This is a genomic window from Streptomyces sp. NPDC031379, assembly GCF_055569615.1.
This window is the reverse complement of sequence record NZ_JBVIIT010000002.1, coordinates 109,974-223,502: the sequence shown is the minus strand read 5'-3', so window position 1 is coordinate 223,502 and position 113,529 is coordinate 109,974. Positions and strand designations below refer to the sequence as shown.

Annotated in this window: 106 protein-coding genes and 1 pseudogene (1 of these 107 cut by a window edge); 64 read left to right on the top strand and 43 right to left on the bottom strand. The window is 70.8% G+C overall.

The window, feature by feature from the left end:
• The 7 genes from ACZ5CW_RS03825 to ACZ5CW_RS03795 form a co-directional block, all read left to right on the top strand.
• Window positions 1-383, top strand: the 3' end of a protein-coding gene (locus tag ACZ5CW_RS03825; protein WP_468598068.1) for a DUF5936 domain-containing protein. The gene continues 505 nt to the left of window position 1, outside the view; 383 of the gene's 888 nt are visible here — the last part of the coding sequence; its start codon lies off the left edge, out of view; it ends in the stop codon at window positions 381-383.
• A 526-nt stretch (window positions 384-909) separates the two neighbouring features.
• Window positions 910-2,199: a sensor histidine kinase gene (locus tag ACZ5CW_RS03820; RefSeq protein ID WP_468598395.1), complete on the top strand. Its 1,290-nt coding sequence runs from the start codon at window positions 910-912 to the stop codon at window positions 2,197-2,199.
• Window positions 2,196-2,957: a response regulator gene (locus ACZ5CW_RS03815; protein WP_468598066.1), complete on the top strand. Its 762-nt coding sequence runs from the start codon at window positions 2,196-2,198 to the stop codon at window positions 2,955-2,957. The genes ACZ5CW_RS03820 and ACZ5CW_RS03815 overlap by 4 nt, the downstream gene beginning before the upstream one ends.
• 122 nt (window positions 2,958-3,079) lie before the next feature.
• Window positions 3,080-3,265, top strand: coding sequence for a hypothetical protein (locus ACZ5CW_RS03810; protein ID WP_468598065.1), 186 nt, complete (start codon window positions 3,080-3,082; stop codon window positions 3,263-3,265).
• On the top strand, window positions 3,265-3,858 hold the full coding sequence (locus tag ACZ5CW_RS03805; RefSeq protein WP_468598064.1) for a pilus assembly protein TadG-related protein: 594 nt from the start codon (window positions 3,265-3,267) through the stop codon (window positions 3,856-3,858). Before ACZ5CW_RS03810 ends, ACZ5CW_RS03805 begins: the two co-directional genes overlap by 1 nt.
• Before the next feature lie 34 nt (window positions 3,859-3,892).
• A complete protein-coding gene (locus tag ACZ5CW_RS03800; RefSeq protein WP_468598062.1) occupies window positions 3,893-4,474 on the top strand; it encodes a hypothetical protein in 582 nt (193 codons plus the stop codon).
• A gap of 7 nt (window positions 4,475-4,481) precedes the next feature.
• Complete coding sequence (locus ACZ5CW_RS03795) at window positions 4,482-5,114, top strand: OmpA family protein (protein WP_468598060.1); 633 nt, start codon at window positions 4,482-4,484, stop codon at window positions 5,112-5,114.
• 161 nt (window positions 5,115-5,275) lie between these two features.
• Here the strand turns inward: ACZ5CW_RS03795 and ACZ5CW_RS03790 are convergent, their stop codons facing one another.
• Both ACZ5CW_RS03790 and ACZ5CW_RS03785 read right to left on the bottom strand, forming a co-directional pair.
• Window positions 5,276-5,689, bottom strand: a complete 414-nt coding sequence (locus ACZ5CW_RS03790) for a DUF3224 domain-containing protein (protein WP_468598058.1) — start codon at window positions 5,687-5,689, stop codon at window positions 5,276-5,278.
• Between the two features lie 79 nt (window positions 5,690-5,768).
• Window positions 5,769-6,152 (bottom strand): DUF192 domain-containing protein, encoded by a 384-nt coding sequence (locus ACZ5CW_RS03785; protein WP_468598057.1) that lies wholly within the window; start codon window positions 6,150-6,152, stop codon window positions 5,769-5,771.
• 90 nt (window positions 6,153-6,242) lie between these two features.
• On the opposite strand from ACZ5CW_RS03785, the gene ACZ5CW_RS03780 reads away from it, so the two are divergent.
• Together ACZ5CW_RS03780 and ACZ5CW_RS03775 are read left to right on the top strand one after the other, a co-directional pair.
• Entirely contained in the window at window positions 6,243-7,130 is an 888-nt protein-coding gene (locus ACZ5CW_RS03780; protein ID WP_468598056.1) for an LLM class flavin-dependent oxidoreductase, read from the top strand.
• 54 nt (window positions 7,131-7,184) lie between these two features.
• Window positions 7,185-7,679 (top strand): annotated as a pseudogene (locus ACZ5CW_RS03775) (GNAT family N-acetyltransferase); the annotation flags it as partial.
• Window positions 7,680-7,782: 103 nt separating this feature from the next.
• Here the strand turns inward: ACZ5CW_RS03775 and ACZ5CW_RS03770 are convergent.
• The gene (locus ACZ5CW_RS03770) at window positions 7,783-8,283 is read right to left on the bottom strand and encodes a DinB family protein (protein ID WP_468598055.1); all 501 of its coding nucleotides are present in this window, start codon (window positions 8,281-8,283) and stop codon (window positions 7,783-7,785) included.
• A gap of 52 nt (window positions 8,284-8,335) precedes the next feature.
• Between ACZ5CW_RS03770 and ACZ5CW_RS03765 the strand changes: the two genes are divergently transcribed.
• The 5 genes from ACZ5CW_RS03765 to ACZ5CW_RS03745 all read left to right on the top strand — a co-directional run bounded on the left by ACZ5CW_RS03765 (window position 8,336) and on the right by ACZ5CW_RS03745 (window position 14,903).
• Window positions 8,336-9,121, top strand: coding sequence for a class I SAM-dependent methyltransferase (locus tag ACZ5CW_RS03765; protein ID WP_468598053.1), 786 nt, complete (start codon window positions 8,336-8,338; stop codon window positions 9,119-9,121).
• Between the two features lie 723 nt (window positions 9,122-9,844).
• Window positions 9,845-10,618 carry an isoprenyl transferase gene (locus ACZ5CW_RS03760; RefSeq protein ID WP_468598051.1) on the top strand — a complete coding sequence of 258 codons (774 nt, stop codon included), beginning with the start codon at window positions 9,845-9,847 and terminating at the stop codon, window positions 10,616-10,618.
• A 376-nt stretch (window positions 10,619-10,994) separates the two neighbouring features.
• The gene (locus tag ACZ5CW_RS03755; protein ID WP_468598050.1) at window positions 10,995-12,320 is read left to right on the top strand and encodes a PhoH family protein; all 1,326 of its coding nucleotides are present in this window, start codon (window positions 10,995-10,997) and stop codon (window positions 12,318-12,320) included.
• Between the two features lie 395 nt (window positions 12,321-12,715).
• On the top strand, window positions 12,716-13,432 hold the full coding sequence (locus ACZ5CW_RS03750) for an aggregation-promoting factor C-terminal-like domain-containing protein (protein WP_468598048.1): 717 nt from the start codon (window positions 12,716-12,718) through the stop codon (window positions 13,430-13,432).
• Between the two features lie 139 nt (window positions 13,433-13,571).
• Entirely contained in the window at window positions 13,572-14,903 is a 1,332-nt protein-coding gene (locus tag ACZ5CW_RS03745; RefSeq protein WP_468598046.1) for an AI-2E family transporter, read from the top strand.
• Window positions 14,904-14,944: 41 nt separating this feature from the next.
• On the opposite strand, the gene ACZ5CW_RS03740 is transcribed toward ACZ5CW_RS03745, so the two are convergent.
• Entirely contained in the window at window positions 14,945-15,478 is a 534-nt protein-coding gene (locus tag ACZ5CW_RS03740; protein ID WP_468598044.1) for an alkyl hydroperoxide reductase, read from the bottom strand.
• 3 nt (window positions 15,479-15,481) lie between these two features.
• Window positions 15,482-16,036 carry a peroxiredoxin gene (locus ACZ5CW_RS03735; RefSeq protein WP_071381327.1) on the bottom strand — a complete coding sequence of 185 codons (555 nt, stop codon included), beginning with the start codon at window positions 16,034-16,036 and terminating at the stop codon, window positions 15,482-15,484.
• 139 nt (window positions 16,037-16,175) lie between these two features.
• Here ACZ5CW_RS03735 and ACZ5CW_RS03730 point away from each other — a divergent pair, with 139 nt between their 5' ends.
• A complete protein-coding gene (locus tag ACZ5CW_RS03730) occupies window positions 16,176-17,123 on the top strand; it encodes a LysR substrate-binding domain-containing protein (RefSeq protein ID WP_468598393.1) in 948 nt (315 codons plus the stop codon).
• Window positions 17,124-17,164: 41 nt separating this feature from the next.
• Here the strand turns inward: ACZ5CW_RS03730 and ACZ5CW_RS03725 are convergent, their stop codons facing one another.
• The 5 genes from ACZ5CW_RS03725 to ACZ5CW_RS03705 form a co-directional block, all read right to left on the bottom strand.
• Window positions 17,165-19,549: an ABC transporter permease gene (locus ACZ5CW_RS03725; RefSeq protein ID WP_468598042.1), complete on the bottom strand. Its 2,385-nt coding sequence runs from the start codon at window positions 19,547-19,549 to the stop codon at window positions 17,165-17,167.
• Window positions 19,546-20,235 (bottom strand): ABC transporter ATP-binding protein, encoded by a 690-nt coding sequence (locus ACZ5CW_RS03720; protein ID WP_468598040.1) that lies wholly within the window; start codon window positions 20,233-20,235, stop codon window positions 19,546-19,548. The genes ACZ5CW_RS03725 and ACZ5CW_RS03720 overlap by 4 nt, the downstream gene beginning before the upstream one ends.
• The gene (locus tag ACZ5CW_RS03715) at window positions 20,232-20,756 is read right to left on the bottom strand and encodes a PadR family transcriptional regulator (protein ID WP_468598038.1); all 525 of its coding nucleotides are present in this window, start codon (window positions 20,754-20,756) and stop codon (window positions 20,232-20,234) included. The genes ACZ5CW_RS03720 and ACZ5CW_RS03715 overlap by 4 nt, the downstream gene beginning before the upstream one ends.
• A gap of 94 nt (window positions 20,757-20,850) precedes the next feature.
• The gene (locus tag ACZ5CW_RS03710; RefSeq protein WP_468598037.1) at window positions 20,851-21,135 is read right to left on the bottom strand and encodes a type II toxin-antitoxin system antitoxin; all 285 of its coding nucleotides are present in this window, start codon (window positions 21,133-21,135) and stop codon (window positions 20,851-20,853) included.
• A complete protein-coding gene (locus tag ACZ5CW_RS03705; protein ID WP_468598035.1) occupies window positions 21,081-22,037 on the bottom strand; it encodes an SPFH domain-containing protein in 957 nt (318 codons plus the stop codon). Before ACZ5CW_RS03705 ends, ACZ5CW_RS03710 begins: the two co-directional genes overlap by 55 nt.
• Before the next feature lie 233 nt (window positions 22,038-22,270).
• Between ACZ5CW_RS03705 and ACZ5CW_RS03700 the strand changes: the two genes are divergently transcribed.
• Window positions 22,271-24,640 carry a transglycosylase domain-containing protein gene (locus ACZ5CW_RS03700; RefSeq protein ID WP_468598034.1) on the top strand — a complete coding sequence of 790 codons (2,370 nt, stop codon included), beginning with the start codon at window positions 22,271-22,273 and terminating at the stop codon, window positions 24,638-24,640.
• Between the two features lie 79 nt (window positions 24,641-24,719).
• Here ACZ5CW_RS03700 and ACZ5CW_RS03695 read toward each other — a convergent pair whose 3' ends face one another.
• From ACZ5CW_RS03695 to ACZ5CW_RS03680, 4 genes are all read right to left on the bottom strand, one after another.
• Window positions 24,720-26,813: a SpoIIE family protein phosphatase gene (locus ACZ5CW_RS03695; RefSeq protein ID WP_468598033.1), complete on the bottom strand. Its 2,094-nt coding sequence runs from the start codon at window positions 26,811-26,813 to the stop codon at window positions 24,720-24,722.
• A 292-nt stretch (window positions 26,814-27,105) separates the two neighbouring features.
• Entirely contained in the window at window positions 27,106-27,795 is a 690-nt protein-coding gene (gene fomD / locus ACZ5CW_RS03690; RefSeq protein WP_468598032.1) for a cytidylyl-2-hydroxypropylphosphonate hydrolase, read from the bottom strand.
• An 84-nt stretch (window positions 27,796-27,879) separates the two neighbouring features.
• Window positions 27,880-29,277 carry a class II fumarate hydratase gene (locus ACZ5CW_RS03685; protein WP_468598031.1) on the bottom strand — a complete coding sequence of 466 codons (1,398 nt, stop codon included), beginning with the start codon at window positions 29,275-29,277 and terminating at the stop codon, window positions 27,880-27,882.
• 206 nt (window positions 29,278-29,483) lie between these two features.
• On the bottom strand, window positions 29,484-31,154 hold the full coding sequence (locus ACZ5CW_RS03680; RefSeq protein ID WP_468598030.1) for a fumarate hydratase: 1,671 nt from the start codon (window positions 31,152-31,154) through the stop codon (window positions 29,484-29,486).
• A gap of 192 nt (window positions 31,155-31,346) precedes the next feature.
• Here ACZ5CW_RS03680 and ACZ5CW_RS03675 point away from each other — a divergent pair, with 192 nt between their 5' ends.
• Together ACZ5CW_RS03675 and ACZ5CW_RS03670 are read left to right on the top strand one after the other, a co-directional pair.
• Window positions 31,347-32,048 (top strand): DUF1707 SHOCT-like domain-containing protein, encoded by a 702-nt coding sequence (locus ACZ5CW_RS03675; RefSeq protein ID WP_468598028.1) that lies wholly within the window; start codon window positions 31,347-31,349, stop codon window positions 32,046-32,048.
• Window positions 32,049-32,222: 174 nt separating this feature from the next.
• Window positions 32,223-32,597 (top strand): WhiB family transcriptional regulator, encoded by a 375-nt coding sequence (locus tag ACZ5CW_RS03670; protein ID WP_393738102.1) that lies wholly within the window; start codon window positions 32,223-32,225, stop codon window positions 32,595-32,597.
• A 129-nt stretch (window positions 32,598-32,726) separates the two neighbouring features.
• Here the strand turns inward: ACZ5CW_RS03670 and glpX are convergent, their stop codons facing one another.
• Window positions 32,727-33,761, bottom strand: a complete 1,035-nt coding sequence (glpX, locus tag ACZ5CW_RS03665) for a class II fructose-bisphosphatase (RefSeq protein ID WP_468598026.1) — start codon at window positions 33,759-33,761, stop codon at window positions 32,727-32,729.
• 128 nt (window positions 33,762-33,889) lie between these two features.
• On the opposite strand from glpX, the gene ACZ5CW_RS03660 reads away from it, so the two are divergent.
• Complete coding sequence (locus tag ACZ5CW_RS03660) at window positions 33,890-34,417, top strand: DUF4245 domain-containing protein (protein WP_468598024.1); 528 nt, start codon at window positions 33,890-33,892, stop codon at window positions 34,415-34,417.
• 99 nt (window positions 34,418-34,516) lie between these two features.
• On the opposite strand, the gene ACZ5CW_RS03655 is transcribed toward ACZ5CW_RS03660, so the two are convergent.
• The 4 genes from ACZ5CW_RS03655 to ACZ5CW_RS03640 form a co-directional block, all read right to left on the bottom strand.
• Window positions 34,517-35,107, bottom strand: coding sequence for a malonic semialdehyde reductase (locus tag ACZ5CW_RS03655; RefSeq protein WP_468598023.1), 591 nt, complete (start codon window positions 35,105-35,107; stop codon window positions 34,517-34,519).
• Window positions 35,108-35,243: 136 nt separating this feature from the next.
• Complete coding sequence (locus ACZ5CW_RS03650; protein ID WP_468598021.1) at window positions 35,244-35,468, bottom strand: exodeoxyribonuclease VII small subunit; 225 nt, start codon at window positions 35,466-35,468, stop codon at window positions 35,244-35,246.
• Window positions 35,465-36,673 (bottom strand): exodeoxyribonuclease VII large subunit, encoded by a 1,209-nt coding sequence (gene xseA, locus ACZ5CW_RS03645; protein WP_468598019.1) that lies wholly within the window; start codon window positions 36,671-36,673, stop codon window positions 35,465-35,467. Before xseA ends, ACZ5CW_RS03650 begins: the two co-directional genes overlap by 4 nt.
• A 9-nt stretch (window positions 36,674-36,682) precedes the next feature.
• On the bottom strand, window positions 36,683-36,883 hold the full coding sequence (locus ACZ5CW_RS03640; RefSeq protein ID WP_468598410.1) for a hypothetical protein: 201 nt from the start codon (window positions 36,881-36,883) through the stop codon (window positions 36,683-36,685).
• Window positions 36,884-36,948: 65 nt separating this feature from the next.
• Between ACZ5CW_RS03640 and ACZ5CW_RS03635 the strand changes: the two genes are divergently transcribed.
• Window positions 36,949-37,974 carry a 4-hydroxy-3-methylbut-2-enyl diphosphate reductase gene (locus ACZ5CW_RS03635; RefSeq protein WP_468598017.1) on the top strand — a complete coding sequence of 342 codons (1,026 nt, stop codon included), beginning with the start codon at window positions 36,949-36,951 and terminating at the stop codon, window positions 37,972-37,974.
• 64 nt (window positions 37,975-38,038) lie between these two features.
• Window positions 38,039-38,785: a polyphosphate--glucose phosphotransferase gene (gene ppgK, locus ACZ5CW_RS03630; protein WP_468598015.1), complete on the top strand. Its 747-nt coding sequence runs from the start codon at window positions 38,039-38,041 to the stop codon at window positions 38,783-38,785.
• A gap of 4 nt (window positions 38,786-38,789) precedes the next feature.
• Here the strand turns inward: ppgK and ACZ5CW_RS03625 are convergent, their stop codons facing one another.
• Window positions 38,790-39,359, bottom strand: coding sequence for a DUF6542 domain-containing protein (locus ACZ5CW_RS03625; protein WP_468598013.1), 570 nt, complete (start codon window positions 39,357-39,359; stop codon window positions 38,790-38,792).
• A 181-nt stretch (window positions 39,360-39,540) separates the two neighbouring features.
• Here ACZ5CW_RS03625 and ychF point away from each other — a divergent pair, with 181 nt between their 5' ends.
• From ychF to ACZ5CW_RS03605, 4 genes are all read left to right on the top strand, one after another.
• Window positions 39,541-40,629, top strand: a complete 1,089-nt coding sequence (ychF, locus tag ACZ5CW_RS03620; RefSeq protein WP_468598012.1) for a redox-regulated ATPase YchF — start codon at window positions 39,541-39,543, stop codon at window positions 40,627-40,629.
• A 380-nt stretch (window positions 40,630-41,009) separates the two neighbouring features.
• Window positions 41,010-41,573, top strand: coding sequence for a hypothetical protein (locus tag ACZ5CW_RS03615; RefSeq protein ID WP_468598011.1), 564 nt, complete (start codon window positions 41,010-41,012; stop codon window positions 41,571-41,573).
• 464 nt (window positions 41,574-42,037) lie between these two features.
• Complete coding sequence (locus ACZ5CW_RS03610; protein ID WP_468598009.1) at window positions 42,038-42,637, top strand: DUF5819 family protein; 600 nt, start codon at window positions 42,038-42,040, stop codon at window positions 42,635-42,637.
• A gap of 95 nt (window positions 42,638-42,732) precedes the next feature.
• Window positions 42,733-43,875, top strand: coding sequence for an HTTM domain-containing protein (locus ACZ5CW_RS03605; RefSeq protein WP_468598008.1), 1,143 nt, complete (start codon window positions 42,733-42,735; stop codon window positions 43,873-43,875).
• Window positions 43,876-43,912: 37 nt separating this feature from the next.
• Here the strand turns inward: ACZ5CW_RS03605 and ACZ5CW_RS03600 are convergent, their stop codons facing one another.
• The 3 genes from ACZ5CW_RS03600 to ACZ5CW_RS03590 all read right to left on the bottom strand — a co-directional run bounded on the left by ACZ5CW_RS03600 (window position 43,913) and on the right by ACZ5CW_RS03590 (window position 46,637).
• Entirely contained in the window at window positions 43,913-44,770 is an 858-nt protein-coding gene (locus tag ACZ5CW_RS03600; protein ID WP_468598007.1) for a helix-turn-helix transcriptional regulator, read from the bottom strand.
• Window positions 44,771-45,132: 362 nt separating this feature from the next.
• Entirely contained in the window at window positions 45,133-45,525 is a 393-nt protein-coding gene (locus ACZ5CW_RS03595) for a hypothetical protein (RefSeq protein ID WP_468598005.1), read from the bottom strand.
• A 125-nt stretch (window positions 45,526-45,650) separates the two neighbouring features.
• Window positions 45,651-46,637: an SMP-30/gluconolactonase/LRE family protein gene (locus ACZ5CW_RS03590; RefSeq protein WP_468598004.1), complete on the bottom strand. Its 987-nt coding sequence runs from the start codon at window positions 46,635-46,637 to the stop codon at window positions 45,651-45,653.
• A 139-nt stretch (window positions 46,638-46,776) separates the two neighbouring features.
• Here ACZ5CW_RS03590 and ACZ5CW_RS03585 point away from each other — a divergent pair, with 139 nt between their 5' ends.
• Entirely contained in the window at window positions 46,777-47,226 is a 450-nt protein-coding gene (locus ACZ5CW_RS03585; RefSeq protein ID WP_468598003.1) for a MarR family winged helix-turn-helix transcriptional regulator, read from the top strand.
• Here ACZ5CW_RS03585 and ACZ5CW_RS03580 read toward each other — a convergent pair.
• Window positions 47,189-48,430 carry a serpin family protein gene (locus tag ACZ5CW_RS03580; protein WP_468598002.1) on the bottom strand — a complete coding sequence of 414 codons (1,242 nt, stop codon included), beginning with the start codon at window positions 48,428-48,430 and terminating at the stop codon, window positions 47,189-47,191. The two genes, ACZ5CW_RS03585 and ACZ5CW_RS03580, sit on opposite strands and share 38 nt — an antisense overlap.
• 111 nt (window positions 48,431-48,541) lie before the next feature.
• Here ACZ5CW_RS03580 and ACZ5CW_RS03575 point away from each other — a divergent pair, with 111 nt between their 5' ends.
• From ACZ5CW_RS03575 to ACZ5CW_RS03550, 6 genes are all read left to right on the top strand, one after another.
• Window positions 48,542-49,732 carry a DUF4190 domain-containing protein gene (locus tag ACZ5CW_RS03575; protein WP_468598000.1) on the top strand — a complete coding sequence of 397 codons (1,191 nt, stop codon included), beginning with the start codon at window positions 48,542-48,544 and terminating at the stop codon, window positions 49,730-49,732.
• A gap of 162 nt (window positions 49,733-49,894) precedes the next feature.
• Entirely contained in the window at window positions 49,895-50,647 is a 753-nt protein-coding gene (locus tag ACZ5CW_RS03570) for a GntR family transcriptional regulator (RefSeq protein WP_468597999.1), read from the top strand.
• Window positions 50,648-51,062: 415 nt separating this feature from the next.
• Window positions 51,063-51,254, top strand: a complete 192-nt coding sequence (locus ACZ5CW_RS03565) for an SPOR domain-containing protein (RefSeq protein WP_468597997.1) — start codon at window positions 51,063-51,065, stop codon at window positions 51,252-51,254.
• A 30-nt stretch (window positions 51,255-51,284) separates the two neighbouring features.
• Window positions 51,285-51,695 (top strand): (deoxy)nucleoside triphosphate pyrophosphohydrolase, encoded by a 411-nt coding sequence (locus ACZ5CW_RS03560; RefSeq protein WP_468597995.1) that lies wholly within the window; start codon window positions 51,285-51,287, stop codon window positions 51,693-51,695.
• Between the two features lie 141 nt (window positions 51,696-51,836).
• A complete protein-coding gene (locus ACZ5CW_RS03555; protein ID WP_468597993.1) occupies window positions 51,837-52,265 on the top strand; it encodes an ATP-binding protein in 429 nt (142 codons plus the stop codon).
• Between the two features lie 274 nt (window positions 52,266-52,539).
• Window positions 52,540-55,128, top strand: coding sequence for a SpoIIE family protein phosphatase (locus ACZ5CW_RS03550; protein ID WP_468597991.1), 2,589 nt, complete (start codon window positions 52,540-52,542; stop codon window positions 55,126-55,128).
• 32 nt (window positions 55,129-55,160) lie between these two features.
• Here ACZ5CW_RS03550 and ACZ5CW_RS03545 read toward each other — a convergent pair whose 3' ends face one another.
• Entirely contained in the window at window positions 55,161-57,014 is a 1,854-nt protein-coding gene (locus ACZ5CW_RS03545) for a hypothetical protein (RefSeq protein WP_468597990.1), read from the bottom strand.
• Between the two features lie 80 nt (window positions 57,015-57,094).
• Between ACZ5CW_RS03545 and ACZ5CW_RS03540 the strand changes: the two genes are divergently transcribed.
• Window positions 57,095-58,441, top strand: a complete 1,347-nt coding sequence (locus tag ACZ5CW_RS03540; protein WP_468597988.1) for a hypothetical protein — start codon at window positions 57,095-57,097, stop codon at window positions 58,439-58,441.
• Here ACZ5CW_RS03540 and ACZ5CW_RS03535 read toward each other — a convergent pair.
• The 4 genes from ACZ5CW_RS03535 to ACZ5CW_RS03520 are packed head-to-tail and all read right to left on the bottom strand — an operon-like array spanning window position 58,422 to window position 62,308.
• Window positions 58,422-59,192, bottom strand: coding sequence for a succinate dehydrogenase/fumarate reductase iron-sulfur subunit (locus tag ACZ5CW_RS03535; RefSeq protein WP_468597986.1), 771 nt, complete (start codon window positions 59,190-59,192; stop codon window positions 58,422-58,424). The two genes, ACZ5CW_RS03540 and ACZ5CW_RS03535, sit on opposite strands and share 20 nt — an antisense overlap.
• The gene (locus ACZ5CW_RS03530) at window positions 59,189-61,144 is read right to left on the bottom strand and encodes a fumarate reductase/succinate dehydrogenase flavoprotein subunit (RefSeq protein WP_468597985.1); all 1,956 of its coding nucleotides are present in this window, start codon (window positions 61,142-61,144) and stop codon (window positions 59,189-59,191) included. Before ACZ5CW_RS03530 ends, ACZ5CW_RS03535 begins: the two co-directional genes overlap by 4 nt.
• Window positions 61,145-61,168: 24 nt before the next feature.
• The gene (locus ACZ5CW_RS03525) at window positions 61,169-61,990 is read right to left on the bottom strand and encodes a hypothetical protein (RefSeq protein WP_468597983.1); all 822 of its coding nucleotides are present in this window, start codon (window positions 61,988-61,990) and stop codon (window positions 61,169-61,171) included.
• A gap of 27 nt (window positions 61,991-62,017) precedes the next feature.
• Entirely contained in the window at window positions 62,018-62,308 is a 291-nt protein-coding gene (locus ACZ5CW_RS03520) for a hypothetical protein (protein WP_468597982.1), read from the bottom strand.
• A gap of 315 nt (window positions 62,309-62,623) precedes the next feature.
• On the opposite strand from ACZ5CW_RS03520, the gene ACZ5CW_RS03515 reads away from it, so the two are divergent.
• From ACZ5CW_RS03515 to ACZ5CW_RS03485, 7 genes are all read left to right on the top strand, one after another.
• Window positions 62,624-64,816: an ABC transporter family substrate-binding protein gene (locus ACZ5CW_RS03515; RefSeq protein WP_468597980.1), complete on the top strand. Its 2,193-nt coding sequence runs from the start codon at window positions 62,624-62,626 to the stop codon at window positions 64,814-64,816.
• Window positions 64,817-64,991: 175 nt separating this feature from the next.
• Window positions 64,992-66,899 (top strand): translational GTPase TypA, encoded by a 1,908-nt coding sequence (gene typA, locus ACZ5CW_RS03510; protein ID WP_468597979.1) that lies wholly within the window; start codon window positions 64,992-64,994, stop codon window positions 66,897-66,899.
• A gap of 565 nt (window positions 66,900-67,464) precedes the next feature.
• Window positions 67,465-68,499 (top strand): ABC transporter permease, encoded by a 1,035-nt coding sequence (locus ACZ5CW_RS03505; protein ID WP_468597978.1) that lies wholly within the window; start codon window positions 67,465-67,467, stop codon window positions 68,497-68,499.
• Window positions 68,500-68,623: 124 nt separating this feature from the next.
• Complete coding sequence (locus ACZ5CW_RS03500; RefSeq protein WP_468597977.1) at window positions 68,624-70,432, top strand: ABC transporter substrate-binding protein; 1,809 nt, start codon at window positions 68,624-68,626, stop codon at window positions 70,430-70,432.
• A gap of 86 nt (window positions 70,433-70,518) precedes the next feature.
• On the top strand, window positions 70,519-71,499 hold the full coding sequence (locus ACZ5CW_RS03495) for an ABC transporter permease (RefSeq protein ID WP_468597976.1): 981 nt from the start codon (window positions 70,519-70,521) through the stop codon (window positions 71,497-71,499).
• A 10-nt stretch (window positions 71,500-71,509) separates the two neighbouring features.
• Window positions 71,510-72,574: an ABC transporter ATP-binding protein gene (locus tag ACZ5CW_RS03490; RefSeq protein WP_468597975.1), complete on the top strand. Its 1,065-nt coding sequence runs from the start codon at window positions 71,510-71,512 to the stop codon at window positions 72,572-72,574.
• Between the two features lie 22 nt (window positions 72,575-72,596).
• Complete coding sequence (locus ACZ5CW_RS03485; protein WP_468597973.1) at window positions 72,597-73,718, top strand: ABC transporter ATP-binding protein; 1,122 nt, start codon at window positions 72,597-72,599, stop codon at window positions 73,716-73,718.
• Window positions 73,719-73,725: 7 nt separating this feature from the next.
• On the opposite strand, the gene ACZ5CW_RS03480 is transcribed toward ACZ5CW_RS03485, so the two are convergent.
• From ACZ5CW_RS03480 to ACZ5CW_RS03455, 6 genes are all read right to left on the bottom strand, one after another.
• Window positions 73,726-74,466 carry a class I SAM-dependent methyltransferase gene (locus tag ACZ5CW_RS03480; RefSeq protein ID WP_468597971.1) on the bottom strand — a complete coding sequence of 247 codons (741 nt, stop codon included), beginning with the start codon at window positions 74,464-74,466 and terminating at the stop codon, window positions 73,726-73,728.
• Window positions 74,467-74,713: 247 nt separating this feature from the next.
• The gene (locus tag ACZ5CW_RS03475; protein WP_468597969.1) at window positions 74,714-75,757 is read right to left on the bottom strand and encodes an ABC transporter ATP-binding protein; all 1,044 of its coding nucleotides are present in this window, start codon (window positions 75,755-75,757) and stop codon (window positions 74,714-74,716) included.
• A 26-nt stretch (window positions 75,758-75,783) separates the two neighbouring features.
• Entirely contained in the window at window positions 75,784-76,821 is a 1,038-nt protein-coding gene (locus ACZ5CW_RS03470; protein ID WP_468597968.1) for an ABC transporter ATP-binding protein, read from the bottom strand.
• A 71-nt stretch (window positions 76,822-76,892) separates the two neighbouring features.
• The gene (locus tag ACZ5CW_RS03465) at window positions 76,893-77,873 is read right to left on the bottom strand and encodes an ABC transporter permease (RefSeq protein ID WP_468597967.1); all 981 of its coding nucleotides are present in this window, start codon (window positions 77,871-77,873) and stop codon (window positions 76,893-76,895) included.
• A gap of 93 nt (window positions 77,874-77,966) precedes the next feature.
• Window positions 77,967-79,727, bottom strand: a complete 1,761-nt coding sequence (locus ACZ5CW_RS03460) for an ABC transporter substrate-binding protein (RefSeq protein ID WP_468597965.1) — start codon at window positions 79,725-79,727, stop codon at window positions 77,967-77,969.
• Between the two features lie 79 nt (window positions 79,728-79,806).
• Window positions 79,807-80,796, bottom strand: a complete 990-nt coding sequence (locus ACZ5CW_RS03455) for an ABC transporter permease (protein WP_468597964.1) — start codon at window positions 80,794-80,796, stop codon at window positions 79,807-79,809.
• A gap of 546 nt (window positions 80,797-81,342) precedes the next feature.
• Between ACZ5CW_RS03455 and ACZ5CW_RS03450 the strand changes: the two genes are divergently transcribed.
• From ACZ5CW_RS03450 to ACZ5CW_RS03430, 5 genes are read left to right on the top strand one after another with little or no spacing between them, the layout of a single operon-like run.
• Window positions 81,343-82,965, top strand: coding sequence for a peptide ABC transporter substrate-binding protein (locus ACZ5CW_RS03450; RefSeq protein ID WP_468597962.1), 1,623 nt, complete (start codon window positions 81,343-81,345; stop codon window positions 82,963-82,965).
• A 6-nt stretch (window positions 82,966-82,971) separates the two neighbouring features.
• On the top strand, window positions 82,972-83,895 hold the full coding sequence (locus tag ACZ5CW_RS03445) for an ABC transporter permease (RefSeq protein ID WP_468597960.1): 924 nt from the start codon (window positions 82,972-82,974) through the stop codon (window positions 83,893-83,895).
• The gene (locus ACZ5CW_RS03440) at window positions 83,888-84,868 is read left to right on the top strand and encodes an ABC transporter permease (protein ID WP_468597958.1); all 981 of its coding nucleotides are present in this window, start codon (window positions 83,888-83,890) and stop codon (window positions 84,866-84,868) included. The genes ACZ5CW_RS03445 and ACZ5CW_RS03440 overlap by 8 nt, the downstream gene beginning before the upstream one ends.
• 7 nt (window positions 84,869-84,875) lie before the next feature.
• Window positions 84,876-85,859 carry an ABC transporter ATP-binding protein gene (locus ACZ5CW_RS03435; protein WP_468597957.1) on the top strand — a complete coding sequence of 328 codons (984 nt, stop codon included), beginning with the start codon at window positions 84,876-84,878 and terminating at the stop codon, window positions 85,857-85,859.
• Complete coding sequence (locus tag ACZ5CW_RS03430; protein ID WP_468597955.1) at window positions 85,843-86,910, top strand: ABC transporter ATP-binding protein; 1,068 nt, start codon at window positions 85,843-85,845, stop codon at window positions 86,908-86,910. Before ACZ5CW_RS03435 ends, ACZ5CW_RS03430 begins: the two co-directional genes overlap by 17 nt.
• A gap of 110 nt (window positions 86,911-87,020) precedes the next feature.
• Here the strand turns inward: ACZ5CW_RS03430 and ACZ5CW_RS03425 are convergent, their stop codons facing one another.
• On the bottom strand, window positions 87,021-89,153 hold the full coding sequence (locus ACZ5CW_RS03425) for a S9 family peptidase (RefSeq protein ID WP_468597953.1): 2,133 nt from the start codon (window positions 89,151-89,153) through the stop codon (window positions 87,021-87,023).
• Between the two features lie 166 nt (window positions 89,154-89,319).
• Here ACZ5CW_RS03425 and ACZ5CW_RS03420 point away from each other — a divergent pair, with 166 nt between their 5' ends.
• The 8 genes from ACZ5CW_RS03420 to ACZ5CW_RS03385 all read left to right on the top strand — a co-directional run bounded on the left by ACZ5CW_RS03420 (window position 89,320) and on the right by ACZ5CW_RS03385 (window position 97,035).
• On the top strand, window positions 89,320-89,514 hold the full coding sequence (locus ACZ5CW_RS03420) for a hypothetical protein (RefSeq protein WP_468597952.1): 195 nt from the start codon (window positions 89,320-89,322) through the stop codon (window positions 89,512-89,514).
• 62 nt (window positions 89,515-89,576) lie between these two features.
• Window positions 89,577-90,437: an N-acetyl-1-D-myo-inositol-2-amino-2-deoxy-alpha-D-glucopyranoside deacetylase gene (mshB, locus tag ACZ5CW_RS03415; protein ID WP_468597950.1), complete on the top strand. Its 861-nt coding sequence runs from the start codon at window positions 89,577-89,579 to the stop codon at window positions 90,435-90,437.
• Window positions 90,434-90,850 (top strand): DUF6113 family protein, encoded by a 417-nt coding sequence (locus ACZ5CW_RS03410; protein ID WP_468597949.1) that lies wholly within the window; start codon window positions 90,434-90,436, stop codon window positions 90,848-90,850. The genes mshB and ACZ5CW_RS03410 overlap by 4 nt, the downstream gene beginning before the upstream one ends.
• A gap of 159 nt (window positions 90,851-91,009) precedes the next feature.
• Window positions 91,010-93,436 carry a hypothetical protein gene (locus tag ACZ5CW_RS03405; protein WP_468597947.1) on the top strand — a complete coding sequence of 809 codons (2,427 nt, stop codon included), beginning with the start codon at window positions 91,010-91,012 and terminating at the stop codon, window positions 93,434-93,436.
• Window positions 93,437-93,573: 137 nt separating this feature from the next.
• Window positions 93,574-94,500: an ABC transporter ATP-binding protein gene (locus ACZ5CW_RS03400; RefSeq protein WP_468597946.1), complete on the top strand. Its 927-nt coding sequence runs from the start codon at window positions 93,574-93,576 to the stop codon at window positions 94,498-94,500.
• On the top strand, window positions 94,497-95,237 hold the full coding sequence (locus tag ACZ5CW_RS03395; protein ID WP_468597945.1) for an ABC transporter permease: 741 nt from the start codon (window positions 94,497-94,499) through the stop codon (window positions 95,235-95,237). Before ACZ5CW_RS03400 ends, ACZ5CW_RS03395 begins: the two co-directional genes overlap by 4 nt.
• Window positions 95,234-96,424 (top strand): sensor histidine kinase, encoded by a 1,191-nt coding sequence (locus ACZ5CW_RS03390; RefSeq protein ID WP_468597943.1) that lies wholly within the window; start codon window positions 95,234-95,236, stop codon window positions 96,422-96,424. The genes ACZ5CW_RS03395 and ACZ5CW_RS03390 overlap by 4 nt, the downstream gene beginning before the upstream one ends.
• The gene (locus ACZ5CW_RS03385) at window positions 96,421-97,035 is read left to right on the top strand and encodes a response regulator (protein WP_468597941.1); all 615 of its coding nucleotides are present in this window, start codon (window positions 96,421-96,423) and stop codon (window positions 97,033-97,035) included. The genes ACZ5CW_RS03390 and ACZ5CW_RS03385 overlap by 4 nt, the downstream gene beginning before the upstream one ends.
• 4 nt (window positions 97,036-97,039) lie before the next feature.
• Here the strand turns inward: ACZ5CW_RS03385 and ACZ5CW_RS03380 are convergent, their stop codons facing one another.
• Both ACZ5CW_RS03380 and ACZ5CW_RS03375 read right to left on the bottom strand, forming a co-directional pair.
• On the bottom strand, window positions 97,040-97,906 hold the full coding sequence (locus tag ACZ5CW_RS03380; protein WP_468597940.1) for a transglutaminase family protein: 867 nt from the start codon (window positions 97,904-97,906) through the stop codon (window positions 97,040-97,042).
• 29 nt (window positions 97,907-97,935) lie between these two features.
• Window positions 97,936-99,051 (bottom strand): GNAT family N-acetyltransferase, encoded by a 1,116-nt coding sequence (locus ACZ5CW_RS03375; RefSeq protein ID WP_468597939.1) that lies wholly within the window; start codon window positions 99,049-99,051, stop codon window positions 97,936-97,938.
• 140 nt (window positions 99,052-99,191) lie between these two features.
• Here ACZ5CW_RS03375 and fdxA point away from each other — a divergent pair, with 140 nt between their 5' ends.
• The gene (gene fdxA / locus ACZ5CW_RS03370; RefSeq protein ID WP_014674796.1) at window positions 99,192-99,512 is read left to right on the top strand and encodes a ferredoxin; all 321 of its coding nucleotides are present in this window, start codon (window positions 99,192-99,194) and stop codon (window positions 99,510-99,512) included.
• 122 nt (window positions 99,513-99,634) lie between these two features.
• Window positions 99,635-100,726, top strand: coding sequence for a bifunctional succinyldiaminopimelate transaminase/glutamate-prephenate aminotransferase (locus ACZ5CW_RS03365; protein ID WP_468597937.1), 1,092 nt, complete (start codon window positions 99,635-99,637; stop codon window positions 100,724-100,726).
• A gap of 123 nt (window positions 100,727-100,849) precedes the next feature.
• Here the strand turns inward: ACZ5CW_RS03365 and ACZ5CW_RS03360 are convergent, their stop codons facing one another.
• Complete coding sequence (locus ACZ5CW_RS03360) at window positions 100,850-101,326, bottom strand: ATP-binding protein (RefSeq protein WP_468597935.1); 477 nt, start codon at window positions 101,324-101,326, stop codon at window positions 100,850-100,852.
• Between the two features lie 285 nt (window positions 101,327-101,611).
• Window positions 101,612-102,604, bottom strand: a complete 993-nt coding sequence (locus ACZ5CW_RS03355) for a VldE C-terminal domain-containing protein (RefSeq protein WP_468597933.1) — start codon at window positions 102,602-102,604, stop codon at window positions 101,612-101,614.
• Window positions 102,605-102,700: 96 nt separating this feature from the next.
• On the opposite strand from ACZ5CW_RS03355, the gene dapE reads away from it, so the two are divergent.
• Window positions 102,701-103,780 carry a succinyl-diaminopimelate desuccinylase gene (gene dapE, locus ACZ5CW_RS03350; protein WP_468597931.1) on the top strand — a complete coding sequence of 360 codons (1,080 nt, stop codon included), beginning with the start codon at window positions 102,701-102,703 and terminating at the stop codon, window positions 103,778-103,780.
• Between the two features lie 107 nt (window positions 103,781-103,887).
• The gene (locus tag ACZ5CW_RS03345) at window positions 103,888-104,646 is read left to right on the top strand and encodes an LOG family protein (protein ID WP_468597929.1); all 759 of its coding nucleotides are present in this window, start codon (window positions 103,888-103,890) and stop codon (window positions 104,644-104,646) included.
• Window positions 104,647-104,731: 85 nt separating this feature from the next.
• Here ACZ5CW_RS03345 and folP read toward each other — a convergent pair whose 3' ends face one another.
• Window positions 104,732-105,592: a dihydropteroate synthase gene (folP, locus tag ACZ5CW_RS03340; protein WP_468597927.1), complete on the bottom strand. Its 861-nt coding sequence runs from the start codon at window positions 105,590-105,592 to the stop codon at window positions 104,732-104,734.
• A gap of 137 nt (window positions 105,593-105,729) precedes the next feature.
• On the opposite strand from folP, the gene ACZ5CW_RS03335 reads away from it, so the two are divergent.
• Window positions 105,730-106,080, top strand: a complete 351-nt coding sequence (locus ACZ5CW_RS03335; protein ID WP_468597926.1) for a DivIVA domain-containing protein — start codon at window positions 105,730-105,732, stop codon at window positions 106,078-106,080.
• On the top strand, window positions 106,080-106,667 hold the full coding sequence (locus ACZ5CW_RS03330; protein ID WP_468597924.1) for a DNA-3-methyladenine glycosylase I: 588 nt from the start codon (window positions 106,080-106,082) through the stop codon (window positions 106,665-106,667). The genes ACZ5CW_RS03335 and ACZ5CW_RS03330 overlap by 1 nt, the downstream gene beginning before the upstream one ends.
• A gap of 19 nt (window positions 106,668-106,686) precedes the next feature.
• Here the strand turns inward: ACZ5CW_RS03330 and chcB are convergent, their stop codons facing one another.
• Entirely contained in the window at window positions 106,687-107,490 is an 804-nt protein-coding gene (gene chcB / locus ACZ5CW_RS03325) for a 2-cyclohexenylcarbonyl CoA isomerase (RefSeq protein WP_468597922.1), read from the bottom strand.
• Between the two features lie 371 nt (window positions 107,491-107,861).
• On the opposite strand from chcB, the gene ACZ5CW_RS03320 reads away from it, so the two are divergent.
• Window positions 107,862-108,029, top strand: coding sequence for a DUF3117 domain-containing protein (locus ACZ5CW_RS03320; RefSeq protein WP_018544333.1), 168 nt, complete (start codon window positions 107,862-107,864; stop codon window positions 108,027-108,029).
• Window positions 108,030-108,116: 87 nt separating this feature from the next.
• Here the strand turns inward: ACZ5CW_RS03320 and ACZ5CW_RS03315 are convergent, their stop codons facing one another.
• Entirely contained in the window at window positions 108,117-108,815 is a 699-nt protein-coding gene (locus ACZ5CW_RS03315; protein ID WP_468598391.1) for an O-methyltransferase, read from the bottom strand.
• 234 nt (window positions 108,816-109,049) lie between these two features.
• Between ACZ5CW_RS03315 and sigE the strand changes: the two genes are divergently transcribed.
• From sigE to ACZ5CW_RS03295, 4 genes are all read left to right on the top strand, one after another.
• Window positions 109,050-109,763 carry an RNA polymerase sigma factor SigE gene (sigE, locus tag ACZ5CW_RS03310; RefSeq protein ID WP_468597920.1) on the top strand — a complete coding sequence of 238 codons (714 nt, stop codon included), beginning with the start codon at window positions 109,050-109,052 and terminating at the stop codon, window positions 109,761-109,763.
• Window positions 109,760-110,764, top strand: coding sequence for an anti-sigma factor family protein (locus ACZ5CW_RS03305; protein ID WP_468597918.1), 1,005 nt, complete (start codon window positions 109,760-109,762; stop codon window positions 110,762-110,764). Before sigE ends, ACZ5CW_RS03305 begins: the two co-directional genes overlap by 4 nt.
• Before the next feature lie 188 nt (window positions 110,765-110,952).
• Complete coding sequence (locus ACZ5CW_RS03300; protein ID WP_468597916.1) at window positions 110,953-112,809, top strand: S1C family serine protease; 1,857 nt, start codon at window positions 110,953-110,955, stop codon at window positions 112,807-112,809.
• Window positions 112,810-112,895: 86 nt separating this feature from the next.
• Window positions 112,896-113,330 (top strand): sec-independent translocase, encoded by a 435-nt coding sequence (locus tag ACZ5CW_RS03295; protein ID WP_468597914.1) that lies wholly within the window; start codon window positions 112,896-112,898, stop codon window positions 113,328-113,330.
• Window positions 113,331-113,529 lie beyond the last annotated feature (199 nt).

Genomic DNA, 113,529 nt, shown 5'->3' with positions numbered 1-113,529 from the left:
CCCTGGACCGGGTCGCCTCCCGCTACGAGGGCCCGTGGGCCGACGAACTCCGCATCACGCTCCGCCAGATGGACCTCGGCATGAGCCGCCGCCAGGCCTTCGCGGAACTGCGCCGGCGCAACGACTCCGAGCAGGTGGCCATGTTCGTCACGGCGCTGCAGCAGGGCGAGGAACTGGGCGCCCCGATCGTGGACACCCTGGTCTCCCTGGCCAAGGACATGCGCCGCACCGACGCCCAGAACGCCCGCCGCAAGGCCGCCCGCGCGGTGCCCAAGGCCACGCTGATGATCACCACGTTCATGGTCCCGGCGACGATGCTCCTCCTGGGTGCGGGCCTGCTGCTGGGTTCCGGGGTGGACTTCGGTTCGCTCACGGGGGAGTGAGGCGGGCATGACGGTGACAGGGCTGGCGGGGCGCGAGAGGCGCGCGGGCCGCGTCGGAGGGCCGCCCTTCGGGGGACCGCCCTTCGGAGGACCACCCTTCGGGAGGTGGCTGAGGGGGGCCACCGACTGGCTCGCACGCACTTCGAGGGGGGCGAAGGGGGAGAGGGCTTCGTCTGCGCGGACGGCGGCGAAGTCGGTGAAGGCGCCGGTGGCGGCGGCGGATGTGGGGATGGACCGGACGGTGCTTCGGGCCGGGGTCGACGTGGATCGAGCGGTGCCCCTGGCCGGGGCGGACGTGGATTGGGCGGTGCCGTCAGCCTCGGCTGGTGGTGCCGGAGCGGATGGGGTCGGCGTGGACCGGGCGGCGTCTCGGGCCGAGGCCGTCGTGCCCCGGACGGTGCCCCTGGTAGAGGCGGACTTGCCCCGGACGGCGTCCCGGGCCGAGGGCGACGTGGACTGGACGGTGCCCCCGTCCTCGTCCCCGGCCGTGGCCGACGGTGACGGTGCCGGCGCGGCCGAGGTCGGCATGGACCGAACCGTGCCCCGCACCGAGCCGTCCGAGAAGATCCAGGTCCGTGCGCTGCAGGCGATGTGCCGGCAGGTCTTCGGCTTCCGGCTCGCCATGATCGCCCTGGCCGCCCCCGCCGCCCTCCTCAACGCCGCCCCCGGCCTGGGCGCCCGTCTGGTCGGCGCGGCCGTGGTCGTCACCTTCATGGCCTCCTACGTGCTCTTCCGCGACTGGGAGCGGTTCGGCCCCCTGCTCCTGCGCCACCCGAGCCTCCTGGCCGCCGACACCCTGTTCGGTTCCCTTCTCCTGATCTCGGCGGGCCCGGACACCACTCTCGCCTACGTCAGCGTCTGCACCCCGCTCCTGGCCGGCCTGGTCTACAGCTGGCGCGGCGCGGCCTGCTTCGCCTCCCTGCAGTCCCTGATCCTCCTCCTCGTCCACGCCACCCTGAAGGCCGACCGGCACGCGGCTGTCGTCGAGACCCTGCTGCTGCCCGGCCTGTGTGTCATCGCCGGTGCCATGGGCTCGACCCTGCGCAACCTGATGCTTCGCTTCGGCGCCGCGACCCAGGCCCTGACGACGGCACAGGCCCGCCTCGCGGCGGCGGAGGCGGTGAGCGCGGAGCGCGCCCGGCTGGCCCGCGAGATGCACGACTCCGTGGCCAAGACCCTGTACGGAGTGGCCCTGGCCGCGGACGGCCTGGCGGCAACCGCCTCGGCCGACGCCCCCGATCCCGTCCGCATCAGGCAGCAGGCGGAACTGGTGTCCCGCTCGGCGCGCAGAGCGGCGGCGGAGTCGCGGGAGCTGCTGACGGACCTGCGACGGGAGCGTCCGGCCGGCCCGGAGGAGGCGACGCCGTGGCACGAACTGCACGACCACATCCACGACTTCACCGCCAGGACCGCCCTGCCGGTCACCTGCCACTGGCCGGACCCCGCCGTCCTCCCCCCGCTGCCCGCACCCCTGACCCGACACCTCCTGGCCATCGCCAAGGAGGCCCTGGAGAACGCCCACCGCCACGCGTCCGCGACCCGCGTCGACGTACGCGCCTCGGTCCACGGCGACCTGCTCCGCCTCACGATCCACGACGACGGCACCGGTCTCCCGCCCGGCACCACACTCGAACACCTCCGCGCTGCCGGCCACTTCGGCCTTGTCGGCATGGTCGAACGAGCCGCGCAGGCGGGTGCCCGTATCCGTATCGGCCGGTGCGGTCACGTACGGGGAACGGAGGTGCGCGTGGAACTCCGAGTCCCCGCCCTCCCCGTCGACGGCTTCCCTGAACACCCCGACAGGAGGCACCGATGACGCGGCACACCCACCCCCGGCCGGACTTCCCGCCGCCCACGCCCGCCGCCGCGCCCCTGCGACTGCTGGTCGCCGACGACAACCCCGTGGTGCGTGCGGGCCTGACCGCGCTGCTCTCGGGCCGTGCGGACACCACGGTGGTGGCGCAGGCGGCGGACGGCCGAGAGGCCTACGAAGCGGCACTCCGGCACCGGCCCGACGTCATCCTCCTCGACGTCCGCATGCCCGGGGTCGACGGAATCTCGGCATTGCCGCACCTGGTGCGGCTGGCCCCGGTCATGATGCTCACCTACAGCCATGAGGCGGAGACGGTGCGGGAGGCGCTGCGGCTGGGGGCGGGGGGATACCTGGTGCACGGCGAGTTCACGACGGAGCAGTTGGTACGGGCGGTGCGGGACGTACGGGAGGGGCGGCCGCATGTGACGCCGGGGGCGGCGCAGGCGTTACTGACCGAGCTGAGAGAGAGTGCACCTGCACACGCGTCGGCTCAACTGCCCGCCGATTCCGGCAAAATCATCACCGCGCCTCTTTCGCAATTGCAATCATCTGTGGGAGAGTCGTTCCGGTCGCGATTCCGGCTGAGTGCGAGGGAGGCGGAGATCATGGACCTCATCGCGTCCGGCATGACCAACCAGCAGATCGCCGCCGCCTGCTTCATCAGCGAGAAGACGGTCAAGAACCACATCAACCGCATCTTCGCCAAGCTCCACACCACCACCAGATCCCAGGCGACCGCCAAGTGGCTGGGGGTGTCCTGAGATGCCGACACGCGTCAGCGGCGGTTCCGGATGGGCCCGGAGTTGGGCCCTGGGGCCCTTCGGTAAAGGTCGGGCCGGGTCCTACGTTTGCGGGATCCGAAGCGAAGCCGGAGGGGAGCACCATGAGCGACTGGATGCTGAAGTTGATGGTGGCCATGCAGCGTCGCAGCGACGACAAGGGGCAGACCGCCGTCGAGTACCTCGGGATCATCGCGGTGGTTGTGGCGATCGTGCTGGCGGTTACGGGTACCAGCATCGGCCAGTCGATCTTGCAGAAGATTCTTGCGAAGATCAACGAAATCACTTGATGCCTCTGCCGAGGCATCGGGACGCAGGGCAGGCCTTCCCCATCTACATCACGGTGGTGGCGGGTCTGCTCTTTCTTGCGTTCGCATACCTCGCGGTTGGTCAAGCCGCCGTGAACCGGAGCGGTGCACAGACAGCAGCTGATGCGGCAGCACTGGCAGCAGCCCAGGATGCACGGGATCAACTGGCGGGCCTGTGGTTGCAAGACCTGCGGGACCCCACCAAATGGCAGGACATCTTCGATGGGAAACCAGCCTTGGACGACCCGTGCCGGCACGCCGGACAGCTTGCCGCGCAGAACGATGCCCGCTTGGATGGCTGCTTTCCGCGCCCGCCCCTCAAGTACGAGGCAAGAGTGACGGCCAACAAGCCTGTCGGCGACTCCGTCGTTCCTACTACCGAGGGGATCAGGTCGACGGCTTCTGCCATTGCCGAGATCGAGCCACTCTGTAAGTTCAAGCTCCCTGGCGAGGACGCCGACGGTGAAGCACTGCCTCAGCTCGCCTGTGACGGCACGGCCTGGGAGCTGGATCCGGATGACCAGGAAGGGCTCCCCGGCCCCGAGGACCTCTTCGATGTTCACCTGGCCGACTGACAAGCGAACGACGAGGGAAGAAGGAAGCGGAGCGATGAGCATTCGGTTCACTGCGAAGGCCCGCGAGGGGATGGTCGCGCTGACCCTTGTGGTCGGCCTCGCCGTCAGTGTGGCCGGCTGCGGTGGTGGTGGAGGCGACGACAAGAAGCCCCAGGCATCGGCTTCCACACCCAAAGGCGCTGGATCGGATCCGAGTGCTCAAGAAGGGCAGTCCGAAGCCCCTCTGGCTGAACTCAAAGGAACCGAGGGCCTGCTTCTCCAGATCACTTCGGCGCAGCGCGACGCGGGTGGATTTGTCACGGTGAGCGGCAACTTGAAGAATGATGGCGCGAAGTCAGTCGTCGTACCGCCACAAATGAGCGGCGATGAAACGGAGATCGTGAAGCACGGGCTTTCCCTGGGCGGCGCCACCCTCGTCGACTCCAAGAGCAAGAAGCGCTACTACGTACTGCGCGACACAGAAGGCCGCCCCCTCACCACGACAGGGCTCGGCACACTCCAGGCAGGTCAGTCCCTGCCGGTGTTCATGCAGTTCCCCTCCCCACCCGCGAACACCACCGAGGTGACCCTCCAGCTGCCCACTTTCTCCAGTGCCGGCATTCAGATCTCCGGGTGAGGCTCACGTGACCACCACGCCCCGTCTCCCCGTCGCGCTCGCGGCCGCCGCCCTCCTGTTCGCCGCCGGTCTGCACGGCGCCCCCGTGGCCCGCGCCGACGACACGGACCCCAGTGAACCCCCCGGCACCGAACCCTCCGCCACCGCGCCGGTGAGGGTCGACCCCACCGACCCGGACCTGAAGCTGCCCGAGGGCGCCACCCTCGCGGAGCCCAAGGTGCTGGACATCAAGTCGGTCGTGGAGGACCAGAGCGGGGACGAGCGCAGGGAGGACACCAACGCCGACGTGACCTTCGCCCTGCAGGCCGAGGTGCTGTTCGACAAGGACAGCGCCAAGCTCGGCGCGGAGGCGAAGGCCCGCATCGCCGCCATCGCCGCGGAGATCAGGAAGCAGAACGCGGCCCAGGTCCGCGTCTTCGGCTTCACCGACGACCTCGGCTCCTCCGCCCACGGCGACATCCTGTCCAAGCAGCGCGCCAACGCCGTCCAGGCCGTCCTGGACCAGGACCTGAACAACCCGACCGTCACCTTCGAGGTCCGCGGCTACGGCGAGCAGTACCCGATCGCCGACAACTCCACCGAGGCCGGAAGGAAGAAGAACCGCCGAGTGGAGGTCTCCTTCCCCCGGACCCAGGGCTAGGGGGCTTCGTTCGGATCAGCCCGGGTCCGCGACGCCCGGCACGGCACCTCGCCGCGTTGTCGGACCACCCGAGTACGCCCGGTACGCGGGTGATCCTCCGCCTTGCGATGCACCGCACCGGACGCCACGGGCCAGATCCGACCTGATCCAAACGAAACCCCCTAGGCCCCGACCTCGTACTCGAACCAGATCCGATGGGTGCCGTCCGCCTCGACCGACAGGCCGCCGGCCCCTCGGATCCCGGTCAGCGCCCCCGTCCCGCTGCCGGGCACGATGAGGAAGAACTCGTCCTCCCTGCCGCCGCCGCGAGTCGTGCCCGAGTGGGCGAAGTTGAAGGCGCCGGCCAGGTCGTGCAGGGTCCCCTCGAAGGACTCCATGGCGACATAGGTGCCGGTCGCGCTCCCCTGGTCGTGCGCCGCCGTGAACAGCGTCGTCGACACCCCGCCGACCTCACCCGCGTACCGCTTCCGCATCGTGGCCACCCCGACGGACACCGCCGTCTCGACCACCGGCTCCGGCAACGGCACCGCTGCCGGCGTGAACTCCTCGACCGTGAACGTCCCTGAAGCTCTCATACCCGGATGCTAAGCCGCCCCACCGACAACGCCCCGAGAGCGACCGTCGGATTCCCGACCACGTCACTCACCCCTTCACTCACCCCTCCGCCCGCACCTCCACCTGTGCCCCGACCCGCACACCCCACCCGGCCATCGCCCCCGCCTCCGCCTCCAGCACATGCCGGGCCCGCAGTCGGGGCAGGCCGAGTCGGCCCGGCTTCATCGTGCGGACGGCGACCACGTTCAGCCGGCGGTCCAGGTAGGCGACGTCGATCGGCATCCGCATCCGGAAGGTGTGCACTCCGCTCGCCGGTGACAGCAGCATCGCCCCGTCGATCGAGTCCCGGCCCAGCAGCCCTTTCGTCCGGGCCCGGTAGGACGTCGAGATCTCCAGCGGCACGGCCACGACCGCCGTGTCCCCCAAGGCCCCCCGTACGACCAGCTCTCCTCGTCCGTCCCGCCAGCGCCAACGCCGTCCCACGCCCCGTCCTCCCTCTCCGCCGGTACCGCCGGCCCACCGCGTCCGTAAACAGGTTGTTCCCGTCCCGTTCTCCCCACTAGGAAGGACGACATGACTCGACTCGGTGCCGTGTTCCGCCCCCAGCTTCCTCCCGAGCGGCTGCGGGCCGTCGCCCGGACCGCGGACGACGCGGGGCTCGAAGAGCTGTGGCTGTGGGAGGACTGTTTCCGGGAGGGCGGCATCTCGACGGCCGCCGCGGCGCTCGCCTGGACGGAGCGGGTGCGGATCGGCGTCGGGCTGCTGCCCGTCCCCCTCAGGAACGTGGCCCTCACTGCGATGGAGGCCGCGTCCCTGCACCGGATGTTCCCCGGCCGCGCGACCCTCGTCGTCGGGCACGGGGTACAGGACTGGATGGGACAGGTCGGCGCCCGCGCAGCCTCCCCGCTCACCCTCCTCGGCGAGCATCTCGACGCCCTGCGCGCGCTGCTGCGCGGGGAACGGCTCACCGTCCGGGGCCGGTACGTGACCCTGGACGACGTCGGGCTCGACTGGCCCCCGCATCGCACGCGCGAGGCGGGGGCCCCGGAGGTACTCGCCGGTGCCACCGGGCCCCGGACGCTGCGGCTCTCCGGCGCCAAGGCCGACGGCACCGTCCTCACCGCCTCCACCCCGCCGGACGGTGTACGACGGGCCCGGCAGCTCATCGACGAAGGGCGGCGGGAAGCGGGCCGCACCGAACCGCACACGGTCGTCGTCTACCTGCTCGCCGCGACCGGGCCCGGCGCCGAAGCCCGGCTGCGCGCCGAACTCGTCGCCGAAGGGCTGGAGTCGGTGCCGGACCTCGGGGTCGCCGGGGACGCGGGTGCCGTGGCCGAGGCCGTACGACGGCTGACCGAGGCCGGTGCGGACACCGTCGTCCTCCAGCCGACCGGGGACGAGCCCGACCCGGAGGGTTTCGTGCGCTTCACCGCGGAGGAAGTACGGCCCCTGCTGCCGTAGCGGCCGAGTTCGTGCCACGCGCCGGTGTCGGTGCCGGCTGCCACACTTCTCCGCATGACCGATGGGACGCAGGGCGGGCCGCACGATGTGCCGCACGACGTGCGGCTGCGAGCCGTGGTCGAGGCCGACCTCGAGTCGTTCCTCGCCTACGAGCACGATCCGGAGGCACTCCGGCGGTCGAGGTTCACCCCCCGGCCGCGGGACGCCTTCCTGACACACTGGCGGCAACGGGTGATCGGCGATCCCGACTGCCTCGTGCGGACGGTCACCGTCGACGGGGAGGCGGCCGGGCACGTCGTCTCCTGGACGCAGGGCGGGCGGCGGTTCGTCGGGTACTGGCTCGGCCGGCCGTACTGGAGCCGTGGTGTCGGCCGCCGCGCCCTTGCCCTCTTCCTCCGTGAGGAGCGCACCCGGCCGCTGTACGCCGACCCCTTCGCCGGCAACACCGCCTCCGTCCGCCTGCTGCAGGGACATGGCTTCGAACGTGCGGGCACTCTCCGGCACGGCGACGACGAACACATCCTGCTCGTCCTCGGCGAGGACGAGGGAGGGGCGAGCGGCGAGCTGAGCGGCGAGGACAGCCTCGAGGCGAACCGGGAGGCGGACAGACGGGCGGACGGACCGGTCGGCTAGCGGGAGGGGACAAAGCCGGTCAGGTGGTCCTCCCTTCGGCCGGCGGATGGTCGCCGGTCGCCCCGTCGATCAGCTCACGCAGGATGTCCATGTGCCCGGCGTGCCGCGCGGTCTCCTCGACCATGTGGACCAGGACCCAGCGCAGCGAGACCCGCACGTCCCGCCAGGCCGGGCGGCCCTCCGCGGCCAGGGGCAGCGCGGCGATCGTACGGTCGGCGGCGGCGCGGGCGCGGCCGTAGAAGGCGACGATCCGTTCCGTCGTCTCGTCGGGGGTGACCCGCATGTCGTCGTACGGGTCGAACCAGAACGGCTCGGCCTCCCCGCCGAACGACTCCACGAACCAGCCGTACTCGACCGATGCCAGGTGCTTGACCAGGCCCAGCAGGTTGGTCCCGGTCGGGGTGAGAGGGCGGCGCAGTTGCTCGTCGTCGAGGCCGTCCAGCTTCCAGAGCACGGCGTTTCGGTGCCGGTCCAGGCTCGCGTGCAGCGTGTCCTTCTCTCCGGCGAAGTAAGTCGTCATGCGGGCGGAAACTAGCAGGACCCGCCGACAACACCCTGCGATCATGGGTGTCATGACAGCGGACCGCACGTTCGAAGACCTCGTGGCGGAGGGAGCAGCCGTGCCCACCGAAGGGTGGGACTTCTCCTGGTTCGAGGGGCGGGCCACCGAGGCGCGGCCCTCCTGGGGGTACGCCCGGTCCGCGGGGGAGCGGCTGGCCGGTGCGGAGGCCGTGCTGGACATCCAGACCGGCGGCGGGGAGGTGCTGGACTTCGCGCTGAGCGGGGCCGAGCCGGCCCGGCCGCTGTCCGTCGCCGCCACGGAGGGGTGGCCGCCGAACGTCGCCAAGGCCACGGCGCTGCTGCGGCCCCGCGGTGTGGTGGTCGTCGCCGCCCCGGACGACGCGCCGCTGCCGTTCGCCGACGCGGCGTTCGACCTGGTGCTCAGCCGGCACCCGGTGCGCCCGCACTGGGAGGAGATCGCCCGGGTGCTGCGGCCGGGCGGCACGTATTTCGCCCAGCACGTCGGGCCGGCCAGCGTCTTCGAACTGGTCGAGTACTTCCTCGGACCGCAGCCGGACGAGGTACGCGGCGGCCGTGACCCCGAGCGTGAGCGGGCCGACGCCGAGGCGGCGGGCCTGGAGGTGGTCGGGCTGCGGGCGGAGCGGCTGCGGATGGAGTTCCACGACATCGGCGCGGTCGTGCACTTCCTGCGCAAGGTCGTCTGGATGGTCCCCGGCTTCACGGTCGAGGCGTACGAACCCCGGCTCCGCGCGCTGCACGAGCGGATCGAGAAGGAGGGGCCGTTCGTCGCGCACAGCAGCCGTCACCTCTTCGACGCCCGCAGGCCGGGCCGCTGACATATCAGGCATAGCGGGAGAAAAGGGCCACCGTTCACCTGTGGTTCGCCCGTGGTTTCCACATCGTTATCGGGCTCGGTTCACATCCGCCCCACGGGTCCCGTAAGTTCAGACCAAGGTAATTCGCGTCAGCAAAGCTGCGCGGGCGGTATCGCGCAGTGGAGGGGGCTGCGCGGTGCCGCGAAACCGGATGATCCACTCCTTGCCGCGTAGCGGAACCGTCAAGTCACCGTTCGCGGGCCGAGTAGTCCGTCGGGGGGACGCGTGGACAACTCGCCCAGCTGTCCTCAAGGTGGCTCAAAGTCTTCGGATCCGTTCCTATTCGGCCGGATTTCCCTGGGAATCCGCTGTGAATCGGCCACGAAACGCCCCTGAATCCAACGTTCCGCCCCCCTCGGGGCGTCGCCGGATGATTCCGGAGAGTAGTTGTCTCACGCCGATGCACCCACGATCCCTCACGAAGGGTTATGGTGGAAGCCCCCCCTCGGGCCGGTCCGTCTCCCCCCCACGGACCGGCCCGTTTTTCTTGGCGAACCCCCGGGTGCCGGGAAAGCGTCCCTGCCCGAGGCGTGCGGGAAGCCGCGCGACCGGGCCGGCGAAGCCGCGCCCGACGAGGAGACCGCAACCACTCCGCCCCCGAGCCCTGAACCGGAGCCGGAGCTTCCACAGCGGTAGGCTCAAGGGCTCCGGCATCTGTACCCCGCACCAAACCCCGGAGGTCACGTGAACCTACGCGACAAGCTGCGCGGCCTGCTCGTCAGGCTCTACGCGCGCCGGGTGGAAGGTCATCTGGACCACACTCAGGTGCCCAAGCACATCGGCGTCATCATGGACGGCAACCGCCGCTGGGCGAAGGCGTCCGGCTCGACCACCGTCCACGGCCACCGGGCCGGTGCCGAGAAGATCGGCGAGTTCCTCGGCTGGTGCAGCGAGACCGATGTCGAGGTCGTCACCCTGTGGCTGCTGTCGACGGACAACTTCGAGCGCCCGCAGGAGGAACTGGTACCCCTGCTCGGCATCGTCGAGGACGTCGTCCGCACCCTCGGCGCCGACGGCCGCTGGCGTGTGCACCACGTCGGCACGCGCGATCTGCTGCCCTCGCAGTTGCAGACGGCGCTGAAGGAGGCCGAGGAGGCCACCGCCCACATCGACGGGATACTCGTCAACGTGGCCATCGGCTACGGCGGCCGGCAGGAGATCGCCGACGCCGTGCGCTCCATGCTGTTCGACGCCCGCGACAAGGGCGTGTCGATGGAGGACCTCGCCGAGTCCGTCGACATCGACATGATCGGCCGTCACCTCTACACCGGCGCCCAGCCCGACCCGGACCTGGTGATCCGCACCAGTGGCGAGCAGCGATTGTCCGGATTCATGCTCTGGCAGACCGCGCACGCCGAGTACTACTTCTGTGAGGTCTTCTGGCCGGCCTTCCGCAAGGTCGACTTCCTGCGTGCCCTGCGCGACTACGCCGCACGTCACCGCCGCTACGGCGGCTGAAGCGCCCACCGCACCGCCCCGTCGCCGCCCGGCGCCGGGGCGGTTGCCGTATACCCCGGTTCGGGCGGAAGTAACAAGGAGTTCATCAGCGCGCTGTTGGCCGCATCTGCATGGCGGCGCATGTTCGAGGGCATAAGCCAAACAGGTCGACACCCGAACCACGGGTGTCGGATCTCAGCGGGCGACTCGGGGTCGTCCGCCCGGGAGGCCCTTTGCACCAGCCCGACCGTGCGGTCACTGCACGGAAGCAGCCGCGGAGGGCCGGTGTCCGGCCCGCCCTGCGCGGGGGCCAGGGACCGGCCGCAATGCTCCCACCCTCCCGGCCCGGCTTCCACTTCGTCGCTCCCCGACCTCATCCGAGGGGGTACGTCCTTCCGTGGTGACCAGCACAAAGCGCCACAAGCCAGACCGGCGCACCTATGTTCTCGACACCAGCGTCCTGCTGGCCGACCCGAACGCCCTGACCCGCTTCGACGAGCACGAGGTCGTGCTCCCCATCGTCGTGGTCACGGAACTGGAGGCCAAGCGGCACCATCCCGAACTCGGCTACTTCGCCCGTCAGGCCCTGCGCCTGCTGGACGACTACCGGGTGCGGAACGGTCGCCTCGACGCCCCCATCCCGATCGGGGAACTCGGCGGGACGGTCCGTGTCGAGCTGAACCACTCGGACCCCAGCGTGCTGCCCACCGGCTACCGCCTGGGGGACAACGACTCCCGCATCCTCGCGGTGGCCCGCAATCTGCAGGCCGAGGGGTTCGACGTCACCGTCGTGTCGAAGGACCTGCCCCTGAGGATCAAGGCCTCGTCCGTGGGCTTGCTGGCCGAGGAGTACCGGGCCGAACTGGCCATCACGGAGAACTCCGGCTGGACCGGAATGTCGGAACTGACCCTCTCCGGTGAACAGGTGGACGTCCTCTTCGAGGAAGGGCACGTGTACGTCCCGGAGGCCTCCGACCTCCCCGTGCACACCGGCCTGACCATCCAGTCCGAGCGGGGCAAGGCGCTCGGCCGGATCACCGCCGAGGGCAATGTCCGCCTGGTGCGCGGCGACCGGGAGGCGTTCGGCATCAAGGGCCGCAGCGCCGAGCAGCGCATCGCGCTCGACCTGCTGCTCGACCCGGACGTCGGCATCGTCTCCATGGGCGGCCGGGCCGGCACCGGTAAGTCGGCACTGGCGCTGTGCGCGGGCCTGGAGGCGGTCCTGGAGCGCCGCCAGCACCAGAAGGTGATGGTCTTCCGTCCGTTGTACGCGGTCGGCGGGCAGGAGTTGGGCTATCTGCCGGGTACCGAGGCGGAGAAGATGAGCCCGTGGGCGCAGGCCGTCTTCGACACGCTCTCGGCGGTCACCAGCCGCGAGGTCATCGAGGAGGTCACCGCGCGCGGGATGCTGGAGGTGCTCCCGCTCACGCACATCCGCGGCCGCTCGCTCCATGACGCGTTCGTGATCGTGGACGAGGCGCAGTCCCTCGAAAGGAACGTCCTGCTGACCGTTCTGTCCCGGATCGGCGCCAATTCGCGGGTCGTTCTGACCCATGACGTGGCACAGCGGGACAATCTGCGCGTCGGTCGCTACGACGGTGTGGTCGCGGTCGTGGAGAAGCTGAAGGGGCATCCGCTCTTCGCGCACGTCACGCTGACCAGGTCCGAGAGGTCCCAGATCGCCGCCCTTGTGACCGAAATGCTCGAAGAGGGCCACATCTAAGGGCATTCAAGGGGTTTTCGAGAGATCTCAGTTGGCGCCGTCCGGCAAAGGTGCACGAGCCTAGCCGGGCGGCGCCTTCGCGTGTGGCGGTTTCCTGAAATCGTCGGGCTGAAACGGGATGTGAGCTTTCACACGCAACACAGAATTGCCACCCGCCGTCCGGTTACGGCAGAGTCTCAGTCCTGTCAGGCCCCGCATACGGCACACGTGTACCCCCAGCGGTACCGCACCACAGCAGCACCATCAACTCCATAGCGTCGCCGTATGCCGCCCGAGCACCACGCGGCGCTCCCCTCGGGGGAGTTGCCCACCGGGCCCGCGCCTCCCGTGACCCCGCAGTTGGGAGGCCAGTGCCAGGGGCACGATTGCGTCCGCCAGGGTCACCGAAGCGGGCGATGCTGGAAGGAAACCGTGTGAGCCGGATTTCGGTCCGGGGATTCGCAGTGGCCTCGGCCACCGCGGTCACCGCCGTCGGAAGCGTTGTCGGCGTTGCCTCGGGCAGCACCGCGCAGCCCAACGACGCCGAGGCGACGGCAGCCGACACCACGCTCCTCGCGGACATACCCGCGGGTCAGCAGGCGCAGGTGCAGACCGCGTCCCTGACGCAGCAGGCCGACTCGCAGGCCATCGCCGCGGACGCGAGCGCCAAGAAGGACGCCGAGGAAGCGGCCCGCAAGGCCGCCGCCGAGACCGCCGTCGCGAAGAAGGTGGCCGCCGAGAAGGCGGAGAAGGCGGCCAAGGAGCGCGCGGCGGAGGCGAAGGCCCAGGCCGCGACACGCTCGACCCGCGACTCCTCCAGCTTCCCCGTCCAGGGCAGCTACAGCGTCGCGCAGATCCAGGCGATGGCCCGTCAGATGGTGGCGGGCGACCAGTACCAGTGCTTCAGCAACATCGTGGACCACGAGTCCAGCTGGAACTACCGTGCGGTCAACGCCTCCTCCGGTGCCTACGGCCTCTTCCAGGCCCTGCCGGGCTCCAAGATGTCCTCCGCCGGTGCCGACTGGCAGACCAACCCGGCCACCCAGATCAAGTGGGGCCTCAGCTACATGGACGGCCGTTACGGCAGCCCCTGCCAGGCCTGGTCGTTCTGGCAGGCCAACCACTGGTACTAGGCCGCCCGACGCCCACTCAACCTTGCGCAGCCCCTCCCCGTCCTAAGGGGAGGGGCTTTCGCCCTGTACGGTCGTAACCGAACGACTCCAGGGGAGAGTGGTGGCGAACACCCGGGGACGCGGGGGAAGAGGACGGACCATGTCGCGAGTGCCAGGGTGGGTCGGCCGGCTCGGGGCCGGCCTTACCGAGATGAGCGAGCGCCTGGACGAGCGCCGCGCCGAGGTGGAGAAGGAAGGCACCGAGCCCGAACCGCCCCAGGCCGCCGCCCCGGCACCGCCCGCCCGCCGGCCCGCGCCGCCCGCCGGCCCCCGCCCCGACCCCGCCGAGGCCGTGCCCTGGGGTGTCCGGGTCGCGGCCGAGGCCGGCTGGCGCCTGCTGGTCCTCGCCGGCACCGTGTGGGTGCTGATGCGCGTCATCAGCGCCGTCCAGCTGGTGGTGTTCACCTTCGTCATCGCCTTGCTGGTCACCGCGCTGCTGCAGCCGACGGTCGCCCGGCTCACCCGCCGAGGGGTGCCTCGCGGCCTGGCCACCGCGCTCACCGCCATCAGCGGCTTCGTCGTCATCGGCCTGATGGGCTGGTTCGTGACCTGGCAGGTCATGGAGAACATCGACACGCTCTCCAACCAGATCCAGAACGGCATCGACGACCTGCGCAACTGGCTGTTGAAGAGCCCCTTCCACGTCACCGACAAGCAGATCAACCAGATCGCCAAGAACCTGCGCGAGGCGATCGGCGCCAACGCCGACCAGATAACGTCCGCGGGCCTGGAGGGCGTTCAGGTCATCGTCGAGGCACTCACCGGCATCCTGCTGGTGTTCTTCTCGACGCTGTTCCTGCTCTACGACGGCGAGCGCATCTGGCAGTGGTTCCTGAAGCTGGTGCCGTCCGCCGCCCGCCCGGGCGTGGCCGGCGCGGGCCCGCGGGCCTGGCGCACCCTGACCGCCTACGTCCGCGGCACGGTCCTGGTCGCCCTCATCGACGCGATCTTCATCGGCATCGGCATCTACTTCCTCGACGTGCCGATGGCGGTCCCGCTGGCCGTCTTCATCTTCCTGTTCTCCTTCATCCCCCTGGTCGGCGCGGTCGCCTCCGGGGCGCTCGCGGTGATCGTGGCCCTCGTCACGCAGGGCGTCTTCACGGCGCTCATGACCCTGGCGGTCGTCCTCGCGGTCCAGCAGATCGAGGGCCACGTCCTGCAGCCGTTCATCCTCGGCCGCGCGGTCCGCGTCCACCCGCTGGCGGTCGTGCTGACGGTGGCGGCAGGCGGCATGGTGGCCGGCATCGGCGGCGCGGTGGTGGCCGTACCGCTCGTGGCGGTGACGAACACGGTGGTGGGATATCTGCGGCAGTACTCCCTGGAGGTCCAGCAGCAGAAGGAGTCGTCCGCCGAACCCGCGGGCGAGGCCGTGGCGGAGAACGCGGAGGAGACCGCGGGGGAGAACGCGGAGGACCCCGCCCACCAGAGGTGAGCGGGGTCCTCGTCGAGGCTCGGTCGGCCTCGCCGTACGGCTTACTCGGCCAGCACGGCCTCGGCGTCCAGCGTGACGCCGACGGCCTGAACCACGGACGCGATCTTGAACGCCTCCTGGATCACCTCGCGCTCCACGCCGGCCTTGCGCAGCACCTGCTCGTGCGAGTCCAGGCACAGGCCGCAGCCGTTGATCGCGGAGACCGCGAAGGACCACAGCTCGAAGTCGACCTTGTCCACACCCGGGTTGCCGATGACGTTCATCCGCAGACCCGCGCGCAGGGTGCCGTACTCGTGGTCGGACAGCAGGTGGCGGGTGCGGTAGAAGACGTTGTTCATCGCCATCACCGCGGCGGCGGCCTTCGCGGCCGTGTACGCCTCCGGCGTCAGGTTCGCCTTCGCCTCCGGCTCCAGCTCACGCAGCACGATCGGGGAACGGGAGGCGATGGCGGTCGCCAGCACCGTGCCCCACAGCTGCTGCGCCGGCAGGTCGGAGTTGCCGATGACCGAGCCCAGGTTGAGCTTCAGGTCCTTGGCGTAGTCCGGGACGCGGGACTTCAGGGAGTCGAGCGACATGGGTCACTCACCAGCCAGCAGCGCGACCGGGTCCAGGGTGTCCTCGCCCTTGCTCCAGTTGCACGGGCACAGCTCGTCGGTCTGCAGGGCGTCCAGGACCCGCAGGACCTCCTTGGGGTTGCGGCCCACGGAACCGGCGGTGACCATGGTGAACTGGATCTCCCGGTTCGGGTCGACGATGAAGACGGCACGCTGCGCGAAGCCGTCCTCGCCCTCGATGCCGAGGTCGCGCATCAGCTCGTGCTTGGAGTCGGCCAGCATCGGGAAGGGCAGGTCGGTCAGGTCCGGGTGGTCCTTGCGCCAGGCGTGGTGGACGAACTCGGAGTCACCGGAGAAGCCGAGGATCTGGGCGTCGCGGTCGGCGAACTCGTCGTTCAGCTTCCCGAACGCGGCGATCTCGGTCGGGCAGACGAAGGTGAAGTCCTTCGGCCATGCGAACACGACCAGCCACTTGCCCTCGTAGGACTTGTGGTGGATCTGCTCGAACTCCTTGCCCTTCTCCAGCGAGACGCAGGCGGTCAGTTCGAACTCGGGGAACTTGTCACCGACAGTGAGCACACGCTCTCCTTGCAGCGAAGAAACACCCCTTTTGAGGGTGTTTCCCATGGGTTGGACTTCGTTGATGTTGGCACACGGTGCATTGATTAGGGAAATAGCTACACTCGGTCATGTTGATCGGAGGTAGTTATCAGTGACCATGGGTAACGGCAAGCGCAGGCAGCCGAGCCTCGCGCAGCTGCGGGCCTTCGCCGCCGTCGCGGAGCATCTGCACTTCCGGGACGCGGCGGCCGCCATCGGCATGAGCCAGCCCGCCCTGTCCGGCGCGGTCTCGGCGCTGGAGGAGACCCTCGGGGTGACCCTTCTCGAGCGTACGACCCGGAAGGTGCTGCTCTCGCCCGCGGGGGAGCGTCTGGCCGTACGGGCGAAGGCGGTGCTGGAGGCGGTCGGGGCGCTGCTGGAGGAGGCCGAGGCGGTCCGGGCTCCCTTCACGGGGGTGCTGCGGCTCGGGGTCATCCCGACCGTCGCGCCCTATCTGCTGCCCACCGTGCTGCGGCTGGTGCACGACCGGTATCCGCACCTCGACCTGCAGGTGCACGAGGAGCAGACCGCCAACCTGGTCGACGGCCTGCACTCCGGCCGGCTCGACCTGCTGCTGCTGGCCGTGCCGCTGGGCGTCCCCGGAGTCGTCGAACTCCCCCTGTTCGACGAGGACTTCGTGCTCGTCACCCCGCTCGACCACTGGCTCGGCGGCCGCGAGGGCATCCCCCGCGAGGCCCTGAGGGAACTCAACCTGCTGCTCCTGGACGAGGGCCACTGCCTGCGCGACCAGGCCCTGGACATCTGCCGGGAGGCCGGCCGGGAGGACGCGCCGGTGACGACGACGGCCGCCGGTCTGTCCACGCTGGTCCAGCTCGTCGCGGGCGGTCTCGGCTGCACCCTGCTCCCGCGCACCGCGCTGAAGCTGGAGACGACCCGCAGCAGCCAGCTCCTCACCGGCTACTTCGCCGAGCCCGCACCCAGCCGCCGGATCGCCCTGGCGATGAGGACGGGAGCGGCGCGCGGCGCGGAGTACGAGGAGCTGGCGGCCGCCCTGCGTGAGGCCATGCGTCCGCTGCCGGTGCGGGTGCTGGAGCGGGACGGCTGAAGGGCCCCTCCTGGCGGGAAGGGCCCTCGGTGTACCCGCCGCTACTCCGTGCGCAGCCCCTCGGGGCGCATCATCCGCAGCAGCGGCGGCAGGCTCAGCAGGGTGACGGTGAGGACCACCGCGGCGCCTACGCCGGTCATCGACAGCACGCTCGCCCAGTCGACGGTCACCGGGGTGGCCGCCATCTTCAGCAGCACCGCGCCGAGGGTGAGGCCGACCGCCGAGGCCAGCAGCAGGCCGAGGGCGATCGGGACCGCCGTCTGCCACAGCACCGACAGGCCCAGCGTGCGGCGCCGGGTGCCGAAGGCGACCAGCGACGACAACAGCTTGCGCCGCTCACGCAACTGCTCGAGCTGGGAGACCAGCAGGCTCGCCCCGATCAGGGCCAGCACGCAGATCGCGCCGATGAACAGGCCGGTGCGCAGGGAGGCGTACTTGGTGGACTGCTCGGTCGCCGCCCAGGTGAAGGCGTCCGCGACCGGGTCCACCTTCGCGGCGGTGGTGCGCACGTACTCCTCCGCGTCCTTCACGGACCTGTCGAGCCGGACGTAGACCTTGCCGGTCAGCGTCGGCGCGGCCTCGGCGGGCAGCGCGGAGGGGGTGACGAGCAGGCCGCTGGCGGCGTTCTGCAGTGAGTCCTTGCGCACGACCGCCCGAGGGAGCCGGGCCGGCAGCGTGAGGGCGATCTCGCGGCCGTGCGTGTCCGAGTACGAGGGGTCGATGTACAGGCGCTTCCCCGGCCGCATGACGTTCTGCACGGAGGTGTTGTAGTCGTCGTTGTAGTTCGTGTTGCTCAGCAGGAACATGTCCCCGTCGTGGCAGGAGGGCAGCCGGGCCAACTCGCGCAGCGCGGCGCAGCTGCCGACGGTGAGGTCGCCGAAGACGTCGGGTTCGCGGCGCTTCTCACCGAGCGACCCGGTGGACAGCGAGACCGCCACCGCCACGCCCTTGGTCCGGGCGAACGCCTCGCCCGCGGTGGCCACCCGGGTCCGGTCGGAGAGGTCGACCTCCACCTGCGCCCGGTTCGGATCCCGGCCGGTCTCCTTGGTGTACTGGCTCTCCACGCCCGCGAACAGCATCTGCAGCGCGATCGCCCCGGCCACCGCGACCGCGATGCCGTTGACCATGCGGGCCGCGGTGCCGCTGCTCAACTGCAGGCGCCGGACGGCCAGTTGCCAGGAGACGGCACCGGATCCGAGCCGGGCGACCACCGCCTCCACGACCCACGGCAGCAGCGCGGTCACGCCGACCAGCAGCAGCATCACGCCGCCGATGACCAGGTACTGGTTGAACTCGCCGTTGGAACGGCCCCTGCCGATCATCGGGTACAGCATCGCGAGGCCCGCCAGCGGCAGCAGCAGCCGCCACCACAGGCGGCGCCGGGCCGGCTTGGCCGTCCGCACCACGCCGAGCGGCTCGACGACCACCCCGCGCATCGCGAACAGCGTCACCAGCACGGCTGCGGCCGGAACCGCCACGGCGACCAGCGCGACGAGTGCCGGGGAGGGGTTCAGATAGCTGGGGAAGAAGCTCTCGCCCAGCACCTCGACCGATCCGGCCGCCTGGCGCCCGATCAGGAAGAAACCGGTGCCGACGACCAGTCCCAGCAGCGCGCCGGCGAGCGCCTCGCCCGCCGCGATCCGCCGGGTCATCCGGCTGTCGGAGCCCACCAGCCGCAACGCGGCCAGCCTGCGGTCGCGCCGCTCGCCGCCGAACCGTACGGCCGCGGCGATGAACACGGCGACCGGCATCAGCAGCGCGACGAAGACGACCAGCATCATCAGGATGAGGACGGGATCGGCCTTCTCGCCGGTCGGGTGCGGGTTCCCGAACGCGGCCAGCCGCTCCACCCGCGCCCCGCCCCCGCCCCCTTCGGGATCCAGGCCGTCGGCGCCCGCGTAGTAGGCGAGTTCGTGCGAGCCGATCAGCCCGCTCTGACCGATGGTCCCGGTGATCCGGTACGGAATCCGCTCCCGCAGCAGCTTCGCCCCGTCGGAGGACAGCAGCTCCTTCAGCGCGGGCGATACCACCATCTCGCCCTTCGCCGGGAAGCGGTCCACCCCGGGCGGCAACGGCGCCCGGGACCCTTCGGGCTCCAGGAGCCGGCCGCGGACGTTCTTGTCGTGCCACATGGTGTCCGTCGCCGCGAGCAGCACGGTGTTGTCGGCCTTCGGCGGCGCGGTGGCGGAGAACGTGTAGTCCTGGCGGGCGTCCTCCACCCGGTCACGGGCGGTGAGCACGTTCGGCAGGGAGGTCGTCAGCAGCAGCAGGGCCACGCCCAGGCCGACGCCGACCGCCGTCAGCAGCATCCGGACCCAGCCCTCGCGCCCGCCGGTGAAGGCGAACCGGGCCCCCATGCCCAGGTCCTTGGTCCTGCCCCACGCTCGGCTTCGCTCGCGCGGGAGGCGTCCCCTGCGCACGTTCATATGGCCCGCTCCATGTCCCGTGACTTGCCGTCGCGTACGACGATCTCGCGGTCGGAGTAGGCCGCCACCCGGGCCTCGTGCGTGACCAGCACGACGGCCGCGTTGGTGGAGCGGGCCGCGTCGGTCAGCAGCTCCATCACGCGCTCGCCGTTGAGGGAGTCCAGCGCGCCGGTCGGCTCGTCGGCGAACAGCACTCGCGGACCGGTGACCAGCGCCCGCGCCACGGCGACGCGCTGCCCTTGGCCGCCGGAGACCTCGCCGGGCCGCTTGCCCTTGAGGTCGTCCACCTCCAGGCGCTCCATCCAGCCGAGCGCGGCCCGCTCGGCCTCCTTGCGGGAGGTGCCGTTCAGTCTGAGCGGCAGGGCCACGTTCTCCACGCAGGTCAGCTCGGGGACGAGCTGGCCGAACTGGAAGACGAAACCGAAATCGCTGCGGCGCAGCGCGCTGCGTTCGGTGTCGTTCATGGTCGCCAGCTCGCGTCCGGCGTAGGTGATCGAGCCGGAGTCGGGCGGCACGATCCCGGCGAGACAGTGCAGCAGCGTCGACTTGCCGGAGCCGGAGGGGCCCATCACGGCGACGACCTCACCGGGGTGGATGGAGAACTCGGCGCCGTCGAGGGCGACCGTCGGGCCGTAGGCCTTGCGCAGGTCCTCGGCGGCGAGCAGGGAGCCGGGCGGGGGAGTCACTTGGCCACCGCCTCTCGGAGCCGGTCCAGCCGCGCGGCCGTCAGCTCCAGCCAGCGCAGGTCGGCCTCCAGGTGGAACAGGGCGTGGTCGCAGATCAGCTGGTCCGCGAGGTCGCCCTTGCGCTTGCGGTCGGTCAGGATCCGCATGCTGCGCAGGTGCTCGGCGCGCTGGGTGTCGAGGATGTCGGCCGCGTTGCGGTGGGTGAGGAGCGCGAGGACGACCTTGGTGTAGAGGGTCGACTGGAGGTACTCCTCCGGCTTCTCCGGGGTGGCGAGCCAGCGCTCGACGTCGGTGATGCCGGCGTCCGTGATCGCGTACCGCTTGCGCTCGGGCCCGCCGCCCGCCTCGATCCCGTCGACTTCCACGAAGCCGTGCTTCAGCAGCCGGGACATCGTGGAGTAGACCTGGCCGTAGTGCAGGGGCCGGTCGTGACCGAACTTCTCGTCGAAGGCCCGCTTGAGGTCGTAGCCGTGGCGCGGGCCGGACTCCAGGAGCCCTAGGAGGGTGTGACCGATGGACATGCCGAGCACTCTACACACGGTGTATACGCAGTATGTATACGCCGGGTGTGCACGTCATGGCAGGGGGTGCGCCCCCGCAGGTGGGGGCCGATTGTCACGGTTCTGATACAGGCGGCCGGCCCCTGCGGGGCAGCGGTCCGGTGTCCTTCGGCAGCCGTCCCGCCTCGGCCAGCGCCTTCCGCAGCAGGAACTCGATCTGGGCGTTCGCCGACCGCAGCTCGTCCCCGGCCCACCGGGCGAGCGCCTCGTACACCGCCGGGTCCAGCCGCAGCAGCACCTGCTTGCGCTGCTGCGGTCGGCGCTGCGGGGTCTCCGAGGAGTCCGTCACTGGTAAAGGGTCCCGGTGTTGAGGACCGGCTGCGGGGCCCGGTCGCCGCACAGCACCACCATCAGGTTCGACACCATCGCCGCCTTACGCTCCTCGTCCAGCTCCACGATGTCCCGCTCGGCGATCCGGGCGAGTGCCGCCTCGACCATGCCGACGGCGCCGTCCACGATCTGCCGGCGTGCCGCGACGACCGCCCCCGCCTGCTGCCGCTGGAGCATCGCCGAGGCGATCTCGGGAGCGTACGCGAGATGCGTGAAGCGCGACTCGATGATCCGCACTCCGGCCGCCTCCACCCGCGCCTGCAGCTCGACGGCCAGCTTCTCGGTGATCTCCTCGGCGTTGCCGCGCAGCGACAGGCCGTCCTCCTCGTGCGCGTCGTACGGGTACTCGATCGCGATGTGCCGTACGGCCGTCTCGGTCTGCGTGGCGACGAACTCGGTGTAATCGTCCACCTCGAACACCGCCTGGGCGGTGTCCTGGACCTTCCAGACCACGACCGCGGCCAGTTCGATCGGGTTGCCGTAGGCGTCGTTGACCTTCAGGACGGCGGTCTCGTGGTTGCGCACCCGGGTGGAGATCTTGGTCCGGGAGGTGAAGGGGTTCACCCAGCGCAGGCCGTCCTGCCGGATCGTGCCCCGGTAGCGCCCGAAGAGCTGGACGACCCGCGCCTCGCCCGGAGCGACCGTGTTCAGGCCGCGCATCGCGATGACGGCGGCCAGGAAGACGAGGAGGCCGGCGACGACGAGCCCGGCCTTGGCGCCGGCGGCGGAGACCGCCGCGCCGGCGGCGAACAGCGCGGCGGCGGCGCCGAGTCCGAGCAGTCCGAGCAGCAGGGCGAGCCCGCCGCCGATGCTGTGCGCGGCGAACTCCCGCACGCGTGGGGCGGGCATCTCGGGCACGTCGGCGGTGGCGACGGCCGCCTCGGCGGGGTCGTGCGGCGCGTGTGCGGACATGGGTGGTTCCCCCGTTCTCTGCGGCGCCCGACTGCTCGGGCGCCTATCTTCCTTCTAGCTAAGTGATATCACTTTAGCGTGTCAAGCAACCTTACGGCCCCGTTACTCGTCGGTTTCCGTGGGGCGGGTGCTGATTGTCACGTCCGTAAAAGAGCGGATCGGACGCTCTTTGTCATAGAGACGGGTGTTAGCTTTCGGAGCTGACCCCGAGACGGAAGCGAGCGTAGGGACTCATGGGACGAGCGGAAGAGAGACGAGCGCGACAGCGCGGTGGCCACCGCGCGGCGCCCAGGCGCCGCCGCTCCGAACCCACGGCCGACACCGGTCCCGCCACGGCCGGCAGCGGTCCCGCCGCGGCCGGCGGCAAGCCCGTCAAGGGCCGCATACGCAGGCTGTTCACCTGGAAGAAGATCCTCGGGACCTTCTTCGGGGTGTGCCTGCTGGCCATCGCGGGCTTCATCGGCCTGTACCTGTACGTGGACATCCCCAAGGGCAACGCCGCCGCCCAACAGCAGAGCAACGTCTACAAGTTCAGCGACGGCACCGTCCTGGCCCGCAAGGGCGAGGTCAACCGCGAGATCGTCGACCTGTCCAAGGTGCCGCGCAAGGTCCAGCTGACCTTCGTCGCGGCGGAGAACAAGACGTTCTACAAGGACGCGGGCGTCGACTTCAAGGGCACGGCCCGCGGCATGCTCAACACGCTGGCCGGCAAGGGCAAGCAGGGTGGTTCGACGATCACCCAGCAGTACGTCAAGAACTACTACCTCAACCAGGACCAGACCGTCACGCGCAAGCTGAAGGAGCTGGTCATCGCGTTGAAGGTGGACCGGGAGACGTCCAAGGACGACATCCTCGCGGGCTACATCAACACCAGCTACTACGGCCGCAGCGCGTACGGCATCCAGGCCGCCGCACAGGCCTACTACGGCGTCGACGCCGAAGACCTCTCGGTCGCGCAGGGCGCCTACCTCGCGGCCCTGCTGCAGGCGCCCAGCCAGTACGACTGGACGGTCGCCACGCCCACCGGCAGGCGGCTGGTCAAGGAGCGCTGGAACTACGTCCTGAACAACATGGTCGAGGAGGGCTGGCTGCCCAAGGCCGAGCGGGACGACGTGAAGTTCCCGGTCCCCAAGGAGCCCAAGGGCGCCCCGGGTCTCGGCGGGCAGAAGGGCTACCTGGTCGAGTTGGCCAACCAGCAGCTGGAGAAGCAGCTGATGGCGCAGGAGGGACTGAGCCAGGCCCAGGCGGAGAACGCGGTCATCGACAAGGGCTGGACCATCACCCTGAACATCGACCGGAAGAAGCAGTCCGCGCTGGAGAATGCCGTCAAGTCCCAGCTGACCAGCCGGCTCGACAAGAAGAAGCGCAAGGTCGACGCCGACGTCCAGGCCGGCGCGGTCTCCGTCGATCCCAAGACGGGCAGGATCGTCGCGCTCTACGGCGGCGTGGACTACTACAAGCACTACTACAGCAACGCCACCCGCAAGGACTACCAGCCGGCCTCGACGTTCAAGCCGATCATCCTCGCCGCCGCGCTGGAGCAGAACGCCACCACGCAGGACGGCAAGCCGATCACCGCCGACACCGTCTACGACGGCACCAGCCGACGCCAGGTCCTGGACCACGGCTCCAGGGTCGGCTTCGCCCCGCCGAACGAGGACAACCGGGACTACGACAAGCTCACCGTCCAGAACGCGATGAACGCGTCCGTGAACTCCGTCTTCGCGCAGATGGGCGTCGACGTCGGCATGGACAAGGTCATGGGCACGGCGAACAAGCTCGGCATGGACACCAAGGGCATGCAGGCCGTGCCCGCCCAGACGCTGGGCTCGATGGGCGCCAGCCCGCTGGAGATGGCCGGGATCTACGCCACCTTCGACAACCACGGCTACAAGGTCACCCCGACCCTCATCAAGTCCGCGGAGAACAAGGGCCGTACGGTGCGCATGCCGGACCCGGTCGGCGGTTCGGTGGTCAGCCGGACCGCCGCCGACACGGTCACCTCCGTGCTCACCGGCGTGGTCGACGACGGTACGGCCCAGGAGTCGGTGGCCGGCAACGCGCTGCGCGACGGCCAGCAGGTGGCGGGCAAGACGGGTACGTCCGACTGCAACCGCTCGGCCTGGTTCACCGGTTACACACCCGACCTGGTCACCTCCGTGGGCCTGTTCGGCGAGGCGGAAAAGGCCGGCGGCACCGGGTGCGAGGGCGAGCCGATCAAGAAGGGCGCCCACGTCTCGCTGAAGGGCGCGATGGGCGGCGGCCGCGTGAACGGCGGCGGTCCCCCGGCGAAGATCTGGGCCGCGTACACCTTCGGCGTGACGAAGAAGGCCGAGTTCGACCTGAACACCACGCAGGGCGCGGCCGTCGAGCCGACCGAGACGCCGACGTTCACCCAGTCGCCGTCCCAGACGCCCTCGCAGACGCCGAGCAGCGAGCCGCCGTCGTCGTCCGCGCCGCCGTCGCAGACCCCGTCGCAGACGCCGTCCCAGACTCCGTCCCAGACGCCGTCGCAGACCCCGAGTCAGACGCCGACCACCGGGCCGCCCACGGACCCCGTCACCGAGGATCCGCTCGACCCCGACAGCGGCTTCGACCAGTGAGCGGCTCCGGCCGGTAGGCGCGCACGAGAAAGGGCGCCCGGAATCCTCCGGGCGCCCTTCGTCGTCACGGCGTCGGGGCTCAGCCCCGGTTCAGCTCGAACCAGACCACCTTGCCGGTGCTCAGCCGGGTCGCTCCCCAGCGCCGGGCCAGCTTGTTGACCAGATACAGGCCGCGACCGCCCTCGTCCGTGGCCCGTGCCTGCCGCAGCCGCGGCAGCTGGGGCACGTCGTCGCCGACCTCGCAGCGCAGCACGTCCGTGCGCAGCAGCCGCAGCGTCACCGGCCGGGACGCGTACCGTACGGCGTTCGTGACGACCTCGCTGACCAGCAGCTCCACCGAGTCCGTCAGGTCCTCCAGGTCCCAGCGGGCCAGCGCGCGCCGGGCCAGCCGGCGGGCCTGGCCGGGAGCGGAGTTCTCCGGTTCCAGGGTCCAGTACGCGACATCGCTCGGCGCGATCCCGTTGAAGCGGGCCGCGAGCAGGGCGATGTCGTCGTCCCGGTCGCCCGGGCCGAGCATGTCCAGCACCTCGTCGCACAGCGCTTCCAGCGGCGGCGGATGGTCGGGCCCGGTCAGCTGGGCGGTCGCGGCGAGCCGCTCCCGCAGCTGCTCTATGCCGGTCCACACGTCCCGCAGCCGGGACTCCACCAGGCCGTCCGTGTAGAGGAGCAGGGTGGCTCCGGCCGGCGCGTCCAACTCGACCGCCTCGAAGTCGACCCCGCCGACCCCGATCGGCGCACCCGGCGGCACCCGCAGCACCTCGGCCCGGCCGCCCAGGTGCAGCAGCACGGGCGGGGGATGGCCGGCGTTGGCGATGGTGATGCGGTGCGTGACCGGGTCGTAGACGGCGTACAGGCAGGTCGCCATGCGGTCGGTGCCCAGGCGCTGCGCCTGCTCGTCCAGGTGGTGCAGCACCTCCTGCGGCGGCAGGTCGAGCCCGGCCAGCGTCTGGGCCGTCGTCCGCAACTGGCCCATGATCGCGGCCGAGGTCATGGAGTGCCCCATGACGTCGCCGACGACCAGCGCGACCCGGCTGCCGGGCAGCGGGATCGCGTCGTACCAGTCGCCGCCGACCCGCGCGGTCTCCGCGGCCGGCAGATACCGGGAGGCCAGCCGGACGCCGGTCGGGCGGGGCAGGTTCTCGGGCAGCATGGTGCGCTGCAGCTCGTCGGCGATGTAGGCCTCCCGGCCGTACAGCACCGCCTTGTCGATGCCGAGCGCGCTGTGCGTGGCCAGCTGCGCGGCCACCAGCAGATCGTCCGCCTCGAACGCCGGCCGCTCCGGGCGGCGCAGGAACAGGGCCGCGCCGATCACCCGGCGCCGGCCGCGCAGCGGCGCCAGGATCGCGTGCCGCCCCTCCGGCACGATCGCCTCGCCGCCCTCGCCGAGCAGTTCGGGCAGCGCGGCCCGGGCGGCGGGCGCGTCGGCGAACACCGGCCGCACCCCGCGCAGCACCTCGTTCAGCGCTCCGCCGGGCCGCACCTCGCACAGCTCGGTCGTCAGCGTGGACAGATCCGCCAGCGCCGTCGGCTCAGGCTCCGGCTCGAAGGCCGGCGGCAGCAGCACCCCCTCGGTGTCCCGCTCCTCCGGAATCCGGTCGGTCCGGCGCAACCGCAGCACCACCGGTCCCGTGGGCCGCTCGTCGCCGACCGGCAGCGGGTCGCGCAGATAGACCAGGATCGCGTCCGAGAAGGTCGGCACGGTGGCCCGGCACAGCCCCATCACGATCTCGTCCAGGTCGAGCCCGCGGGCGATCCGCCGGGTGGCCGCGCCGACGAAGCGCAGCCGGTCGCCGTCGCGCCGCATCGGCATGGGCCGTCCCGGCGGCAGTCCCCGCCCGGTACGGCGCTCCTGCCCGCCCGGCGTCCGCTCCTGCTCGGCACCGGGCTGCGGCGGGATGCCCTCCGGCGCGGGACGCGGGCGGTGGGCGCCGGGTTCGGCGCCGGCGGGCTGGGAGTGCTCGGGGCCGTTGACTGGGGGCTCCTTCCCCTTGCCGTCCTTTCCCTTGCCACAGGGTGTGGCCGTCCCCGGGCCGGAGGACGCCCCGTCGGCCCGGGTCTGCACCGGTAAGGCCGAGGTGCCGGGCGGTTCCGGGGAACGCAGAAGCGCCCCGCGGCTCTCCGCGGGGTCGCCGCCCGGCTGGGGGCGCTCGAAGGAGGTGGGCTGCTCCGTCACGCGTGTCGCATCCATCCGTCCGGGGCTGCGCGCCGGGCGCGCAGTTGGTCCCGCAGAAATCCCGATACCCGCAATACGTGCCCCAGGAACGGAATTCCCGCGTGCTCAGAGGTTGTCGCCGTGCCACCGGGGCCGTGACGGCCGGCGGTGGTGTTGCCCTGGTACCCCTCGCTCACGTGCTGCCGCCCCTCGGTGACGTTCGGTCAGACCCGGCGCATGCTCCGGGAGTTGCTGTTGTGCGCCCTTGCGGAGGACGATCCTACGTTTCTTGCCGGGGGGCGCATCAAGGGTCTCATGAGGACACGTGCGCGGGCGTACGGTCCCAGTCATCGGGGAGTGACGGTACCGCCCAGGACGGGTCCGGGCGCCAGTGCGGCCAGCCGTCCGAGAACGGCGGCCCCCAGGCCTCGATCGCGGCCACCGCGTCCCGTCCGGCCGCACGCACCCGCTCGGCGGTCGCCTCGTCCATCAGCCCGTCCCGCTGGGCCTGCGCGAACTCGTCCTCGTCCCGCCAGTACCAACTGCGGTCCGGGTGCACGGAGATGTCCAGGAAGTAGTCCTCGGAGTCCACCCCGCCCGCCCAGCGGGTCAGCGGCTGCTCGAGGTTGACGTACCAGTTCTTGAACCGCCAGCCCGGCTCCCAGAACAGCCACACCGACCAGGGCCGGCCGGGCTCGGCGAGCTTGAGCACACCCGTGCCGAACCAGTGGTCCCGCTGGACCGTGCGCGGCTTGGTGTAGCGGGACTCCAGCGGCTCCACGTGCACGGGCGTGCCGTCGGCCAGGACCGGGCGCACGCACTCGGTGCCGGGCGCCAGCCACACCGCGAGCAGTTCCGCGTCGTCGCGCACGACGGTGACGGGCCGGGCGATATGGACGTGCTCGCCGGCGTTCTCCCGGTAGCGCCACAGGATCCGCGTGCCGGGGTCCCAGCGTGCGGCAGGTCCCGCTTCCACTCGTGTCACCGCTCCGTCGTCCGTCATGCACAGATATTAGGTGCCACAGGCATACGACGCTGCGGTGCGCGTCACGGTTGTACGGCGGTGGCCGGAAAGGTTCGCCCGGCGTTACGGGCGCGTCATCCGCAGGACATCCAGGGCCTCGTCGAGCTGTTCCAGCGTCAGTTCGCCGCGTTCGACGTACCCGTTCTCCAGGACGACCTCACGGATCGTCTTCCGCTGCGCGAGGGACTTCTTGGCGACCTTCGCGGCCTCCTCGTAGCCGATGTACTTGTTGAGCGGGGTGACCACGGAGGGGGAGGACTCGGCGTACTCGCGGGTGCGTTCGCGGTCGGCGGTGATGCCGTCGACGGTCCGGTCGGCCAGCAGCCGTGAGACGTTGGCGAGCAGCCGGACGGACTCCAGCACGTTCTTGGCGATGACCGGGAGCATCACGTTCAGCTCGAAGTTCCCGGCGGCACCGGCGGTGGTGATGGTGGCGTCGTTGCCGATGACCTGCGCGGCGACCATCAGCACGGCCTCGGGGACGACCGGGTTGACCTTGCCCGGCATGATCGACGAGCCCGGCTGGAGGTCGGGCAGGCGGATCTCGGCGAGGCCGGTGCGCGGCCCCGAGGACATCCAGCGCAGATCGTTGGCGATCTTCGTCAGGCCGACCGCGATGGTCCGGAGCTGTCCGCTGGTCTCCACGATCCCGTCCCGGGCGCCCTGCGCCTCGAAGTGGTCGCGGGCCTCGGTCAGCGGCAGCCCGGTGGCCCGGGCCACCTCCTCGATGACGGCGGCGGAGAAGCCGGACGGGGTGTTGATGCCGGTGCCGACCGCCGTGCCGCCGAGCGGCAGCTCGGCCAGCCGGGGCAGCGAGGCGCGCAGCCGCTCGACGCCGTAGCGCACCTGGGCCGCGTACCCCCCGAACTCCTGCCCCAGCGTCACCGGCGTCGCGTCCATCAGATGCGTCCGCCCGGACTTCACCACGTCGGCGAACTCCCCGGACTTGCGCTCCAGGGAGGCCGCGAGGTGCTCCAGGGCCGGGATCAGGTCATGGGTGACCGCGGCGGTGGCCGCGATGTGGATGGAGGACGGGAAGACGTCGTTGGACGACTGCGAGGCGTTGACGTGGTCGTTGGGGTGCACGTCCCGGCCGAGCCGCTCGCTGGCGAGGGTGGCGATCACCTCGTTGGTGTTCATGTTGGACGAGGTGCCGGAGCCCGTCTGGAACACGTCCACCGGGAAGTGCTCGTCCCACCTGCCCGCGGCGACCTCGCCGGCCGCGTCCTGGATCGCCTCCGCGACCTCCTTGTCGAGCACGCCGAGTTGGGCGTTCACCTTCGCCGCGGCCGCCTTGATGTGCGCCAGCGCCTCGATGTGGGCCCGTTCGATCCGCTGTCCGGAGACGGGGAAGTTCTCGACGGCGCGCTGGGTCTGCGCCCGCCACTTGGCATGGGCCGGGACCCGGACCTCGCCCATGGAGTCGTGCTCGGTCCGGTACTGCGGCTCTTCGGTCGTCATCGTCGTACCTCCGAAAACGTGAGCACTCGTCGCGGCACGCGTATTCCGTGACACCTGCTTCGAGGAGGCGTCGTGAAACGCGTCGGATCCAGGATCAGATGAACGGCCGTCGCTGTCGCGGCGGCCGCGACGGGCAGAGCCCCTGGCGAAGGGCCAGGGGCTCCGTACGGGCGCCGGCGCGAGCCTGCGACGGGGGGATCCGGAAACTAGGCCAGCCCGGGACCGCGCACCGGGATCGACGTGAACGTCGGCGCCGGGGCCGGGTCCTGGAAGAAGTCGTTGCCCTTGTCGTCGACCACGATGAAGGCCGGGAAGTCCTCGACCTCGATCTTCCAGACGGCCTCCATGCCCAGCTCCTCGTACTCGAGGACCTCGACCTTCTTGATGCAGTCCTGGGCGAGGCGGGCGGCGGGGCCGCCGATGGAGCCGAGGTAGAAGCCGCCGTGGGCGTCGCACGCGTCGGTGACCTGCTTGCTGCGGTTGCCCTTGGCGAGCATCACCTTCGAGCCGCCCGCCGCCTGGAACTGCTCCACATAGGAGTCCATACGGCCGGCCGTCGTCGGGCCGAAGGAACCGGAGGCGTAGCCCTCGGGGGTCTTCGCCGGGCCGGCGTAGTACACCGGGTGGTCCTTCAGGTACTGCGGCATCTCCTCGCCCGCGTCCAGCCGCTCCTTGATCTTGGCGTGCGCGATGTCACGGGCCACGACCAGCGGACCGGTCAGCGACAGGCGGGTCTTCACCGGGTACTTGGTCAGCTCGGCGAGGATCGTGTCCATCGGCTGGTTGAGGTCGATCTCGACCACGTCGGACGACTCGTCCAGGTGCTCGTCCGTCGTCTCCGGCAGGAAGCGCGCCGGGTCGGTCTCCAGCTGCTCCAGGAAGACGCCCTCGGCGGTGATCTTCGCGACGGCCTGGCGGTCGGCCGAGCAGGAGACGGCGATGGCGACCGGGCAGGAGGCGCCGTGCCGGGGCAGGCGGACGACCCGGACGTCGTGGCAGAAGTACTTGCCGCCGAACTGCGCGCCGATGCCGATCTTCTGCGTCAGCTCGAAGACCTTCTCCTCCAGCTCCTTGTCCCGGAAGCCGTGGCCGAGCGGCGAGCCCTCGGTGGGGGCGTTGTCCAGGTAGTGCGCGGAGGCGTACTTCGCGGTCTTCAGCGCGTACTCGGCGCTCGTGCCGCCGACGACGATCGCCAGGTGGTACGGCGGGCAGGCGGCCGTACCGAGCGAACGGATCTTCTCCTCCAGGAACTTCATCATGGAGGCCTCGTTCAGGACGGCCTTCGTCTCCTGGTACAGGAAGGACTTGTTGGCCGAGCCGCCGCCCTTCGCCATGAACAGGAACTTGTAGGCGCCGCCGTCCGTCGCGTACAGCTCGATCTGGGCCGGCAGGTTGGAGCCGGTGTTCTTCTCCTCCCACATGGTGAGCGGAGCCATCTGCGAGTAGCGCAGGTTCAGCTTGGTGTAGGCGTCGTAGATGCCGTGCGAGAGGTGCTTCTCGTCCTCGCCCGAGGTGAGGACGTTCTGCCCGCGCTTGCCCATGACGATCGCCGTGCCGGTGTCCTGGCACATCGGCAGCACGCCGGCCGCCGCGATGTTCGCGTTCTTCAACAGGTCGAGCGCGACGAACTTGTCGTTGCTCGACGCCTCCGGGTCGTCGATGATGCGGCGCAGCTGCGCCAGGTGGGCCGGGCGCAGGTAGTGCTGGATGTCGTGGATGGCCTCCTCGGCCAGCTTGCGCAGCGCCTCCGGCTCCACCTTGAGGAACGTCCGCCCGTCCGGTCCCTCGACGGCGGAGACCCCTTCCGAGGTCACCAGCCGGTACGGAGTGGTGTCCTCTCCCTGGGGGAGCAGATCGGTGTACGCGAACTCAGGCATCTCAGCCCATTCCTCACTCTGACGGACGGCGCCCGCCGACGCTGGCGGGCCTCACCAGCCTAGAACCTGCCGCCGACACGGAACCTGTGAGGTAAGGCTCAGTGCATGTGAGGTGGGGCTCAGTGGCCGCGACGCGCCCGGGGGCCTCCCCACCCCTAGTCGCGATCTATCGCGTTTCGGTACGCTGCTGCCGTGGACCTTCAGAAGCCCGCCCCCGTCCAGGACGCCGGACCGCGCGTCTCCGAACTGCGTGCCTCGGACGCCGACCGTGACCGGGTCGCCGACATCCTCCGCGAGGCCCTCGCCGAGGGCCGGCTGACCGCCGAGGAGCACGCCGAGCGCGTCGAGGGGGTGCTGCACACCAAGACGGTGGGCGAGCTGGAGGTCTTCATCCGGGACCTGCCCGCGGCCCACCAGCGGCCCGCCGGCCCCGCCTACACGCCCGTGCCGCCGCGCCCCGCGCCCGGCGAGATCCCGGCCGAGGCCGACGCCAACGTGGTGGCCGTGTTCAGCAGCGCCGTGCGCCGGGGCCGCTGGCGCGCCGGCCGCCGGCTGCACGCGTACGCGGTCTTCGGCAGCGTCGAGATCGACCTCGGCGAGGCGATCTTCGAGTATCAGCAGGTCGTGATCAAGGCGGTCTCGGTCTTCGGCGACGTCCAGATCCGCGTCCCGGAGAACATCTCGCTGCGCGGCACCGGCGGCGGAGTGCTGGGCAGCTTCGAGGTGAGCCCGCTGGACTCGGTCGAGTCCGACGCCCCGGTCGTCTACGTGGACGGCTGGGCGGTCCTCGGCAACGTGGAGGCACGGCCCAGGCGCGGCAAGCTGGTGGCGGACATCCTGGAGCGCGTCCAGGACAAGGTGGACCGCAAACTGCGCAAGCACCTGGACCGCTGACGGTCGCCGGCCCGCCGACGGCCGGAAGGATCCCGTCCGCTCGCGGTACGGGGGCGGGGGCGTGAACGCGCCGTCGTGCGCCCGCGGTTGGGAACGCAGTGCATAGGCGCGCGCACAGCGGGTAGGCCTTGCTGCATCGTCTCTCGCTCGCGAAGCCGTCGTCAGGAGTAGACCGTGCTGCAACCGCCGCATTCGTCCTTGCAGGTAGCTGCTGTGCCGGCCCAGCGTGCGTCAGCGCGAGACAGGGACCAGGACGCCCCCTGGCACACCGAGGCGGTGTGCCGGCGCGACGAGGCCGGCCTGTTCTTCGCCCCGTCCAAGGAGCCGACGGCCGCCCGGCTGTCCCGCGAGGAGGCGGCCAAGCGCGTCTGCGCCCGTTGCCCGGTCATGGTCGAGTGCCGCGAACACGCTCTCCTCCAGCCCGAGCCCTACGGCGTCTGGGGCGGCCTCACGGCGGCGGAGCGTCGCGTGGTCCTGGCGAGGCGCCGCCGGCGCGACCTGGAACTGAAGAAGGCGGCGAGGGCGACGGCGAACCGCATAGCGGGTTGAGCCCCGACGGGGGCGCCCTCTCCGCACAGAGGGCGCTTCCCCAGGTCAGGGGCGCGGGGAACGGCGCGAGAAACCGGAATGGACCGGCACGCGCGAGACGACCCGCACCCCTTGCGAGCAGAGCAGGTCCTACTTGGCCCGGTCGAAGTCGACCGCGCTGTAGGCGCGCAGCTTGCGCAGCCGGTGCTCGGAGTCGATCCGCCGCACCGTCCCCGACTTCGACCGCATCACGATCGACTCGGTCAACGCGGTGTCGGACCGGTACCGCACGCCCCGCAGCAGCTCACCGTCGGTGATGCCGGTCGCGACGAAGAAGACGTTCTCCCCGGACACCAGGTCGTCGGTGGTGAGCACCCGGTCGAGATCGTGGCCGGCGTCGATCGCCCGCTGCCGCTCCTCGTCGTCCTTGGGCCACAGCTTGCCCTGGATCGTGCCGCCGAGGCACTTCACGGCGCAGGCCGAGATGATGCCTTCGGGAGTGCCGCCGACGCCGAGCAGCAGGTCGACGCCGGTGCCCTCGCGCAGCGCGTACACCGAGCCGGCGACATCGCCGTCGGAGATCAGCTTGATGCGCGCGCCGGCCTCCCGGACCTCCCGGATCAGGCCCTCGTGCCGCGGCCGGTCCAGGATGACGACGGTGACGTCCTCCGGCTTGGCCCGCTTGGCCTTGGCGATCCGGCGGATGTTCACCTCCACGGGCGCGTTGATGTCGACGAAGTCCGCCGCCTCGGGGCCGGTGACCAGCTTGTCCATGTAGAACACGGCGGACGGGTCGAACATGGCGCCGCGCTCGGCGGCGGCGAGGACGGCGATCGCGTTCGGCATGCCCTTGGCCGTCAGCGTGGTGCCGTCGATCGGGTCGACGGCGATGTCGACCTCGGGGCCGGTGCCGTCACCCACCTGTTCCCCGTTGAAGAGCATCGGGGCCTCGTCCTTCTCGCCCTCGCCGATGACGACGACACCGTTCATCGACACGGTGGAGACGAGGGTCCGCATGGCGCGCACCGCGGCGCCGTCGGCGCCGTTCTTGTCGCCACGCCCCACCCAGCGGCCCGCCGCCATCGCGGCGGCTTCGGTCACCCGTACGAGTTCCAGGGCGAGGTTGCGGTCAGGGGCCTCGGAGGGAACATCCAGTTCGGACGGCAGATGATGATTTTCGGTCATCGGAGCGCACCTTTCTGATACGACGACGGCCGGATGAGGGTATTGGATCCTGACTCTATCGCTGGGCGGTCAAAATGAGCAGGGGACCCCACGGATGAGCACTTGGGGCACCTGCGACGATAGAGGGCGTGGCAGGTTCGAACGGTAAGCAGAAGACGGCCCGGGACATGATCCTCTCCCTGGCTCTCATCGGGATCGCGGCGGCGGTCGTCTACTTCCTCACCATCCCGCACGACGATCGCGCTCCCGATCTCAAGCGGGTCGACTACCGGGTCGAGCTGCTCACGGCCCGGCGTGCGGTGAGCTATCCGGTGGCCGCGCCCGAAGGGCTCCCGAGCAGCTGGAAGCCGACCTCCGTGCGCTTCCAGGGCGAGAAGGCCGAACGCTGGCACCTGGGCTTCCAGACCCCGGACGGCCAGTACGTGCAGGTCGAGCAGTCCACGGAGAAGCCCGCCGACTTCATCGACGAGGCCAGTCAGGGCGGCTCGGCGACGAAGCAGACCGAGAAGATCGGCGACCGTACCTGGACCCGTTACACCGGCGGCCGCTACGACGCCCTCGTGCTGCGGGACACGCCCGGCTCCACGACCGTGGTGGCCGGCACGGCGCCCTTCGCCGACCTGACGAAGATGGCGGCGGCGCTGAAGATGCAGTGACCGGCGCCTGCGACGAAGGCGCGACGGACGCACGACGAAGGCCCCCGGCACTGCCGGGGGCCTTCGTCGTGCGTCCGCGGTGGCTGTCCGCGGGGTGGCTCAGACCGTGGTGATCACGTCGTCGTACGCCAGTCGCGGCGAGCGCGGGTACCAGGCGTCCGGGCCCGGCCTGCCGATGTTGACGACCATCAGCGGGGTGTGGTCGTCGTCCAGGAACTCCTTGCGGACGCCCTCGAAGTCGAAGCCGGTCATCGGGCCGGCGGCCAGGCCGGCGGCGCGGACGCCGACGATGAAGTAGGCGGCCTGCAGGGCGGCGTTCAGCGCGGCGGAGCCCTCACGGGCCGGGCGCTCGGCGAAGAAGAGGTCCTTGGCCTGCGGGAAGGCCGGGAACAGGGCCGGCAGCTCCTCGTGGAACTCGTTGTCCGCGGAGAGGATCGCGACCAGCGGGGCGGCGGCGGTCTTGGCCCGGTTGCCCTCGGCCATGTGCTGCACCAGGCGCTCACGGGCCTCGGCGGAGCGGACCAGGGTGATGCGCAGCGGGGTCTGGTTGAAGGCGGTGGGACCGTACTTGACCAGGTCGTAGATCGCCTGGACCTGCTCCTCGGTCACCGGCTCGTCGGTGAAGGTGTTCGCGGTGCGGGCCTCGCGGAACAGCAGGTCCTGGGCGGCGGGGTCAAGAACGAGAGACATGCGTGACTTCCTCGGATGCGCGTCCGGTCCGAGGGGGCCCGGACCGGCTGACGGCTCGAGCCTACGTCCAATGAAGTTCAACCTTCAACAAAAACCGGAGCATGGTGATCCTCTTCACAGCTCCGGGGCGCTGTGCCTACTCGGCTTCCGCTTCGTCGGTCTCCTCGGCCAGGGCCGCGTCCAGCCGGGCCCGCGCCCCCTCCAGCCAGCGCCGGCACACCTTGGCCAGCTCCTCGCCGCGCTCCCACAGCGCCAGGGACTCCTCCAGCGTCGTACCGCCCGCCTCCAGGCGCCGTACGACCTCGACCAACTCGTCCCGCGCCTGCTCGTACGAGAGCGCCCCGTCCACCTTGCTCGTCATTCGCCCACCTTCACTGTGAATTCGCCGTCGGCGACCCGGGCCCGCAGCGCCTCGCCCCGCGCGACCTCCTCCGGGTCCCGCACCACATGCCCGTCGGCCTTCTGCAGCACCGCGTAACCCCGCTTCAGCGTGGCCGCGGGGGAGAGGGCCACCACGCGCGCGTGGGTGTGCGTCAGCTCCGAGTCCGCGCGGTCCAGCAGATGCCCGAGGGTCCGCCGGCTCCGCTCGGTCAGGGACGCCACCTGATCGGCCCGTTCGTCGATCATCCGGTGCGGGTCCTCTATCGAGGGCCGGGCCAGCGCGTGCGCAAGGCCGCGCTCCTCCCGCTCCAGGAACGCGTGCACGCAGCGCCGGGCGCGGTCCCGCAGCATCCGCACCCGCTCGAACTCCTCGCCCACGTCCGGGACGACCTTCTTCGCCGCGTCGGTCGGGGTGGAGGCGCGCAGGTCGGCGACGTGGTCCAGGAGCGGGTTGTCCGGCTCGTGCCCGATGGCGGACACGACGGGCGTACGGCACTGCGCCACCGCCCGCACGAGCTGCTCGTCGGAGAAGGGCAGCAGATCCTCCACGCTGCCGCCGCCGCGCGCGACGATGATGACGTCCACGTCGTCGATCTCGTCCAGCTCCTTCACCGCCTGCACGACCTGCGGGACGGCGTGCACGCCCTGCACGGGGACGTTGCGCACCTCGAAGCGGACGGCGGGCCAGCGGTGCCGGGCGTTCTCCAGCACGTCCCGCTCCGCGGCGGAGGCCCGCCCGCACACCAGGCCGATCAGCTGCGGCAGGAACGGCAGCGGCTTCTTCCGCTCCGGTGCGAACAGCCCTTCCGCCGCGAGCGCCTTCTTCAGCCGCTCCAGCCGCGCCAGCAGCTCGCCGACGCCGACGGGCTTGATCTCGGCGGCCCTGAGCGACAGCTGGCCGCGCGGGGCGTACCACTCGGGCTTCGCCAGTACGACGACGCGGGCGCCCTCGCCGACGACGTCCGCGACGGCGTCGAAGACCTGGCGGTAACAGGTCACGCCGACGGAGATGTCGTGCGACGGATCGCGCAGCGTCAGGAACACGACCCCCGCGCCGGGGCGCCGCGACAACTGGGTGATCTGCCCCTCGACCCACACCGCCCCGAGCCGGTCGATCCAGCCCCCGATCATCCGGGACACCTCGCCGACGGGGAGCGGGGCCTCGGGGGACGTGTTCACAGCCATGCGGCGAGCCTAATGGGCGGTGCCGACAGTGCGGCGCCGGCGGGCTGCGGGGCCGCACTCCGGGTGCGGGCCGGCGGGGGCTGATCGGCGCGCGTGGGCGAACACCGAGCCCGCCCGCGGCACGACCCGCACCGTCTGCGCGTAGCTGAACGCGGTGAACGCCATCGCGATCGCGGCCACCACGGAGGCTGTCGTTCCGGTGTCGGACACGGGAACCGGTCTTCCCCGCCGGGCCGAGGCGACGCGATCTCTGCGGCGCCGAACGCGGCCTTACGATGGGACCCATGACCGCTTCGCCTGGCCGCCGTGTCCTGCTCGCCGCACCCCGAGGCTATTGCGCGGGTGTGGACCGCGCCGTGATCGCCGTCGAGAAGGCCCTCGAGCAGTACGGGGCCCCGATCTACGTCCGGCACGAGATCGTCCACAACAAGTACGTCGTGCAGACCCTGGAGAAGAAGGGCGCCGTCTTCGTCGAGCGGACGGAGGAGGTGCCGCCCGGCAACATCGTCATGTTCTCGGCGCACGGCGTCGCGCCCGTGGTGCACGAGGAGGCCCGGCAGGGCCGGCTCGCCACCATCGACGCCACCTGCCCCCTGGTCACCAAGGTCCACAAGGAAGCCGTCCGCTACGCGGGCGACGACTACGACATCCTCCTGATCGGGCACGAGGGGCACGAGGAGGTCATCGGCACCTCCGGCGAGGCTCCCGACCACATCCAGCTGGTCGACGGCCCCGAGGACGTCGCCAAGGTCGAGGTCCGCGACCCCTCGAAGGTCGTGTGGCTGTCCCAGACCACCCTCTCCGTCGACGAGACGATGGAGACCGTCGACGCCCTGAAGACCAAGTTCCCGGGCCTCGTCTCCCCGCCCAGCGACGACATCTGCTACGCCACGCAGAACCGCCAGCTCGCCGTGAAGCAGATGGGCGCCGAGGCCGAGCTGGTCGTCGTGGTCGGCTCGCGCAACTCCTCCAACTCCAAGCGGCTGGTCGAGGTCGCCAAGCTCGCCGGCGCCCGCGAGGCCTACCTGGTCGACTTCGCCGACGAGATCGACGAGGCCTGGCTGGAGGGCGTCACCACGGTCGGCGTCACCTCCGGCGCCTCCGTGCCCGAGGTGCTGGTCGAGCAGGTCCTGGAGTGGCTCGCCGAGCGCGGCTACGGGGACGTGGAACTCGTCAAGGCGGCCGAGGAGTCCATCACCTTCTCGCTGCCCAAGGAACTCCGGCGCGACCTGCGCGACGAGGCGGCGGCCCTGGTCGCCCAGCGCGGCGGCTCGGGCGCCTCGGAGACCGCCGCCGGGTGACGGGCGGCCGTACGCGCCGCCGTACCCCTTAGTGACTGTCCGTGGGCCGTCGTAACGTGGTGCCATGCAGATCTTCGGCGTGGACATCGGCGGATCCGGGATCAAGGGCGCCCCTGTGGACCTGGACAGGGGCGACCTGGCGAAGGAGCGCTGCAAGGTGCTCACCCCGCACCCGGCGACGCCCGACGGCGTGGCCGACGGGGTCAAGCAGGTGATCGACCACTTCGGCTGGACCGGCCCGGTCGGGCTGACCTTCCCCGGAGTGGTCACCGGCGGAGCCATGGTCCGTACGGCGGCGAACGTCGACAAGAGCTGGATCGACACGGACGCGCGCGCGCTGTTCGGCGGCAGGCTGGGCGGGCTGCCGGTGACCGTGGTCAACGACGCCGACGCGGCGGGCGTGGCCGAGATGCAGTTCGGCGCCGGACGGGGCAGACGGGGCACGGTCGTCCTGCTCACCTTCGGCACCGGCATCGGCAGCGCCGTCTTCGTGGACGGCGTCCTGGTGCCGAACACGGAGCTGGGCCACCTGGAGCTGAGCGGCCACGACGCGGAGAAGCGCGCCTCCAGCAAGGCCAAGGACGACCACGGGCTGAGCTGGCAGCAGTGGGCGCACCGCGTGCAGAAATACCTGGCCCACGTGGAGATGCTGTTCTCTCCGGAACTGTTCGTCATCGGCGGCGGGGTCAGCCGCAAGGCCGACAAGTTCCTGCACCTCATCGAGGGCGTCAAGGCCGAGATCGTGCCCGCGCAGCTGCAGAACAACGCGGGGATCGTCGGAGCGGCGATGAGGGCCGCGCAGGAGGCCTAGCCGCTCAGAGCCGCCGCCGGCGCCGCCGTACCCACCGCACCCGGCGGACGAGGACGATCACGCCGGCGGTGAGCGTCCCCCCGTACAGCCAGCCGGCCTGGGTGGCGAGCCCGGTGACGAGCCCCATCAGACGGCCGAGCAGCCCCCCGCTGCCGTCGGTGACGGGCAGCAGCCCCACGGCGAACGCGACCGGTACGACCACGGGCGCGCTCGGCAGGTCCCCCTCGTGCACCCACAGCGCGGTCAGGCCGCACATCAGCAGGAACAGCACCCCGTACAGCGAGGGGGACCCGCCGAACAGGAACTGGTCCAGGCAGCCGAGCAGGAACATCACCACGGCGCAGAAGACGCCGCTGCCGAGCCCGGTGAGCCGGGGGTTCGGCAGCCGCGGACCGGGCGGCGCGGGCCGGGGGCGCCGGGCCTGCCGTAAGGCCCGCTCCGAGCCCGGTCGGGGCCTGCGCTCGCCGCCGGGCCTCTCGCCGCCGGGCCGGCGCCGGGCCTGCGAAGGCAGGGAGCCCTGCGGCGTGCCTCGTCGGCGTCCGTCGTTCGGGGGTCGTGTCCTGTGCTGCTCCACTGGACCAACCTAGGTCTGTTTATGTGCCGAATCGCCCCTCAGACACGCCGGTGGGGAGAGCTTGGCCGGGCGATCGACGCTCCCGCGAGCCCCTCGTGCGGGACGCCGTAGACTGGGGGATCGGCCAGTGTCTCTGGCCCCTGGCAGCCCCTGGCCCTCTCATCTACGGGAAGTCGCAAACGTGTCGCTCACGATCGGAATCGTCGGCCTGCCGAATGTCGGCAAGTCGACCCTGTTCAACGCCCTGACCAAGAACGACGTGCTGGCGGCCAACTACCCGTTCGCCACGATCGAGCCGAACGTCGGCGTCGTCGGTGTCCCCGACGCCCGCCTCGCCAAGCTGTCCTCGATCTTCAGCTCGGAGCGCATTCTTCCGGCCACGGTCGACTTCGTCGACATCGCCGGCATCGTGCGCGGCGCCTCCGAGGGCGAGGGCCTCGGCAACAAGTTCCTCGCGAACATCCGTGAGTCCGACGCGATCTGCCAGGTGATCCGCGCCTTCAAGGACGAGAACGTCGTGCACGTCGACGGCAAGGTCTCGCCGAAGGACGACATCGAGACGATCAACACCGAGCTGATCCTCGCCGACCTCCAGACCATCGAGAAGGTCCTGCCGCGTCTCCAGAAGGAGTCCCGGATCAAGAAGGACATCGCGCCCAAGGTCAAGGCGGTCGAGGAGGCCAAGGAGATCCTCGAGAAGGGCGACACGCTCTTCGCGCACGGCATCGTCCAGGGCACGGAACGCAACGAGCTGCTGCACGACCTGCACCTGCTCACCACCAAGCCCTTCCTCTACGTCTTCAACGTCGACGAGGACGAGCTGGTCGACGAGGACTTCAAGAACGAGCAGCGCGCCCTGGTCGCCCCCGCCGAGGCGATCTTCCTCAACGCCAAGCTGGAGGCCGACCTGGCCGAGCTGGACGAGGAGGAGGCCCTGGAGCTGCTGGAGTCCGTCGGGCAGCACGAGCCCGGCCTCGCCACGCTGGCCCGCGTCGGCTTCGACACCCTCGGCCTGCAGACCTACCTGACGGCCGGCCCCAAGGAGTCCCGCGCCTGGACCATCAAGAAGGGCGCCACCGCCCCCGAGGCGGCCGGTGTGATCCACACCGACTTCCAGAAGGGCTTCATCAAGGCCGAGGTCATCTCCTTCGGGGACCTGGTCGAGACCGGCTCGGTCGCCGAGGCCCGCGCCAAGGGCAAGGCCCGCATGGAGGGCAAGGACTACGTCATGCAGGACGGGGACGTGGTGGAGTTCAGGTTCAACGTCTGACGCAGCGCCACATCGCTGATCCGGCAAGGCCGAAAGGGGCCCGTCTCTGCGGAGGCGGGCCCCTTTCTCATGCCCTGGGAATCTGTTCTCCAAGTGCCGAAAGAACTGCTCGAGGAATCACGAACCGCGGCCCAATGCGCCGTGCTCTGGTTGCCGTAACGAGATGGGCTGGTCGGGTGCTCGGGAAGCGTGTATGGCCAATCCGCGTAGTGCGCGGTATTTCCCAAAGGTATATGTACATGCGCCCAGGTCGTCGGATTCCGAGGCCTGCGGTTCCCACACCTTGTCATCTCCCCGCTCCTGCGGGCCGGATCCCATGTCCGAACCACCCGGGAAACGCAGTGGCAGGGGATGACCGACAGTTCCTCCAGGAGGCACGAATGATGCAAGAATCGCGACGACGGCTGCTGGTCGCTTCGCTTCCGGTCGTGATGGCGGCCGGGTTGTCGGCCTCGCTCGTCGCGCCTGCGCACGCCGACGGCGGGCCCTCGCTGACCATCGCCGAGTCCCACCAGCAGGCGTTCGTCGCGGGCGGGACGGGGACCTACACCATCACCGTCGGCAACGCCGGGCCGGATGCGACCGACGGGGACGCCACCAGGGTCACCGCTAGCCTGCCCGCGGGCATGACCGCGCTGGCTGCCGGCGGAAGCGGCTGGAGCTGTACGACGTCGTCACGCGCCCTGGACTGCATCCGTTCCGACGACCTGGGACCCCGGCAGGCATACATGCCGATCACCCTGACCGTGGGTCTCTCGCCCTCCCTGGCGGGGAAGACCGTCGCCAGCAGCTTCCGCGTCTCCAAGGGTGGCCCCGTCACCTTCCAGGAGCAGGGTTCCATCAGCGTCTCCGTCACCGTCACCAACACCCAGTCCCAGTCCCAGTCGCAGTCCCAGTCGGTCAGTGTGAAGTGCTCGTGCGATAAGCGATCCAAGGTCAAGTAAAGAGGCCCTCGTGGTCACCGGCCGCGAGATGCGGGAACTCTGACTCGGCGGCGGGCAAAGAGCCCGCCACCGAGTTGAACATCGCGGAAAACACAGTAGATTCGTATCTGGGTCCGGTGCGCAATGGACCGGTCATTCTTCCCTGATCGTCCCAGTCGACGAGACGAGCCCTGTTCGTTGAATCGGGAAGAAGTAGCCGAGGTATGTGGTCGCACCGTACAACGGCAGTGCGCCGGCGCTCACGTGCAGACTTCACGTCAGGGTCACTCGATATTTTCCCGCGAGGATGATCATGAAGAAGCAGATACGGCAACGCCATGCCACCGCCTGATGTGAGGGCTTCGGGCGAGCCGCTGCCGGACCGGTACACGCCGAGCGGGCGGGTTCAGGGAAATACGGGTCGGGGCGAAGGGCCGGCTGCGCGTCACGTCGGCGGACCGGCCGGCCTGTCGGGTCTCTCACCGGTGTCGCTGATCGTCATCGCGCTCTCGGTGGTGGGTGTCCTGGTCGCGGTCGCCGTGCACTCGGCGGTGCTCTTCCTCAGTGTCGCCCCTTCGAACTCGCTCTCCCGGCAGCACGCCGCTGGTATCGACAAGTACGTCCAGCCCGAATTCGCACAGAACTGGAAGTTCTTCGCCCCCGAGCCGACGTCGGCGAATATTCATGTGCAGGCGCGCGTTCAGGTCGTACGGTCCAACGGGGTTCCGTTCACCACCGAATGGGTCGACCTGACCGCGCTGGACGAGGGGTGGATCAGGCACAATCCTTTCCCCAGCCAAGCGCAGCAGAACCAACTCCGCTCCGCCTGGGCCAACTTCGTCTCCTCGCTCGACGACAAGGGCCGCCCGGCCGGCCTGTACGGAAAGCAGATGCAGCAGTACGTGCTGCGGATCGCCGCCCATCGTTTCGGCCCGTACGTCAGCGGCGGCGCCGTGCAGTCCCTGCAGATGCGCTCGGCCAGTACACCCATCGCGGCGCCTCTGTGGAGCGATCACTACATCGACACCGGGACCGGCTACCTGGTCGAGCCGTGGTGGACCGTCGAGGCGGAGGACTTCCAGTGACCGCGTACTCTCCGGCGACGCCCGGCCGTGGATCCGCGCCGCCCCTTCGCATACGCCTGTGGCGCCGCACAGGCAGCGCTGTCCGGCAGGGTCTCGTGCGCATCACCGGCGGACCCGTCGCGCCGTACCAGTCGGCCGTCATCCGTATCGGTTTCTCGCTCACCTGGCTCGCCCTGGTGTTGCGCGAGTGGGTGCACCGCAACGAGCTTTACGGGCCGGGCAGCCCGTGGAGCTGGGACATGGCCCGTGAATGGAATGCCACGAACGGCGGCTTCACCGTGCTCATGTGGCACGACGGCCGGCTGTGGTTCGAGATCGTCTACCTGGCGGCGATCGCCGCGGCGGTGATGATGCTCGTCGGCTGGCGGACCCGTACCGCCTCGCTGCTGTTCATGATCGGTGTGCTCGCGATCCAGAACCGGAACCCCTTCGTGGGTGGCCCTGGCGACAGTGTGATCCACGTCATGGCGATCTACCTCGTGTTCGCGCGCTGCGGTCGGGTCTGGTCCCTGGACGCCCGGCGCTCCGCGGTCGGCCGCGACGGCGGCCGGGACGTGGTCGGGGTGGCCCTGTGGGCGTTCTTCACCGCCGTGCTCGCCCTGGTCACCGGACTGGGCGAACTGGGCACGGGCTGGGCGTTGCTGCTCTGGGGCTTCGCCCTCGCGCAGCTGGCGTGGTGGGCGGTGCGCCGCTACGCCCCGGGGGAACCCCGCACCGTGATGGAGATGGTCGGCAACGTGGTGCACGCGGGTGCGATGCTCATGGTCGCGATCCAGGTGTGCCTGATCTACGCGACCTCCGGCTGGTACAAGATCCTGGGCTCCCCTTGGCAGGACGGCACGGCGCTCTACTACGTGCTGCACCTCGGCCACGTCACCCCGTGGCCCGCTCTGTCCCACGCCATCGCGAGCAACAGCCTGATCGTCCTGCTGTTGACCTACGGCACGGTGATCGTCGAAGTCGCTTTCCCCTTCACGCTTTTCAACAGGCGTGTGCGGACCGTGATGGTCGCGATCATGATGTTCATGCACGTGGGTATCGGGACTGTGCTCGGCCTGCCGTTCTTCACCCTGGCGATGGTCACCGCGGACGCGTTCTTCCTGCCGACCGCTGTGCTGCACTGGCTGGTCGACCGTGTGAGGCGGGCGGTGCGGTGGGCGGTGCGGTGGATGCAGGGCTTGCGGCCCATACCGCCGATAGCCCAGAAGGAGACCGGGCCCGTCCACCGCCGGGTGTGAGGCGCCGCGGGCGCGGCGGGTGTCACATCGACGCGTGTCACATCGAGGCCGGTGCCTGCACACGCTGGTACCGCCAGTAGAGCGCCGTCAGTTTGTCCTCGGTGCCGGTGCCGGGTTGGGGAATCCCCAGAACGACCCGTCGGCCCGAGCGGTCGTCGATCACGAGCGCGGTCTCCTCCAGCATCATGCGTCCGACAAAGGGGTGCTTCACCTCCCGGGTGGTGACGCCATGCCTTCCGATCTCGTGCTGCCGCCACCACCCGCAAAAGTCCGGGCTTTTCTGGCTCAGTTCGCGCACCAGTGCCGTGAACCACGGTTCGTGGACGTAGAGTCCGGTCGCCGCACGGAACTCGGCCAGCAGGGAGCGGGCGCTCGGCTCCCAGTTCTGAATCAGTTCGCGCATGTGATCGCTGAAAAAGAGACACAGCAAATGGCGGCGTGCCGGCGTTATTTGGGCCACATCGCCATAGACATCGGTGCTCGCCCGGTTCCAGGCGAGAATATCGAACCGGGGACCGAGGGCGAATGCCGGATGCGGAAGCTGGCTGTCCAGGATGCGCTGGAGCGCCGGGGGTGCACCATCCGCGGGTACGTTCGCGCTGGAACGGGCATCCTCGTTCGCCAGGGCCAGCAGGTAGTCGCGCTCTTCGGCGTCGAGACGAAGGGCCCCGGCAAGTGAGTTGAGGACGTGGTCCGAGACCCTGATGTCCCGAGCCTGCTCGAGCTGGGAGTACCAGCATGAGCTGATGCCCGCCAGGTCGGCGACGTCCTCCCGGCGCAGGCCGGGCGTTCTCCGCGAAGTTCGGGACGGAAGGCCGACCTGTTCCGGCTGAAGGGCCAGCCGTCGTGTTCTGAGGAAGTCCGCGAGTTCCGCTCGCCGTGGGTCGTAATTCATCCGTCGTTCCCTCTGTTTGACGGCTGGTACGGATGGTTACCGCCGAAGACCCCTACTCGTAGGATAGTCGGTTTCTTGATGGGTGACCTGCGCGGACCTGCGCGCGTGAAGCTCCTGTTGGAGGCGGCGTTCGAGGCGGACTTACAACTGGGTGACTGTGCGAATCCGAGCGAAGTGCGCAGTCCCCGCTGGCCGTTGAGGTCATTCCATCGTCGTCGCCTCTGTTGGGCGACTATGACCGCTGGCTGTTCCGATGACCTCCACTCCTATGATAGTCGGTTTCTTGATGCGTGTTGGGCTGCGTGTGATTCTGCTGCTGGAGGCGGCGTTCGTCCTTGCACGGCCCTGATGAGGGGCGCCGGTCATGGACGGGCGACTGTCTTTCGTCCCCGGTGGTCGAAGGGAGAAAGGTCATGCGTGGCAAGCGGTACCTCATCCGGCTCACCCCGGCGCTCATCGCTGCTCTGGCGTTCCCAGCGGGTTTCGCCGGGGAAACGTACGGTGCTGCACCCCCCGCTGCTGTGGTGGCATCGGCTCACGAGAAGGCGCCCACGGTCACGACCCTCGACCCGATGCGTCCGTGCAGTAGGGGCCAGCAGCAGCAACAGCAGCAACAGCAGCAGCAACAACAGCAACAGCAGCAACAACAGCAGCAGCAACAACAGCAACAGCAGCAACAACAGCAGCAGCAACAACAGCAGCAGCAGCAACAACAGCAGCAACAACAGCAGCAGCAGCAGCAACAGCAGCAGCAACAACAACAGCAATAGCTGCAGCAGGGCGGCTGAGTCGCCTGGCCAAGCTTGGGGCCGGCTCCTCCGGGGGCCGGCCCTCACTCATTTCCGTGCCGGGGCGGTGCGCGGACCCCCGATGGCCCGTGTCACATCCCCGTCACCCGGGCCACCGTGAACGGTGTCTCCGGTACCCCCGGGCCCATCGGGCCGCCCTTGTCGAACTGGGAGCGGACGACCAGCAGGCCGTGGTGGTCGAGGGCCAGGGTGGTCGGGGTCTGGAGGGCGGGGTCGGTCAGGCGGCGGGTGAGGCGGGCCGTGGTGCCGTCGGGGGACAGGTGCCAGCGGGTGAGGGTGTTGCCGGCGTTGTGGGCGGCCCACAGGGTGCCGTGCGCCAGCTCCAGGCCGTCACCGTGCACCAGGTCGCCTCCGTGCAGGGTGACTTGACGCACCGAGCCGTCGGCCACGGCCACCCGGTACAGGCCGCCGCCGGTCATGTCGACGGCGAACAGCAGGCGCCCGCAGGGGGAGGCGGTGATGCCGTTCAGGGTGTAGGCCGCGGGCGGGTGCGGGGGCAGGGCCCCGCTCAGGTCGTAGCGCGCGGTGAGGGGCGCCCTTCCGCCGCGGGCGCGGGCCACCTCGGCCGGGGTGACGCGGTAGATCAGCGGACGCACGCTGTCGGTGGCGTACGCCGTGCCGTCGGCGGTGATCACGAGGTCGTTCAGGAAGCGGCCGTCGCCGTCCGGCAGCTCGAACCGGGCTGTCAGGGAGCGGTCGCGCAGGTCGTACACGTCGATCCCGGCGGTCGAGTCGATCACCCACAGGCGGCCCGCGCGGTCGACCTTCAGACCGTTGGCCGTGGTCCGGCCGTCGGCGCCCGCCGGCAGGAAGACCCGGGCGGCGCGGCTTCCGGCCGCGGCGCGGTAGACCGCACCGGTGGTGTACGAGCCGACGTAGGCGTCACCCGTGCGTGGGTCGAGGGCGATGCCCTCGGGATAGGCGCGCTCGTCGGGGAGGGCGAAGGCCGTGGAGATGCGGGGCCCGGTGGCCGCCCGGGCGGGCCCGGGGGCGGTGACGGCCAGGGCGGCGGCCGCGGTGGCGGTCAGGAACGTACGGCGGTGGATCGAACGGGACACGGGTGCCGATGCCTCTCGGGTCGATTGAACCGTCACTTCTGTATGGCCACGAAGCTAGATTAGAACTCTAATGCTCGTCAATGTATTAACTCTCACCTGGAGTTGAATGGGTGTACGTGCCCGCTACCATGCGCGGGTGATGACCTCCATGCCCGCGTCCGAGCGCCTCGGCTCCCACCTCAAGCGGGCCGAGCAGGCCCTCAACGCGACCAAGACCGCGGTGCTGAAGCCGGCGGGCGTGACGGTCGCGCAGTACGCCGCGCTGCTCCACCTCTCCGACAAGCCCGGCATCTCGGCGGCCGCCCTGGCCCGGCTCTGCGGAGTCACGCCGCCCACCATGAACACGGTCCTGAAGAACCTCCAGGACCGCGGCCTGATCGCCCGCACCCCGCACGAGTGGCACAAGAACGTCCTGGAGACGCGCCTGACGGACGAGGGCCGTACCGTGCTGGCCGACGCCGACGCGCGCGCCGTACGCGTCGAGCGCGCCCTCGCCGCCGAGTTCACCGAGGAGGAGCGGGACACGCTGGCCGCGCTCCTCGCCCGCTGCGTCAGCGTCCTGGAGGAGCAGCGCCCGGGAACGCCCTGACCGGATACGGCGCCGGGTCCGTCACCCAGCCCGCCACCAGCACCAGCCGGGACGCGCGGTCGACGGCGAGGAAGCCGAAGGGCCGGTCGAAGGCGACGCGGACGACCGTGGTCTCGTGGCGGTACCGGGGCGGCCCGCTGCCCGCCACCGGCATGACCGCCGTCACCGCCGCGGCACGGAAGCCGAGCGGGCCGAACTGGGCGAGCGCCGACTGGCGGCCCGCCCCCACGGCGAGCGGGAAGGCGCTGATGCCGGGGAAGTGGCCGTGCCGCGTGTCCGTCGCCGCCGTCAGCCCGAACAGGCCCGCGAGGGCCGGCAGGTCGTGGTCGGCCCGCACCTCGTACGCCACCGTCCGCACGTCCAGCGTCGTCGGCTCCGGCTCGACGGCCGGCTGCTGCTCCACATGCAGGCCCGGGCCGACGTGCCCGTGCGGCAGCAGACCACCCCCGGTGAGCGGCAGCGTGCGCTCCACGACCCCCACTCCGGCGGTCAGCACCTGACCCGGTGTCATGCGCTCCTCGCCGAGCACCAGGTGGACGTCGATGCCGTTGTCGCCGGGCACCGTCAGCGCGGTGACGAAGCCGTCCGCAGTGCCCGTCACGCCCACCCGGTCCGGCCGCACGCTCCGCCGGTACAACCCGCGCAGCGTACGGCCCTGCCAGGGACCGGAGTCCGGACGCAGCGGCAGCTCCCTGAAGGGCTGGCGCCAGGTCGTGCCCAGCGCGAGGGCACTGGCCAGCACCATCCGCGCCTCCCGGTCCAGTGTCACCGGCATGCGCTCGACCAGCCCGCCGGTCCGCTCGGCCGCCCAGGCGTCCAGCCGTTCCTGCGCGGTGACGAGGTCGTCCCCGAACGTCCCGTGGGTCCCGGCCGGAAGCCCGGCCCGCCACTCCTCGCGCAGGGTCAGCCCGTGGTGCGTCCACAGGCCGAGCGCCGCGTCCAGGCCGGACACCGACCGCAGAGTCGCGAGCAACTCCCGTGCTACGCCGGCCGCCTGTTCGGGGGGCACGCCCAGCGCCCCCGCCAGCTCCGCCCGCGCCGGGCCGGCCGCGCCGTCGGCCAGGAAGGCCAGCAGCGGCCAGACGCCGGCCGCGGAGAAGGCCGTACCGCCCTCCGTGGTCGCCGCCCACCGGGCGGTCAGCCCGTTCACCGCCCCGACGACCTCGCCGCCCGCTCGGCTCCCCGCCGGCTGCCCCACCCTCATTCCGCCCCCGCTCGCGCCCCGCTTACCATGCGGCCAGTCGTACGTCAGTCCAGTCGGCGGGCCGGCCGCCGGTGCTGCGCTGCCGCCGCCCGACCCAGGAGCACGGTACCGGTGTCCATACCCCCGCCCCCCGGCCCCCAGCAGCCGCAGGAGCCGTATCAGCCCCCTCAGCCGTATGCGCAGGGCCCGTACGCTCCGCCGCCGTACCCGCACCAGCCGGGCGCCGGCTACGGGGCGCCGTACCAGCCGTGGGCGCAGGGATACAGCCCCTACACCCACCCCGCGCCCGTCAACGGCCTAGCCATCGCCGCCCTCGTGCTCGGCGTGCTGTGCTTCCTGCCCGGTGTGGGACTGGTGCTCGGGCTGGTCGCGCTCCGGCAGATCCGCCGGCGCGGTGAGCGCGGCAAGGGGCTGGCCGTCGGCGGCGTGGTGCTCTCCGGTATCGGACTCGCGCTGTGGGTGCTGCTGTTCGCCACGGGCGGCGCGTCCGACTTCTGGCAGGGGTTCAAGGACGGCGCGCGCGACGGCGCGAGCATCTCGCTGGGCGAGGGCAAGTGCTTCGACGCGCCCGGCGGCAGGCTGAGCGGCGCGACCGAAGGCTTCGACGAGGTCCCCTGCGGCGGCGAGCACGACGGCGAGGTGTTCGCGTCCTTCGAGTTGATCGACGGCGACTACCCCGGCGACGACACGGTCGCCGACATCGCCGACGAACGCTGCTGGGGCCTCCGCGACGGCTACGCGATGGACGGCTGGGCCGTCCCGGGAGACGTCGACGTCTACTACTTCACGCCGACCGAGGGCAGTTGGGCGGCCGGGGACCGCGAGGTCACCTGCGTGTTCGGCAACACCACCGAGGGCGTCGACCTCACCGGTTCGCTGCGCAACGACGAGACCGTCCTCGACGCCGACCAGGTCGCCTACCTGAAGGCCGCTCATGTGCTCAACGCGGCCCTGGACACCGTGCCGGAAGCGGAATACGTGGAGGACGACCTGCCCGGGCACAAGGCGTGGGCGGGGCGTGTGTCGGTCGCGCTCGGCGAGCAGGCGCGGATGCTGCGGGCGCACGACTGGCCGGCAGGGGCCGGCACGCCCCTCACGGCCCTGGCCGCCCGCCTGGACAAGGCGCGCGCGGAGTGGGCGAAGGCCGCGAAGGCCGAGGACGCGGACGCCTTCTACGAGCACTACGACACCGCGCTCGACCTGATCCAGCCGCGCCAGGCGGTCACCGCGCGGAAGACCCTGGGACTGGCCACCGTTCCGCCCATGGGTGACGACGGCGCAGACACCAGCATCCAGGTGTGAGAACGCCTGGTGTGAGCACCCCTATACGGGGCAGAAAGTGCCTGGGTAAAGCCCTCCCCGCCCCCATGTCATCACATCGAGTGATTCTCTGGCCTTTGCTTGCACGGCACAACCCACGGTTGCCAGGCTGTTGCTGTCTGTACAACCTGATGGGAGCGGCCAGTGACTTTCGGTGAGCAGCCGGCGTACTTGCGTGTCGCGGGTGATCTCCGCAAGAAGATCGTCGACGGTTCACTGCCGCCCCACACGCGTCTCCCCTCCCAGGCCCGCATCCGTGAGGAGTACGGCGTCTCGGACACGGTCGCGCTCGAGGCCCGCAAGGTGCTGATGGCCGAGGGGCTGGTCGAGGGCCGCTCCGGCTCGGGGACGTACGTGCGCGAACGGCCCGTGCCCCGACGGGTGGCCCGCTCCGGGTACCGGCCGGCCGGCGGTGCGACGCCCTTCCGGCAGGAGCAGGCCGACGCGTCGGTGCGCGGCAGCTGGGAGTCGGGCAGCGAGCAGACCGAGGCCGGGACCGCCATCGCCGAGCGGCTCGCGATCCAGGTCGGTGACCGGGTCATGCGCACCAGGTACCTGTTCCGGGAGGCGGGCGAGCCCATGATGCTCTCCACCTCCTGGGAGCCCCTCGCCGTCACGGGCCGGACCCCGGTGATGCTCCCGGAGGAGGGGCCGCTCGGCGGCATGGGCGTGGTCGAGCGCATGCGGGCCATCGACGTCGTCGTGGACAACGTCACCGAGGAGGTCGGCGCCCGCCCCGGCCTCGCCGAGGAACTGCACGTGCTCGGCGGAGTGCCCGGCCATGTCGTCCTGGTCGTCCAGCGCACCTACTTCGCCTCCGGCCGCCCGGTGGAGACCGCCGACGTGGTGATCCCGGCGGACCGCTACCGGGTCGCCTACCACCTGCCCGTGAAGTGACGTTCCGAGAGGCTTCCGGTGCCGGTGCGAGGCATCGGGCGGATTTTCGCACGCTCCCCCGAGTGAGGTAGCGCACACCCTTGGCGCGTCGAGCGGGCGGACACCCCGGCGGGCCGGCTGCGGCCGAGCCCGGCGGGGCGCTGCAATCCGGCCGTTCTCCCAGGTGGCCGCGGTTTCCGCCGGCGGACTCCCGCCCGAGGCGGCGACCCCGGGCGACGGCGCGTTCGGTCCCGTGCGCCCCCGGCGTTCTGGCTGGTTGCGTACCTCTTTGTGAAAAGGCGTATTCGCTGCGTGAAGGTTGGGCGTACGCTCGGGCATATGCGGATTGCGGTTTCCTTAGGCGGGGCCTTGCCGGGGCCCGGGACGGGAAGCGGGTGGGGCGGTGCGAGAAGGAGTGACGGGGGCGGTGGGTGCCATGAGTGAAGGCACGGTCTCGCTGCCCTGGATCGTGATACGGCAGGACGACAACGGCAATCGCTACCGCGTCGGCAGGTACGCGACGCGGGCCGAGGCCCAGAAGATCGCCGACAGCTTCGACGACCGCGGGCACAAGCAGCTCTACTGGGTCGAACGCATAGGACAGAACGGGGACGGCGGTCACAACTGACCGGCCGTGCCTTCCCGTAGGCTCCGCCCCATGACGCCCAGGACGGAACGGATCGTGGTGGTGGGGGCCGCCCTGCTCGACGGCGGCCGACTGCTCGCGGCGCGCCGCAGCGCGCCCGCCGAACTGGCCGGACGGTGGGAGCTGCCCGGCGGCAAGGTCGAGACGGGGGAACGGCCCGAAGACGCCCTGACGCGCGAACTGCGCGAGGAACTCGGCGTCGACGCCGAGCCGGTCGAGCGCGTGCCGGGGGAGTGGCCGCTGCGGGCGCCGTACGTCCTCCAGGTCTGGACCGCCCGCCTGCGTCCCGGCTCGCCCGCGCCCCGGCCCCTGCAGGACCACGACGAGCTGCGCTGGCTCGGCCCCGACCGGATCTGGGACGTGCCCTGGCTCGACCAGGACGTTCCGGCGGTGGAAAAGCTCGAAAAGCTGACCGCGCCCTGACCGCTTCCTGCCCGGAGCGGCCCGGCGGGGGAGCCCCGTAGAACTCCTCATACGCCGTTCGTGCCACAGTGCGCCCTTGTGTACGGTACTGGCCGCCGGATATCGGGTATGTGCCCATTAATCCCATGAAACCGGACATGGGTGGGCTTGCTGGCCTGGGAAGTGATCGGCGTGATCGACACCGACGGCGACTGCGCCGCGTGGTCCTTTCCCGCGGAGCCGGGCGCCGTGCGCACCGCCCGGGCCGCGGTGCGCGGCCAGTTGCACGGCTGGGACCTCGACTGCGTCGCCGACCTGGCCGCACTGCTGGTCAGTGAGCTGGTCACCAACTCGATGCGGCATGCCACGGGCCCCATCGGCGTACGGCTGGTGCGTCCGGCCACGCTCGGCGACACGCTGCTGGTGGAGGTCTCCGACCCGCTTCCGGACCCGCCGCACGAACGCGTCGCCCAGCCCGAGGACGAGAGCGGACGCGGCCTGCAACTGGTCGCCGGCTCCTCGCGTCGCTGGGGCACACGGCCCGGCGCGAGCGGAAAGACCGTCTGGTTCGAACTGGCGGTGCCCGGGTGACGCGGAAGGCCCCGCGAGGCCGAACTGCGGTGTGCGTCCGCCGCTGTGCAGCCCACCGTGCGCTCCCCTCCCCCGACCGGTCCCCGCGTACGTGATTCGCGGGCGTGTTCCCTGGTTAGAAGAGTGGAAGTGTTGTCACGGAGCGGTCCGAAAAGCACCTGGACCGAGCTGTGATCGTGAACACCGTGTCGTGCGGCGCCGTAGTGCTGGATACTGCGGGCAGCCGCCCCCGGTGACCGGTGCCGGGCGCGGTGAGCTGGAGGGGACGGTTCGCGTGAGCGAGATACCAGCGAAGGCCACGGAGTCCGAGGACCCGTCGGACGGCGCGAGGAAGCAGGCCGCGGAAGCTGCCGCGGCACCCGGCGACGCCATGTGGCAGAGCAGTCCGCCCGGCTCGATCTACGACTACATCAAGGTCGCGTCCTTCGCGATCAACCCCGGCGGGCTGGTCGACCAGTGGAGCCTGCGCGCCGAGCAGCTCTTCGGCATCCCCGCCGAACGCGCCGTCGGAATGGACCCCATAGAGGCCTTCATCGACCCCGACCTGCGGGTGCGCGGCCAGCGCAAGATGGCCGAGATCCTCGACGGACGCGAGTGGACCGGGGTGATCCCCTTCCGGATGCCGGACCAGCCGGACGGTGCGCGGGGGGAGGAGGGCCTGGCCGAGGTCTACGTCATGCCCACCCGGACCGCCGAGGGCGACAAGGCGGCCGTGTGCATCGTCGTGGACGTCCGCACCCTGCGCAGCATCGAGACCGATCTCGCCGCCTCGCAGGCGATTTTCGGTCAGTCGCCGTTCGGATTCCTGCTGATCGACATCGACTTGAGGGTCCGTCGGGCCAACGAACGGTTCGCCTCCATCTTCGGCGGAACCCCGGACGACCACCGGGGCAAGGGAGTTCACGACTATCTGCCGCGCGGCGAGGCGGAGCGGGTTTCGGCCACCCTGCGCCGGGTGCTGGAGTCCGGTGAGTCCATCACCGACATGCATGTCACCGGTTTCGTCCCGGGCTCCGAGGAACGCCGGCACTGGTCCGTCAACCTCTACCGCGTGCACAGCGGCACCGGCCGGCCCATCGGCATCGCGTGGCTCGGCACCGACATCACCGCCCGCCGCGCCGCCGCCCGCGAGGCCGCCGCCGCCCGGCGCAACCTCGCCCTGCTCAACGAGGCCGGCGCCCGCATAGGAAACTCCCTCGACCTCGAGACGACGGCGCGCGAACTCCTCGACGTGGTCGTCCCCGGCTTCTGCGACCTCGCCACCGTCGACCTCTACCAAGGTCTGCTGGCCGGCGACGAGGCGCCGCCCGGACTCGCCGACGGCAGCGCCGAACTGCGCCGCGTCGCCTTCGCCAGCGCTGTCTCCGACGTGCCCTTCAGCGGCTCCGGCGAATCCGTCGCGCTCGGCGCGGTCCACCACTTTCCCTTCAACTCCCCCTGCGCAGACGCCCTGCGCACCGCCCGCCCGCAGGCCGTGCCCGCGGAGGAGGGCGGCCTCGTGCAGTCCACGCTGGCCGTGCCGATGGTCGCCCACGACACCGTCGTGGGCCTCGCGCAGTTCGCCCGCACGAAGGGCAGCGAGCCGTTCGGCGACCGCGACCGGGACCTGGCGGTGGAGCTGGCCGCGCGCGCCGCGGTCTGTATCGACAACGCGCGCCTGTACCGCCGCGAGCACGAGCGCGCGTTGATACTGCAGCGGTCCCTGCTCCCGCCCGGCGACCCGGAGGCCTCCGGGCTGGACATCGCCTGCCGCTATCTGCCCGGCAACGCGGCGACGGAGGTCGGCGGTGACTGGTTCGACGTCATCGAGCTGCCCGGTCACCGCACGGCGCTGGTGGTCGGCGACGTGATGGGCCGGGGTCTGCGGGCGGCCGTCGCCATGGGCGAACTGCGCACCGCCGTCCGTACGTTGGCCCTGCTGGACCTCGAACCCGCCGAAGTGCTGTCGGCGCTGGACGAGATCGCGCGCGGCCTCGGCACCCCGGGGGGCGTCCAGCAGGCCACCCGTACGGCCCGTCAGCCCCGCGACGCGGACCTCTCCGAGGTGTACCTCGCGACCTGTGTGTACGCCGTGTACGACTCCGTGACCCGACGCTGTACGTTCGCCAACGCCGGCCATCTGCCCCCGGTCCTGGTGGAGCCCGGCGAGGCGGCCCTGATGCTCGACGTGCCGCCCGGCATGCCGCTCGGCGTGGGCGGAGAGCCCTTCGAGGAGGTGGAGGTCGATCTCCCCGAGGGCGCGCTGCTCGCGCTCTACACGGATGGACTGGTCGAGTCCCGCGACCACCCCCTGGACGAGGGCCTCCAGGCCTTCGTGGGCGCGCTCACGGACCCCGCCCGGCCGCTGGAGGACGTCTGCGACCACGTCCTCAACACCCTGGACACCCACCACGGCGAGGACGACATCGCTCTGCTGATGGCCCGGGTCCAGGGACTGCCCGCCGACTCCGTCGGCGACTGGACGCTGCCGCGCGAACCGCGCAGTGTGGGCCGGGCCCGGGAGTACGCCCGCGCGCAGCTGCTCAGCTGGGATCTCGAGCCGCTGGTCGACACCACGGAACTCCTGGTGAGCGAGCTGGTGACGAACGCGCTGCGGTACGGCGAGGGGGAGATCCGGCTCCGGCTGCTGCTGGACCGGACGCTGGTGTGCGAGGTGTGGGACTCCGGGCTGGTCCAGCCTCGGCGGCGGCGGGCCCGCGACACGGACGAGGGGGGCCGGGGGCTGCAGCTGGTCGGGCTGCTGAGCGCGGCGTGGGGGTCGCGGCGGACGCCCCGCGGCAAGACGGTGTGGTTCGAGCTTCCGCTGCCAGGGGGCGAGAACGGTCTCACCGACCCGGCGGAGGCGCTGCTCAGCCTCTTCTGACCACCGACACCGCGTGAGGGTGTCCCGGAGGGCTACGGCGCCGGCGGGAAGCGATGTCTGCCCCTGGACGCCGGACCGCCGAAGCTTGCCGGGGGGCCGCCGGTCGGGTCCTCGGCCAGGAGGATCCCGCCGAGGACGGCACCGACCAGGCCCGCCGTGTCGCCGTCGGGTCCGGCGTACGGGTTGCCGTGCGCCCGCACATCTCGTTCGGCCAGTTCGCGAGCCTGACGGGACACGGTGTCGGCCTCCTCGGCATCTCCCGCGGCGAGCGACCGCACCGCCTCCGCCAGCCGGGCCCGCGCCTCCGCGCCCACCGCGCCCCGGTGCACCGCCACGAACTCCTCCGCCCCGGCGACGGAACCCCGTGCCACCAGCAGCGCGGCGGTGTCCAGCACCCCCGACCGCCCCATCCCCAGCCGCCCCACGGCCCGCGTGATCCGGCGCAACGCGTCCAGCGGGTCGTACGGCCCCCCGGCCGACTCCGCGCGGACGGCGGCCAACACGACGTCCGCATGAGCGAGCCGGGCACGCAACTCTCCGACGACGAGAGACACCCGCACCTCGCCCGGTCCCCCCTCCCCGTCCTCCCGCATCACCTTGGCCACCGCCTCACTCTCCGGCGTCACGTCACCGTTGCCCGCCGCCTCCCTGTCACCTGGTGGCCCCCCGCCCTCGCCGGCCGCCCCGCTCCCCGAAGCAGCCTCCCCTCCCCGCGCCGTCCCTCCCTCGGGCACCCCCTCTTCCCGGCTCACCTCGGCGCTTCGCGCTGCCTCCCCTCCCCGACCTCCCTTCCCCTCCGCATCCGGCACCTTCCCTCCCTCCGCCGCCCCCTGTTCCCGCGCCGCGTCCCCCCTCCGGGCCACCATCAGCTCGGTCTCTGCGGCGGTGAGTGTGGGGGGCAGCAGGTCCGTTGCCCGCTGCAGTTCGGTCGTGAGTCGTTCCACCGCGCCGGTGAGGGCGGCGGTCTGGGCGATGGCGCCCTCGGCGGCGCGCAGGTGTGCCGCCGCACGCTCCCGGTCGCCGGAGTCGTCGGCCTGGCGGGCCCCGTTGAGGTGGGTCGTGGCGAACACCAGCCGGTCCTTGGCCTGTTCGACGTACCCGGTGACGGATCCGGCGGCCGCCGGCGGATACCGCTCGCGCAGGGCCGTGAGGGTGCCCTGCGCGGCCGCTGTCCGTGCCGTCAGTTCCCGGAACCGTCCCTCGGCGACCTCCAGGGCCCCGCCCACTCCCTCCTCCAGCCCCCGCAGCCGGTCCAGGGCCGGAGCCTCGGCGTCCAGCCGCCGCCCCGCCTCCGCGCACCGTCCGACCACCCCCACCAGCGCCTGCCGCCGCGCATCCGCTTCCCCCGGCACCCCCTCCTCGTAGCGCCGCCAGATCGCGAACGCGGCCGAAAGCTCGGTCTCGGCGGCCCGCAGGGCGTGCCGGAACGGCTCCACCTCCGCCTCTGCGAACCGCTCCGCCACGAAGGGCAGTTCCTCCCGGCTGGTGCGCACGCAGTCGTCGGCCAGCACCAGTGCCGCGCGCGCCTGGCGTTCGAAGGCGGCCGGTGCGGGGGCGGGCGGGTGCGCGGAGACGATCCCCGGCGTCGTCCGGGAGCGGGCCCGCCGGGTGCGGCGCAGGTACCCGTATCCGGCCAGTACGACGGCCGTGCCGACCGCGAGCAGCGGCAGTAGGAGATCGACGGTGGACGTCTCGTCCTGCTGGGCGGCGGCGCTCGCGACCGGCCCGGAGGGGGCCCAGGGAACCGGATCATGGCCGGCGACCGTCATCACCGGCAACACCAGCCACCCGGCGCCGATCAGGGCGCCCAGCACGACATGCGCCACTCGCGCCCGTATCTGCGCCTTGGCGTGCCGGGGCCGGCCCCGGATCAGGGAGGACGTCACATTTTGGAGCGTATGGGCAGGTAGGCGGCTTCGCGAGCGGGGTGGACACGGGTGGGGGAAGAGACCGACAAGGGGACGGGATGGACAGCGAAGAGACGAACCGGCCGGGAGCGGGGGAGCCCGACGGCACGGCCCGGCCCGATGCGCGCAACGCCGACGACCCGGCGCTGCCCGAGGCGGAGGCGTCGGGCGCCACGGCCCGGTCGGAGGCCCGGCCGGCCGATGCCCCGGACCGGCCCGGTACCCCCGGCTCCCAGCCGTCCGGCACCGCCGGTCAGGCAGGCCCCGGGTCGGACGACGCCGTCGGCCGGGCGGACTCGCGGCCGGCCCCCGACTCGGCTCGGCCTGCCGGGCAGCGGACCGACGCCCCCGAGGAGCCGGCGCGGCGGCCGGCGGTGCGCAAGCGGCGGCGTGTGCTCCGCTGGTCCCTCGCCGCACTCGCCCTCCTGCTCGTGCCCCTCCTCACCGCCGAGACGGCCCTGCGTGTCAACTACACCGGTGACCCGGCCCCCGGCACCCGCACGCGCCACCGGGATGCCCTCTGGCTGGGCCATGCCTGGGTGGACGGGCGCAAGAGTGACAAGGACGTCGAGGCGCTCGCCAGGCGTCTGCGCGGGACCGGGATCCGTGATCTGTACGTCCACTCGGGGCCGCTGGAGCACGACGGCACCCTGCCCGACTCCGCGTACCCGAAGGCGGGTTGGCTGGTCGCGGCCGTCCACCGGGAGCTGCCCGGCGTCCGGGTCCAGGCCTGGCTCGGCGACAAGCTGGCCAGCGAAAGCCCCGACGGCCTGCGCCTGGACCGCCCCGCGACCCGCGCCGCGATCCTCGCCTCCACCCGCCGCGTCCTCGCCGCCGGCTTCGAGGGCGCCCACTTCGACCTGGAACCCCTCCACTCCGGCGACGGCGACTACCTGAAGCTCCTGGACGACCTGCGGGATCTCACCCGCGCCCGGCACGCGCTGCTCTCCGTGGCCGCCCACCAGATCGACCCGCTGCCCGCGTTCCACTCCTTCTGGGGGACGACCACCGGCCATCCCAAGTGGTGGTCCCAGGCCTACTTCGGCCAGGTGGCCCGGCGCGTGGACCAGATCGCCGTGATGTCGTACGACACCATGCAGCCCCTGGAGAGCCTGTACGGCGGTTACGTGGCCCAGCAGACCAGCCTCGCGCTGGAGGTCACCCCCGGTTCCACCGACCTCCTCATGGGCCTGCCCTTCTACCACGAGAACCGTTTCGGGCACTGGGCGCACGCCGAGACCGTCCCGGCCGCCGTGCGGGGCGTCCGGCTGGGACTGTCGCGCACCGACGCCGACCGCGCCCGGTTCGGCGTCGCCCTGTACGTCGACTTCGCCGCGACGGAGGCGGACTGGCGCGCCTACCGGGAGGACTGGGCCGAACGACCCGCTACGAAGACCGCCTCCTGATCTTCGAGCCCAGCCACACCAGCGGGTCGTACTTGCGGTCGACGGCCCGCTCCTTCAACGGGATCAGGGCATTGTCGGTGATCTTGATGCCCTCGGGGCAGACCTCCGTGCAGCACTTGGTGATGTTGCAGTAGCCGAGGCCGTGTTCGTCCTGGGCGGTGCGCTTGCGGTCCAGGCCGGTCTCGGCGGCCGCGTCCAGCGGGTGCATGTCCAGCTCCGCCACCCGCATGAGGAAGCGCGGGCCGGCGAACGCCGTCTTGTTCTCCTCGTGGTCGCGGACCACATGGCAGGTGTCCTGGCACAGGAAGCACTCGATGCACTTGCGGAACTCCTGCGACCGGTCCACGTCCTCCTGCATCATCCGGTACTCGCCGGGGCCGAGCCCGGCCGGCGGCACGAACGCCGGGACCTCCCTCGCCTTCTGGTAGTTGAATCCGACGTCCGTCACCAGGTCCCGGATCACCGGGAAGGCACGCAGGGGGGTGACCGTGATGGTCTCCGTGCGGTCGAAGACCGACATCCGGGTCATGCACATCAGCCGCGGGCGGCCGTTGATCTCCGCCGAGCACGAACCGCACTTGCCCGCCTTGCAGTTCCAGCGCACGGCGAGGTCGGGCGCCTGCGTGGCCTGGAGCCGGTGGATGATGTCGAGCACCACCTCGCCGTCGTTGACCTCGACCTCGAAGTCCTCCAGGTCACCACCCTGCACATCGCCCCGCCACACCTTGAAGCGGGCCTCGTAGCTGCTCATTCGTACAGCTCCTCTTCGGCGAGGTACTTGACCAGCTCCTCCTTCTCGAAGAGGGCGAGCAGGTCGGGGCGGACGGGGTCGGTGGTCTCGCGGGTCAGGCGGATCTGGCCACGGGCGGGGTCGGTCGCCGCGAGGCCGCCGGTGGGATCGGCGAGCGCGCACAGGAGATTCACGTTGCGCCAGGCGCGGTCCATCGTCGGGTGGTCCTCGCGGGTGTGCCCGCCGCGCGACTCGGTGCGCTCCAGCGCGGCCCGCGCCACGCACTCGCTGACCAGCAGCATGTTCCTGAGGTCCAGGGCCAGGTGCCAGCCGGGGTTGAACTGGCGGTGGCCCTCCACCCCGGCCCGGCGCGCCCGTACCCGCAGCTCGGCCAGCTTGTGCAGGGCCTGCTCCATCTCGCCCTCGCGCCGGATGATGCCGACCAGGTCGTTCATGGTCTGCTGGAGTTCCTGGTGGAGGGTGTACGGGTTCTCCGGCGGGCCCGCCTCACCCTCCGTCTCCGCGGAGAAGGGCCGCAGGGCCTCCGCGGCGGCCGTGTTGACCTGGGCTTCGTCCACCGGCGGGCGCAGGTGCGCCAGTCCCCGGGCGTGCTCGGCCGCGTGCCAGCCCGCCCGGCGCCCGAACACCAGCAGGTCGGAGAGGGAGTTGCCGCCGAGCCGGTTGGAGCCGTGCATGCCGCCCGCCACCTCACCGGCCGCGAAGAGCCCCGGTACGCCGCGCGCCGCCGCCGTGTCGGACTCGACCGCGATGCCGCCCATGACGTAGTGGCAGGTCGGGCCGACCTCCATCGCCTCCGCCGTGATGTCGACGTCGGCCAGCTCCTTGAACTGGTGGTACATGGAGGGCAGCCGGCGCCGGATCACCTCGGCGGGCATACGGGTGGAGACGTCGAGGAAGACCCCGCCGTGCGGCGAGCCGCGCCCGGCCTTGACCTCGGCGTTGATCGCGCGGGCCACCTCGTCGCGGGGGAGCAGCTCGGGCGGACGGCGGTTGTGGTCGGGGTCCTCGTACCACCGGTCGCCCTCCTCCTCCGACTCGGCGTACTTCTCCTTGAACACGTCCGGGATGTAGTCGAACATGAACCGTTTGCCGTCGGAGTTCCTGAGCACCCCGCCGTCCCCGCGGACCGACTCGGTGACGAGGATGCCCTTCACCGACGGCGGCCAGACCATGCCCGTCGGGTGGAACTGCACGAACTCCATGTTCAGCAGCGGCGCCCCGGCCAGCAGCGCGAGGGCGTGTCCGTCGCCGGTGTACTCCCAGGAGTTCGAGGTGACCTTGAAGGACTTGCCGATGCCGCCGGTCGCGATCACCACGGCCGGCGCTTCGAGGACGAAGAAACGACCGGTCTCGCGGTCGTAGGCGAAGACGCCCGAGACCCGGCCCGCGGCGGAGCCGCTGCCGGCTGCCGTGTCCTTGAGGATCCGTGTGACCGTGCACTCCTGGAAGACCTTCAGCCGTGACTCGTGGTCCCCGGTCTCCGCGAAGTCCTCCTGCTGCAGCGCCACGATCTTCTGCTGGAGGGTGCGGATCAGCTCCAGGCCCGTACGGTCGCCGACGTGCGCCAGACGCGGGTACTCGTGGCCGCCGAAGTTGCGCTGGGAGATCCGGCCGTCCTTCGTACGGTCGAACAGCGCGCCCCAGGTCTCCAGCTCCCACACCCGGTCCGGGGCCTCCTGGGCGTGCAGCTCGGCCATCCGCCACTGGTTGAGGAACTTGCCGCCGCGCATGGTGTCGCGGAAGTGAACCTGCCAGTTGTCGTGCTCGTTGGCGTTGGCCATGGCCGCCGCGATGCCGCCCTCGGCCATCACCGTGTGCGCCTTGCCGAACAAGGACTTGCAGATCACCGCCGTACGGGCGCCCCGCTCGCGCGCCTCGATCGCGGCCCGCAGCCCGGCGCCGCCCGCGCCGACCACGACGACGTCCCACTCCTGCCGGTCCACCACGGACATAAGGTCAGTCCCTCACTGGAATCTCTAGAAGAAGCGCGGATCGTCGAAGACCCCGGACGCGACCAGATAGACGTAGAAGTCGGCGAGCGCCACGCTGATCAGGGACGTCCAGGCGAGCAGCATGTGCCGGGCGTTGAGCTTCCCGATGAACTGCCACGTCCGGTAGCGCACGGGGTGCTTGGAGAAGTGCTTGAGCTTGCCGCCGACGATGTGCCGGCAGGAGTGGCAGGAGAGCGTGTACGCCCAGATCAGCACGATGTTGACCAGGAAGACCAGGGTGCCGAGGCCCATGTGGCCCCAGCGGTAGTGCGTGTCCCGGAAGGCCAGCACCGTGTCGTAGGTCAGCACGCCGGCGACCAGCAGCGCGGTGTAGAAGAAGTACCGGTGGACGTTCTGCAGGATGAGCGGGAAGCGGGTCTCACCGGTGTACTTCTTGTGCGGCTCGGCCACCGCGCAGGCGGGCGGGGACGCCCAGAAGCTGCGGTAGTACGCCTTGCGGTAGTAGTAGCAGGTCAGCCGGAAGCCGAGCGGGAAGATCAGGATGATGATCGCCGGGGAGACGGCCCACCAGCTCCCGAAGAGATCGGCGTTCGGCCCGGCGCGCATGGTGTCGCAGTTCTCCGCCAGGCACGGCGAGTAGAACGGCGAGACGTACGGCGCCGCGTAGTAGTCCGCGTTCGCGAAGGCCCGCCAGGTCGAGTAGACGACGAAGGCGAACAGACCGGCCGCGGTGACGGCGGGCGCCAGCCACCAGCGGTCGGTCCGCAGATGCGGTGCGGCGATCGCGGCGCGCGTACCGGTGCGTACGCCGCCGCTGTTCTGTTGGGGTTCCGTACCAGTAGCCAAGGGGGACTCCGGTCGGTTTCGGGGGTGTCAGGGGGCGCGGCGGTCGCGGGCGCCCAGGCCCTCGTCGTCCGTGTCCGTCCACAGGCTGATGTCGTAGGGCGTGTCGGAGATGGTGACGAGGTCGGGGCGGCGCGAGGCGTCCGGGGCGGCCGCCGCCTCCCGCAGCAGCGCCACGCTCTCGCGCAGATGCTCGGCGTCCAGCCGGACCCGGCGCATCTCCAGGCCGCCGCTGCCGAGATGGTTCTCCAGGCGTCCCAACGACCGGTACAGATCGTCGAGGGAGCGCTGGACGGAGGTGATGTCGTCGTGCACGGTCATGACTTGCCCCTCACTTCCATGGGTCCGGCGGGACCTGGGCGGCAACGTTCATGCGCCTTGGAGTGTTGCGCGCCACACGTGCCGGTGTGAAGGCATGTGCAGCGATTGGCGGAGGCGCACGGGTGCATCTCCGGATCTGTTGCGCCGCCCGGGTGGGGTTACCGCCCGTCGCCGCCGTGTCGCCCGCTGTTGCCGGATCCTTTCCTCTTCAGTGGCCGCATAGATCTGATCAGCTCCATATACCGCCAAAAGTGATCAGCTCCATATGCCGACAAATGTGAGCATAAGGCCCGCGGCTTCCCGGAGGTAGCAGAGATGTCCTACTACGGCGTCGGCCCGCGCGCGGTCATGCGCTCGGTCGCCCTCCTCACCGCGGGGGCGCTCGCGGTGCCCCTCCTCGCCGGGTGCGGCTCCGAGGAGGAGGCCAGCAAGCCGCTCGCGCCCCAGGACATCGCGCTCGTCGCCCGTGACCAGGTCGCCGACGGCGGCACCCTGAAGTGGGCCGTGGACGCCGTACCGGAGACCCTGAACACCTTCCAGGCCGACGCCGACGCCGGTACCACCCGGGTCGCCCAGGCCGTGCTGCCGTCGATGTTCCGGCTCGACGCGAACGGCCGCCCGGTGGCGAATCCCGCCTACCTGGAGTCGGCCAAGGTCATCGAGACCGAGCCGCGCCAGGTCGTGCTGTACAAGCTGAACCAGCAGGCCGTGTGGAGCGACGGCCGGGAGATCGGCGCCGCCGACTTCGCGGCCCAGTGGCGCGCCCTGTCCGGCAAGGACAGCGCCTACTGGACCGCCCGCAACGCCGGCTACGACCGCATCGCCAAGATCGAGCGGGGCGCCAACGACCTCCAGGTCCGGGTCACCTTCTCCCGTCCCTACGCCGACTGGAGATCGCTGTTCTCCCCGCTGTACCCGAAGGACGTCATGGGCACCCCGGACGCCTTCAACGACGGCGCCCGCCGCAAGCTGAAGGTCACCGCCGGCCCCTTCAAGCTGGCGAAGGTCGACACCGCCGCGAAGGACGTCGTCCTCACCCGCAACGCGCGCTGGTGGGGCAAGCCCGCGAAACTCGACCAGATCGTGCTGCACGCCGTGCCCCGGGACAAGCGGGCCGCCGCGCTCGCCGACGGCAGCGTGGACCTCGCCGACATCGACGCCACCGACGCCCAGCGGATCGGCCTCGCCGCCCGCCAGAAGGGCACCGGGACCCCGCTGCAGGGCGGCGGGAAGACCTCCGTGAAGAAGCTGCGCTCCTGGGCGCTCGCGCACGGCTTCGACTCCGACGAGGTGAAGGCCGGCAGGAAGAAGCTGCGCAAGAGCATCACCGAGTACCTGGAGCAGCAGCAGGCCCTGCGCGCCTTCGACGTCCGCAGGTCCCTGGAGCCCGCCTACACCCAGCTCGCCCTCAACGGCTCCGGGGGCCCCCTCGCCGACGAACGGGTCCGGCGGGCCGTCGCCCGCGCCCTGGACCGCGAGGAACTGGCCAAGCTCGTCCTCACCCCGCTGGGCCTGCCCGCCGTCCCGGTCGGCAGCCACCTCGCCCTGTCCGGGCAGACCGCCTACGCCGACAACAGCGGCGCCGTCGGCGGTCAGGACACCAAGGAGGCGCAGGCGCTGCTCGCCGACGCCGGCTGGGTGCCCGGCGGCCCCGTCAAGGAGCCGAAGAAGAAGGAGAAGGCGGCCGGCCCCGAGAGCGGGAAGAGCCGCCAGGAGGACGAGTCCGAGGGAGGCAGCGACGGCGAGTACATCGTCGGGGAGGACGACAAGAGCGGCGAGGACAGCAGCGGGGAGGACAAGGGCAAGCAGCGGGAGTCCGCCGAGGGCCGGCGGGAGGGCGAGGAGGGCGGCCGGCACCTCGCGCAGGAGGGCAAGCACGGCGGCGCGCCCGGCGCGTACGCCCCCAAGGGCACGGCCGCCCCGGCCGCCGTGCCGGCCGGACTGCTCGCCAAGAACGGCAAGCCGCTCGCACTCGACTTCGTGCTGCCCGCGGGCCCCGGCTCCGACACCCTGAACACGGTGGCCGAGCGGATCACGGCGATGCTGGAACGGGTCGGCATCCGGACGACGATCACCAAGGTCTCGGACGAGAGCTACTTCAAGGACCACATCGCCTCCGGCGACTACGACCTCGCCCTCTACTCCTGGCCGTCCTCCGCCTTCCCCGCGACCGACGCCCGGCCCATCTACGCCAAGCCGGTGCCGGCCGCCGACGGCTCGGTGAACATCGAGCAGAACTACACCCGGGTCGGTACGGACCAGGTCGACCAGCTCTTCGACGAGGCGGCGGCGACGCTGGACGAGGACGAGGCGCGTTCGCTGATCCGCAAGGCCGACGCGCGGATCTGGGCGACGGCGGGCTCGATCCCGCTCTATCAGCGGCCTCAGCTGGTGGGAGCGCGGAAGACTCTGGTCAACGCCGGCGCGTTCGGTTTCCAGACGCCGGTCTACGAGGACATGGGCTTTTCGAAGAAGGGGGCGAAGGTCACGGCCAGCCCGACGAAGTAGCCGCCTCGCCGGGGGCGTGAAAGGCGGTCTGTACTGCGCCGACGTATCCCGGCGAGCCCCAGCGGCGGCGGACACGTACCATGGGGTGAGGCCGTGGCGTGTCCAGCCCGGCAGGGCCCGCGCAACACAGACGTACGCGCAGGGCATTCCTCACACCCCGGGAGTTCGCCGCACTATGGCCACGCGCCACGACATCCGCAACGTCGCCATCGTCGCTCACGTCGACCATGGCAAGACCACCATCGTCGACGGCATGCTCAAGCAGGCCGGCGCGTTCGCCGCTCACCAGCTCGACCAGGTCGACGACCGGGTCATGGACTCGAACGACCTGGAGCGTGAGAAGGGCATCACGATCCTCGCCAAGAACACGGCGGTGAAGTACCACCCCAAGGACGGCGGGGAGGTCATCACGATCAACATCATCGACACCCCCGGCCACGCCGACTTCGGCGGTGAGGTCGAGCGCGGTCTGTCGATGGTCGACGGTGTCGTGCTGCTCGTCGACGCCTCCGAGGGCCCTCTGCCGCAGACCCGTTTCGTGCTGCGCAAGGCCCTCCAGCAGCGCCTGCCCGTCATCCTGTGCATCAACAAGACGGACCGGCCCGACTCCCGGATCGACGAGGTCGTCAACGAGACCTACGACCTCTTCCTCGACCTGGACGCGGACGAGGAGCAGATCGAGTTCCCGATCGTCTACGCGTGCGGCCGTGACGGCATCGCGTCGCTGACCAAGCCGGAGGACGGCACGGTCCCGGCCGACTCGAACAGCCTGGAGCCGTTCTTCTCCACGATCCTGGAGCACATCCCGGCCCCGACCTACGACGAGGCCGCCCCGCTGCAGGCCCACGTCACCAACCTGGACGCCGACAACTTCCTCGGCCGTATCGCGCTGCTCCGCGTCGAGCAGGGCGAGCTGCGCAAGGGCCAGACGGTCGCCTGGATCAAGCGTGACGGCACCGTCAGCAACGTCCGTATCTCCGAGCTGATGATGACCGAGGCGCTCACCCGCAAGCCCGCCGAGGTGGCCGGCCCGGGTGACATCTGCGCCGTCGCCGGTATCCCGGACATCATGATCGGCGAGACCCTGGCCGACACGGAGAACCCGGTCCCGCTGCCGCTGATCACGGTCGACGAGCCCGCGATCTCCATGGTCATCGGCACCAACACCTCGCCGCTGGTCGGCCGCGGCGGCACCGGCAAGGGCGCCGACGCGAAGTCGGCCGTCAAGGACCGCAAGGTCACCGCCCGCCAGGTCAAGGACCGCCTCGACCGCGAGCTGATCGGTAACGTCTCGCTGCGCGTTCTCGACACCGAGCGTCCCGACGCCTGGGAGGTCCAGGGCCGTGGTGAGCTGGCGCTCGCCATCCTGGTCGAGCAGATGCGCCGCGAGGGCTTCGAGCTGACCATCGGCAAGCCCCAGGTCGTCACCAAGGACGTCGACGGCAAGACGTACGAGCCGGTCGAGCGCATGACGATCGACGTGCCCGAGGAGCACATGGGCGCGGTCACGCAGCTCATGGGTGTCCGCAAGGGCCGGATGGACAACATGTCCAACCACGGCTCCGGCTGGGTGCGCATGGAGTTCGTGGTGCCCTCGCGCGGTCTCATCGGGTTCCGGACGGAGTTCCTGACCCAGACCCGCGGCACCGGTATCGGTCACTCCATCCACGAGGGCTTCGAGCCCTGGTTCGGCACCCTGCAGACCCGTAACAACGGCTCGCTGGTCGCTGACCGCTCCGGCGCCGTCACCGCCTTCGCGATGACGAACCTCCAGGAGCGCGGCGTGCTCTTCACCGAGCCGGGCACCGAGGTGTACGAGGGCATGATCGTCGGTGAGAACTCGCGCTCCGACGACATGGACGTGAACATCACCAAGGAGAAGAAGCTCACGAACATGCGGTCGTCCTCGGCCGACTCCTTCGAGGCGATCGTGCCGCCGCGCAAGCTCTCCCTGGAGCAGTCGCTGGAGTTCTGCCGCGACGACGAGTGCGTCGAGGTGACCCCGGAGGCCGTTCGCATCCGCAAGGTCAACCTCGACCAGCGTGAGCGGGCCCGCGCCGCGAGCCGCGCCAAGCACGGCTGATCCAAGGACACTTGAGCCCGGGTCCCCCCAGGATGGGGGGACCCGGGCTTTTTGCAACCCGTTTTCCGGCGGCCGTAGATCGACAAGCCGCACCCGGTGTCCGAAATGCGGAGATCCTCGACCGATAGCCATGTAACACGTCCGTTTCGCGGCCTTCTCCCGTCGAACAGTTTGTCCAGTTTTTGGAAGTTCTACACGACAGCTGTGACTGAATTGAGATTTAAAGACAGTGGTCGCCACCTGGCTCATGGCAGATAGTTAGCCGCGTAGCGCTCGGGTCAATGGGTCTCGCGCTGTGGGGACAGCGCCGACTCACGAGCACCAGGGGGTGTCTGACCCTCCGTCAGGGGTGTCGGAGGGAAGACGGTAACCCTCTCCTGTTGGTGAACACGTGAAGTCATGAGGAGGAACCCCCATGCGCGGTGTCACAAACACCAAGCGGGCCAGTTCGTCATTTCCAGCGGTGTGATTCGGCTGTAGAACTACGCGCGTCCGACTGCGGGTTTCGCGCGTTCTCGGAGTACCCGGACACCTCTCACACTCATACCTGTGAAACGGACGAACCGTGACAAGTCCTATCGACATTGAGGGCGGCGGGACTTCGGTCGTCGTCGACGGCGAACCAGGGCCGGAGGCGAAGAGCGAAGCCGTCATGCTCGAAGGCCGGTCCCCCGGCCAGCTGATGTGGATGCGTTTCAAGCGCGACCGCACCGGCGTGATCTCGGCCTACGTCGTGGGCTTCTTCTTCCTGGTCGGCCTGCTCGCCCCGCTGATCTCCAAGCTGTACGGCAAGGACCCGTACACGGTCTACGCGGACGAGCGTCCGGAGCTGTTCGACAGTGCCGGCGTGCCGGTGCAGCCCAACGGCGGCATCAGCGGCGAGTTCTGGTTCGGCCTCGAACCCGGCAACGGCTACGACGTCTTCACCAAGCTGGTCTACGGCATCCGCACCTCGCTGATGATCTCGGTGGCCGTGACCGTCGCGGTCGTCGTGACCGGCATCCTGCTCGGCGTCACCGCCGGCTACATCGGCGGCAAGACGGACTATTTCATCGGCCGGGTCATCGACTTCCTGCTCGCCTTTCCGGCGCAGCTGTTCTTCATCGCCAGCATGCCGGTCGTGGTCTCCCTGTTCGTCAGCCCGCGTGACGAGACGCCCACATACGTCCGGGTGGTGGCGCTGATCCTTGTGCAGTGGTTCCTGGGCTGGATGGGGCTCGGCCGCATCCTGCGCGGCACCGCACTCGCCCTGCGTGAACGGGAGTTCATCGAGGCGGCCAAGGTCAGCGGGGCCTCGCCGTGGCGGATCATCCGCAAGGAGATCCTGCCGAACATCGTCACCCCGCTGCTGGTGCAGTCGACGTACCTGCTGCCCGGTTTCGTGACCGCCGAGGCAGGTCTGTCCTACCTGGGCGTGGGCATCGTCGAACCGACGCCGGACTGGGGGCAGATGTTCTCCAAGGCGTCCACCGAACTGGTGATGCAGAACGACATCACCTACATGTTCTTCCCCGGCATTTCGATGATCATCTTCGTCGTCGCGTTCAACCTGCTCGGGGACTCGGTCAGAGACGCATTCGATCCCAAGACCGCGCGCTGACCTCGGCACCTCAACCACACGGAACGTCAGTTCCGCTGTATCTCACTGCACTTCCAGCAGTTCTTTTCGCACTGGTGACACACAGAACGCACTGGTGACACACAGATGGGTGGGAATCTTCGTGATGAGTAGGGGCGGACGCCACGCATACGGCGCACTCTCCGTGCTCGCGGCCGGAGCTCTTGTGCTCACCGGTTGCAGCAAGGGCGGCAGCGACGGCGGCAGCGACGGCAAGAAGGACAAGGAGAACGCCCAGCGTCAGCAGGCGTCCATCAAGTTCGGCGACGCGGCGGCCTCCACGGGCCCGGCCGCGGACGTGCCCGGCGCCAAGCCCGGCGGCACGATGGAGGTTCTGCAGCGCGACAGCTACGCCCACCTCGACCCGGCGCAGATCTACGTCTCCGACGAGGGCTCGCTCGCCTCGCTGCTCCACCGCGGCCTGACGGGATACAAGGCCACGAGCAACGACGGCAGCAAGCACGAGGTGGTCGGCGACCTCGCCACCGACTCGGGCACCACCACCGACGGCGGCAAGACCTGGAAGTACACGCTCAAGGACGGCATCAAGTTCCAGGACGGTTCCCCGATCACGTCCAAGGACGTCCGGCACAGCGTCGAGCGCCTCTTCGCGTCGTTCATCAACCAGGGTCCCACCTACCTCCAGCAGTGGCTGGCCGACAAGCCGGGCACGGAGTACCGCAAGCTCCTCAAGGACGGCCCGTACAAGGGCAAGCACCTGCCCGGCTCCGTCCTGGAGACGCCGGACGACAAGACCGTCGTCTTCCACTTCAAGACCCCGCACCCCGACCTGCCCTACGCGCTGGCGATGGCGGGCTACGCGATCGTCTCGGAGAAGGGCGACACCAAGGAGCGGTACGACAAGGCTCCGGTGGTGACCGGCCCGTACAAGATCCAGTCGTTCAAGTCCGGCAAGTCGATGGTGCTGGTCAAGAACACCAACTGGGACCCGAAGACGGACCCGATCCGCCACCAGTACGTGGACCGGTTCAACATCACGTTCAACCAGCAGTACGAGACCTCCACCAAGGCCCTCCTCGCCGACAGCGGCGCGGACCAGGCCGGCGTCAGCTTCAACAACCAGGTGGACGCGGGCAACCTGTCCCAGGTGCTGCGTGACCCGAAGATGAAGCCCCGCACGGTCTCCGGCTACCAGCCGTACGTGGGCCAGATGAACATCAACATGAGCCACAAGGCCCTGCAGGACAAGACGATCCGCGAGGCCATCGCCTACGCCCTGCCGGTCACCCCGTTCGTGCGCGCCTACGGCGGCACCGACGCCATGGAGGTCGCCGGCGGTCTGATCTCCCCGACCGTCTCCGGCTACGACGCCGCGTTCGACCCGTGGGGCAAGAAGAAGAAGCCCGCCGGTGACCCGGCCAAGGCCAAGGAACTGCTGAAGAAGGCCGGCAAGCTCAACATGAAGCTGACCTTCGGCTACATCAACACCCCCGAGGGCCAGCAGTACTCCACCGCCATGGCGGCGGGCCTGAAGAAGGCCGGCTTCAACGTCCAGCGCCAGGAGATCCCGGCCGAGACCTACTACGACCAGGTCTCCAAGCTGGACAACAACTACGACATCTTCCACACCGCGTGGGGTGCCGACTGGCCGTCCGCCTCGACCGTGATCCCGCCGCTGTACGACGGCCGCGTGATCGCCGACGGCGCCCAGAACTACTCGCAGATCAACGACCCGAAGATCAACAGCGACATCGACCGGATCAACAAGATCACCGACCCGGTCAAGTCCGCGGCCGAGTGGGAGAAGCTGGACCAGTACATCGTGAAGGACAGCGTCAACGTCGTCCCGACCGCGTACTACAAGCAGACCCAGATCGCCGGCTCCAAGGTCGGCGGGCTCGTCTACGACGACGTGCTCGGCGGCATCGACCCGCGTCGCCTCTACATCAAGTAACCGTCCCCGTCCGGTACCCGGCGCGCTCCCGCACCAGGGAGGCGCCGGGTACCGCCCGGACCGCCGACGTCTGAGAGCTGCCCTTCATGCTGCGCTTCCTCGTCCGCCGGATCATCGGTGCCGTCGTCATTCTGTTCCTGCTGAGCATCGTCACGTTCGTGCTGTTCTTCGGGGTGCCCCGGGACCCGGCGTTGCTGATGTGCGGCAAGACCTGCAACCCGGACAGCATCGCGAACATCCACCATGTGCTCGGCCTGGACAAATCCATCCCCGAGCAGTACTGGATCTTCCTGCACAATCTCGTCCTGGGCAGTGACCAGTTCGCCCAGGGCCCGTGCCCGGCCCCGTGTTTCGGCTACTCGTACCACACCAACGAGCAGGTCTGGGGCACGCTGGTGGACCGCCTGCCCACCACCGTCTCGCTCACCCTCGGTGCCGCCGTGTGCTTCCTCGTCATCGGCCTCGGCACCGGCCTGCTCGCCGCCTGGCGACGCGGCACGCTGATCGACAAGACGGCCACCGCGGGCGCCATGGTCATCAGTTCCCTGCAGATCTACTTCCTCGGCCCGCTCGCGCTGGCCATCCTCGTCTACCAGACGCACTGGTTCGACAAGCCCTCCTACACCGAGTTCACCCAGGACCCGGTCACCTGGTTCTCGGGCCTGATCATCCCCTGGGTCGTCCTCTCCACGATCTTCGCGGCGCAGTACACCCGTATGTCACGGTCCTCGATGATCGAACAGCTCCAGGAGGAACACGTCCGTACCGCCCGCGCCAAGGGCATGTCCCGCCGGTACGTCTTCTTCCGCTACGCCTGGCGCGGGTCGCTGATCCCGATCGTCACCATCTTCGGCATCGACCTCGGCTCGTTGCTCGGCGGCGCCATCATCACCGAGTACACGTTCTCGCTGCCGGGCATCGGCCAACTGGCCGTCCAGTCGGTCTTCTTCAGCGACCTTCCGCTGCTGCTCGGCGTGATGCTCTTCGCCGCCAGCATGATCCTGCTGTTCAACATCATCGTCGACGCCGCGTACGCCTTCATCGACCCGCGCGTGCGGCTGTCCTAGGAGCACTGTCGTGACCACTGTGACCAAGGAAGCCGGCGCTCCGGTCCCGGCCGGCACCGGGCCCCTGCTCTCGGTGCGGGACCTGCACGTGAGCTTCAAGACCGAGGACGGCGTCGTACGGGCCGTGGACGGGCTCTCCTTCGACCTGGAGCGGGGCAGGACGCTCGGCATCGTGGGGGAGTCCGGCTCGGGCAAGTCGGTGACGAACCTGACCATTCTCGGCCTGCACAACCCGATGTTCACCACGGTCGAGGGCGAGATCCTGCTGGACGGGCAGGAGCTGACGACGGCCCGGGAGTCGGAGCTGGAGAAGCTGCGCGGCAACAAGGTCGCCATGATCTTCCAGGACCCGCTCACCGCGCTCTCCCCCTACTACACCGTCGGCCGCCAGATCGCCGAGCCGTACATGAAGCACACCGGTGCCTCCAAGCGGGACGCCTGGGACCGTGCGGTGGAGATGCTGGGCAAGGTCGGCATCCCGAACCCCAGGGAGCGGGCCAAGGACTACCCGCACCAGTTCTCCGGCGGTATGCGTCAGCGCGCGATGATCGCCATGGCGCTGGTCTGCGACCCCGACCTCCTGATCGCCGACGAGCCGACGACGGCCCTGGACGTGACCGTCCAGGCGCAGATCCTGGACCTGCTCAAGGACCTGCAGCAGGAGTTCGGCTCGGGCATCGTCTTCATCACCCACGACCTGGGGGTGATCGCCGACATGGCCGACGACATCATGGTGATGTACGCGGGCGGCGCGGTGGAGCGGGGCACCGTCGACGAGGTACTGCGCTCGCCGCAGCACCCGTACACCTGGGGCCTGCTGAACTCGATGCCGCGCCTCGACTCCGATCTCGGAGCCCAGCTGTCCCCGATCCCCGGATCGCCGCCCTCGCTGCTCAATCCGCCGTCCGGCTGCCGCTTCCACCCCCGCTGCGGCTTCCAGGACCGGGTGGAGGGTACGGGCCGCTGTGTGAACGAGCGCCCGACGCTGGCCCCGGACCGGGCGGCGGCCTGCCACCTCACCGCCGACCAGAAGCGGACCATCTTCATCGAGGAGATCAAGCCCCGACTGGGCTAGGTCGTCATAGGAGGACACCGTCATGAAAGAGGACCTGGTCCTCCCGGTCCCGCGCGAGAAGAGCGCCGGCGCGGGCGGGGAACCGCTGCTGGAGGTCTCGGGGCTGACCAAGCACTTCCCGGTCAAGGGCGGCTTCCCGATCCGCCGGACGATCGGCGCGGTGCAGGCCGTGGACGGCATCGACCTGACCGTGCACGCCGGAGAGAGCTTCGGCCTGGTCGGTGAGTCGGGCTGCGGCAAGTCGACCACGGGCCGCCTGATCACCCGGCTGATGGAACCGACGAGCGGCACGGTCACCTACCGAGGCCGGGACATCAGCCACGCCTCGCGCAAGGATCTGGCGCCGATCCGCTCCGAGATCCAGATGATCTTCCAGGACCCGTACTCGTCGCTGAACCCGCGGCAGACGGTCGGCAAGATCATCTCGGGTCCGATGGAGATCAACGACATCAACCCGGCCGGCGGCCGGGAGAAGCGGGTCCGCGAACTCCTGGAGATCGTCGGTCTCAACCCCGAGCACTTCAACCGCTTCCCGCACGAGTTCTCCGGCGGCCAGCGCCAGCGCATCGGGGTCGCCCGCGCGCTCGCCCTGGAACCGAAGCTGATCGTGGCGGACGAGCCGGTCTCGGCCCTGGACGTCTCCATCCAGGCCCAGGTCGTGAACCTGCTCCAGAAGGTGCAGAACGAACTCGGCATCGCCTTCCTCTTCATCGCCCACGACCTGGCGGTGGTACGGCACTTCTCGCAGCGGGTCGCCGTCATGTACCTCGGCAAGATCATCGAGGTGGGTGACCGTGACTCCATCTACGCCCGCCCCCGTCACCCGTACACCCACGCGCTGCTGTCGGCCGTCCCCGAGGTCAGCCTGGAGGAGGGCGGCGCGCCCGCACGCGAGCGCATCCGCCTGGCCGGCGACGTACCGTCCCCCATCTCCCCGCCCTCCGGCTGCCGTTTCCGCACGCGCTGCTGGAAGGCGCAGGACAGGTGCGCGACGGAGGAGCCGCCGCTGGTCCGGATCTCCGGGAACCGGGACGGCCATCTGACGGCGTGCCACTTCCCGGAGGAGCCGACCACCGAGGCCCGGGACGAGGACATCGTGCTGGACCCGGCGCTGGCGGCGCTGGAGGAGGACGCGACGGAGTAGGAGGTCCTCAGGCCCGCCGGGCCACGGTGACGATCTCCGGGCTGGCGGGGGTGAGCGGCCCCCGCCCCCAGTCCCCGTACTGCTCGACGACGGCCAGGCCGGCCTCCGTCAGGAAGCCCCCCAGCGTCTCGGCGTCGAGGAAGCGCAGGACGCTGTGGCTGACCCGCGGGGCCGCCCAGCCGTCGCCCTCGAAGTTCTCCGTGAAGCGGACGAGGCCCCGGTCCGGGCCGTCGCCCTGCACCTCGTGCCACACCCGCACCGGGGTGCCGTCGGCACCGGTGACCTCGTGCACCCGCTCCGGCGTCCACCGCTCCCAGGCGCGGGCACCCGGGTTCCGGGTCTCGAACACGAACCGCCCCGCGTCCCCGAGGGCCGCGCGGACCGCCCGCAGACAGACGCGGATCTCCTCGTCCCGGACCAGCACCTGGAAGGCGTGCCCGGTCATCACGACGAGATCGAACTCCCGGTCCCACCGCCGCACCCGTGTGTCCCCGAGCACCCACTCGACGTCCGGGCTCTCCCGCCGCGCCTGTACGAGCATGGCGGCGGCCGGATCGAGCCCCATCAGCCGGCCCCGGTGCCCCTCGGCCCGGGCCCGGCGCAGCAGCTGCCCGGTGCCGCAGCCGACGTCCAGCACCGAGTGGGCCCCCAGCACCAGACCGAGGTAGAAGTCGTCACCCGGACCCCAGGGGTTGAGGGTGTCGTACAGCGAGGCGAGCGAGAGATCGGCGAACGAGTGGTCTACCACCGCGGCAGTCTGCCACACGATCCTGAACGGCGCGTCAGTTTCCGGCTCAGTTCACGTGGGACTCTCACCTCTCAACTCCGCGTCGTCCCAGGGGCCTTGCGCGCAGCGAGCGGAGCGTCCGGACACGACGAAGGCCCGCGTCTGGGAAGACGCGGGCCTTCGTCCCCTGGACCGGACGTTCATGGGCTCGGGTCAATGGGCCGAGAAGGTCCGCTCCGCAAGGGGGCGGCTGACGGAAAGGGGTGTGTCAGGCCGCCGCCTCGGGGTCCTTGGAGAGACGCGGTGCCGGAACCGTGTCCGCCGTCTCCGGGTAGTGGCACGCCGTCAGGTGGCCGGGCTTGTTGCCCTCCACCTGCACCAGCGGCGGTGCCTCGGTCGCGCACTTCTCCGTCGCCTTCCAGCAGCGGGTACGGAAGCGGCAGCCGGAGGGCGGGTTGATCGGGGAGGGCACATCGCCGGTCAGGCGGATGCGCTCACGCGGCTCCTCGTCCACCGTGGCCTCGGGCACGGCGGACAGCAGGGCCCGCGTGTAGGGGTGGCGCGGGTTGTCGTACAGGTCCTCGCGGTCGGCGATCTCGACGATCTTACCGAGATACATGACCGCCACGCGCTGTGAGAAGTGCCGCACGATCGCGAGGTCGTGCGCGATGAACACGAATGCGATGCCGAGTTCGTTCTGCACCTTCTGGAGCAGGTTCACGACCTGGGCCTGGATGGAGACGTCCAGGGCCGAGACGGGCTCGTCCGCGACGATCAGCTTCGGTTCCAGGGCGAGCGCGCGGGCGACCCCGATGCGCTGGCGCTGGCCGCCGGAGAACTCGTGCGGGAAGCGGTTGAAGTGCTCGGGGTTGAGACCGACGATCTCCAGGAGTTCGCGGACCCGCTTCTCCCGGCCGCCGGCCGGGTTGATGTCGTTGATCTCCATCGGACCCGAGATGATCTTGCCGACCGTCTGCCGCGGGTTCAGCGAGGCGTACGGGTCCTGGAAGATCATCTGGATCTCGGAGCGGATCGGCGCCAGGTCCCTGCGGCCCGCGTGCGTGATGTCCTGACCGCGGTAGACGATCTTGCCGCCGGTCGGTTCCATCAGGCGCGTGATCAGCCGGCCCGTGGTCGACTTGCCGCAGCCCGACTCACCGACCAGGCCCAGGCTCTCGCCCTCGGCCACCTGGAAGTCCAGTCCGTCCACGGCCTGCACGGCGCCGACCGTCCGCCGGATCGGGAAGCCGCCCTTGATCGGGAAGTGCTTGGTCAGCCCGGAGACGTCCAGGAGGGGGTTCGTGTTGCTCATGATCGTGAAGTCCCGTCTCGTGTCCGTCAGTGGTGCTGGGTTCCGGCGAATTCGGCGAAGAGTTCCCGCTTCTGCTCCGAGGTGAGGTGGCAGGCGGAGCCGCGGCCCTCGACCACCTCGAGCGGCGGACGCTCGGTGGAGCACAGCCCGCCCGCGACCTTCTCGGCGAAGGCGCACCGCGGGTGGAAGCGGCAGCCGGTCGGCGGGTTGAGCAGCGAGGGCGGCGAACCGGGGATCGGCGTCAGCGGCACGTCCACCGGCCCGTGCAGGCTCGGCATGGAGTTGAGCAGACCCAGCGTGTAGGGGTGCTGCGGGGTGCGCAGCACCTCCTGCTTGGTGCCGCGCTCCACGCACCGGCCGCCGTACATCACCAGCACGTCGTCCGCGATGTCGGCGATGACGCCGAGGTCGTGGGTGATGAAGATGATGGCGGTGCCGAACTCCTGCTGGAGGTCCTTGAGCAGGTCCATGATCTGCGCCTGGACGGTCACGTCCAGGGCCGTCGTCGGCTCGTCCGCGATCAGCAGTTCCGGGTCGCAGACCAGCGCCATCGCGATCATCGCGCGCTGGCGCATACCGCCGGAGAACTGGTGCGGGTAGTCGTCGACCCGCATGTCCGGCTGCGGGATGCCGACCCGGCGCAGCATCTCGACGGCGCGCTTGCGAGCCTCGGACTTGGAGCAGCCCGTGTGCTTGCGGTAGGTCTCGCCGATCTGGGTGCCGATGGTGTGATACGGCGACAGCGAGGCCAGCGCGTCCTGGAAGATCATGGACATCTTGTTGCCGCGCAGCCGCTCCAGCTCCCTCTCGGAAGCGGTGAGCAGCTCCTTGCCGTCGAGGAGGATCTCGCCCTCGATGGCGGTGCGGTCACGGTCGTGCAGGCCCAGGATCGTCAGGTTCGTGACGGACTTGCCCGAGCCCGACTCGCCCACGATGCCGAGCGTCTGGCCCTTGGCCAGATCGAAGCTGAGTCCGTCGACGGCCTTGACGATGCCGTCCTCGGTGGAGAAGTGGACCTTGAGGTCCTTGATGGAGAGGAACGGCTGCTGATCGGTGCTCGTCACGGGGACGCTCCTGGGGGGTGATGCGAGGGGTCGCCGGGTGGGGCGGGTGGGAAGGGACGGCTGGGCGGAGGTCAGGCGAGCCGGATCCGCGGGTCGATGAGGGCGTAGACCGCGTCGACGATGATGTTGAAGAACACGATGGCGCCGGCGGACAGCATGGTGACGCCGAGCAGCATGGGCAGGTCGCTCTTGTCCACGGAGTCCACGGCGAGGCGGCCCACACCCTGAAGGCTGAAGGTGTACTCGGTGATCATCGCGCCGCCGATGAGGGTGGCGAGGTCGATGCCGAAGATCGTGACGATCGGCCCCATCGCGCCACGCCAGGCGAACCGGAAGAAGACGTTGCGGCGTGACAGGCCCTTGGCCCGGGCCGTGCGGACGTAGTCCTCACTGAGCGTCTCGACCAGCTGGGACCGGGTCATACGGGTGTAGTTGGCGGTCCAGATCAGGGCCAGCACCAGCCAGGGCAGCAGCAGACCGGAAGCCCAGGCACCCGGGTTCTCGGTGAGCGGCGTGTACGACGGGTTGTCCAGGATGTCGAGCTTCGCGACCAGGAAGTACATCGCGATGTAGCCGATGAAGTAGATCTGCAGCGAGGAGGCCACCAGCGACGCCGAGCTGGCCACCTTGTCCTGCCACTTGCCCTGGCGGACGGCGGCGATCATGCCGGCGCCGATGCCGAAGATCAGGAAGACGACGGCGGAGCCGAGGGCGAGCGAGAGGGTGAGCGGCAGCCGGTCCAGGATGGTGCCGAGCACGGGCTCGCGGTTGGCGAAGGAGTAGCCGAGGCACGGCGCGTTGCAGTGACCGAAGCCGGCGTAGTCCCGCCCGACGAAGAGACCCTTGAGCCAGTACCAGTACTGGACGGGGATCGGGTGGTCGATGCCCAGGTTGTGCCGCACCTGCTCAAGCATGGGCTTGGTGCAGTTCTTGCCGCAGGACATCATGGCGGGGTCACGCGGAACGGCGTAGAAGAGCCAGAAGGTGACGGCGCTGATGATCAGCAGGATGACCACCGCGCCGAGGACTCGGCGGACAAGGAAGCGGAACATTAGGCGTGACTTTCCGGACGGGGCGCCGTCGCCGGGGTGAGGGGGGCGGAGGGGGCGGCCAGGTCGTGGCCGCCCCCGAGGGGTCGAGCGTGGTTACTTCTTCGCGTACAGCTTGCAGAGCGCGATGCAGGTGTTGGCGCTGTCGTAGATCACGTGGCCGACCTTGGAGCCGTACATCCAGTTGCGGATGGGGTGGTAGTCCGGGACGCAGGCCGCCAGCTCCATGATCTGACGGTCGATGTCGCCCCAGGCCTTGTTGGCCTTGTCGGGGTCGGCGATCTTCGAGGCGGCCGCGATCGCCTTGTCCACGCTGGTGTTCTTCAGCTGCGCCCAGTTGGTGCCGCCGTCGATGACCTGGCTGCCCTCCCAGCACGGGAAGAACACCGAGTAACCGGCCGGCCAGTCCGGGCTCCAACCGGCGGCGAACATGTCGTAGCCGTTGTCGAGCTTGCTGATCTGGCTGTAGAAGGTCGACTTGTCGACCTGCTTGTTGACGACCTCGAAGCCCGCCGCCTCCAGCGCGTTCTTGATCGCGACGGCCTGCTTCACGGAGTTGTCCGACTGCTGGTAGGCGATGACCAGCTTCTGGCCGACCTTGCCGGCCTCCTTCAGCAGGGCCTTGGCCTTGACCGGGTCGCCGCCGCCCTTCTGGAGCTTCCCGTACAGGTCGAACTTGTGGTAACCGGGGGTCACCGGGCTGAAGATCGTGGTCGCGATCTCGCTGGTGGCCGCACCGCCGCGGATGGTCTGCAGCTGCTGCACCGGCCAGGCGAAGTTGATGGCCTGGCGGACCTTCGGGTCCGTGATCCGCTTGGTGTTGATCGGCCAGTAGTAGGTGGCCGTGTCGACCTGGGTGAGGATGCGCTGCTTGTACTTCGCGTTGGTGAGGACCTGCGCAACGCGCTCGGGAGCGACCTCGTTGAAGATCGACATCGTGTACTGGTCGTTGCCCCGGTCCGCGAGGTAGCGGTCGGTGGACGCCAGGTTCTGGAAGCCGAACTGGAAGACGAACTTGTCCGGGTAGGCGTTGCGGATCGAGTCGGTCTTCGGGTCCCAGTGCTCGTTGCGCACGTAGGTCAGCGACTTGCCCGGCTGGCGGCTGTCGATCTTGTACGGGCCGCTGGAGAACGGGTGCTTGTCGTACTTCTCCTTGGTGTCGTGCTTCTTGTTCACCAGGGCGTAGCCACGCATGGCGAGGGTGAAGTTGAAGTCACCGCGCGGCTCGTTGAGGTGGAAGGTGACGGTCTTGCCGGAGATCTCGATGGAGTCGAGGTGCTTGCCGCCGTAGGGGCCCTTGTAGCCCTTGCTGCCCTCGAGCCAGTTCTGGATGTAGCGCGGGCCCTCGGTGATGAAGGAGGCGAAGAGGCGCTCGTAGGTGTGGCGGACGTCGTCCATGCTGATCTCGGACCCGTCCTCCCACTTGACGCCGTCCTTCAGCGTGAAGGACCAGGTCTTGCCGCCGTCCTTCATGGTGCCGGCGTCCGTGGCGAGGTCGCCGACGAGGATGGCGCCACCCTTGTCGTCGATCTTGTAGCCGGTCAGGCCGCGCAGGATCGGGACGGTGATGGCCGCCTCGGTCGAGTTGTAGATCTGCGCCGGGTCCAGGTGGTCCATGTCGAACTGGTCGAGCGACCAGATCGTCCCGCCCTTGACGGCACCGGTGACCTCGGCCGCCGGCCCGGTCGAGTCGGCCTTGGTGCCGACGTCGATCTTGACGGTCTTGCTGCCGCTGACCGTGGGGACCTTGCCCGACTTGCCGCTGCCGCTGTCGCCGCTGCTGCAGGCACTCAGCACGGAGGTCGAGGCCGCCGCCACACCGGTGGCGATCAGGAAGTTTCTACGGGAAAAAGACATGCTGAGCCTGCCTCTTGAATCGTTCGGAACAGACGGGACCAGCCGGTCGTCGTCGAACCGGGCCGGGGTGGGACGTGGATTACCGCTTGGACTTCGGGTCGAGCGCGTCGCGCACCGAGTCACCGAGGAGGTTGAAGGCAAGAACGAAGATCACCATCGACAGGCCCGGGAAGAGCATGAAGGTGAGGTCCTCGGTGTAGAACTGCGCACCGCGCTGGATCATGACGCCCCAGTCCGGGGTGGGGTCGATCATGCCGACGCCGAGGAAGGCGAGACCCGCCTCCGCGGTCACGTACGCGGGCAGCATCAGCGTGGACTGGATCAGGATCGGCGTCCACAGGTTGGGCAGCAGCTCCTTGAACACGATGCGCATCGGGGACGCGCCCGTGACCTTGGCCGCCTCGACGAACTCCCGCTCGCGCAGGCCGAGTACCTGGCCGCGCAGCAGACGTGCGATGGACGACCAGCCGAAGAGCGCCAGCACGATGATCAGGGAGACGGCGCGAAGGCTCGTCGGGATGTTCTCGTCGGCGGCGACGAAGAGGCCGAAAACGACCGGCAGGAAGGCGATGATGAAGAGGGTGGACGGGAACGACAGCATGATGTCGATGACCCGGCCGACGAAGTAGTCGACCCTGCCGCCCAGGTAGCCCGCCGTGACGCCGACCAGGACGCCGATGACCATCGTGAGCAGCGTGGCGGCGAAGGCCAGGCCCAGCGAGTTGCGGATGGCGTACAGCAGGAAGGTGAAGACGTCCCGGCCCAGCTGCGGCTCGATGCCGAACCAGAAATCCGAGCTCATGCCGCCGTTGGGGCCCGCGGGATACGAGAACGCGTTGAGCAGGCTCGGGTCCTGGCTCGCGTAGGTGGTGTACGGGTCCTTGCCGTACAGCTTCGCTATCAGCGGTGCCGTGATCGCGATCACGAAGAAGAAGATCACGACATAGGCGGATATGACGCCCGTCTTGTCGCGCTTGAAGCGCTTCCAGGCGAGCCGTCCCGGAGAGCGGCCTTCGCTGCCCTTGGAGCCGTCCGAAGCGGTCGATTTCTCGACGGTCTCGTCGGTCACCTCAAGCGGGGCAGCCGCAGATGGAGTTGGGGGGGTCATGGTGCTCCTGGCCCAAGGGAGGGTCTGATGACTCCGCAGGGCGCTCCCCTACGGGCTACGCCGGACTTTTTCAACGCAATTCATTCAAGGTCAATAAATTCTCGGCCGCCTTGGTTGTCTCTTTACCTTCTTTGCTCTTTCTTGACTGTTCCGTAGCTACGCGGGTAGCACGCCGTAATCAATCCGTGCTTCACATCGGACCAACTGGACCAATCGGGCAAGAAGTTCGATATGCGGACGGTCGAGTGTCGAAATGCGTACATCGGAACGTCGCAATCCAACGTTTCGGCATCGTTGCGCGAAGATCTCTTGCACTCCGGAACAAGATCCACTGCGGGCGGGCCCCCGTTGGCCGTCGGGGGCGGGCGATCTGGGTGATGTGTGCAGGGGGTGTGGCGCGTACATCCGGCTGAGTTCCGGCCCCTCCGGCCGGAGGGCTGCGCGGTATTTCCCTTATTACATGATATTGACCCAGTAAGGGATCAATGGTCATGGAGGAGGCACGCCATGCGGGGAACCGTGCATGCCGGGTGGGCCGCCTGCGCGGTCGCCGCGGCGCTCCTGGCCGGGGGCTGCGGAAGCGGTACGAGCGGCGTCGGTGGTCCCGGAACGCTGACCTCCTCCTGGGGCGACCCGCAGAATCCGCTCGAGCCGGCCAACACCAACGAGGTGCAGGGCGGCAAGGTGCTCGACATGATCTTCCGCGGGCTGAAGCGGTACGACTCGAGGACCGGCAAGGCCGCGAACATGCTCGCCGAGCGGATCGACACCCCCGACTCGCGGAACTTCAGCATCACCGTCAAGGGCGGCTGGACCTTCAGCAACGGAGAGCCCGTCACCGCCCGGTCCTTCGTCGACGCGTGGAACTACGGCGCCAGTCTGCGCAACAACCAGAAGAACGCCTACTTCTTCGGCTACATCGAGGGGTACGACAAGGTCCACCCCGACAGCGGCCCCCAGACCGCCGACACCCTGTCAGGTCTGCGGGTCACGGGCCCCAGGACGTTCACCGTCCGGCTCAACCAGAAGTTCTCCGGCTTCCCCGACACCCTCGGCTACGTCGCCTTCGCCCCGCTGCCGCGCACGTTCTTCACCGACCATGCCGCCTGGGTGGGCAAACCCGTGGGAAACGGGCCGTACCTGGTCCAGTCGTACACCAAGGGTTCCGCGATGGCCCTGCGGAAGTGGGGCGCCTACCCCGGCCCCGACCGCGCCCGCAACGACGGAGTGAGCCTCCTGGTCTACACCGACACCGGCACCGCCTACACCGACGTGCTCGCCGGCAACCTCGACCTGGTCGACGACGTGCCCGCCAGCCAGCTCAAGAACGTCGAGACCGACCTGGACGGCCGCTACATCAACACCCCGGCCGGCATCCTGCAGACCCTCGCCTTCCCGTACTACGACCCGAAGTGGAACACCGGCGGAGCGCGGAAGGTCCGCACGGGCCTGTCCATGGCCATCAACCGCAAGCAGATCACCGAGACCATCTTCCGGGGCACCCGCACCCCGGCCACCGACTGGACCTCCCCGGTCCTCGGGGTGGCCGGCGGCTTCAAGGCCGGCCTGTGCGGCCACGCCTGCGACTACGACCCGGTCCAGGCCCGAAAGCTCATCGAGGAGGGCGGCGGGATCCCCGGCGGCCGGCTGAAGATCACCTACAACGCGGACTCCGGCTCGCACAAGCAGTGGGTGGACGCCGTGTGCAACTCCATCAACAACGCCCTCGGCAACGACACGGCCTGCGTCGGCAACCCGGTCGGCACCTTCGCCGACTTCCGCAACCAGATCTCCCAGCACAGGATGTCCGGTCCCTTCCGGGCCGGCTGGCAGATGGACTACCCGTTGATCCAGAACTTCCTGCAGCCGCTGTACTACACGGACGCCTCCTCCAACGACGGGAAGTGGTCCGACAAGCGGTTCGACCGGCTCGTCGACCAGGCCAACGCCGAGACCGACCCCGGCACGGCGATCCGGCTCTTCCAGGACGCCGAGAAGGTGGTGCGGGACAACATGGCCGCCATCCCGCTCTGGTACCAGAACGGCAGCGCGGGCTACTCCGCCCGGCTGTCCCACGTGGCCCTCAACCCCTTCAGCGTCCCCGTCTACAACGAGATCAAGGTCGGCTGAGCCACCATGGGGCGCTATGTCGTCAGGCGACTGATCCAGATGATCCCGGTGTTCCTCGGGGCCACGCTGCTGATCTTCCTCATGGTGAACGTGATGGGCGATCCCATCGCCGGCCTGTGCGGTGAGCGGGCGTGCGACCCCGCGACGGCCGCACAGCTGAAGAAGGAGTTCGGCCTCGACAAGCCGCTGTGGCAGCAGTACCTGACCTACATGGGGAACGTCTTCACCGGCGACTTCGGGACGGCGTTCAACGGCCAGCCGGTCACCGAGCTGATGGCGACGGCGTTCCCGGTCACCATCCGGCTGACGATCGTCGCGATCCTCTTCGAGATCGTCATCGGCATCACCCTCGGCGTGCTGACCGGGCTGCGGCGCGGCCGGCCCGTCGACACCGCGGTCCTCGTCCTCACCCTCGTCGTCATCTCGGTCCCCACCTTCGTCACCGGTCTGCTGCTCCAGCTGCTGCTCGGCGTCGAGTGGGGCTGGATCAAGCCCTCCGTCTCCCCGGCGGCCGGCTTCGACGAGCTGATCGTGCCGGGCCTGGTCCTCGCCTCCGTCTCCCTCGCCTACGTCACCCGCCTCACCCGCACCACCATCGCCGAGAACAAGCGGGCCGACTACGTCCGCACGGCGATCGCCAAGGGCCTGCCCCGGCACCGGGTCGTCACCCGGCACCTGTTGCGCAACTCCCTGATCCCCGTGGTCACCTTCATCGGCTTCGACATCGGCGCGCTGATGGGCGGCGCCATCGTCACCGAGCGGATCTTCAACATCCACGGCGTCGGCTACCAGCTCTACCAGGGCATCCTGCGGCAGAACACCCAGACGGTCGTCGGCTTCGTGACCGTGCTCGTGCTGGTCTTCCTGGTCGCCAACCTGCTCGTCGACCTGCTCTACGCCGTACTCGACCCGAGGATCCGCTATGCCTGAGCAGCCGTACGAACCCGAGGGCGCGATCGCCGGGACCGGCATGGGCGGCGCCATGGACCTCGGCGCCAGCGAGGCGACCACCCTCGAGAGGACTCCGTCAGGCCCCGAGGGCACGGGACCGCAGGGCAGACCGCGCTCGCTGTGGTCCGACGCCTGGCGGGACCTGCGGCGCAACCCGGTCTTCATCCTCTCCGGCCTCGTCATCCTCTTCCTGGTCTTCGTCTCCCTGTGGCCCTCGGCGATCGCCTCGGGCAGCCCTTTGACGTGCGACCTGGCCAAGGCCCAGGACGGCCCGGGACCGGGCGCTCCCTTCGGGTACGACGGCCAGGGCTGCAACGTCTACACCCGCACCGTCTACGGCGCCCGCACCTCGGTCACGGTCGGCGTGCTGGCCACGCTCGGTGTGGCCGTCCTCGGTTCGGTGCTCGGCGGTCTCGCGGGCTACTTCACCGGGATCTGGGACTCGTTCCTGTCCCGGATCACCGACATCTTCTTCGCCATCCCGGTCGTCCTCGGCGGTCTCGTCCTCCTCTCCGTGGTGACCAGCAATACGGTCTGGCCGGTCATCGGGTTCATGGTGCTGCTCGGCTGGCCGCAGATCTCCCGTATCGCGCGCGGCTCGGTCATCACCGCGAGGCACAACGACTACGTGCAGGCGGCCCGCGCCCTCGGCGCCTCCGACTCCCGCATCCTGCTCAGGCACATCGCCCCGAACGCCGTGGCGCCCGTGATCGTCGTGGCGACCATCGCGCTCGGCACCTACATCGCCCTGGAGGCGACCCTGTCCTACCTCGGCGTCGGCCTCAAACCGCCCAGCGTCTCCTGGGGCATCGACATCTCCGCCGCCTCCCCCTACATCCGCAACGCCCCGCACGCCCTGCTGTGGCCCTCGGGAGCGCTGGCGATCACCGTGCTGGCCTTCATCATGCTGGGCGACGCGGTGCGCGACGCCCTCGACCCGAAGCTGAGGTGAGGGTGCCGTGCTGCTCGAAGTCCGTGACCTGCACGTGGAGTTCCGCACCCGGGACGGGGTCGCGCACGCCGTCAACGGGGTGAGCTACGCGGTCGACGCGGGTCAGACGCTGGCGGTGCTCGGCGAGTCCGGATCCGGCAAGTCGGTGACCGCGCAGGCCGTGATGGGGATCCTGGACACGCCGCCCGGGCGGATCACCGGCGGGCGGATCCTCTTCCAGGGGCAGGACCTGCTCACGCTGAAGGAGGAGGAGCGGCGCAGGATCCGGGGCGCGGGGATGGCGATGATCTTCCAGGACGCGCTGTCGGCGCTCAATCCCGTGCTCTCCGTGGGGGAGCAGCTCGGCGAGATGTTCGTCGTGCACCGGGGCATGTCGAGGAAGGACGCGCGGGCGAAGGCCGTGGAGCTGATGGACCGGGTGCGCATCCCGGGTGCCGCGCAGCGGGTGCGGGACTATCCCCACCAGTTCTCCGGCGGGATGCGCCAGCGCATCATGATCGCCATGGCGCTGGCGCTGGAGCCGGCGCTCATCATCGCCGACGAACCCACCACCGCCCTGGACGTCACCGTGCAGGCCCAGGTCATGGACCTGCTGGCGGAGTTGCGGCGCGAGTACCGCATGGGGCTGATCCTGATCACCCACGACCTGGGTGTGGTCGCGGACGTCGCCGACCGCATCGCGGTGATGTACGCGGGGAAGATCGTCGAGTCGGCGCCCGTGCACGACATCTACAAGGCGCCGGCCCACCCCTACACCCGCGGTCTGCTGCACTCCATCCCGCGCCTGGACCAGAAGGGGCAGGAGCTGTACGCCATCAGGGGCCTGCCGCCGAACCTGATGCACATCCCGCCGGGCTGCTCCTTCCATCCGCGCTGCCCGATGGCCCGGGACGTCTGTCTCACCGACGAACCTCCGCTGTACGAGGTGTCCGCGGAGCGGGGCAGCGCCTGCCACTTCTGGAGGGAGTGCCTGGATGGCGACGACCACTGAGCCGATCCTGGAGGTCAGCGGCCTCGTCAAGCACTACCCGCTGACGCGGGGCATCCTGTTCAGGAAGCAGATCGGCGCGGTGCGGGCGGTCGACGGCGTCGACTTCACGCTCGGCACGGGCGAGACCCTCGGCATCGTCGGCGAGTCGGGCTGCGGCAAGTCGACGGTCGCGAGGCTGCTGTGCAACCTGGAGCGCCCGACGGCCGGCTCGATCAGGTTCAAGGGCGAGGACATCACCAAGCTGTCCGGCAGGGCCCTGAAGGCCGTGCGCCGCAACATCCAGATGGTCTTCCAGGACCCGTACACCTCCCTCAACCCCCGGATGACGGTGGGCGACATCGTCGGGGAGCCGTACGAGATCCACCCGGAGGCGGCCCCCAAGGGCGACCGGCGCCGCCGGGTGCAGGAGCTGCTGGACGTGGTCGGCCTCGACCCGGAGTACGTCAACCGCTACCCGCACCAGTTCTCCGGCGGCCAGCGCCAACGCATCGGTATCGCGCGCGGGCTGGCGCTGCGCCCGGAGGTGATCGTCGCCGACGAGCCGGTGTCCGCCCTGGACGTCTCGGTCCAGGCCCAGGTGATCAACCTGCTGGACCGGCTGCAGGCGGAGTTCGCTCTCTCCTACGTCTTCATCGCGCACGACCTGTCCATCGTCCGGCACATCTCGGACCGGGTCGGGGTCATGTACCTGGGCCGGATCGTGGAGATCGGGCGGGACGCCGAGATCTACGACCACCCCACGCATCCCTACACCCAGGCGCTGCTGTCGGCCGTCCCGGTCCCCGACCCCGCGGCCCGCGAACACCGCGAGCGGATCATCCTCGCCGGTGACGTGCCCTCCCCGACGAACATCCCCTCCGGCTGTCGCTTCCGCACCCGCTGCTGGAAGGCGCAGGAGCGCTGTGCCCTCGAGGTGCCGGCCCTGGCGGTCCCCGCCGCGTTCCGGGACGCCACGGGTCCCGCCGTCCACGACTCGGCCTGCCACTTCGCGGAGGAGAAGCGGGTGGTGCCGCCCGAGGCCGCGCAGGGGTATGGCAACGGGCCGGGGTGACATGGCGCACCCCGGCCCGTTCACGGCACCCGCACGGCCGTACGCTGGTCAGCCTCCCGCGTCCGTATATCGGTACCGCTTCCGTGAAGTTGCCTGCGTGTTAACGCAGTTCACTTGGATTTACCCCGATCCGCCAGCGAACGCCGGAGGAATTCCACCTGGAGCAGCAGCAGGTTCTCGGCGACCGTCTCCTGCGGGGTCATGTGGGTCACCCCGGACAGCGGCAGCACCTCGTGCGGGCGGCCCGCGGCCAGCAGGGCGGAGGACAGCCGCAGGGAGTGGGCGACGACCACGTTGTCGTCCGCCAGACCGTGGATGATCATCATCGGGCGGTGCGGCTCGGCCGGGTCGACCAGACCCGCGTCGTCGATCAGCGAGTTGCGGCGGTAGACCTCCGGCCGCTCGTCCGGGTGGCCCAGGTAGCGCTCCTGGTAGTGGGTGTCGTACAGCCGCAGGTCGGTGACGGGGGCCCCGACCACCGCCGCGTGGAAGACGTCGGGGCGGCGCAGCGCCGCCAGCGCGGCCAGATAGCCGCCGAAGGACCAGCCCCGGATGGCCACCCGGTCCAGATCCAGCGGGAACCGGTCGGCCAGGGCGTGCAGCGCGTCGACCTGGTCCTGGAGCGCGACGGCCGCCACGTCGTCCCGGATCGCCTTCTCCCAGGCCGGCGAGCGCCCCGGGGTGCCCCGGCCGTCGGCGACGATCACGGCGAAACCCTGGTCGGCGAACCACTGGGAGGTCAGGTGGGGGTTGTGCGCGGCGACGACGCGCTGGCCGTGCGGACCGCCGTACGGGTCCATGAGAACCGGCAGGGGAGTGTCACCGTGGTAGTCCCGTGGCATAAGCACGGCGCACGGAATTCGGCGTGCGCCCCCCTCGGTGAGGGTGACCCGTGGGGACATACCGGGATCTTCGGCGTACGACCGGACAGTGGCCGCCGGTTTTCCGTCACACAGCACCTGGACACGGGCGCCCGGCCTGTCCAGGGCCGCGGACACGAGCACGGTCACCTTTCCGGCCCGCACCGCGGAGTGGACGCCCGGCTCCTGCGACACGCGTTCCACGCCCAGCTCGTTCACCCGGTACACATGAACTTCGCCAATCTCCGGCGCCTCGGCCTCCGCGCCCGCCGAGGCGGAAACCAGTACGTCGTGCGCGCCTACGTCCAAGACCGCGCGAATATGCAACTGCGCGCTGGTCAGCGGCCGTTCGCCGACCGCCAGGACGCGTGCGCCGCCCTCGTCCGCGATCCGGACAAGCTGCCCGGAGGGGCTCCAGCAGGGCACTCCGGGGAAGAGTTCAAGCCATGTTGGATCTTCATCGGCGTGCACCATCCGGGTTGCCCCCGTGTCCGGGTCCACCGCCAGGAACAGCTGGCTGCGCTGGTCCCGCGCCTGCACCAGCAGCAGTGGTGCGCCCGCCTCTGACCAGTGCGCATGGGCCAGATACGGATAGCGGGCCCGGTCCCATGAGACCTCCGTGCGCTCCCCGTCGAGGCCGAGCACGAACAGCCGTACGTCCGCGTTCGGCGTGCCCGCAGCGGGGTACGCGACGTTATTTGGCTCACGCCCGGGATTGGCCGGGTCCGCGATCCACCACCGCCGTACCGGCGTGTCGTCCGCGCGCGCCACGAGCAGCCGGCCGGAGTCCGGAGCCCACCAGAAGCCCCGGGAACGCCCCATCTCCTCGGCCGCGATGAACTCCGCCAGGCCGTAGGTCACGTTCTCGGACTCCGGTTCCGCGAGTGCCCGGTCGCCCTCGCCCTCGGCGCCCACCACCCGCAGCGCACCCCGCGCGACATACGCGACGTGCCGGCCGTCGGGGGCGGGACGCGGGTCGATCACGGGTCCCGGGACACGGAGTTCGCGCGCCGTCCCGGCTCGCAGCTCGGCCGTGAAAAGCCGCCCTGACAAGGCGAAAGACGCCAACTCCACAGCCGCGTCGGTGGCGTAGCCGACGATGCCGGCGCCGCCCTCCCGGCTGCGCTCGCGGCGCGCCCGTTCCTCGGGCGAGAGCTGTTCGGCGGCGCCTTCGAGGAGGGCGCCCGGGTCGGCCGCCAGACGCTCACCGCCGTCCGGCAGGTCCAGTACCCACAGGGAGTTGGCCCGGTCCGTGCCGGAGCCCGAACGCAGGAACGCGACACGGGAACCGTCGGGTGCCACGCTGAACGCACGCGGCGCGCCGAGCGTGAACCGCTGGGTCCGGGCGTGCCGACGGGGGAAGGAGTCAGCCTCTGTCGTCATACCCCGACCATATTGGCCATGCGCCCCCTTGTGCGGCCGTGCGCCGAGCGATGCGCGAGTACGGATAGTTATGATCACTACCGCTGAGTGGGTATGAACCTGCTGGCATCTGCATGGAGTTGGTCTACACCCCCCGCGTCCCTGGGATCTTTGGAGGTGAGCCGCCGTGGCACTCTCGATTTCGGCGGTGGTGCTGCTGGCGATCATCGTCTTCCTGTTGATCAAGAAGTCAGGGCTGAAGGGCGGCCACGCGGTCGTCTGCGTCCTGCTCGGCTTCTATCTCGCCTCCTCGACCGTCGCTCCCACGATCAACGAGCTGACGACGAACGTCGCCAGCATGATCGGCAGCATCAAGTTCTGACGGCGGCCGCCCGGGGGCCTCGTCGCGGCGACCTCGTGGCGGGGACCTCGTAGGGTGGTCCCATGACGGAACTGCCAGCCCGCCGTCTGCTGCTGGTGCACGCGCACCCGGACGACGAGTCGATCAACAACGGCGCGACCATGGCCAGGTACGCGGCCGAGGGTGCCCATGTGACCCTGGTCACCTGCACGCTCGGAGAGCGGGGCGAGGTCATCCCGCCGGAGCTGCGGCATCTGACGGGCCCCGCGCTGGGCGCGCACCGGCGCGGCGAGCTGGCCGCCGCCCTGCGCGAGCTGGGCGTGAGCGACGTCCGGCTGCTCGGCGGCGCGGGCCGGTACGGCGACTCCGGGATGATGGGCATCCCCGAAAACGACGACCCCGGCTGCTTCTGGCAGGCCGACGTGGACGAGGCCGCCGGCCACCTCGCCGAGGTGATCCTGGAGGTCCGCCCCCAGGTTCTCGTCACCTACGACGACCACGGCGGCTACGGCCATCCGGACCACGTCCAGGCCCACCGGGTCGCCATGCGCGCCGTCGACCTCGCGGCCGAACGGGGTCACCGGATCGCCAAGGTCTACTGGAACCGCGTCCCGCGTTCCGTCCTGGAGGCCGCCTTCGCCCGCCTCCAGGACGAGCTGGCCGTACTGCCGTTCGACAAGAGCGCGGCCGTGGACGACGTACCGGGCGTCGTGGACGACGAGCGGATCACCACCACGGTCGACGGCGGCGCGTATGCCTCCGCCAAGGCCGCCGCGATGCGCGCCCACGCCACCCAGATCGAGGTCGCCGAGCCGTACTTCGCGCTCTCCAACGAACTCGCCCAGCCGCTGTTCACCACCGAGTACTACGAGTTGGTGCGCGGGTCGGGGCAGCCCGGGGAGACCGACCTGTTCGCCGGCGTCGGCGCCGGGGAGGCGTCATGAGCACGGGTGGACGGGGCTCGATGCTCGCCCAGCCGCTGCAGCGCCCCTCGGCCGGACGGGTGGCCGCCTATGCCGGCCTCCTCCTGCTCGGTGCCGTCACGGGACTCGCCGGGGCCCTCGTGCAGGCCGCCTGGTTCCCCGGCGGGCTGCTCCTCGCCCTCGCGGGCGCGGCCGGGCTCTTCCTCGGCGGGGCGTACGCCACCGGCGGCCGGGGCGGGGCGGTGGCGCCGGTGGCCGGCTGGATCGTCGCCGTCGTCCTGCTCACCACCGCACGGCCCGAAGGCGACTTCCTCTTCGGCGCCGGAGGCGGCTCCTATCTCTTCCTGCTCGGCGGCATGGCTCTCGCTGTGATCTGCGCCACCCTTGGCCCGGGGAGGCAACCCCGCGGCGGCTCCGCCCGACTTGGCAAGTGACGTACCACTTCGCCGTGCGGCGCACGTGCGAGTCCGGTGTGGGTTTCCTCAGCGGTCACGGGATGAGCGCCAGAGGTGGCCAGTATGGTGGTGCGCGCCGCCGAGCCGCCCGAGCAGTCAGGTCGTAACGGGCGGTGGAGCCAACTGGGAGAACCTGCCTTGAGTCGTGAAACTGACACTCCGTCCTCCGGGTCCGATGGGCGCGGTGGAGCCGCATACCCCTCCGGCACGCCGCCGTACGGGACCCCCATGGCTTCCGACGACGGTACGGACGCGGGCCGTTCGGGCACGCGGCCGGAGGAAAAGAAGACCGAGACCACGCTGACGACCCGGATCCGGATCAACATCCCCGGATCGCGGCCCATCCCGCCGGTCGTCGTGCGCAAGCCCGTCGGGGACACCGACGGCGCCGGGGACGAGGCGCCCGCCGCCGACCCGCGGCCCGCGCCCGACCGGGCGGCCACCGGCCCCGCCGAGGCCCCCGCCGAGCCCGCGGCCCAGGCCGACGAGAAGACCAGCGACTGGTTCGCGCCCCGCAAGTCCGGCTCCGGCAACGGCGGTCCGGGCGGCGGCACGAACGGCGCCGGGACCCCCGGTGGTTCGGGCACCTCCGGTGTGCCGGGCGCCCGTGCGGGTGCTCCGGGAGCGTCCGGCGCGGCCGGTACCGCCGGCGCACGCCCCGGCGGTGTGGTCGGCGCCATGGGCGCGCCGGGCGCCCCCCGGAACGGCGCCACGAACGGCAAGGGCCTGCCCGGCGCCACCGGCGGCCCTGTCGCCCCGGGCCACGGCGGCGGCACCGGCTCCTTCGACGTGACCGAGGCGCTGGCCGCGGGCCCCCTCGGCGGCGGCTCCCGCCCCGGCGCGCGCGGCGGCGGCGAGCAGCGCCGCGACGACCTGCCGTACTTCTCGGAGAACGGCGGCGGCCAGGACGGCTTCGGCGACACCGGCACCGGTGCGGGCGGCCAGGGCGGCTTCGGCGGCAGCGCGAGCGCCGGCGGTGCGAACGGGCACGGCGGACCCGGCGCCGGCAGCGGCTTCAGCGGGCCCGGCGGCCCCAGCGGTTTCAACGGACCCGGCGGCCACGGGGGCCCCGGCGGCCCGCAGGGCCCGGCCGGCCCCACCGGCGGCCCGGTCACCGGCGACAGCCCCCTCGTCCCGTCGGCCGGCGCCCCCGGTCCGGACGGCGGCGAGCGCTTCGACGCCCCCGGCGGTCCGGCCGGCCCGCACGGCACGGGCGGCTACGGCCTCCCCGGCGGCCGGAGTGCCCCGCCCGTCCGCAGCGCCCTCGCCGACCTGGACGGGCCCGCTGGGCCCCGCGGACCTGGTGGACCCACCGGACCCGGCGCCCTGGGGACCGGCCCCGGCGGCGGTGCGGCGGGACGCGGTCCCGGTGGCGGCCTCAGCGACGACACGGCGATCCTCACCCCGCAGAAGCCCGCCCCCGAACCCGGCACGCCCGGCTACCGCTCCCCGGCCGCCGACAACGTCTCCGGCCACACGGTCACCAGCGGCATCCCGGTCGTGCCCGGAACCGGCAACCCCCCGTTCGGCTCCGCCACGCACCCCGACGGCCCGGTGCCGCACACGGCACCCAAGCCCGAGCCGGCCGCCGCGCCCAAGACGGCTGCCAAACCCAAGAAGAAGGGCCGCAGCAAGCTGGTCCTGCTCGCCGTCGCCGTGGTCGTCGTCGCGGGCGGTGCCTACGGCGCCGGACTGCTGATGAACCGCACCGACGTGCCCAAGGGCACCACGGTGCTCGGCGTCGACATCGGCGGCGGCACCCGCGACGACGCCGTCAAGAAGCTCGACGACGCGTTCGGCAGCCGGGTGAACAAGCCGCTGAAGCTGGCCGTGGGCGGCAAGACCGTCACCCTCACGCCGGAGAACGCGGGGCTGCAGTTCGACTTCCAGGCCACGGTGAGCCAGGCCGCGAAGAGCGACTACAACCCGGTCCACGTCGTCGGTTCCCTCTTCGGGCAGAAGCGCGTGGTCGAGGCGGTCATGCCGGTGGACGAGGAGAAGCTGCAGGCCGCCCTCCAGCAGGCCGGCGGCGGCTCCGGCTCGGTCACCGACGGCACCATCAGGTTCGAGGCCGGCCGGGCCGTGGCCGTCTACGGCAAGGCGGGCAAGGCCATCGACGCGGGCCGGTCGACCCAGGCGGTCGAGCAGGCGTACCGCACGCTGGTGGAGACGGGCGCGGCGACCCCGGTCACCGTGCCGAGCACCACCAAGCAGCCGACGGTCTCCGATGCCGAGGTCGACCGGGAGATGAAGGCCTTCGCCGAGCCCGCGATGTCGGGCAAGGTGACGGTGCAGACCGACGCGGCGCACTCGATCCCCATGAGCCCGCAGAAGTCGCTGTGGAAGTTCCTCAGGGTGAAGGCGACGCCCGACGGCAAGCTGACCGACGCCCCGGACCTGAACGCCCTGCAGCAGCTCTACGGCCAGGCCTTCGACGGCGTGCTGATCACCCGCGCCAACGGCAAGAAGACCGCCGTCACGCCGCAGGACGTCTACGTCGCCCTGCGCCAGGCACTGATGAGCAAGACCAACCGGGTCGCCGTCATCGACACGAACCCGAGCTAGTCCGCCGCACCCGGGGGGCGTCCACGAGGCGCCCCCCTGTGCCGTGTCCGTCACCCGATCCGCATGACATCTGTCATCCGGCAGTCAGGACCGCCGACACTGCCGGGGCCGGGGCGCTTCCGGCCAGCATGGACGCCATGACAACGACAGCGGCTCCGGCCACCACCGCGGTGGTCGGGTTCGACCAGGTGACCAAGACGTACGGCAGCACCCGCGCCGTCGACGGGCTCTCGCTCCGGCTGCACCCCGGCGAGACCGTCGCCCTCCTCGGCCCGAACGGGGCCGGCAAGTCCACCACCCTCGACCTGCTCCTCGGGCTCAAGCAGCCCGACAGCGGCACGGTGAGCGTGTTCGGCACCAGCCCGCGCGAGGCGATCGTCGCCGGCCGGGTCGGGGCCATGCTGCAGAGCGGCGGACTGATGGACGAGGTCACCGTCACCGAACTCGTGAGGCTGGCCTGCTCGCTGCACCCGAAGCCGTACAAGGCCACCGACGTGATGGCCCGCGCGGGCATCACGCAGATCGCGGACCGCAAGGTCAACAGGCTCTCCGGCGGCCAGGCCCAGCGCGTCCGCTTCGCCCTCGCCACCGCCGGCGACAGCGACCTGATCATCCTGGACGAGCCCACCACCGGCATGGACGTCTCCGCCCGCCAGGCCTTCTGGGCCACCATGCGCGAGCAGGCCGACCAGGGCCGTACGGTCCTCTTCGCCACCCACTACCTGGAAGAGGCCGACGCCATCGCCGACCGGGTCCTGGTGCTGCACCGCGGCCGCCTGCTCGCCGACGGCACGGCCGCCGAGATCAAGGCCAAGGCGGGGGCGCGGCGGGTCTCCTTCGACCTGGAGGGCGCCATCGACGAGGCCGCCCTGCGCGCCCTGCCGTTCCTCACCTCCGTCGACGTCTCCGGGCAGACCGTCCGCATCCAGTCCACCGACGCCGACGCGACCGTCCACGCCCTGTACGGCCTCGGTGTCTACCCCCGCAACCTCGAAGTCGCCGGCCTCGGCCTGGAGCAGGCCTTCGTCGCCATCACGGAGGCCGAGGAGGCCAAGCAGTCATGAACGCGCTCATCAAGCTCGAGCTGTCCCGCGCCCTGCGCAACAGGAAGTTCCTGTTCTTCTCGGTGCTCTACCCCTCGATCATCTACCTGATCTTCTCCAGCAGCGCCGGCTCCGCCGAGAAGGTCGACGGCAGCGGGCAGACCGTCGCCACCTACCTGATGGTCTCCATGGCCTCCTTCGGCGCCCTCACCGCCGTCCTGATGGGCAACAGCGAGCGCATCGCCAAGGAGCGCGAGAGCGGCTGGGTACGGCAGCTGCGGCTGACCCCGCTGCCCGGACGCGGCTATGTCCTCGCCAAGACCGCCGGCGCCGCCGTGGTGAGCCTGCCGTCCATCGTCGTCGTGTTCCTCGTCGCCGCCGCCGTGAAGGACGTACGGCTCGACGCCTGGCAGTGGCTCGCCCTCACCGGGGTCATCTGGGCCGGCAGCCTCGTCTTCGCCGCGCTCGGCGTCGCCATCGGGTACGTCGCCTCCGGGGACGCGGTCCGCCCGATCACGATGATCGTCTACTTCGGCCTGTCGATCCTCGGCGGGCTGTGGATGCCGTCCACGACCTTCCCGCAGGTCCTCCAGGACATCGCCAAGTGGCTGCCCACGCACGCGTACGCTGCCCTGGGACGGGCGATCGAGCAGAGCCAGGCCCCGCACACGTCGGACATCGCCGTCCTCGCCGTCTACTTCGTCCTCTTCACGGGCGGCGCGGCCTGGCTGTACCGGAAGGACACGCTGAAGGCGTGAGCACGATGACGGAAGACCGGCAGGGAATGCCGGAGCGCACGCCCGTGGGCTGGCCGCCCCGCAACCGGCGGGAGCTGCTCGTCAAGACGCTGTGGATCGGAGTCTGGCTGGTCTTCCTCAGCTCGCCGGTCGAGGACCTGGCCGACGGCGGACACACCACCGGCGCCACCGTGGCCGGCTCACTCGGGCTCACTGTCTTCGTAGGGGTCTACCTGACGCTGGTCTACCGCAACATCGGCCGGCCGTTCTCCCCGCGCGTCGTGCTCACCCTGGGCGGGATTCTCGGTGTCCTCGCCCCCGTGCTCGCCTTCACCCTCGGCAGTGCCTGGCTCGGACTCTTCGTCTACCTGTCGGTCGCCTGGGGGGCCACCCTGCCGCTACGGGCGGCCTACTGGGCGATCCCGGCCTCCGCCGTGGTGATGTATCTGATCGGCCTGCACTCCGACGAGAAGGAGGCACGCGGCCTGTTTCTGCTGGTCCTGCTCATCGGTTTCGCGATGACCGGCGTCGGCCAACTCGTGCGCACGACGATCGAGCTGCGCAAGGCCCGGGCCACCGTCGCCCAGCTCGCCGCGAACGAGGAACGTCTGCGCCTCGCCCGCGACCTGCACGACCTGCTCGGCCACTCCCTCTCCCTGATCACTCTGAAGAGCGAGCTGGCCGGCCGCATGCTGCCCGACCACCCGGACAAGGCGGCGCAGCAGGTCGCCGACATCGAACAGGTCAGCCGGCAGGCCCTGGTGGACGTCCGGGAGGCCGTCACCGGTTACCGGCGCCCCCGGCTCGCCGCCGAACTCGCCGGCACCCAGGTCGCCCTGACCGCCGCCGGTGTCGTCGCCGAGGTGCCCGCCGAGTCCGACCTCACCGATGTCCCCGAGGAGGCCGAGTCCGCGCTCGCCTGGGCGCTGCGCGAGGCGGTCACCAACGTGGTGCGGCACAGTGGCGCCGACCGCTGCCTCGTCCGGCTCATCCACCGTCAGACCCTGGACGGACCGGTCCTCGAACTGGCCGTCGAGGACAACGGCTCCGGCGGCTCCGGCACGGGCCCCGGCAACGGCCTGACCGGCCTGACCGAGCGTCTGGAGAAGGCCGGCGGAACCCTGGAGGCGGGCCGGGCCAAGCACGGGTTCCGGCTGGTCGCCCGCGTGCCCACGGCTCCCTCGGCGGACGTAGGATCCGGGGCATGACGAGCACGATCAAGGTCCTGCTGGCCGAGGACCAGTCGATGGTCCGCGAGGCGCTGGCGGCACTGCTGGGCCTGGAGGACGACATCGAGGTCGTCGCCCAGGTGGCCCGGGGGGACGAGGTGCTGGCGGCCGTCGGCGCGCACGGCGTGGACGTGGCACTGCTCGACATCGAGATGCCGGGCTGCACCGGCATCGAGGCGGCCGCCCGGGTGCACCGGGAGCACCCCCGGGTCAAGCTCGTCGTCCTCACCACCTTCGGCCGGCCCGGCTACCTGCGCAGCGCCATGGAGGCGGGTGCCGACGCCTTCCTCGTCAAGGACGCCCCGGCCGCGCAGCTCGCCGAGGCGATCCGCAAGGTGCTGTCCGGCGAGCGGGTCATCGATCCCACGCTCGCCGCCGCCGCGCTCGCCGAGGGCGCCAACCCGCTCACCGAGCGCGAACGCGAGGTGCTCCGCGCGGCCGCCGACGGCGCCACCAACGCCGAACTGGCCAAGGCCCTCCATCTCTCCCAGGGCACCGTCCGCAACTACCTCTCCACGGCCATCCAGAAGCTGGCGGTTCGCAACCGGGCGGAGGCGGTACGGACCGCCCGGGAGAAGGGGTGGCTGTGACGGCTCAGTTGAGCATCGCCCGGGCGGTGTGGGCCTGTTGCCGCACCTTGCGGGCGGCCGGTTCGTCGACGACCTCGATCAGGTCCGCATAGGCGTCCAGCTCCTCGGCGCCCGCGACGAACTCTCCTCGCTGCACCAGCAGCTGCCCGCGCTCGTACCGCAGCCGGGCCGGATGCGAGGGGATCAGCAGCGCCAGCTCCACGGCGCGCAGGGCGACGTCGGACCGCTCGGGCCGGGCGGTGGCCCACGCCCGGATGTTGTTCAGGACGCGCTGTACGACCTCCAGCGGCGGCGCGGGCTCCAGCATCGAGGCATCCAGCGGCGCGCCCGTGGCACCCACCACGAGCAACTCGGCGTCGGTGCCGGTCAGTACGTGGCCCCCCTCGAACGGATCGGCCAGCACCTGCTCCTCCGCCGCGCCGAACCCGATCACGAAGTGCCCCGGCAGCGCGACCCCGTACACCGGGGCCCCCGCCCTGCGGGCCACCTCCAGCCACACCACCGACAGCAGGATCGGCAGTCCGCGCCGGCGGCGCAGCACCTCGTGCAGCAACGACGACTCCAGCCGCTGGTAGTCGGCCGGGGTCCCGTGGAACTCGTACCGCGCGCCCAGCAGCCGCCGTACGGCCTCGGCCCACGCGCGCGGCCCGCCGGGCCGGTACGGCAGCTCGCCCGCCAGCCGGTCCAGCTCGAGCTGCGCCGCGTCGATGCCGGCCTCGTCCAGCGAGCCGTCCGCGTGCGCGCCGATCAGCAGGCACAGCGCCGACAGGTCCGGCCGCTCGGAGCGGGCCTCCTCGGCGAACCGCTGCCGCAGCTCGGCGGACCGCTCCGGCGGGGGCGGGTACGGGGGCGGCAGATGCGGGTGACCCATGACAGGCTCTTGCCCTTCCACAGCGCTTCCTACGACCCTCCGGCCCCGGGGCGGCCGCCGGGTGCGTCTTCCGCCCCGGGCCGGCCACCGGTCGCCTCCGTCGCCCCTCGCCGGCCGCCGGCCTCCGTCGAGGCCGGCCGGTCGGACGGGGCTTCGGGGGCCCGGTAGTGGTGGTACGTGTGATGCGGCGTGAAGCCCAGCGCCGCGTAGAGCGCACGCGCGCCCTCGTTGTCCGTCTCGACCTGCAGCCAGGCCGCCGACGCGCCCTCGTCCAGCGCGCGCCGGGCCAGCGCGGCCATCACCTCGGTGGCGAGCCCCTGCCGCCGCCGGCCGGGATCCACCTCGACCGCGGCGAACCCGGCCCACCGGCCGTCCACGACACACCGCCCGATCGCCGCGGGAGGCTCACCCTCGGCTGCGGGCAGGGACGCGAACCACACCGACGGGCCGTCGCCGAGCACCCGCAGGGCCACCTCGCTCACCCCCTTGCGCCGGTACCGTGCGAGCCACGCCTCGTCCGCCTCCCGGGACAGGGCCACCTGCGCGCCCTCCGCCCGGTCCGCGACCGGCGCCAGGGCACCGGTCCACAGCTCGGCGGTCACCTCCCGCACCCAGCCACGCCGCTCCAGCTCCGCGCAGAGCAGCTCCTGCGTGCCCTCGGCGCCGGTGGCGGTCTGCACGTATGCGGGCAGGCCACGCTCGCCGTACCAGCGTCGTACGGCCGACAGGGCCGCGTCGAGCGGAAGGCCGGGATCACCGAGCGGCAGCACGCTGTTGGCCCGCCGGGTGAATCCGGCTGCCGCCCGCAGCTCCCACTCGCCGAGCCGCTCGCTCTCCACCGGCCGCCATCCGCGTGACGCGACCCGGGCGAGTTCCGGATAGCTCGCCGCGGGGCCCCGGCGGCGTGCCGGAGCGGCCGGTACGACCTTTCCCGCGACCAGCGAGGATTCCGGGATCCGGACACTCCGGCCGTCCCGACATGTGATCATGAGCACGCCAGCATTCCATGATGTGAGAACACCCAGCGTGTCGGTGAACTTCTCTTGCGTCTCTCCGGGGTCGCTCAAGCGCCGTACCGACACTCGTTTTCCCACGTCAGTAGGGGTGATACGGACTTCCAGGCGTCCTGCAGCCGAGATTTCCACTGGTCAGTTCACCCCTCCTGTTCGGATCATGCTCCGGAACGGAGATACTAGGGGTGGGCATCGACGACGCCGCGCTCCCGCGCGCCAGGCGGCGGAGCCTGAGGAGGCCCGCCAGCGCCCTATCGAGGAGGAACGACAGCGTGACCTACGTCATCGCGCAGCCTTGTGTCGACGTGAAGGACAAGGCGTGCATCGAGGAGTGCCCGGTCGACTGCATCTACGAGGGCCAGCGGTCCTTGTACATCCACCCGGACGAATGCGTCGACTGTGGTGCCTGTGAGCCGGTCTGCCCGGTCGAGGCGATCTTCTACGAGGACGACGTCCCGGAGGAGTGGAAGGACTACTACAAGGCGAACGTCGAGTTCTTCGACGAGCTGGGTTCTCCCGGCGGTGCCAGCAAGCTGGGGCTGATCGAGCGCGACCACCCCTTCGTCGCCGCGCTGCCGCCGCAGGGCGAGTGACAGTTTAAGCGCCAAGCGGCTCGCGCCCCGCGCCGCCTCGGTCCCGTACGGCCCGATCGCCCGGATCGCCGCCGTACGGGACCGAGGCGTTCGCCGCACCAGACGAAAGTGAGCCACAGATCGTGTCCGCAGTCTCCGACCGCCTGCCCACCTTTCCCTGGGACAAGCTGGACCCGTACAAGAAGACGGCCGCGGCGCACCCCGACGGGATCGTCGACCTCTCCGTCGGCACCCCGGTCGACCCGGTCCCCGAGCTGATCCAGAAGGCCCTGATCGAGGCGGCCGACTCCCCGGGCTACCCGACCGTGTGGGGCACGCCGGCCCTGCGCGACGCGATCACCGGCTGGCTGGAGCGCCGCCTTGGCGCCCGCGACGTCACCCACCGCCATGTCCTGCCGGTCGTCGGTTCCAAGGAACTGGTGGCCTGGCTGCCGACCCAGCTGGGTCTCGGCCCCGGCGACAGGGTGGCCTACCCGCGCCTCGCCTACCCGACCTACGAGGTCGGCGCCCGCCTGGCCCGCGCCGGCTACGAGGTCTACGACGACCCGCGCGACCTGGACCCGGCCGGTCTGAAGCTCCTGTGGCTGAACTCCCCGTCCAACCCCACCGGCAAGGTCCTGTCGAAGGAGGACCTGACCGCGATCGTCGCCTGGGCCCGCGAGCACGGCGTGCTGCTCGTCTCCGACGAGTGCTACCTCGAGCTGGGCTGGGAGGCCGACCCGGTCTCGGTCCTGCACCCGGATGTCAACGGCGGCTCCTACGACGGCATCGTCGCCGTCCACTCGCTCTCCAAGCGCTCGAACCTGGCGGGCTACCGCGCGGCCTTCGTCGCCGGTGACCCGGCCGTCCTCGGCCCCCTGCTGGAGATCCGCAAGCACGGCGGCATGATGACCTCCGCGCCGACCCAGGCGGCCGTCGTGGCGGCCCTCGGCGACGACGAGCACGTCCGTGTCCAGCGGGAGCGCTACGCGGCCCGCCGCGAGGCCCTGCGGGCGGCTCTGCTCGGCCACGGCTTCCGCATCGAGCACAGCGAGGCGAGCCTCTACCTCTGGGCCACCCGGGACGAGTCCTGCTGGGACACGGTCGCCCACCTGGCCGACCTGGGCATCCTGGTGGCTCCCGGGGACTTCTACGGCGAGGCGGGCGAGAAGTTCGTACGCGTGGCCCTGACGGCCACGGACGAGCGGATCCGCGCGGCGGTCGCGCGGTTGTGACGGGCCACCGCCGTGGGCGGTGGGTGAGCGGGGCCCGCGGCGCGAGCGCCCGTCGGCCCCGGCCGGCGTAGCGACGGGGCCCGGGCGGAGAACCCGGACCCCTCGGCGGTCGGACGGCGGCGCTCAGCCGCCCAGCGGCAGACCCTTCGTCGGCAGGGACGCGGTCGGCAGGCCGCCCTTGGTCAGCGCGCCCGTCGGCAGGCCGCCCTTCGTCAGCGCGCCCGTCGGCAGCCCGCCCTTCGTCGCGGCGGCCGCGGTTTCGCCCAGGACGCCCCCGGCGACCCCGGCCGCGCCCCCCGCGGCCTTCTGGGCCGCGGGCGTCTTCTTCATGGCACCGCCGGTCTTGCCCGCGGCCGGCGCCGTCTGCTTGACCGCCTTGCCGCCGGCGTCACCCGCGAGCGAGGTGGCGCTCTGCGCGGCACCGACGACGGTGTTGCCGACGTTCGCTCCGTCCAGGGCGGTCAGACCGCCCAGGTTGGGGGTGGCCGCCGGCAGATTCGTGGCCGCACCGGCGGAGCCGGCCGCACCGACCCCGGCAGCCGCTCCCGCTGCGACGAGCAGCGCGGCACGGGCGATCCGGCGGGTCAGAGGGAGGGACATGATGCTCCATTCGACGGGAGAGAACGGTGTGTGTCCGGGCTCGTGTCCGTGCTCGGACGCCGTGACTACCGCTCGAGGACCGCGAAGGTTGCGGACGTCCCCGGTAAAGAATGGATAACGCATCGCATTATCAGGTGTGGATAAAAACGGGCAAAGAACGTCTGCCGGTAGTCCTGCAGAATCCTTACGGCCCTTGATTTCCAAGGGTTTCCGGCTCCTTCACGAAGCCTGCCGGGACGGCCGGGCCGGCCGGGGTCGCACAACCCGCCGGGGTGAGGCCCCGCACTACTGTCCGGTCACGATCCGGACGGCCCCCACGGAGTTCTCCGCACCGCCGGCTCCGTCCGAGCGCGTCGTCCGCCACTGGTCGCTGGTGCTCCCGACGGTCCACTGCCGCCCCGCGTACGACACCCGCTCGATGCGCAGCGCCGAGGAGTTGGCGACCGCCCACTGCGCCAGCTGCCAGCCCCGCTCCCGCTCCGTGCGTCCGGACGCGTCCGCCCTCGCGCCCTCGGGCACCGGAACGGTCACGGTCCGCCCGTGCGCGGTGGCGGTCACGCTCGGCGAGGGGGAGGGCGACGGCACGGGCGTACCGCCCACCACCGCACCGGTCTCCTGCAGCGCGTCCCGCCCGAAGTCCCGCACCAGTGCGTCCCGTACCGCCTGCGGACCCGTCGCCGAGGCCGGGTGCGGCGGGCGCCCGTCGCAGGTCAGCGCGGCCGCCGCCTGCCCGGTCAGCGCCGCCGCCAGCAGTGTGGCGTCCGGCTCGTGCTTGGCGTACGCCTCCGGGTAGCCACTGCGCTGCACCCGCTGCGCGGCCACCGTGAGCGGCAGGCCCGGGTAGTGGGGCACCTTGGCCAGGTGCGCGTAGAAGATGCCCGCCGCGTACGCCGGGTCCATGATCTGCCGCTCGGTGCCCCAGCCCTGCGAGGGACGCTGCTGGAACAGGCCCAGCGAGTCCCGGTCGCCGTGCTCGATGTTGCGCAGCCCCGACTCCTGCAGGGCGGTGGCCAGCGCGATCGTCACGGCCCGCCGGGGCATCCCGCGCCCGGTGCCGACGGCGGCGATCGTCGCCGCGTTCACCGCCTGCTCGGGCGTGAACTCGTACGACGCCCCGTCGCCCGAGGCCGAGACCACCTTGCAGCCGCGGGCTCCGCCGCCTCCGGTGACGTACTGCACCACGAGGTACGCGGCCACGCCGCACAGGACCAGCAGAGCCGCGGCGAAACGGAAGAGACGGCCGCGACGCTTGGGACGGGTGGGGGACGGCTCGGACACGCGTACAAGGTACTGGAGGCCCTCCGGACCCTCACGGGGGGTGCGCCGCGGCGCCGCGGACCCGGGCCCGCCGGGGGCCGCGCTAGGGTCGTGGCCATGGCCGACACCTCGCTTGACCTCACGCTCGACGCCGCGGCGCTCACCGCCCAGCTCGTGGATCTCCCCTCCGAGAGCGGCACCGAGAAGCCGCTCGCGGACGCCATCGAGACCGCGCTGCGCGCCTTGCCGCACCTGACGGTCGACCGCTACGGCAACAACGTGATCGCGCGGACGAACCTGGGCCGTGCGGAGCGGGTCATCCTGGCCGGCCACATCGACACGGTGCCCATCGCCGGCAACGTGCCCTCCCGCCTGGACGAGGACGGCGTGCTGTGGGGCTGCGGCACCTGCGACATGAAGTCGGGTGTGGCCGTGCAGCTGCGCATCGCGGCCACGGTCCCGGCCCCCAACCGCGACCTGACCTTCGTCTTCTACGACAACGAGGAGGTCGCCGCCGACCTCAACGGCCTCAAGCACGTCGCCGAGGCCCGCCCGGACTGGCTGGCGGGCGACTTCGCGATCCTGCTGGAGCCCTCGGACGGCGAGGTCGAGGGCGGCTGCCAGGGCACCCTGCGCGTGCTGCTGAAGACCACGGGCGAGCGGGCCCACTCGGCACGCAGCTGGATGGGCTCCAACGCGATCCACGCGGCGGCCCCCGTCCTGGCCCGGCTGGCGGCCTACGAACCCCGCTACCCGGTGATCGACGGACTGGAGTACCGCGAGGGCCTGAACGCGGTCGGCATCAGCGGCGGGGTCGCGGGCAACGTCATCCCCGACGAGTGCGTGGTCACGGTCAACTTCCGCTACGCCCCCGACCGTACGGAGGAGGAGGCGATCGCGCACGTCCGCGAGGTGTTCGCGGACTGCGGTGTCGAGGAGTTCCTGGTCGACGACCACAGCGGCGGCGCGCTGCCCGGCCTCTCCCACCCGGCCGCGGCGGCCTTCATCGAGGCGGTGGGCGGCACCCCGCAGCCCAAGTACGGCTGGACGGACGTGTCCCGCTTCTCCGCGCTCGGCATTCCCGCGGTCAACTACGGCCCGGGCAACCCGCACTTGGCGCACAAGCGCGACGAGCGCGTGGAGACCGCGAAGATCCTGGCGGGCGAGGAGCGCCTGCGGCACTGGCTCACCGCGTAGCCCGCGCCGGGTGGTGCCGCTGCACGCCGGACATGCTCAGGTCCCCCCTCCGTAACCCGTCTGGATCTACGCTGAGATCGAACTACCCGCAAGCGGAGGGAGCGCACATGGCTACCGGCAACCCCGAGGGGAAGAAGCAGCCGCCGGACGAGCAGCGGCTCGGACCGGTCCTCCGACGGCGGGGACAGGTGACGGCCAGCACGACCGACCAGCGGCTGCTGGACGAGCGTGCCCCCACCGACTGGGTCCACACCGACCCCTGGCGGGTCCTGCGCATCCAGTCGGAGTTCATCGAGGGCTTCGGCACGCTCGCCGAGCTCCCTCCCGCCATCAGCGTGTTCGGCTCGGCGCGGACGCCGGTGGACTCTCCGGACTACGACGCGGGCGTGCGGCTCGGCCGGGGTCTGGTGGAGGCCGGCTGGGCGGTGATCACGGGCGGCGGCCCGGGCGCGATGGAGGCGGCCAACAAGGGCGCGTGCGAGGCGGGCGGCACCTCGGTGGGCCTCGGTATCGAACTTCCCTTCGAGCAGGGACTGAACCCCTACGTCGACATCGGGCTGAACTTCCGGTACTTCTTCGTCCGCAAGATGATGTTCGTGAAGTACGCCCAGGGGTTCGTGGTCCTGCCCGGCGGCCTCGGCACGCTGGACGAACTCTTCGAGGCCCTCACCCTGGTCCAGACCCAGAAGGTCACCCGCTTCCCGATCGTCCTCTTCGGCAGCGAGTACTGGGGCGGGCTGGTCTCTTGGCTGAAGAGCACGGTGATCGCCCAGGGCAAGGCCGCGGAGAAGGACCTGTTGCTGTTCCATGTGACGGACGACGTGGCGGAAGCGGTGGCCCTGGTCTCGAAGGAGGCGGGCCGCTGACGAGCCGCCGGGCTCGGGCCGAAGCCCGCTGACCCGCCGCACCCCGAAAATCCGCCCCGGAGTTCGGGGTGCGGCACGCCCTGGGTCAGGCCAGGCCCCGGCGAGCCACCGCGGGGGCGCGGTGCCCGGCGATCGACGCCACCATGTCCAGTACCTGACGGGTCTCGGCGACCTCATGGACCCGGTACACCTGCGCCCCGAGCCACGCGGACACCGCGGTCGTCGCCAACGTGCCGATCAACCGCTCCTTCACCGGCCGGTCCAAGGACTCGCCGACGAAGTCCTTGTTGGACAGGGACACCAGCACCGGCCACCCCGTCGCGACCATCTCGTCCAGCCGCCGCGTCGCCTCCAGACTGTGCCGCGTGTTCTTCCCGAAGTCGTGCCCGGGGTCGATCAGCACCGACTCCCTCTGCACCCCCAGCGCCACCGCCCGCTCGGCCAGCCCCACGGTCACCTCCAGGATGTCGGCCATGACGTCGTCGTAGGTCACCCGGTGGGGCCGCGTCCGCGGCTGCACACCACCCGCGTGCGTGCACACCAGTCCCACCCGGTACCGCGCCGCGACCTCCGCCAGCCCCGGATCGACCCCGCCCCACGCGTCGTTCAGCAGGTCCGCGCCCGCCTCGCACACCGCCTCGCCGACCTCGGCCCGCCAGGTGTCCACGCTGATGATCACATCGGGGAACCGGCGCCGTACCTCCGCGACGAAGCCGACCGTCCGCCGGGCCTCCTCCTGCGCCGTGACCTCTTCGCCGGGACCGGCCTTCACCCCGCCGATGTCGATGATCGCGGCGCCCTCGGCCACCGCCTGCTCCACACGCGCGAGGGCCGGCTCGTCACGGAAGGTGGCCCCCCGGTCGTAGAAGGAGTCAGGGGTCCGGTTCACGATCGCCATGATCACCGGCTCGTGGGGCCCGAATTCCCGCCTGCCCAACCTGAGCATCCGCTGTGACCTCTCGTAGTACGTTCCGCAGTACGGCCGCCTGCGACCCTAACTGTCAGACTCGCATGGCACGATCGGACCCTGACAGATTCAGCGTCCGGCACAACGTCCGGTACCGAGCGTGGGGACCCCTGGCGATGGTGATGTTCTTGTTCCTGGTCGTCGCGCTGGCCGTCGTGGTCGCCGCGGTGACCCTCGCGGTGGTGGGCGGCGGCGAGAGCGGCACGCTGCCCGAGGCGGTACCGGAGCGGCTGCAGGATCCGCTGCCCGCGGACCGCCCGGTGGGCCGCGCGGACGTGGAGAGCCTGCGCTTCCCGGTAGCCCCGCGGGGCTACCGCATGGCCGACGTCGACGACGCGCTCGGCCGTCTCGCCGCCGAACTCGCCGAGCGGGACGCCCGGATCACCGACCTGGAGTCCGCGCTGGCCGGAGCCCGGGCCGCCGCCGCGCACATCCGCCTGGACAAGCCCGAGCAGGAGGGCCGGTGATGACCGCCGGAGCCGCTCTCGCGGGGCCCGACGGCGCCCTGCGCTGCCCGTGGGCCCTGTCCACCGACGACTATGTGTCGTACCACGACGAGGAGTGGGGCCGCCCGGTCCACGGCGACGACGCCCTCTTCGAGCGGATCAGCCTGGAGGCCTTCCAGTCGGGCCTGTCCTGGATCACGATCCTGCGCCGCCGCCCCGGTTTCCGCACGGCCTTCGCCGGCTTCCACATCGAGAAGGTCGCCGCCTTCACCGACGAGGACCGCGAGCGCCTGCTGGCCGACCCGGGCATCATCCGCAACCGGGCCAAGGTCGACGCGACGCTCTCCAACGCGCGCGTGCTCGCCGGCTGGCCGGAGGGCGAGCTGGACGAACTGATCTGGTCCCACGCCCCCGACCCGGCCGGCCGCGCCGTCCCGAGGACCCTCGCCGACGTCCCCGCGGTCACCCCGGAGTCGACGGCCCTGTCCAAGGCCCTGAAGAAGCGCGGCCTCAGATTCGTCGGCCCGACGACGGCCTACGCGCTCATGCAGGCGTGCGGCCTGGTCAACGACCACCTGGAGACGTGCGTGGCGCGCAGCGCCCCTTGAGCGGCGCGGGGCCGAGGGGCTACCGGCCCAGGTACTTCGGCTTCTCCTTGTTGACGAAGGCCTGGACGGCGATCGTGTGGTCCTCGGACCGCCCCGCCCGCGTCTGCAGTTCGTCCTCCTTCTCCAGCGTCTCGGAGAGGGAGTGCGTGAGGCCGTAGGCCATCGCCTCCTTGATCGCCGCGTACGCCACGGTGGGCCCGTCGGCCAGCGCCCGCGCCACCTTCTCGGCCTCGGCCCGCAGCTCGGCGGAGGGGACGACCCGGTTGGCGATGCCCAGCTCCAGCGCGTCCTGGGCGCTGATGTTGCGCGGGAAGAGCAGCAGGTCGGCGGCGCGGCTCGGGCCGATCACCCGCGGCAGCGTCCAGGAGATGCCGGAGTCCGCGGTCAGCGCCACGCCCGCGAACGACGTGTTGAAGGCGGCCGTGTCGGCCACCACCCGGTAGTCCGCGGCGAGCGCGAAGCCGAAGCCCGCCCCGGCCGCGACGCCGTTCACCGCGGCGACCACCGGCTTGGCCGCCCCGGCCAGGGCCCGCACGATCGGGTTGTAGTGCTCCTTGACCGTGTTCATCGTCTGCCGCGACCCGGTCTCCCGGTCACTGATGAGCAGCCCGATGTGTTCCTTGAGGTCCTGGCCCACGCAGAACGCCCGCTCCCCGGCGGCCGTCAGCAGGATCGCCCGTACGGCGGTGTCCCCGGCCGCGGATTCCGCCGCCTCCCGGAGGGCGACCTTGGTCGCGATGTTCAGCGCGTTCATCGCCTCGGGGCGGTTCAGCGTGATCGTCGCGAGTCCGTCGTTCACCTCGTAGAGCACGGTGTCGGCCATGGCGCATCCCCTCCGGTCGCGGCTGGTGACGTACTGGTCAGTACGCCCCTGTCAGAGGACAGCATGGCGGAGATCGGCGCCCAGGGGCCGGACCGGACGTGTGACCTGTGTCAAAGAATTCCGGAGCGGGGCCGGCCGGCCGATCTCCATGCGGGGGCGCAGTATCGCAGCCACATCGCCGAATTGAGTGGTTTTGCTCGCGTGCGTTGCCCAAGCGATGCCGACTGATGTTGGTCATCGGGTCCTGCGATGCGGGATAATGGCTTGGAAGCAATGTGTTCGATGCCGGTGACGCGTGTCCGTTTCGGGCGGCTAGGGCCCTCCCTGGGCCGTCGGCAGACGATGAGCTGGTTTCAGGAAGGGGAACGAGCATGGCGGCCATGAAGCCGCGGACGGGCGATGGCCCGCTCGAGGTGACCAAGGAGGGGCGGGGCATCGTCATGCGCGTTCCGCTCGAAGGCGGCGGTCGACTCGTCGTCGAGCTGACCCCTGACGAGGCCGAGGCGCTCGGCGACGCCCTCAAGAAGGTCGTCGTCTGACGTCCCAGCGATCCTGTCCTTGCGGCTGCCCCGGCATCGTACGCGGTGTCGGGGCAGCCGCGTTCGCGGGGCCCGCCCCGGCCCCGGTCACCGCTTGACGGCACACAGCAGCCCGTCGCCCACCGGCAGCAGCGACGGCACCAGCTCCTGGCTCTCGCGCACCGCGCGCAGCAGCTCACGCAGCCGCAGCACCTCTGTCGGCTGCGGGCCGGAGTCGACGGTACGGCCGTTGGCGAAGATCCCCTCGAAGGCCACCAGGCCGCCCGGACGCAGCAGACGCAACGATTCAGCGAGATAGTCCAGGTACTCCAGCCGGTCCCCGTCGCAGAAGACCAGGTCGTAGCCCGCGTCCGCGAGCCGGGGCAGTACCTCCAGGGCGCGGCCCGGGATGAAGCGGGCGCGGTTGCTGGCGAAACCGCCGGCGCGGAAGGCCTGCCGGGCGAACTGCTGGTGCTCCGGCTCCGGGTCGACCGTGGTGAGCACCCCGTCCGGGCGCATGCCGTGCAGCAGATGGATCCCGGACACTCCGCAGCCGGTACCGATCTCCGCGACCGCCTTCGCGTCCACGGAGGCGGCGAGCAGTCCCAGCGCGGCGCCCGTGCCGGGCGACACCGAGCGCAGCCCTGCCTCGCGGGCCCGGTCACGGGCCCAGCGCAGCGCTTCGTCCTCGGCGACAAAGGCGTCGGCGAACGCCCAGCTCGTCTGCCGGTTGCCGGTAATGACCCTCTCCTGTCCCCGTGGTTGCCTGGGCGTGACTGTATCCGTTGGCGTCGGGAACCCGCAGATGAGGCCAGGCGTTTAAAGGGGAGAGCCGGTGGCCCGGGACGCGACGGGGGGTAAGAGGTGGATCAGGACGCCGAGCAACTGCTGACGCAGCCGGATGAGCCGTATCAGCGCGTATCAAATTCTCGTAAAACCGCTTATCCGGAGCTAACGGGCGAGGTGGCTATGGTAGGGGCTCCACTGGACACCACCAGAGCCGACAGGGGAGGTGCGGCTGCGCCCGGGGATCGGGGTGGAGTGCTGCGGCGCTTCCTCGGGTCGGCGGGCAGGCCGAAATCCGTGACCGACACCGCTGCTGACAGCCACGCCGCCGGCTTCGCCGCAGGCGCCGCCCAGACCGCGACCTTCTCCACCGACGCGGACGGGCAGGCGTGGACTCCGCCCACGTGGGACGAGATCGTCAGCACGCACAGCGCCCGGGTCTACCGCCTGGCCTACCGCCTGACGGGCAACCAGCACGACGCCGAGGACCTCACCCAGGAGGTCTTCGTCCGCGTCTTCCGTTCCTTGTCGACGTACTCGCCGGGCACCTTCGAGGGCTGGCTGCACCGCATCACCACGAACCTCTTCCTGGACATGGTCCGGCGCAAGCAGCGCATCCGCTTCGACGCCCTCGGCGAGGACGCGGCCGAGCGCCTGCCCAGCCGTGAACCCACCCCGCAGCAGCTCTTCAACGACGCCCACTTCGACGCCGACGTCCAGCAGGCCCTCGACACGCTCGCGCCGGAGTTCCGCGCCGCCGTCGTCCTGTGCGACATCGAGGGGCTGTCGTACGAGGAGATCGCCGCGACCCTCGGCGTGAAGCTCGGCACGGTCCGCTCCCGTATCCACCGCGGCCGCTCCCAGCTCCGCAAGGCCCTCGCGCACCGCTCCCCGGAGGCCCGCGCGGCCGAGCGGCGCTCCTTCATGGCCCGTGTCCCCGCTCTGGGGGGAGGGGGCGCGACCGCGTGAGTGGATCACGAGCGAAACCTGTCGAGGAGGCGCACCTCGCAGAGCAGCATCTGGGAGACCGGCTCTCCGCCCTGGTGGACGGGGAGCTGGGTCATGAGACGCGCGAGCGGGTCCTCGCGCACCTGGCCACCTGTGCCCGGTGCAAGGCGGAGGCGGACGCGCAGCGCGCACTGAAGAACGTCTTCGCCGAGGCGGCCCCCCCGTCGCCCTCGGAGAGCTTCCTGGCCCGCCTCCAGGGCCTTCCCGGGGGAGGTGACCCGGACGGTGGCGGCACGCCGCCGCCCGGGGACGGGCTGCTCGGAGGAGACCCCGGGCTCGGGACCGCCGGCGTCTTCGGCGTGAGGCGCGCCGAGCGCTTCGCGTTCGGGTACGTGCCCGCCCGCCCGCACCACGCCCCCGTCCCCGAGGAGCGCGGCTTCCGTATCCATCCCGTGGGCCGCCCGGACGACGGCCGCTCCGCCTCGCGCGGACTGCGGTTCGCGTTCGCCGCCGCCGGCGCGGTCTCGCTGGCCGCGGTCGCCCTGGGCGGCGTGACCACCGCCATCCCCGGCGACCTGACCGCCGACGCCCGCGGCTCCGGCAGCAACATCCTCCCGGCGCGTTCGGCGGGCACGGGTACGGGCGGCGGTGCCGGCGCGGCCACGCCCGACACCCTGCGCCGCCGCGCGATGGGGCCCCTGCTCGCGCCGGGCGGCACGCTGCTCGGCCAGACACCGGTGGTGCCGACCTCCCTGTCCGCACCGCTGCTGCCCGGAGGACCCTCCCTCGCCGCCGGACAGACCCAGAACGACGTCGTACGGGCTCTGACCGCGCCGGTGACGGCCGGCGCGGCCGCCGTGTCGCCCCTCATACGTCCGCTGGACGAGACGGCGGCCCTCCTCCCGGCCATCGACTGGTCCGCGCCTGACGGACTCACCGGCTCCGGTCTGCTGTCCGCCCCCGCCCCCGATACCGCCCCCGCTCCCTCGGCGTCCTCCACCACGCCCCACCAGCTCCCCTGACCGGCCACTTCGCCCTGGCCCGCGAACCTGGTTGAATCCGGTGAGGGCCGTGCCCGCGGCGATCATCCGGGGGCGTGGTCGACGTTCCGCGGCCGCCGCCCGAGCGCGCGGCCGCGGCCAGCCGTGGGGAGAGCATGAACGAGGGGAACCGTGTCCCGCCGGAGAACGGTCCGGAGGGAGCGGCGGGGGTGACACGAGCCGGCACGCCCGAGGGCGCCGTGCACACGGGGGAGGTCCCGGCCGACTTCGAGCCGGCCCCTGCGGTGACCACACCCGCGCCCGTGGAACAGGACGACAGGGACGAGGCCGCGGCCGCCGGGGACTTCGAACTGGCCAAGCCGGCACCGACCCCGACGGGCGACGCCGCACCCCATGCCGTGACCGGAGCCGAGTCCGAGTCCGGGGCAGAGGCTGGTGAAACCGCCTGGGCGGCTCCCGCCGAGCGGCCGAAGCCGTTGCACGACCCCGACCCCTACAGCACCCCGCCGTACGGCGAGCCGGGCCCCTGGGCGCCGGCGCCGCCCGTCCAGCACCCGGCGGTCACACCGGCGCACGGCACGGCCGTACCCCCGGCAGAGGCGCCCGCCCCGGTGCCCGGCGTTCCCCGACCGATGCCGGGCACCGCCGTACCGCCGCCCGGTGCTCCCGCACCCGGCGCGGGCACCGCCGCCTCCGGCGCTCCCGCCCCCGGTGCTCCCGCCCCGGCCCCCGGCGCCCCCACCTCGGGCGCTCCCGCCCCCATGGCTCCCACCCCCATGGCTCTCACCCCCATGGCTTCCGGGGCGATGGCGGGGATGCCGGCCGAGGAGCAGGGCGGTGAGGGTCCCTGGGGGCGGTACGACCCCTGGGCGGCCGGTTCGGCCAAGGAGCAGGCACTCGGTCAGGGCCCGCTGCAGCAGACCGGCGCCGCCGTGCTGACGGAGAGGCAGCGTGGCAGGCGGGCGAAGCGGCTGGCACTCGTGTGGACCCTGCTGGTCGCTGCCGTCTCCGCGGGCATCGGCGGAGCGGTGGGCGCGTACGTGGAGCGTTCCGGCCTGGGCGACGACGTGCGCCTGCCGCAGGCCGGGAGCGTGCCGGCCGGCCGTGCGCCGGACAGCGTGGCCGGGATAGCCGCCCGCGCGCTGCCCAGTGTCGTGACCCTGCACGTCACCGGGGCCGACCAGGCGGGCACCGGCACCGGCTTCGTGCTCGACGGCCAGGGGCACATCCTCACCAACAACCACGTCGTCGAGCCCGCCGGCTCGGGCGGCCGGATATCCGTCACGTTCAGCAGCGGCGACACCGTCAAGGCCAAGGTCGTCGGCCGGGACAGCGGCTATGACCTCGCCGTCGTGCAGGTGCAGGGCGTGCACGGGCTCACCCCGCTGCCGCTCGGCAACTCCGACGACGTCAAGGTCGGCGACCCCGTCGTCGCGATCGGGGCCCCCTTCGATCTGGCCAACACCGTCACCTCCGGCATCATCAGCGCCAAGGAACGGCCCATCACGGCCGGCGGCGAGAAGGGCGACGGCAGCGACGTCAGCTATGTCGACGCGCTCCAGACCGACGCGCCGATCAACCCGGGGAACTCCGGCGGCCCGCTGCTCGACTCCCGGGCCCAGGTCATCGGCATCAACTCCGCGATCCGCTCCGCGGGCAGCGGCTCCGTGCCGGAGGGCGGCCAGGCCGGCTCCATCGGCCTCGGCTTCGCCATCCCGGTCAACCAGGCCAAGCGCGTCGCCGAGGAGCTGATCAACAACGGTCATGCCGCCCACCCCGTGATCGGCGTGACCCTCGACATGGGCTACACCGGCGACGGCGCCCGCATCGACGGCGAGAGCGCGGGCGGCGGCCCCGCCGTCACGCGGGGCGGGCCCGGCGAGCGCGCCGGCCTCAAGGCGGGCGACGTCATCACGGAGGTCGACGGGGAGCGCGTCCACACCGGCGAGGAGCTGATCGTCAAGATCCGCGCCCACCGCCCCGGCGACCGGCTGCGTCTGACGGTCGGACGCGGCGGTACGGAGCGGGAGGTCTCACTCGTGCTGGGCGCGTCGGAGCAGAACTGACAGAAGTCTCACCTCGGGACGGTACCGGTCGGACAGGAACGGCGGGTACGGTTGAGCGACCGAGGACATCGCATTGGGAGCGTCAGGTGTTCAATGACATAGGACCACTGGAGCTGGTGGCCATCATCGTGCTCGCTGTGCTCGTCTTCGGTCCGGACAAGCTCCCGAAGGTCATCCAGGACATGACGCGCACGATCCGGAAGATCCGCGAGTTCTCGGAGAGCGCCAAGCAGGACATCCGCACCGAACTGGGTCCGGAGTTCAAGGACTTCGAGTTCGAGGACCTCAACCCCAAGACGTTCATCCGCAAGCAGCTGGACAACGACGAGCTGGGGCTGAAGGAGATCCGCAACGGCTTCGACCTGAAGAAGGAGATGGCCGAGGTCACGGATGCCGTCCAGGGCCGTGACGGTCAGGGGCCGGGCTCCTCGTCCTCCTCCGGCGGGCGTGTCGACATGACCAAGAAGCCCGAGGACCCCGGCGAGGACGACCGGCCGCCCTTCGACGCGGACGCCACGTAGGCGCGGGCACCGTCCGGGTGCCTGCCCGCTTCCCGCCGACACGCGGGCGCGTACGTGCGCCGCGTGCGTGACGTGTTTCACAGCGCGCACCTGGCGGGGGGGGGGGGGGGGGGGGGGGGGGGGGAGGGACGACAACCTCCCCCCCCCCCCCCCCCCCCCCCCAACCACCCCCCCCCCCTTCCCTCTCCCCCTGGGGTGA

Bases quoted from the DNA above. Each gene is read 5' to 3' on its own strand.
- ACZ5CW_RS03320 (WP_018544333.1), top strand. From the start codon at position 107,862: ATGGCGGCCATGAAGCCGCGGACGGGCGATGGCCCGCTCGAGGTGACC.
- ACZ5CW_RS03425 (WP_468597953.1), bottom strand. From the start codon at position 89,153: ATGACGACAGAGGCTGACTCCTTCCCCCGTCGGCACGCCCGGACCCAG.
- ACZ5CW_RS03615 (WP_468598011.1), top strand. From the start codon at position 41,010: ATGATGCAAGAATCGCGACGACGGCTGCTGGTCGCTTCGCTTCCGGTC.
- glpX (WP_468598026.1), bottom strand. From the start codon at position 33,761: ATGACCGAAAATCATCATCTGCCGTCCGAACTGGATGTTCCCTCCGAG.
- ACZ5CW_RS03400 (WP_468597946.1), top strand. From the start codon at position 93,574: ATGACAACGACAGCGGCTCCGGCCACCACCGCGGTGGTCGGGTTCGAC.
- ACZ5CW_RS03650 (WP_468598021.1), bottom strand. From the start codon at position 35,468: ATGACGAGCAAGGTGGACGGGGCGCTCTCGTACGAGCAGGCGCGGGAC.
- ACZ5CW_RS03705 (WP_468598035.1), bottom strand. From the start codon at position 22,037: ATGTCCGCACACGCGCCGCACGACCCCGCCGAGGCGGCCGTCGCCACC.
- ACZ5CW_RS03335 (WP_468597926.1), top strand. From the start codon at position 105,730: ATGGTGATGTTCTTGTTCCTGGTCGTCGCGCTGGCCGTCGTGGTCGCC.
- ACZ5CW_RS03580 (WP_468598002.1), bottom strand. From the start codon at position 48,430: ATGAGGGTGGGGCAGCCGGCGGGGAGCCGAGCGGGCGGCGAGGTCGTC.
- chcB (WP_468597922.1), bottom strand. From the start codon at position 107,490: ATGGCCGACACCGTGCTCTACGAGGTGAACGACGGACTCGCGACGATC.
- ACZ5CW_RS03395 (WP_468597945.1), top strand. From the start codon at position 94,497: ATGAACGCGCTCATCAAGCTCGAGCTGTCCCGCGCCCTGCGCAACAGG.
- ACZ5CW_RS03770 (WP_468598055.1), bottom strand. From the start codon at position 8,283: ATGACGACTTACTTCGCCGGAGAGAAGGACACGCTGCACGCGAGCCTG.
- ACZ5CW_RS03655 (WP_468598023.1), bottom strand. From the start codon at position 35,107: ATGTCTCTCGTTCTTGACCCCGCCGCCCAGGACCTGCTGTTCCGCGAG.
- ACZ5CW_RS03805 (WP_468598064.1), top strand. From the start codon at position 3,265: ATGCCTCTGCCGAGGCATCGGGACGCAGGGCAGGCCTTCCCCATCTAC.
- ACZ5CW_RS03600 (WP_468598007.1), bottom strand. From the start codon at position 44,770: ATGAATTACGACCCACGGCGAGCGGAACTCGCGGACTTCCTCAGAACA.
- mshB (WP_468597950.1), top strand. From the start codon at position 89,577: ATGACGGAACTGCCAGCCCGCCGTCTGCTGCTGGTGCACGCGCACCCG.
- dapE (WP_468597931.1), top strand. From the start codon at position 102,701: ATGGCCGACACCTCGCTTGACCTCACGCTCGACGCCGCGGCGCTCACC.
- ACZ5CW_RS03450 (WP_468597962.1), top strand. From the start codon at position 81,343: ATGCGGGGAACCGTGCATGCCGGGTGGGCCGCCTGCGCGGTCGCCGCG.
- ACZ5CW_RS03445 (WP_468597960.1), top strand. From the start codon at position 82,972: ATGGGGCGCTATGTCGTCAGGCGACTGATCCAGATGATCCCGGTGTTC.
- ACZ5CW_RS03560 (WP_468597995.1), top strand. From the start codon at position 51,285: ATGACGCCCAGGACGGAACGGATCGTGGTGGTGGGGGCCGCCCTGCTC.
- ACZ5CW_RS03330 (WP_468597924.1), top strand. From the start codon at position 106,080: ATGACCGCCGGAGCCGCTCTCGCGGGGCCCGACGGCGCCCTGCGCTGC.
- ACZ5CW_RS03540 (WP_468597988.1), top strand. From the start codon at position 57,095: ATGGACAGCGAAGAGACGAACCGGCCGGGAGCGGGGGAGCCCGACGGC.
- typA (WP_468597979.1), top strand. From the start codon at position 64,992: ATGGCCACGCGCCACGACATCCGCAACGTCGCCATCGTCGCTCACGTC.
- xseA (WP_468598019.1), bottom strand. From the start codon at position 36,673: ATGGCTGTGAACACGTCCCCCGAGGCCCCGCTCCCCGTCGGCGAGGTG.
- ACZ5CW_RS03430 (WP_468597955.1), top strand. From the start codon at position 85,843: ATGGCGACGACCACTGAGCCGATCCTGGAGGTCAGCGGCCTCGTCAAG.
- ACZ5CW_RS03385 (WP_468597941.1), top strand. From the start codon at position 96,421: ATGACGAGCACGATCAAGGTCCTGCTGGCCGAGGACCAGTCGATGGTC.
- ACZ5CW_RS03730 (WP_468598393.1), top strand. From the start codon at position 16,176: ATGGGTAACGGCAAGCGCAGGCAGCCGAGCCTCGCGCAGCTGCGGGCC.
- ACZ5CW_RS03715 (WP_468598038.1), bottom strand. From the start codon at position 20,756: ATGTCCATCGGTCACACCCTCCTAGGGCTCCTGGAGTCCGGCCCGCGC.
- ACZ5CW_RS03740 (WP_468598044.1), bottom strand. From the start codon at position 15,478: ATGTCGCTCGACTCCCTGAAGTCCCGCGTCCCGGACTACGCCAAGGAC.
- ACZ5CW_RS03680 (WP_468598030.1), bottom strand. From the start codon at position 31,154: ATGCCTGAGTTCGCGTACACCGATCTGCTCCCCCAGGGAGAGGACACC.
- ACZ5CW_RS03700 (WP_468598034.1), top strand. From the start codon at position 22,271: ATGGGACGAGCGGAAGAGAGACGAGCGCGACAGCGCGGTGGCCACCGC.
- ACZ5CW_RS03440 (WP_468597958.1), top strand. From the start codon at position 83,888: ATGCCTGAGCAGCCGTACGAACCCGAGGGCGCGATCGCCGGGACCGGC.
- ACZ5CW_RS03520 (WP_468597982.1), bottom strand. From the start codon at position 62,308: ATGACCGTGCACGACGACATCACCTCCGTCCAGCGCTCCCTCGACGAT.
- ACZ5CW_RS03800 (WP_468598062.1), top strand. From the start codon at position 3,893: ATGAGCATTCGGTTCACTGCGAAGGCCCGCGAGGGGATGGTCGCGCTG.
- ACZ5CW_RS03765 (WP_468598053.1), top strand. From the start codon at position 8,336: ATGACAGCGGACCGCACGTTCGAAGACCTCGTGGCGGAGGGAGCAGCC.
- ACZ5CW_RS03820 (WP_468598395.1), top strand. From the start codon at position 910: ATGGACCGAACCGTGCCCCGCACCGAGCCGTCCGAGAAGATCCAGGTC.
- ACZ5CW_RS03585 (WP_468598003.1), top strand. From the start codon at position 46,777: ATGACCTCCATGCCCGCGTCCGAGCGCCTCGGCTCCCACCTCAAGCGG.
- ACZ5CW_RS03345 (WP_468597929.1), top strand. From the start codon at position 103,888: ATGGCTACCGGCAACCCCGAGGGGAAGAAGCAGCCGCCGGACGAGCAG.
- ACZ5CW_RS03495 (WP_468597976.1), top strand. From the start codon at position 70,519: ATGCTGCGCTTCCTCGTCCGCCGGATCATCGGTGCCGTCGTCATTCTG.
- ACZ5CW_RS03465 (WP_468597967.1), bottom strand. From the start codon at position 77,873: ATGTTCCGCTTCCTTGTCCGCCGAGTCCTCGGCGCGGTGGTCATCCTG.
- ACZ5CW_RS03535 (WP_468597986.1), bottom strand. From the start codon at position 59,192: ATGAGCAGCTACGAGGCCCGCTTCAAGGTGTGGCGGGGCGATGTGCAG.
- ACZ5CW_RS03380 (WP_468597940.1), bottom strand. From the start codon at position 97,906: ATGGGTCACCCGCATCTGCCGCCCCCGTACCCGCCCCCGCCGGAGCGG.
- ACZ5CW_RS03460 (WP_468597965.1), bottom strand. From the start codon at position 79,727: ATGTCTTTTTCCCGTAGAAACTTCCTGATCGCCACCGGTGTGGCGGCG.
- ACZ5CW_RS03750 (WP_468598048.1), top strand. From the start codon at position 12,716: ATGCTGGAAGGAAACCGTGTGAGCCGGATTTCGGTCCGGGGATTCGCA.
- ACZ5CW_RS03725 (WP_468598042.1), bottom strand. From the start codon at position 19,549: ATGAACGTGCGCAGGGGACGCCTCCCGCGCGAGCGAAGCCGAGCGTGG.
- ACZ5CW_RS03745 (WP_468598046.1), top strand. From the start codon at position 13,572: ATGTCGCGAGTGCCAGGGTGGGTCGGCCGGCTCGGGGCCGGCCTTACC.
- ACZ5CW_RS03530 (WP_468597985.1), bottom strand. From the start codon at position 61,144: ATGTCCGTGGTGGACCGGCAGGAGTGGGACGTCGTCGTGGTCGGCGCG.
- ppgK (WP_468598015.1), top strand. From the start codon at position 38,039: ATGCAGATCTTCGGCGTGGACATCGGCGGATCCGGGATCAAGGGCGCC.
- ACZ5CW_RS03635 (WP_468598017.1), top strand. From the start codon at position 36,949: ATGGGACCCATGACCGCTTCGCCTGGCCGCCGTGTCCTGCTCGCCGCA.
- fomD (WP_468598032.1), bottom strand. From the start codon at position 27,795: ATGACGGACGACGGAGCGGTGACACGAGTGGAAGCGGGACCTGCCGCA.
- ACZ5CW_RS03485 (WP_468597973.1), top strand. From the start codon at position 72,597: ATGAAAGAGGACCTGGTCCTCCCGGTCCCGCGCGAGAAGAGCGCCGGC.
- ACZ5CW_RS03815 (WP_468598066.1), top strand. From the start codon at position 2,196: ATGACGCGGCACACCCACCCCCGGCCGGACTTCCCGCCGCCCACGCCC.
- ACZ5CW_RS03685 (WP_468598031.1), bottom strand. From the start codon at position 29,277: ATGACGACCGAAGAGCCGCAGTACCGGACCGAGCACGACTCCATGGGC.
- ACZ5CW_RS03810 (WP_468598065.1), top strand. From the start codon at position 3,080: ATGAGCGACTGGATGCTGAAGTTGATGGTGGCCATGCAGCGTCGCAGC.
- ACZ5CW_RS03565 (WP_468597997.1), top strand. From the start codon at position 51,063: ATGAGTGAAGGCACGGTCTCGCTGCCCTGGATCGTGATACGGCAGGAC.
- ACZ5CW_RS03515 (WP_468597980.1), top strand. From the start codon at position 62,624: ATGTCCTACTACGGCGTCGGCCCGCGCGCGGTCATGCGCTCGGTCGCC.
- ACZ5CW_RS03410 (WP_468597949.1), top strand. From the start codon at position 90,434: ATGAGCACGGGTGGACGGGGCTCGATGCTCGCCCAGCCGCTGCAGCGC.
- ACZ5CW_RS03790 (WP_468598058.1), bottom strand. From the start codon at position 5,689: ATGAGAGCTTCAGGGACGTTCACGGTCGAGGAGTTCACGCCGGCAGCG.
- folP (WP_468597927.1), bottom strand. From the start codon at position 105,592: ATGCTCAGGTTGGGCAGGCGGGAATTCGGGCCCCACGAGCCGGTGATC.
- ACZ5CW_RS03500 (WP_468597977.1), top strand. From the start codon at position 68,624: ATGAGTAGGGGCGGACGCCACGCATACGGCGCACTCTCCGTGCTCGCG.
- ACZ5CW_RS03780 (WP_468598056.1), top strand. From the start codon at position 6,243: ATGACTCGACTCGGTGCCGTGTTCCGCCCCCAGCTTCCTCCCGAGCGG.
- ACZ5CW_RS03475 (WP_468597969.1), bottom strand. From the start codon at position 75,757: ATGAGCAACACGAACCCCCTCCTGGACGTCTCCGGGCTGACCAAGCAC.
- ACZ5CW_RS03360 (WP_468597935.1), bottom strand. From the start codon at position 101,326: ATGTCCCTCCCTCTGACCCGCCGGATCGCCCGTGCCGCGCTGCTCGTC.